The following is a 113,806-nucleotide window of genomic DNA, read 5'->3' on the forward strand; positions in this document are numbered from 1 at the left end:
CACAGGCCCGCCCCGAGCAGCATCCGTCCTCCCAGACGATCCGCCAGAAGTCCGGCGGGAATCTGGCTGACGAGATAGGCCCAGGCGAAGACGGAGAGCAGCCAGCCCATGCCGGTATAGGACATGTGCATGCTGGACATGATGGCGGTGTTGCCGATGGAGAGGGCGGCCCGATCAATGTAGCTGATGCAGCCTGCCATCACGAGCAGGGAGACACTCAGACGCCGCCGCCAGCCCGGAATGACGGTCATGCTGCGGACTCCCGCACGCAGGCGGCCAGACGCCCGATGCTGGCAGGATAGGAATAGCTCTTCTCCCGGAGGGCGCGCGTGGTTAGGCGTTGCAGCGCCGTGGCTGAGTGAGACAGACTCTGGCCATATGCCGTTAAAACCGGTTCAGGATGTTGCCGCTTGGCTGTGCGCAGGATCAGAAGAAATTCCATGAATCGTTCGAGTGTCAGGACAGCATGATTGATTGTGGACAAACTGCCCCAAGGCTGCTGCGGCCTGCGTCAGAGAAGCGGTATCAATCAGAGCTACAAAATATGTTGGCGCTGTAAGTTCCCTAAGCGGCAGATTTCGTAAAAGCCGGGCCCTATAAAACCATAAGTCTTCGTTTTATCCGTGAAATCGATGGTTCTTCGCTTGGGTGGTACCATGCACCAGCCGGATGTGCAGAAAGCCGTCACTTTTGCGGGAAGTCGAAATCGGGAAATAACAGGATCCTCGTAGCATGTGTGGGCCTTCTGAGACTGGCTCGCCGAATGATCAGCCAGCCTGACTGCCCTTTTCTCACTGTGCCTTGAGTTCAACAAATTACAGGGTGCGTTTTTTTGGGAGAGAAGTCGATTTCTTGATTTCTACTTCTATTATTTTTCAGGAGTAGAATACTGAATGGCATGCAACGAAATATCTTTTCGTGAGTTGAGATGTGAACGCGTTGCAAAGTTTCACCGCGCATCATGTCCAGGGAATGGATGCGATCGTCAGGTAGAAAAGGCCAGAATGGGAATGACGGTTTGATGCCAAGGCCTGCAGTGAAGTCCGGTTCCCTTCTTGGCCGACGGATTGCGATTGTTGGGGGAGGGCCGGGCGGACTGGCTTCGGCGATGCTGCTGGCCCATGAGGGCGCGAATGTTACGCTCTATGAGCGTCACGGTCAGCTTGGGGGGCGGTCCTCCGCGATCGAGGGTGAGACGGAGGCCGGAGCGTTTCGGTTCGATACCGGGCCGACATTCTTTCTCTATCCCCAGATCCTTCGGGACATCTTCACGCGCTGCGGGCTGCGGATGGAAGATACGATCACCCTCAAGAAGCTCGATGAAAATTATGATCTGGTTTTTGAAAATGGCCCGTCCCTGAAGGTCACGTCCGATATTGACGTGCTGGAGCGTGAGATTGCGCGGATCGATTTGCAGGATGCCGGGCGGGTCCGGGATTTCATGGTCGATAACCGTGCCAAGTTCCGCAATTTCATTCCTGTTTTGCAGCGGCCTTTCAACAGTGTGCTGGATCTGTTGCGGACGGACATGCTGCGGGCTTTTCCGAAGCTGCGGCCGCTGGCTTCGGTGGATCGGGACCTGAGCCGGTATTTCCGTGACCCGAGGACGCGGCTCGCCTTTTCGTTCCAGAGCAAATATCTCGGCATGTCGCCCTACAGGTGCCCGAGCCTGTTCACGATCCTGAGTTTTATGGAGCATGAATTCGGCATCTATCATCCTGTTGGCGGAACGATGGCCGTCATGGAGGCCATGGGGCAGGCGGCGCAACAGCTTGGGGTTAAGATCCGTCTGAATACGCCCGTGCGCGAGATTTTGACCCGCAAGGGGCGCGCGACGGGGGTGCTGACGGATCAGAGGTCTGAGCAGGCGGATGCCGTCATCATCAATGCCGATTTCGGGCGGGCGATGACCAAGCTGGTTCCGGATCGCAAACGGCGCCGGTGGAAGAACCGGTCCATCGAGCGGAAGAAATACTCCTGCTCGACGTTCATGATGTATCTCGGGATCGAGGGCAGTGTGCCGGATAAGGGGCATCACACGATTTTCCTCTCGGAATCCTATGACCGGAACTTCGCTGAAATCGAGGCCGGGAAGATGCTGTCCGAAGAGGCGTCCCTTTACATCCAGAATGTCTGTGTGACCGATCCGCATCAGGCGCCTGCGGGGCATTCCACGCTCTATGTCCTGATGCCGGTCGGGCATCTGCGGGATGGTGGCGTGGACTGGACGGATGAGACACGGGCGCAGGCCCGCAGCCTTGTCATGGCCCGTCTGGAGAAGGCCGGGTTTACGGATATCGAGGAGCGGATCCGCTTTGAGAAGATCATAACGCCGGCCGACTGGGAGGAGCGTTATGACGTTCACAAGGGGGCGGTTTTCAATCTGGCGCATAATCTGGGGCAGATGCTGCACCGGCGGCCGCATAACCGTTTCGAGGATATCCGGGGCGTTTATCTGGCGGGCGGAGGGACCCATCCGGGCAGCGGGCTTCCGGTGATTTTTGAGGGTGCACGGATCAGCAGTGATCTGGTGATCCGGGATCTCGCATCTCGCAGGCGCTTTGCGTTTTTCAACCGGCGTTCCCGGAAAGGGGCCACCCATGTCACGTCCTGAACAGAAATCGTCCGTCATTGTCATTGGCGCCGGGCTGGGCGGGCTTGCGGCGGCCTGCACGATGGCGGCGCGTGGCCATAAGGTAACCGTGCTTGAGGCCAATGACTGGCTGGGAGGCAAGGCTGCGGAATGGCGGGAGGGCGGCTACCGCTTCGATATGGGGCCGACGATCCTGACCGTTCCGCGTGTGCTGGAGCGTGTGTTCTCCGAAGCAGGCGTTGATATGCATGAGCGGCTGGATCTGCGTCGGCTTGATCCGCAGTGGCGCTGTTTTTTCGAGGACGGGCAGACGCTTGATCTGGAAGAAAATGCGGAGCGGATGTCGCAGGTTCTGGAAAACCTGTGTGCGGGGGATGGCGACGGGTATCGCGACCTGATGGAAACCAGCCGTCAGCTGCATGAGACGTCCGAACGGTTTTTCTTCTGGAAAAGCGTAGGCGGCATTGCGGATACGATGGATCTGCGCAGCACCTTCACGCTTGCGACCCTGCGCGATGTGTTGCGGCTGCGGATGGATTCCACGTTTGCGCGGGAAATCCGCAAGCGCATCCATAATCCCCAGGCGGCCCAGATGCTGGATCATCTGACGCAGTATGTGGGCTCTAATCCATTTCAGGCACCGGCCGTTCTTTTGGGAATTGCCGACATGCAGAGCCATGACGGGGTCTGGTATCCGATGGGGGGCACCCGTGCTGTTCCGGAAGCGCTGGTCCGGCTTGGCGAAGAACTTGGGGCCGAATTCAGGACCGGGGTGCGGGTGCAGCGGATCCTGACGCGGAACGGACGGGCCTGCGGTGTTCTGACAGCGGAAGGCGATGTGCTGGAAGCGGATGTGATCATCTCCAACATGGACAGCGTGCGCACGATGCGGGAGTTGCTGGCGCATGTTCCCTCCGCAGGGTTCGAGCGGAAGTGGAAGCGGCGCAGACCGGCCTGTTCGGGTGTGGTGCTCTATCTGGGGCTGGATCGTACCTACGATCATCTGGCGCATCATGACTTCGTCTTTTCTGCCGATCCGGAAGAAGAGTTCGACGCCATCTATCGCCGGGGCGTGCCTGCGCCGGACCCGACCTGCTATCTCGCGGCACCGTCACGGACCGATCCGGACGTCGCGCCGGAAGGGGGCGAGGCGCTGTATGTTCTGGTGCACACGCCTTACATTCATCGCGGTCAGAACTGGCAGGAGATGTTTCCGGGATATCGACAGGTCATTCTGGACAAGCTGAAACGCTGCGGAAGAATGCCTGATCTGGAAGAGCGGATCAGGGTGGAGCATCATCTGACGCCGCTCGATATCCAGGAGCGTTATTCGACGCTGCGCGGGGCGATTTACGGTCTGGCGAGCCATGGGCGTCTTAACGGAGCCTTCAAGCCTGCGAACCGCTCAACAGATGTGTCGGGGCTGTATCTTGCGGGCGGCTCCGCGCATCCGGGGGCAGGGATGCCGATGGCGCTGATGTCAGGCTGGATTGCGGCGGACTGCGCCGATCATGATATGGCGGAAGCGCGCGCATCATGACAGCGCCCGGGGGGCGTCATCCGCTGGTGGCTGCGCTTGTTTCGCGGGGGATGCGCCGGGGGATTGAGCGTCGGTTCAATGCGGTCCGGCTGTCGGGGAACGGAGAGGTATTGCGTCATCGCGGGCCGCTTGTGGTGTGTGCGAACCATCCGGGGTGGTGGGATCCGGCGGTTTTTGCATGGTTGCAGCATCATTTTTTCGGGCATTGTCACGGCTATGGGCCGATGGAGGCTGCGGCGTTGCAGCGGTATCCGCTGCTGGAAAAGGCCGGGCTGATACCGGTTGATCCGGATGATCCGCAGTCGCTCCGGCGGTTTGTTCGTGTGGCGCGGGATGTGCTGCGACAGGGTAATATCTTGTGGATCACGCCTCAGGGGCAGTTCACTGACAGTCGTGTCCGGCCCATCCGGCTTCAGCCGGGGTTTGCGCATCTGGTGCGGCATATGCCTTCGGTCCGGCTTGTACCGCTGGCGATCGAATATCCGTTCTGGAACGAGAGCCGGCCGGAGCTTCTGCTCAGGTTTGGCGCTCCGGTTCCTCTTGCTGAGAGGGAGGATGTGCGCAGTGTGACTGCGCGTATGGAGGAAGCCCTGACGGAGACGATGGATACGCTGGCCCGGGATGCCTGCACGCGCGATGCGTCGCGTTTTACGACGTTTGTGCAGGGACAGGCGGGGATTGGCGGGATTTATGATTTGGGACGCAGGGTCCGGCAGTGGGTGCGGCGGGAGAATTTTCAGCCCCGGCATGATCCATGACCCGGAAGCTTGAGAAACTGGCATTCGGCGCGGTTCTTCTGCCGTTTGTCATGACGCTGCTGAATCTGGGGCGATTGCGCAGACTTCCGGACAGATCCGGGCATGGGCCGGTCTCTGTGCTGATTCCGGCGCGGGATGAGGAAGAGACCATCCAGGGGGCGATCGATACGGTTCTGGCCAGTGAAGGGGTGGAGCTAGAACTGATCGTGCTGGACGATCATTCGAGCGACAGGACGATGGATATTCTGCGTGCCTGCACTGACCCGCGGCTGCGGGTTTTGCAGGCGCCGAACCTGCCGGAAGGGTGGTGTGGCAAGACTCATGCCTGTGCGCTTCTGGGGGAGGCAGCGCGACATGGTTTGATGCTGTTTGTAGACGCGGATGTGCGGCTGCGGCCTGATGCGCTGGCGCGGCTTTCCGCCCTGATGTCGGCTCGGCCCGAGATTGCGTTTCTCAGTGGTGTGCCCCGGCAGGTGACGCGGACATTTCTGGAATGGCTGTTGTTGCCGTTCATTCATGTTCTGCTGCTGGGGTATTTGCCGATGGTGTTTGATACCGGGCAGAAACCGGAGTTTGCCGCGGCCTGTGGGCAGCTCGTTCTGGTGAGGCGCAGTGCCTATCGGGTCAGTGGGGGACATGCTGCCATCCGCAACAGGCTACATGACGGGCTTGCGCTTGCACGGCAGTTTCGGAGCGCAGGCTTCCGGACAATGCTGTTTGATGCGACGGACATTGCGTCATGCCGGATGTATCACCGGGCGGCAGATGTCTGGAACGGGCTTCTGAAAAACGCGACGGAGGGCATGGCGACCCCACGCGGACTGCCAGTCTGGACCGGGCTGCTGGGCGCGGCGCAGATCCTTCCGTTTGTGCTGCCTGCAACGCGGATGTCACGGCTGGCGGTCGGGATGACGCTCCTGACCCGCGGGCTGATCTCGTACCGCTTCCGGCAGGGTTGGGGCACGGTTGTGCTGGCACCCCTTGGGACGGCGATGCTGCTTCTGCTTCAGTGGCAGGCGCTGATTGGCGGGTATCTGGGGCATGCGCCGCGCTGGCGGGGACGGTCTTATCCACGGAGATCCGTATAATGAAACTGCCTTTGACGATGTTTTTGCTGCTGCTGCCCTGCGTCGCTCGGGCCGCTGCTCTTGATGTGACTGTGACGAACATTCCCGATGCGACAGGGAATATTCGTGTGGCAGTGTGTACGAAGGCGGAGTTCCTGCAGCCGGATTGCGGGTATCATGCAATAGCGCCATCCTGGGCGGGACAGGTCAGCGTGACGTTCGGGGACGTCCGGCCCGGAATTTATGCGGTTCAGGTTTTTCAGGATCGCAATGCCAATCAGAAGCTGGACACGAATTTTCTTGGGATGCCGAAAGAGCCGCTGGGCTTTTCGCGTAACCCACCGATGCATTTCGGACCGCCCCGGTTTGCCGATGCGGCGTTTTCTCTTGGAACGCAGAACAGCGCCGTCTCCGTCGCGCTGAGAACGAAATAGAGGCCGGACGAATGGCGCTGCCCGATGATGCGGTCGAACGGCTGAGACGGGCGGCAGAGCTTTGGGATGCGGTTCCGATGGCTGCGCGGCTGCGTCTGGTCAGGCGTTTCCGGTGTCTTCTGCGGCGCAAATGGCGGATGCTGCCGGATCTGTTTCCAAAACGTCCGGCTGTGGAGACACTGACGGTTGAGCTGCTGCCTTTGCTGGCAGCGTGTCGGTTTCTTGAGCGGAATGCCGGAAAAGTTCTGCGTGAGCGCAAGGCTGGCGTGTGGAGGCGGCCTCTGTGGCTGCCGGGGGTGACATCGCGTGTGGAGCGGCGGCCTTTCGGGGCGGTTCTGATTCTGGCGCCAGGGAATTATCCGCTGATGCTGCCCGGGATCCAACTGCTGCAGGCTCTGGTGGCGGGCAATGTGGTGGCCCTAAAGCCTGCTCCGGGTGGTGAGACAGCGGCCCGTCTGTTGGCCGATCTTCTGGTGCAGGCTGGTTTTCCACTGGCGGTGTGCACGGTTCTGCCAACGGATTCAGGGGCAGAAGCGGTTGCTGCGGGTTTTGATCTGATTGTGTTGACGGGATCAGCGCAGACGGGGCGGCATGTGCTTCAGGAAGCCGCCAAAACGCTGACGCCCACGATCATGGAGCTTTCAGGCGTGGATCCGGTGTTTGTACTGCCGGGTGCTGATCTGGCTCATGTGGCCCGCCGGCTTGTCTATGGTGCCCGTCTGAACAACGGGGCGACATGTATTGCGCCGCATCGGGTTTTTATTTGTCGTGAAGATGAGGCGGCGCTGCTAACGGTGCTGCGAACCATGCTGGCGAAAAAGCCTCCTCTGTCATGCGACAGCGCGGGCCGGACGCGACTTGCGGCGCTGGTGAAGCGGATCGAAGCTGCGGGCGGTCGTGCGGAGACGGTTGGGAATGTGGTCATCTTCACGCAGATGGAAGGGCTGCATAACCTGCTGGATACAGACATCTTCATGCCCTGGCTGGCGCTGACGGGTGTGTCGGATATCGAGGAAGCCCTGATACTGGAGAAAAGTACGTCCTATGCGCTGGGAGCGAGCATTTTTGGACCGGTTCCAGAAGCGACACAATTGGCACGAAGGCTTCGCTCGGGTTCGATCTGCATCAACAATCTGATCGTCCCGACTGCAGATCCGAGGCTCCCTTTCGGAGGGGCAGGCGGAAGCGGTTACGGAGTGACCCGCGGGCCAGAAGGCCTTCTGGCGCTGACACGGCCTGTAGCCACATCTGTATGTTAGGCCTCTACAAAGGTGATTTCTTTCGGCAATATCACTGTCAAATCGCAATGATTGAGCCGTTTTAGGCTCAGGACCTATTGATCTGAGTGGAAGAGTCCTTAGGCCTAGCTATAATTCTGTAAGCGCTCTTTAACTAATATGTCACCAATTAGAACCATTATTCTGCTACCAAGACTTGCTGTGCAATGCTTGTCGTGAAGCGGAGTAGAAATTGTACTTAGCCTTGGAACGATATTGTAGGTGCTGGTGATCCGACGCTCAGGAAGCCGGCTTTAAGCTCTCAAGGCCTGGGGCACTGAAACCAGAAGTCTCAGCGTAGTTATGGCCACCCCGCCCATGGCTGTCCCTGCTATTACTAGTGACATGGTCGAGCTTTTCTCACGCGATCAATGATCGCATAGAGATCGATAATGAGATTTAGATTGTATGGAAAGCAAAGACGGCTTGCTAAAAGCAGCTTGGCTCAGATTACCCGAAACCGAAATTTCACATTTTTGGATGAAAATTGGCGTCCCATAGGGGATTCGAACCCCTGTTGCCGCCGTGAGAGGGCGGTGTCCTAGGCCTCTAGACGAATGGGACGAGGCGAGGGGCTTGATAGTCGGCCCCTCGGGTCTTGGCAAGTCTTATTTAAGAAGTTTTTTGTGTCAGCAGTGGACCGAGGGCAGCGCCGCCGAACAGATGGACGTGAAAGTGGGGAACTTCCTGTCCGGAGTTGGGGCCGGAATTGCTGATGAGGCGGAAGCCTTCGTGGGTGAGGCCCTGCTCTTCGGCAATTTTCGAGACGGCGCGCCAGAAGCCCGTGATTTCTTCAGGAGAGGCCGTTGCGCCGAAATCGGCGATGGAGACGTATGGCCCCTTGGGAATGACCAGAACGTGGATCGGGGCCTGCGGGGCGATGTCGTGGAAGGCGAGCGCGAAGTCGTCTTCATAGACAGTGCGGGCCGGGATTTCCTTGCGCAGAATACGGGCGAAGATGTTGCCGGGATCGTATGCCATAGTCTGTTTCCTGTTCAGCCGAGCTTTTCCTTAGGGCGTGCCGCCTTTTCGGCGATGCCACTCGTGCCTTCGCGACGCTTGAGTTCCGTCCAGACGTCTTCGGGAGAGACACCGGCGTCAACCCACATGACGATCAGGTGGTACAGCACGTCTGCGCTTTCGCCGATCAGTTCCTTGCGGTTGCCGTTGACAGCCTCAATCAGACATTCGACGGCTTCCTCGCCGAATTTCTGGGCAATCTTGTTGCGGCCACGGGCCATCAGGCGTGCGGAGTGACTGAGGGACGGGTCGGTGCCGCGACGGGACTGGACCGTGTCATACAGGCGCTGAAGCACCAGTTCCTGCTGAAGATCGGACTTCTTGTCGTCCTGCTGCTTCGAAGGCTTCGGGGCCGGTTTGGTGGCGGGTTTTCCCATGGTCTTACTCTCCAAGCCTGACCGGCAGTCCGGCCTTGTTCAGCGCGTTCTTGACTTCATCGATACGGAACTGGCCGAAGTGGAACACACTTGCCGCCAGAAGGCCACTTGCGCCGACTTCTGCGCCTTCCACGAAATGCTGCAGTTCACCCACGCCACCCGAGGCGACAACCGGAACAGTCACAGCGCCGCAGACGGCGCGAAGCAGATCCAGATCGAAGCCTGCACGCGTACCATCGCGGTCCATGCTGGTCAGCAGGATTTCGCCCGCTCCCAGATCCTGCATTTTCTTGGCCCATTCCACGACGTCCAGACCCGTGGGTTCGCGGCCGCCCTTGGCATAGACTTCCCAGCCGCCCTTGCCGTCGGAACGGGCATCAATGGCGACAACGATGCACTGGCTGCCAAAGCGCTCGGAGGCTTCGCGGATCAGGCCGGGGTTTTTGATGGCAGCGGAATTGACGGCGCATTTATCTGCCCCGGCCAGAAGCAGGCGGCGCATGTCTTCACAGGTGCGCACCCCACCGCCGACAGTCAGGGGCAGGCAGATGGCTTCGGCCGTACGGCGGACAACGTCTAGGATGGTATCCCGGTTTTCGACGCTGGCCGTAATGTCGAGGAAGGTGAGTTCGTCGGCACCGGCCGCATCGTAAAGCTTGGCCTGTTCGACCGGGTCGCCGGCATCGCGCAGGGAGACGAAATTCACCCCTTTGACGACGCGGCCGTCCTTGACGTCCAGACAGGGAATAACGCGGAGTTTCAGCATGAGCCGAGGACGTCCAGAGCGTCTTTGAGCTTGATACGGCCATCATACAGGGCACGGCCGACAATCGCACCGGAAATGCCCGGAACGTCGCGGGCCACATCGCGGAGCGCCTTGAGATGCTCCAGACTGCCCACGCCACCACTGGCAATGACAGGGATGGAGAGGCGGCGTGCCATGTCTGCGGTCTGTTCAAGGTCCAGTCCGGCCAGCATGCCGTCCCTCGTGATTTCGGTGAAAATCACAGCGGCCACACCGGCATCTTCCATGCGCAGGGCAAGGTCGTTGGCTTCCAGTTCGGACACTTCGGCCCAGCCTTCGGTGGCGACGCGGCCCTGTCGGGCATCGATGCCGGCGACGATGCGGCCCGGGAAAGCGCGGGCGGCCTGACGGACCAGTTCGGGGTCCTTGACGGCCACCGAGCCGAGAATGACACGCGAGACGCCTGCTTCGAGCCAGCGTTCAATGGCGGCCATGTCCCGGATGCCACCACCGAGCTGCACGGGCAGGTTCGTGGCTTTTACGATGGATTCAATGGCCGGAATATTGGTGGAACGCCCTGCAAAGGCGCCGTTCAGATCCACGACATGCAGATGTCGGCAGCCGGCTTCCGCGAACAGCTTGGCCTGTGCTCCGGGATCATCGGAATAATGAGTGGCGTCTTCCATTTCCCCGCGACGTAGACGGACGCAGGCGCCGTCCTTGAGATCGATGGCCGGGTAGAGTGTCAGGCCGTGAGCCGGGGGAGCAGTGTTGGTCATCGTGTCTGAAGCCGCGCTGCTGGTGTCAGGCATGGCGATGCTGGACTGCCAGCGGGCGGCCTCGTTCTCGTTTGCCAGAAGTTTCGAGAGAAAAAGTCCGCGCACCGTTTGCCCTCCGATCCGTGCATAATAGGGATGGGTCCCCCAGTGTTCGAAACCGAACGACCGGAACAGCCCGATAGCGGCGACATGCGTTTCGCGGATGTCGCAGTTTACAACCTTGCAGCCAATGGCCTTTGCGCCCTTGAGCATGGCTTCCAGCAGCGCGCGTCCCAGACCGCGACCGCGGGCATAGGGGGCCACGAAGAAGCCTGTCAGATTGGCGGTGGCGGCATGGGCTTCATAGCTGGAGGGCGGCCGGACAAGCTGGCCCGCGCCACAGATCACACCATTCTCACGCACCACATAAAAGCTGCGTTCCGGCACCAGCAGCAGGCCTTCGAAATAGCGGGCCAGAGCCTGATGGCCGGGAGGCTGAAGCCAGCCAAAGCCGCCGCCGTCCAGAATGCCAGCGGACGTGGCCTCGATCAGCGCGTCCAGATCTTCGGGCGAAAGCGGCGAGAGGACGCGTTCACAGGTGATGGTCATGAGGTCCACCGCAGGAAATTGCCGAGGATCGTCAGACCGACATCCTGGCTCTTTTCAACGTGGAACTGCGTGCCGCAGCGGTTGCCGCGCGCGACGATGGCCGGAACCTGCGTGCCATACTGCGCCGTTGCGACCAGATCGCTCTCCGCACCATCATGCAGGGCATAGGAATGGACGAAATAGCCGTGATTACCGGGCGTGAGGCCATCCGTCAGCAGATGCGCGCCGGGCGTGAAGTCCAGCGTGTTCCAGCCCATATGTGGCAGGCGCAGCCCGGCATTTGCGGCCTCGTCCATGCGGCGGATATTGCCGGAAATCCAGCCCAGACCTTCGGTGCGGCCATGTTCGAGGCCGTATTCGCACATAAGCTGCATGCCGACGCAGATGCCGAGAAACGGTGTGCCATTGGCAGTGGCGGTTTCGAGCATGTTGCGCAGTTCGGGGCCAAGGCCCTGTGCGCAATCGGCGAAAGCACCCTGTCCGGGAAGGATCAGGCGGTCTGCATTCAGGATGTCGGTCGCGTCGCGGGAGATGATGACGTCGGCCTCAATCCCCTTGCGGATTGAGGCCTTGCGGGCTGCCTGTGCGGCCGAGGCGAGATTTCCGCCATTGTAGTCAATTACGACGACGCGCATGGAAACTCCGGAGATGTGCTGCCGTAAGGGGCGGCGTAGTGCTGCTGGTCCATCCAGCGCAAAAGCGCGATGTCCCGGCTGGGGGCTGCGATCGGCGTGCCGGTAACGCGGCCGTTCAGGCGCTGTTCCCACAGGCGGATCTCAGCCGTGAAGCTGGCGAGAACGGCATGAATGGCCACGATCAGGTCAAGCCGGGACCAGAAACCCATGAAAACATGCAGCGTGATCATGGTGGCGGCTGCGGCCAGCAGGGCGGAAATCCATGCGCCGTAGGTCAGAAGGCCGAACCAGCCGAAGAACAGGACGCGCCATGAAAACCCGTCCTGCACCATGACAGGCATCTGAGGTCCGGCGGCGTCCGGTTTCGTGCAGGGAATATAAAGCTTCACAGCACGCCTTTGGTGGAGGGAATGGTGCCAGCCGAGCGGGGATCGTACGAAACAGCGACCTTGAGGGCGCGGGCAACGGCTTTGAATCCGCTTTCGGCGATGTGGTGGGCGTTGGTGCCCGCCTTGCAAGTCAGGTGCAGGGCGATATGGGCGGACATGGCGAAGGCCCGGAAGAACTCTTCAAACAGCTCCGTGTCCATCGTACCGATCTTCTCGCGCGGGAAGACGACGTTCCATGCAAGATAGGGGCGGCCGGAAATATCAACGACCGCTTCGCACAGGGCTTCGTCCAGCGGCACCAGGGCATGGCCGAAACGCTCAATGCCGCGCTTGTCGCCAATGGCCTGACGGAAGGCCTGCCCGAAGACGATGCCGACATCCTCGACCGTATGATGGCCGTCAATATGCAGGTCGCCCTTGGCTTTCAGCTCAAGATCGAAGCCGCCATGCTTGGCCAGTGCCGTCAGCATGTGGTCGAAGAAACCGATGCCGCTGTCCACGTCGGAGCGGCCCTGGCCGTCGAGCGTGAGGGCAAGGGTGATGTCGGTTTCGCTGGTGGCGCGATGCAGGCGGGCGTGGCGGCTTTCGTTCATGTTCTTCCTGCTACACCAGCATGAGGCGGATTTCCACGCTCTCCGTGGGGGCGGAAGCGTAAAACCCGATTATGAGCGCCTTCTTTGTCCGAACCATCCTCGCGGAATGAGGGGCAACCAAGCCTCACTGTGCCTTGATCGGAAGGACTCTGGAAATTGCCCTTGGCGGGGCGGGGAGATCGGGCCATATTTCTTCATTATGGCACATCATCATTCCCCCCTCGACGTCCTTCTCTCCCGCGCCTCGACGGACCATCTCGTCGAGCCTCCGCCGAAGGGGGATGAACTGCGAACCATTCTGTCCGCTGGCCTGCGTGCGCCGGATCACGGGAAGATGCGGCCTTGGCGCTATACCGTCATCAAGGGCAAGCACCGTGAGGCCTTTGCCGATCTCGTGGTGGAAGCCATGGGGCGGCAGGAGCCCGATGCTCCTGCAGCGAAGAAGACCAAGCGCCATCACCGCTTTGCCAACATGCCGATGATCATCGCACTCGGCATGCATCTGCAGCCGGAAGGCAAGATCCCCGTCATCGAGCAGGAAATGGCTGTGGCGGCAGGAGCAATGAACGTCCTGAATGCGCTGCATGCGACCGGATTCGGCGGGATGTGGGTAACGGGCCCGTTCTGTGAAGATCGCGCACTGCTTGAAGCGCTGGGTCTGCCCGAGCCCCATCGTCTGGCCGGTTTCCTGTTTGTAGGCACACCGGCAAAGCATTCGGATGAGCGCAAGCGCCCCGACATCGACGATTACATGGCCATCTGGAAGGGAGACGCCATCAAGTTCCCCGCGGATGCCGGCTGATCCGATGCGTTACGACGTCATTGTTGCCGGTGGTGGCCCGGTTGGTCTTGCCTGTGCCATTTCGCTTGGGCGTGACGGGCGCAGGGTCTGCGTTGTCGAGCGGTCGCCAGTGGATGTGCTGGCCGATCCACCCTTTGACGGCCGGGAAATCGCGCTGACGCATCATGCGTCGGAATGGCTCAAGGCGATCGGCGCCTGGGAAGAAATCCCCTCGGGCAGCATCTGTCCGATGTACACGGCCCGCATTGAAACAGGAAAGACCGGCAGTCCGCCGCTTCTGTTCGATGCCCCGTCTGATGGACCTGATGCGCTGGGACATATGGTGGCAAACCATCTGATCCGGCGTGCCCTGTATCGTGTGGCTGCCCGGACGCCGGGCGTGGATATCCGGGCCGGAGAGAGCATTGCCAGTTCGTGGCATGATGCGCGCTCTGCGGGTGTGGTACTGGCCAATGGTGAGCGTATTGAAGCGGATCTACTGGTTGCAGCGGACGGGCGTTTTTCGCGTCTGCGGGCCGAAGCCGGGATTGGCGCGATCGTTCATGATTTCCAGCGCAACATCATGGTCTGCCGCATGCGGCATCCGGAATCCCATGCGAATACCGCGCTCCAGTGGTTTGACGAAGGGCAGACGATTGCCCTTCTGCCGGTTGCTCCCGATGAGCGTCCGGGATCGTGCTCTTCGCTCGTCCTGACGCTGGAGCCGGATGAAATCGCCCGTCTCAAGGCGCTTGATGGCAAGGCGTTCAGTGAAGACATCACGGCCCGGACACAGGGGCGAATGGGACAGATGACGCTTGAGAGCGCACGCTGCGTTTATCCGCTCAAGGCGGTCTATGCGCATCGTTTCCATGCCCCGCGTCTGGCGCTGATCGGCGATGCAGCCGTGGGGATGCATCCGATCACGGCGCATGGGTTCAATCTGGGCCTCAAGGGACAGGAAACCTTGGCGCGCGCGATTGCGGACGGGCCGGGGGATGCGGGTGATCCGTCCGTGCTGGCGCGTTTCGAGCGGACACATCGTTTGGCAACGGCCCCGCTCTTTGCCGCAACCAATGCGATTGCAACGGTTTATACCCGTGATGAGCCACCATTCCTGATGGCACGGCGGGCCGGACTGGCAGTTGCCAACCGTCTTCTGCCATTCAAGGCGGCGGTGACGAACATGCTGATGGATCGCCACGGCTGACGCATCCGGCTGCGCTCTTTATGAGTTAGGAGATCACTCCCATGAAAGCTTTCGGACACAGACGCGCAACCCGCATGGACGAGTCCGATGCGCTGGTCGAACTCGATATCCCGATCCCCGTTCCGGGGCCACGGGATGTCGTCGTGGAAATCCGGGCTGTCTCGGTCAATCCTGTGGATACGAAACTGCGGTCGATGGACCCGCCGGGCGATGAACCCCGCGTCCTTGGCTATGACGCCGTGGGCACGGTTGTTGCGACCGGTGGGCAGGTCCGGGGTTTCCGGGCCGGGGACCGCGTCTTTTACGCTGGCAGTGCGCAGCGGCAGGGAAGCGATGCGCGTTTTCAGGCCGTTGATGAGCGTCTGATTGCGCGCGCACCAAAGACCCTGTCCGACCCCGAAGCCGCTGCCTTGCCGCTGACAGCCCTGACAGCATGGGAGCTTCTGTTTGATCGGCTGGGCGTGCGGCTGGGTGACATGGAAAACCCGGAGGCCATCCTGATCATCGGCGGCGCCGGTGGTGTGGGCTCGATCCTCACGCAGATTGCGCGGCGCCTGACGGGGCTGACGGTCATTGCTACGGCGTCGCGTCCGGAGACGACGGACTGGTGCCGCGAGATGGGCGCGCATCATGTTATCGACCATCGCCGGCCGCTCGATCAGGAACTGGCACGGATCGGGCTTCCGCAGGTGCGTTATGTTGCGGGTCTGACGGCATCTGGTGAGCACCGCGACGCGATTGTGCGGTCTCTGGCGCCTCAGGGGGCGCTGGCGCTGATTGATGATCCGGGCGAATTCGACATCATGCCGTTCAAGCGCAAGTCCCTGTCCGTGCACTGGGAATACATGTTCGCACGGCCGATGTTTGAAACGCCGGACATGGCAGCGCAGGGAAAGATCCTGGGTCAGGTCGCATCGCTGGTGGAAGCCGGGCTTCTGAAAACGACGCTGCATGAGGTTCTGGGGCCGATCAACATTGCCAATCTGCGCCGGGCGCATGAGCTGCTCGAAAGCGGCAAGGGAATAGGAAAAGCCGTACTCTGCGGATTTGAATGAAAGGCTGAGCTGACGGATCAGGACTGATCCGTCAGTTGAAATGGGCCCGGAGCAGCGGGGTGGACGAGATGCACAGCATGATCAGTCCGAACAGCGCCATCACTTTGATGACGAAAAAGCAGGCATGCTGGCGGGCTTCTGCACCGGTGGCCAGCATCATGAACGGGTCCGGATCGGGAAAGCCGGTTCTGCTGCCGATCTGAACCAGCTCCAGCGCACGCTGACGGGATGCGGCTGCCTGCGCGCGACGGCGCGTCATTTCCGTGCCGGAAATGTCTGCTTTTTCGTGCAGGGCGGTAAGATAAAGCTCCAGATCCTCGCGACGATAGGCGATCTTGCCGTCCGGCGTCTGTGTGCGTGCGGGTCCCGTTCCGAGAAGTGACAGCAACTTCATCCTGCGTTCGGGCAGACCCAGATGGACTGCCGCTTCTGCCATGGAAAGCGTCTTTGAACGGACGGGCAGGTGAAAGACCTGTCCGGCCGGCTTTTCTCCGGAAATATTTGTCGGGGACGGCATCGGTTCGGATCCTGGCCTCTCTGAACGGAATGACCTTAAGGCCACCCCGCCGGAAAATCGAGTATCGACTGGAGTCTCGGGAAGTATTTTCCGTTCATGCTGTTGTGATGGCGACGTCTTCGGCATGAAAGCGACGGAACACATCAAAAAGAATGGCATCCTGAACACTGCCGCCATCGCGGGCGGAGACCAGTGCAACACTCAGGGTCATGGTCAGACTGTCCCCGGCGATGGCGCTGACACGGACCTTCGGCGAAGGAGCTGACAGGACTTCGTCACGATGGGCCGCGACTTCGAGCAGCATGGCTTTCGCCTTTTCCGGATCGGTCGTCAGGGGGATTTTGAACGTCAGGGTCAGGACGCCAGTGGCACCGCTCAGCGTGGCGTTCTTAATGCTCGTGGTGATGAACTGGGAATTCGGGACGATCATGGTCGAGCCGTCGCTCAGGCCGATATCGGTTGCGCGGATGCTGATGCGTTTGACGTCACCGCGTGTTCCCGCGATTTCAACCATATCGCCGACGCGGACAGGGCGCTCCGCCATCAGGATTACGCCCGAGACGAAGTTCTGCACGATGGATTGCAGGCCAAAGCCGATACCGACGGACAGGGCACTGACCACCCAGGTCAGGTTCTGCACGGACACGCCGGCAATGGACAGGATGCCGAGGCCAACCATGATCCAGGAGCAATAGGTAAAGATGCTCAGGATCGAAGTGCGGCTGCCGATGTCCAGCCGGGTGGTGGGGAAGAAGCGGTCCCGGATCCAGGCGCGGGTTTGGCGGATGGCGTAATAAGCCGCCACGACCAGAACAATGGCCAGCACCACCGTATCGAGCGAAATCTTCACGCCGTGGATGGTGTTACCGACAAACAGAAGCCACAGCCTGTTGGTGATGTCCGCAACGCTGAAGCTGCCATCCGTCTGCGCGATGGAAAACAGCAGGAGCAGGAGCAGCACATTGCCAAGACCGGAGAGAATGACCCCGATCTGAGACAGGCGACGCTGTGTCAGACCGAGCTGGACCAGACGCCGGCTGAAGAACCCGTTTTCGGAGAACAGGCGGTCCAGCACGTCGCGCCAGCACAGTCCCAGCAGGGTCACTATGGCGATGCCCGTCCCCAGCGAAAGCAGCCAGCCATTGAGCGTAAAGGCAAAGGCCACATAGCCTAGCAGAATGGAAATGACCGTGACGGCCAGAAGCAGACTGGAGACACCCAGCGCCGACGGGGCGAAACCACGCGTATCATTCTGGTTGCTGAGACGGCGGAATGTATCGACTGCACAGCCGGCAATGGCGATCGAGAATGCGATTTCGAGCAGGAGCTGAAGCGTCTGTCCGAAAGCGTCCTGAGCCTGAAACGCCCGGAGGAGATCCAGCAGCAGAATGCTGATCGCGAGGATCCAGTCCACGCCGCGCAGGGCCTTGCGCTCGCCGGGGTTACCCTGCGCCAGAACGCCGCTTCGTCCAAAGACTGGCAGACCGGCGCCAATGATGAAGCCGCAGACGGGGACCGTCTCGCCAATGATCGCCCCGATCGGGCCGCCACCATCCGGAAGGGCCGCGGCTGACCAGATAAACCAGGTCAATGTGGCGATGACGGCTTCCAGCGCACCGTTCAGCGTGATGGCGATGATGCTCGCGGAAAGGGCTTCTTTCACGCTGTCTTCGGTCGCCGGGCGGAAATGGGCTCCACAGCGCTTGAGCAGTCGCAGGATCAGCGGCGAGCTGAAACCGATGGCAACAAACGTGATCGCACAGCCGATCAGAAGGTAAAGCCAGTCGGACAGGACGCCACCCGCATGGAGCGAATAGCGGTTCTCCGCCCGCTCGGTCAGGAGCGTGTTCCAGAAACGCGGGGCAAGCGGAGAGACCGTGCGTTCGGACAGGGCTGCGTGTTGCAGACGTGTGCGACGGGCATTGATGGCCGTGTTGAGCTGCTGGGCCTGAAGATTATAGAGCTTGGCCCGCATCAGCGCCGATTTCACAGACTGCGAGTTCTGCTGCATCCGCTGGCGCTGTGCCGTGACGGACGGATCCTCGTTTTCCGCAGCCTTGGGGCCGAGGATCTTCAGGAAAGATTCGGTAATGCTGTCATAGGACTGGATCTGCGTGACCGCATCCTGCGTGTTCTGCTGGACCTTCTGGACCTGGGACGAAAGACCGTCGAGTTCACTGTTACCCGTGTTCGCGTCCTTGCGGTTGAGTGTCGCGAAGACCTGCTTCAGCACAGTGGCGCTGTCATCGAGTTGATGGTCGATGGACGTGGAGACCGCGTTCCACCCAAGACCGGAATTGCTTCCAGGATCAGACGACGTGTCCTTGGCGCTGTCTTTAGGCGCATCCTTGGAAGGTTGTGCCGTCGTCTGCGCAGCGGCCAGTGCTGGATGGGCAGGAAGCAGTCCGGCGCAGAGCAGTCCCAGAGCCAGAAAAACACATCCCAGCGCATGTCCAAAAGCGGGTTCGGAGCGCCAGCGCAGGGAGTCTGAAAAGGCAGGCGCGACAAGCCGTTTGGTCATGCGTGGGTATTCCGTCCAGTGTCTTGAAGGATTTTCAACGGTTTGCAGGGGCAGGGGTTCGATCATCACATATCCGTGGGCCTGTTCATCAGGCCGACGGAGACGAAAAAGGCACCTTTCCGGGGCGGGAAAGATGCCTTGGTCGCTGCGTGAAGAACGTGTTCAGGCCGGGCGGTCAACGCCGTGGGCGTCGGCAATAGTCTCGAAGCCGTCCCGGCGCATGGCGTCGAGCAGCTCCGTCTTCATACGGGGCAGGATGCTAGGGCCCTGAAGCACGAAGGACGAATAGATCTGCACCATATCCGCACCCATGCGGATGCGGGCGAGAATGTCTTCACCGGTCTCGATGCCACCACAGGAAATCAGCGCCAGACGGCCCTTGTTCAGACCCGAGACGATCCGCAGCACATCGCGCGAACGCGGGGCGAGGGGGCGGCCGGAAAGGCCACCGCTTTCGCGGGCTGCCGGGTCATGCAAGGTCGCAGGACGGGCAATGGTGGTGTTGGTCAGGATCAGGCCCTGCGCGCCACCTTCGATGGCGGCTTCAAGGATCGGCTCGTAGGAGCTGTCATCCAGATCGGGCGCAAGCTTGACCAGAAGCGGCGGGCGCTCCGGATTGCGCGTGTTGATGGCGTCCAGAAGCTCTTTCAGCATCGTTGCCGACTGGAGATCCCGCAGGCCCGGCGTGTTGGGGGATGACAGGTTCATCGTGATGTAATCGGCATAGGGGCGCACGCGCGCCACGAGGTCCGGATAGTCCCGCAGTGGGTCGGAACCGGTCTTGTTGATCCCGATATTCACGCCGAGCGGGACGGTCGGGCCGCGCATCCTGCCATTGGGCATCGGGCGGTGCAGACGGGCGAGACGACGGCAGAAGCGGTCCACGCCGCAGCCATTGAACCCCATGCGATTGATGATCGCACCATCCTCGACCAGCCGGAACAGGCGGGGGCCGGGATTGCCGGGCTGGGGGCGGGGGGTCACGGTCCCGGCCTCGATATGGCCAAAGCCCAGCTTTGCCAGCGGACGGATGGCGCGTGCGTCCTTGTCGAACCCGGCAGCGAGGCCGATCGGGTTGGGAAAGCGCAGGCCGAGCGTACGGGTCGAGAGGGCCGGCACGTCCTTCGGGGCATGGCCCCCGAGTCCGAGTGCTAGGGAATGAATGGCGAGTTCATGCGCCGTTTCGGTGTCGAAGCGGTGCAGGAGGGGGGTGACGAGCGTTCCGAGGTCGATCATGAGTTGTTTCCATACCCTAATCTTCGGTGCGGCGCATCAGCTTCGCGCTCTGGCCTTGCACCGGCGAGGGCTCATTTGTCTTGGCGGGGGAACGGGGACGCGATAGATGCGAAGGCATGTCCAACGCATCCACTGAATCCTATGACGAGCCTTATCTTGAGACCTGCTGCCGCTCCACGCTGCACCGGTTGCTGCTCTGCGCCTCGACGGGACGACCGACAGGGCTGAAGGACCAGCCCTGTCTGGAGCGGCTGGAGCGACTTGGTCTGTCTGAACTGCGGGATGACGGCCGTTTCGTCATCACACAGGATGGTCTGAAGCGCCACCGCGAGGAAATCGGTCCGGTGGACTGATCGACGGACTGAAAATCAGGACGCGCTCGCCCAGGCCTGATCCAGTCCTTCGCGGCAGAAGCGGATGACTTCGCTCAGATCGCGGTCATACAGACTGTCCGGCACGCCGGAAGAGAAGATCTCCACGGTACAGGCGCCACGGAAGCCCGCGTCCCATGTGGCATGCAGCATTTCATGAAGCGGAATGCAGCCATCGCCGGGGATCAGACGGTCCGCAGCGGAATAGGGTGTGCGCCAGTCGCTGACCTGAAGGACATTGATCTTGTTACCCGCAGCACGGATGGCCGCGCAGACATCCTTCTGCTGCCAGATGTTCCAGTAATCCAGACACAGACCCATGGCGGAGTGTCCGACACCGTCGATGATGTCCATGGCATGTTCAATGGTCCAGATCGCGCTTTCGGTGTTCACCGAGGTCGGGTTGAGCGGTTCCAGTGACAGGGAGACGCCCAGATCTTCCGCAAGCGGGCAAAGCTCGCGCAGATAGCGCACCGTCTCGTCCATGGTGCGGCGCATGTTCCCCTTGGGTGGTGCGCCGGTATTGGTGACGAAAACACTGCCCGGCACATGCGGAGCCAGGGTTTTCAGGCTGCGGGTCAGGCGTTCAACGCGGGCTTCAGTCGCGCCGGGCTCGGGCACCATGGCGCTACCAAAAAATGTACGGACAGCAGGCTGTACGGCGCTAACGGTCAGGCCGCTGTCTTTCACGAGGCGCATCTGCTCTTCAATGCGGTTCTGATCAAGCTTGGCCTCACAGATCTCGATCGCATCCACGCCAAGCTCGCAATAGCGGGTGACGTCTTCCTCAAACGACCAGGGCTGGGTCGTGAACTCGTTCATGCCGAAGCTGAAGGGCAGTGTCGTCATCGGTTCAGCCCTTCATGAAATCGAGAACGGTGCGGTTGAACTTCTCGGTCTCGTCGAGAAAGACCATGTGGGCGCTGTCCGTAAACTCCACGCCCCGGCAGTTGGGCATGTGCTGTGCGACCCAGGCGGGGCCTTCCGGGTTCAGAACCTTGTCCTTGCGCGCAATCATCATCAGGGCCGGAATGGCGAAGCGGGGGATGATATCGCGCCAGTCCTGTGTCGTATGATCGGCCATCATGGCACTGCGGGCATAAGCCGGGCTCTGTGCCATTTCCCGGAGCAGGAAGGCCTTTTCATCGTCCGGGAGCGGATGGCAGATGCAGCTCTCCAGATTGCCCTTGTCGAACTCTTCGGGCATCAGGGTGAGCTGCTGCTGTACGGCTGTCAGACCGGCCTGATCGTAGCAGGCGGCATGTCCGAGCTTCCACTCGGCGGAATAGTACTGCTTGGGGGTCTGCTGGACGAAAATGGCATTGCGGATGCGTTCGGTGCCGAACAGTTCCAGATACGACCAGATGATCGGGCAGCCCAGTGACCAGCCCAGAACGGTGACATCCTGAAGGTTCAGCGCAACCAGCAGGTCCCGCAGATCAGCGGCGAGACGGGAAATCCGGTAGCCGTGCTGCGGCTTTTCGGAACGTCCGTGACCGCGGAGATCGACGGTAATGACGCGGGCCTGTTCGGAGATCGGGCCGACATTGCGATGGAAAAAGCGCCCCGAGAAGGTCCAGCCGTGGATCATGACGAGGGGGCGCCCGTGTCCCTGCTCTTCGTAATGAATGCGGGTTCCGTCGCTGGTCGTGATGTGCGGCATGCTCTTCTCCATGAAGGGTGGCGGAAAGGGGCGTGAAGACTGTCCGGGTCATAGCGCACGGACATGGGGGCGGGTTGCGTGCAAAGGAGCGTTTGCGCTTGCGGGAGCAGGACGGTAAATTGACCCTGCCATGACTGCTTCTGCTCCTTCCGCCGCCTCTGATGCGCCTGCCGCAGCACCCCCGAACCGTGTTCTGAAACCCATCGATCTGGGGCAGGGCGTGGTGATCAAGGACCCGGTGATTCTTGCTCCGCTTTCGGGTGTGACGGATCTGCCGTTCCGTCAGCTTGCCCGTGATCTGGGTGCGGGGCTCGTCGTGTCGGAAATGATCGCTTCCTGGGCGATGATCCGCGAAAACGAGAACACCATGCGCATGGCGCGGATGGCCGAGCGCGGGCCGAATGCGGTCCAGCTGGCTGGATGTGATCCCGAGGCCATGGCGCAGGCTGCGAAGATTTCGGTGGATGGGGGCGCGAACCTCATCGACATCAATTTCGGCTGCCCGGTGAAGAAGGTTGCGATCGGGCAGATGGCTGGTTCTGCGCTGATGCGGGACGAGGTTCTGGCCGGAAAGCTGCTCGAAGCGACGGCGCGGGCCGTGAATGTGCCGGTGACGCTCAAGATGCGCATGGGCTGGGACCATAACTCGCTCAATGCCCCGCGTCTGGCGAAGATCGCGGAAGAAAGTGGCATCCGGCTTGTGACGGTTCACGGTCGCACCCGGCAGATGTTCTATAACGGCACGGCGGACTGGCGTTTCGTCAAAACGGTGAAGGACGCGGTGTCGCTGCCCGTCATCGTCAATGGCGATATTAACACCATCCGCGATGCACGGGAGGCGCTGCATCAGTCACAGGCCGATGGCGTCATGATCGGGCGCGGCTGTTACGGACGGCCCTGGTTTACGGCACAGGTGGCCCAGTCCCTGCGGACCGGTGAAGATGTGCCAGACCCGGATCTGGCGACTGAAAAGGAAATCGCCCTGCGGCATTACCGGATGATGCTCGACCATTTCGGCGAGCGGCCGGGGCTGCGGCTCGCGCGCAAGCATGTGTCCTGGTATTCCGCCGGGCTGCCGGGCTCTGCGACGTTCCGCTCCACCATCAATGGTGTCGAGAGTGCAGCCGAGGCCATTGCACTGCTGACCGCATTCTATGACCGTCATATCGACGCCGGTGTCGTGCGCAACCGTGAGGCCGGCCCGACAGGCAGTCTGAGCCGCGACGGCACGCGTGAAGCGGCGTGAGGGCGTGAGCAGCCCTGCGCTTTTATGGCAACCATGACGGAGCAGTCCGCTTCAGGTCTGGTCGAACAGGGCTGCCATCCGGTTTTTCTGTACGGGGCGTCCCGGCTGGATCGGCAGGATGTCGCCCGGCGATTGCACAGTCATAGCCCTCGCGCGCAGAATCCGTTCGTAATTGCAGCCCTGACCGCCACGCCGCGTGCGCTTCGTGAAGCGGCTCTTTTTGGCAACGGCGAGGCCGGCTGGATCCAGCAGGCGCAGGGCGGAACGTTGCTGCTGGACGAGATCGACTGTCTGTGCCCGCTGATGCAGGACCGGTTCATGGACTGGCTGGCACAGGCGGACACGGATCTGCGCGTGATCGCAGGGAGCCGGCATGATCCCGTTCTTCTGCTTCGACAGGGTGGACTGTCCGCAGCCCTGCATCGCTGGCTGTCGGCACTGCCCTCGGCGCAGCGTCTGGGGCCGGAGCGGATCAGTGCGGTCTGTCGTCTGGCGGCCGGAACGGGCACGGCGCGCCCGCGTGGGTTGGAACGGGCGCTGGAACGGCCTTTATCCGAATATCTCGAGGGCGATCTGGAAAACGGGGCGGGGGATCTGCATGCCTGTGTGGTGGGCGAGGTCGAACGTCCGCTGATCACGATGGTTCTGCGCCGGACCTGCGGCAACCAGCTCCGGGCCGCCGCCATCCTGGGTGTAAACCGCAATACCCTGCGCAAGCGGATCCGTGAGCTTGATATCACGATCCCGAAAGGCATCGACGAGTGAGACTTCCTTCCCTGAGGCGCCTGTTTGCAAGGCTGACGAGTGCCAATGGGGCGGTTCTTCTGACAGTCATGGCGCTGGTGCTCGCCTTTGCGACGTTCGTCGTGCTGTCGGGCGGCATGTCTCTGGCGCATCGTCCCCAGGTGCAGGCGATCGTTTTCCTGCTCGACTTCATCACGCTCATGCTGATTGCGGCGGCGGCCGTGGTGCAGATCGGGCGGATGGTCGCCGAACGCAGGCTTGGGCTGGCCGGCGCGCGGCTGCATGTCCGGCTCATTACGCTGTTTGGGATCGTTGCGGTTGCGCCAACCATCGTGGTGGGCGCTGTGGCGACGCTGTTCTTCCATTACGGTGTGGAAATCTGGTTCTCCAACCGTGTGAATGATGCCCTGACCGAGGCCCGGTCTGTCGCAGTCGGCTATCTGCGCGAACATAATGACAATGCCCGGACCGAGGCTTTTGCGCTCGCGAACACGCTGATCACTGTCCAGAATGACGAGCTTTTCTCCCGTGGGATCGATCTTTTTCACGACCCCGCCCGTCTTCAGGAATTTCTGGACGATGAAGTCACCGAGCGCGGCCTGACGGATGCAGAGGTGTTCGATCCGCTGACCTATAAGGTTCTGGCGGTCGGTGGCCTTCTTGGCAGCGATGCCGACATGACGACCGCACCACCTCTGCCGCCGAAATCGGTCGTCGAACTGGCCCAGCACGGCGAGGCAGTCATTCTGGATCGCCCTGACCAGCGGAAAGTGCGCGCCGTGGTGGCTCTGGGGGGCAATTCCGGCCTCATGCTGGTCATTACGCGCCCGGTCGATCCGGATGTCGTCGAGCATATGCGCCGGACAGATACGCTGGTGGCGGATTACCAGCGGCTGATTACCAATCGCGGGAAGACGCAGGTTCTGTTCGCGGTCATTTTTGCCCTGATGGGCCTGCTGGTGCTGGCTGTCGGGATGCTGACCGGGCTGGCACTGGCCAATCGTATCGCCAATCCGCTCGGCCTGCTCATTCTGGCCGCACAGCGGATTTCAAAGGGCGATCTGGGGGTGCGTGTTCCGGTTCCTGAAGATGCGGGACGGGACAAGGATGACGAGGTTACGGGGCTGTCCCGCGCTTTCAACAGCATGACGGACCAGCTCGAAAGCCAGCGCTCCGAGCTGATGCAGGCCTATGACCAGATCAACGAACGCCGCCGTTTTACCGAGACGGTGCTGGCAGGCGTTTCGGCTGGCGTGATCGGGCTGGATCGGATGCAGGTCATCGAACTGCCCAACCGTGCAGCCTCCAGCGTGCTCCAGCGTGATCTCCAGCCTGCGATCGGGATGAAGCTGACGGACCGGGTGCCGGAGTTCTCGACCCTGCTGGATGCGGCCCGCATGGCACCCGAGCGCGTCCATACCGCCGAAATTCAGGTGGATACGGAAGGCGCGCAGCGTCCGGGCGGACCGGGTGATGGCGCTGGTGCCGGTGCGGGACGCACACTTCTCGTACGGGTTGTGGCGGAGCTGCGGGGACAGGATGTCGCGGGCTACGTCGTGACCTTTGATGACATTACCGATCTTCAGTCCGCACAGCGCAAGGCGGCCTGGGCGGATGTGGCGCGACGTGTGGCACATGAGATCAAGAATCCGCTAACCCCGATCCAGCTGGCAGCGGAGCGTCTGAAGCGGCGCTTCCTCAAGGAAATCCATTCCGATCCCGAGACCTACACGCAGCTTGTGGACACGATCGTGCGGCAGGTCGGGGATATCGGGCGGATGGTAGACGAGTTCTCCGCCTTTGCGCGAATGCCGCAGCCCGTGATGCAGCTGGAAGACTTCTCACGGCTTTGCCGGGAGGCGCTGGTGCTTCAGCGGAATGCTCATCCCGAAATCGTGTTCGAGACGACCGGACTGCCGCCTTCAGGGCCGATCGTGCGCTGTGACCGGCGACTCATCGGCCAGGCCCTGACAAATCTGCTACAGAATGCAGCCGATGCCATCAGCATGGCAGGCCGCGGAAAACCGGGAGAAAACGCTCCCGGACAGTCAGTGCAGCCAATTGGACACATTGTGGTGGGCTTGCACATTCGCGGCGGGCATGTCCTGCTAGACATAGAAGATGACGGGATCGGCCTGCCGACGGTGGAACGCCACCGGCTGACCGAGCCTTATGTAACCCACAAGGCGAAAGGCACCGGCCTCGGCCTTGCGATCGTCAAGAAGATCATGGAGGACCATTCCGGGATGCTTCAGCTCACTGATCGGGAACCAGACGACTCCCGTGGCTTAACCGGGCAGCGGGGAACGCGCGTCACCTTGTCCCTGCCGTTATGGGAGCAGGAGAGCCATGTCCCGGGTGGAACGGACCACCAGAGCATGAGGGCAGCAGATGGAACATGAGATCCTGATCGTCGATGACGAACCGGACATCCGGTTCCTCATCGAGGGCATTCTGAACGACGAAGGCTACAAGACCCGCACGGCTGCCAATTCGGATCAGGCCCTTGAGCTTTTCCGTGCGCATTGTCCGTCGCTGGCGATTCTGGATATCTGGCTGCAGGGATCCCGTCTGGACGGGATCGAACTGCTCAAGATCTTCCAGGCCGAAGAGCCAGGCCTGCCGACGCTGATGATCTCGGGACACGGGACGATCGAGACGGCGGTGTCCAGTCTCAAACTCGGGGCCTATGATTTCATCGAAAAACCGTTCCAGTCGGACCGGCTTCTGGTGGTGGTGCGCCGTGCGCTGGAAGCGGCACGCCTGCGCCGGGAAAATGCGGAACTCCGTCTGCGGGCAGGTCCGGAAACGACGCTGTCGGGGGACGGTGCTGTCATTTCGGCCCTTCGTGCCCAGATTGAGCGTGTTGCCCCCACCAATTCGCGCGTGCTGATCAGCGGTCCGGCCGGCTCGGGCAAGGAAGTGGCGGCGCGCATGATCCATGCACGCTCCCGCCGTGCGGAGGGACCATTCATTGCCCTGAACTGCGCAACGCTGGCGCCCAACCGCTTTGAGGAAGAACTCTTCGGCCTCGAAGGCGAAAACGGTCAGCCGATGCGCCGCGGCGTGCTGGAGCGGGCCCATCGCGGCACATTGCTGCTCGATGAAGTTGCAGACATGCCGCCCGAAACGCAGGGCAAGATCGTCCGTGCCCTTCAGGATCAGACATTCGAGCGGCTGGGGGGCAATACGCGGGTAAAAGTGGACATCCGCGTCATTGCCACCACCAACCGGGATCTCCAGTCCGAAATTGCCGCCCATCGCTTCCGTGAAGACCTGTATTACCGTCTCGCGGTTGTCCCTCTGCGGGTGCCATCCCTGCGTGAGCGGCGTGAAGATATTCCAGGGCTGGCGCGGCATTTCCTTGAGCGTTGCGCGCAGTCATCGGGTCTTCCCGTTCGGGAACTCTCCGTGGACGCACTCGCGGCGCTGCAGTCCTATGAATGGCCGGGCAATGTGCGCGAGTTGCGCAACCTGATGGAACGGCTGCTGATCATGATGCCGGGGACGGGGAATGATCCGATCCGGGCGGACATGCTGCCGGCCACCATCAGCCAGGGCGCGCCATCCATGACGCGTCTCAACTCCGGTGCGGATGTCATGAGCCTGCCGCTGCGGGAAGCGCGGGATCTGTTCGAGACGCAGTATCTTCAGGTGCAGCTCATGCGGTTTGGTGGTAACATCAGCCGGACGGCCAGTTTCGTCTGCATGGAACGCAGTGCGCTGCATCGCAAGCTCAAACAGCTTGGGGTGACGACGAATGACGAGCGTTCGGGCGCGGCCTCCACGCCGGTGAGCAGCTGAGATGAAACGCCGGCTTTTCTCCTTTTCCTTCAGTCGACTGATAACAGCGTGACTTCAGAACCCTCCTCTTCTGCGCGTGCCGTGCAGGAGGTCTTCCTCGATCATCTGCGCAGGACGGAAGCCTCCGTGACCGTTTTTCTGGTCAATGGCGTGAAGCTTCAGGGCATTGTCGCCCAGTCGGACGCGCAGACCCTGCTGCTCCGCCGTGATGGTCATGTGCAGCTTGTCTACAAACACGCCGTCAGCACGATCATGCCGGTGGCGGCCATGTCCCATTTTGTGGAAGAAGAACTTTGAGCGGTTTCGACACCAAAAAACCTGCAACCCGTGCGGCCGTCATCCTGCCCTGGGAGAAGTCGGGACCGCAGGAGGAAATCCGCGCGGCCGATGCACGGCTTGAGGAAGCGGTCGGCCTGACAGCGTCGATCGGGCTTGTGGTGGTGCGTCAGGCAGCCATTCTGCTGCGGGCGCGCCGTCCGGCGACCCTGCTGGGAAGCGGTCAGGTCGAACAACTGGCGGAAGCGGTCAAGTTGGATAACGTGGATGTGGTCGTCATTGATGCGCGTCTGTCTCCCGGTCAGCAGCGTAACCTTGAAAAGGCTCTTGGCTGCAAGGTCGTGGACCGGACCGGGCTGATTCTCGATATTTTCGGTGCACGCGCGGCAACCCGTGAAGGTGTGCTTCAGGTCGAGCTGGCTCATCTGGAATACCAGCGCTCGCGGCTTGTGCGGCTGTGGACCCATCTTGAGCGTCAGCGCGGTGGCTTCGGCTTCCTTGGTGGTCCGGGTGAGACGCAGATGGAAGCGGATCGCCGGATGCTGGCCGAGCGGATCGGCAAGATCAAGAGAGAGCTGGAACAGGTCCGCCGGACGCGCGGGCTGCATCGTGACTCCCGCAAGCGCGTGCCGTTCCCGGTCGTGGCCCTTGTGGGTTACACCAACGCCGGCAAGTCCACGCTGTTCAATGCCCTGACGGGTGCATCCGTCCATGCGCAGGACCAGCTTTTCGCCACGCTGGATCCGACCATGCGCGGGCTGCGTCTGCCCTCGGGCCGCAATGTGATCCTGTCCGATACGGTGGGCTTCATCAGTGAACTGCCGACAGAGCTGATCGCGGCCTTCCGTGCAACACTTGAAGAAGTGGCGCAGGCAGATGTGATCCTGCATGTGCGCGACATTTCGCATCCTGACAGTGCGGCACAGCGGGCGGACGTGCTCAACGTGCTGGACGGCATGGTGCGCGACGGAATGCTCGATGCGCACTGGCCGGACCGCACGATCGAAGTGCTGAACAAGGCCGATCTTGTGGGCGGTGTCGAGGCCGTGCCCAAGCGTGAAAACGCGGTGGCGATCTCGGCCATCACGGGCGAGGGGCTGCCGGATCTGTTCGAGATCCTGGACCAGTATCTGACGCGATCCATGAAATCCGTTGATGTCCGTCTCCCGATCACGGATGGGGCGGCTCTGGCCTGGCTTTACCAGCATGGTGAAGTCGTCGGGCGGACGGACCGGGAAGACGGGATGGACGTGCAGGTCCGTCTTTTCTCAGCGGATCTGGAGCGGTTCGAACTGCTTCACCCGGACCGGATCATCCGCCCGGAAGCCTGAGACCTTCCTCTTTGGGCGCTGACACAGCCTGTGCAGCGCCGGGGGAGAGGCGGGCGGCTCTGGCGCGCTGGCGGGCACGATCCAGTGGAATGGCCAGCGCGTAGGTCAGGCCAAGGCCGACCACGTTCATCACGAGCTGATCCCACAGATCAATGCCGAAGCTCGCGAACATCAGCCGGCCCAGCAGGTCCAGCACCGTGCTGCACGCAAAGACTTCCAGCGAGTTCCGTCCGAGCAATGCGAGGCTCTGGCCGATCCGGTCGGCGGAAATACGGCGCAGGACTTTGGACGACTGCACCAGATAGAAAATCGCCATGATGTCCAGCAGGCGCCAGATGGCGAGCGTGGATTTGCCTGTATTGGGCGGGGCCGGAAAAATCCGTAGAAACGGGACGTGCCAGTATTCATACGGAAAGCACAGCACGAAAGCGCCTGCCAGATAGGTCAGGCACAGAACCTTGGCCCAGGGGCGATAGGGCAGATCGCCATTATGTTTCGAGGCCCAGACCGCGCCCAGAATCCCCAGGATATAGAGAAACTGCCAGCCGAACGGATTGAGATACCAGCCATTGGGATCAAGCCAGTTCGGGATGGTGATGCGCGGGTCCAGATTGGCAATGGCCCAGATACCGATACTGAGCGCCAGCAGTAGCCATACGCTGCGCTTAAGTACCCAGTAAATGGCCGGGAACAGCGCCAGAAGCACGACATAAAGCGGCAGGATGTTCAGGTAGCTCGGCAGCGCATCGAAGGTCAGAATGCGCCACAGCCAGCTATAGCCATGCGCAAGCTGGGGCTCGATCGTGTATTCGGGCAGGGGCTGGTAATGCCGCCACTGTCGCACGGTCCAGACAAAAACCAACGTCATGCCGGTCTGGTACAGATAGAGTCTGACGCAGCGCCCGAAAATGCGGTGGATGCCGGTTTTCCAGCCCTGCCGGTCGATCAGGCGTCCGTACGCCAGATACGACGCATAGCCTGCCAGCATGACGAAGATCTCGGCCGCGTCCGCAAAACCGAAATTGCGGATGGTGATGCGGTTGAGCAGATCATCGGGAACATGATCCACGAGCATCATCAACAGGGCGATGCCGCGCAGCGCATCCACACGGTGGTCGCGGGGATTCTTGCGCGCTAAAGCTGCTGGGGGCGGTTGGGGCGGCTCCATGACTTCTTCTTACCGTCAGTACGGGGGCAGGGGTATGGGTGACTCGTTACGGTCGGATTAAAGATTGGACGGAATTACAGACTGTGACTGTACGTCTCCGGATGGTGCAGGGCCGGGTCCGTTCCGCCCTGCATGCCCATGCCACCGCCTCCACCGCCGTCACCACCTCCTCCGCCTTTTCCGCCTTCCTTGCCGTCACCCTTGTTCCCGCCATTCGAGGAGGGGCGGGCAGGCCCCTGTTCAGGCAGAACGAGATTGGAAGGCAGGCTTTCAAGGTTCAGGGCCTTGCGGATGAAGTTACGCAGGGACACCACCAGATCATGGGTAGGGACAGGACGTCCGGCCACGAGTTCCGCCGCCGCGCGACCCGCCATCCGGACCTGTTCTTCCGTTCCAAGCAGGATGATATCGGACAGCGCAGCTTCGACGGCATCGCGGATGCGGCGGTTGCGGTCCGAGCCGGAAAGCTGATCAGGCCCCAGATCCCGCTTGTGCGTCGGATCCACAAGCAGGGTGCCGGTGAACGAACCGCCTAGCGTGCGATAGGCGGCCATCAGGACGCGCAGGCGCTCGTTGATCTGGCGGTTCATCCGCTCCCGGCGCTGCTGGATGGTCAGCATCGTCAGCAGGCGGATTCCGACGCCGATCAGCGTGAAAAGCGCCAGCCCGATCAGGGTGGCCAGCAGGCTGTGCCAGGAACTGAAATCAATCATGCTGCGCAACGCGTCTCTCCGGATCGCTCGGGGATGCCATTATAACAGTCAGGCATCCGCACGGTTTTGCGATTTCAGGTCCTGTCGAGCCTTACAGTGCGAGCAGGCTTTCATTCGACTGCGTGGCGATGATGCCATGCTGGTCATGATGAAGCCCCGTGACTTCGACTGTATGGCCGTGGGACTGGAGTTTGCCGATGATCTTCTCCAGAACCTGCACCGAGGTAATGTCCCAGAAGCGCGCATGGGTGAGGTCGAGCACTACGGTCTTTGCATCCGTATGGTAGTCGATGGCATCGGACAGGCTGTCTGCGGATGCGAAAAAGACCTGTCCGGACGCCCGGTATGTCAGCGTCTCGCCCGACCGTTCTTCCGTAACACGCAGGAGCTTTGCGGCATGCCAGGCGAAGAATACGCCCGAGAGCATGACACCAACCGCAACGCCTGCGGCCAGATCGTGCGTCATGACGACCACGGCGACGGTGACGAGCATGGTCAGGCTGGACAGGCGCGGATGGCGGGTCAGATCGCGCAGGCTGCTCCAGGAGAAGGTACTGGCGGAGACCATGATCATGATGGCGACGAGAGCAGCCATCGGAACCTGTCCGACCCAGCGATGCAGCAGGACCATGAGGGCCAGCAGAAACGCGCCGGCAGTGAAAGTGGACAGGCGCCCGCGTCCGCCATAGCGCAGGTTGCCAACGGTTTGACCGATCATGCCGCAGCCCGCGATGCCGCCGAAAGCGCCGACGAGAATATTGGAAATGCCGAGGCCCGTGCATTCCATGCGCTGGTCGCCATGGGTGTCGGTGATGTCATCAACAACAGAGGCCGTCATCATGGATTCCAGCAAGCCTACGGCAGCCATGGCCAATGCGTAAGGCAGCACGACCGACCATGTGGCCCAGTTCAGGGCGATATGCGGGAAGGTCAGGCTGGGCAGTCCTGTCGGCAGATCGCCGAGATCCGAGACCGTATGAACCGGCATCGGATGCAGCATTGTGATGGCGGTCAAAATGACAATGCAGATCAGCGGCGAGGGGATGGCGTCTGACAGGCGGGGCAGCAGATAGATGATGACGAGGCCCAGCGCGATCAGCGCATAGGTGTGCCAGGTCACGCCCAGCATCTGCGGCACCTGCGCGGAGAAGATCATGATGGCCAGCGCATTGACGAAGCCCGTGCGAACTTCGGCAGGCACGAACCGCATGACGGCCTGAAGACGCAGCAGACCGAACAGGACCTGAAAGGCACCGGCCACCAGCGTGGCGAGCAGCATGGCCTGTACGCCATGAGCGTGAACCAGCGGTGCCGCGACCAGCGCCACCGAACCGGCAGCGCCGGAAATCATGCCTGGGCGGCCGCCGAAAATGGCGATCGAGACGGAAATGACAAAGGACGCGAACAGCGAAACAGCCGGGGAGACGCCGGCGATATAGGAGAAGGCAATGACCTCGGGAATGAGGGCAAAGGTGCCGACCATTCCGGCCAGCACTTCGCGCAGCGGGTTCTGTGCCCACTGGCGACGATAGAGAGCGGGAGTCATGAAGGATCCTTGAGCGTAGGGCGTGAACAGGGTGCGACGTATTCAGGCCCGGCGCGGCAATGAGGCAGACAGTGTAACCCGGCTCGCTTCAGGATTGAAGATGCGGAATGACCATGAGGTACGGAGAATGCCTCGAAGACTTTCCGTCAGGACGTTGGTGTTGCGAATTGAACATCCGGAGGCGTCGCTGCGTTGGGACCACACTGACATTCCACATCCGGAGATTATCATGGCCAATTATCCGTCCCCACCGTTCAACACGCCGCATCAGGATCACATTCCGGGACAGACGTCTCTCATGACACCGAAACCCGATCATGGCGAACAGAGCTATGTCGGCCATGACCGGCTGCGTGGAAAAATTGCGATCATCACGGGGGGCGATTCCGGGATCGGACGGGCTGTTGCCATCGCCTTCGCCCGTGAGGGCGCGGATGTCGTGATCTCCTTCCTGCCCGAGGAAATGGATGATGCCCGCGAAACGGAGAACTGGATCAAAAAGGCAGGCCGACGCGCTCTTCTGGTACCGGGAGACCTGCGGGATCGTGACATCTGTGCCGAACTCGTGGACCGCACGGTCGCGGAATTCGGGCAGATCGACATTCTCGTGAACAACGCCGCCTTCCAGATCGAGCGGTCCTCACTGGCAGATGTCAGTGAGGAGGAATGGGACAAGACATTCGATATCAATGCCGGCTCCGCGTTCCGGCTGTCGCGTCTGGCCCTGCCGCACATGCCGCGGGGTGGTGCGCTGATCCATACGGTTTCGGTCAATGCCGATCAGCCCAAGCCGAAGCTTCTGGCCTACTCCGCGACCAAGAGCGCCATCCAGAACTTTAGCGGCGGTCTGGCCCAGCTGCTAGGCGAGAAGGGAATCCGCTCCAATGTTGTCGCCCCCGGCCCGATCTGGACGCCGCTGATCCCTGCGACCATGGATGTCGAACACGTGGAACGCTTCGGCGCTGATACGCCGATGAAGCGCCCGGGGCAGCCGGCAGAACTGGCCGGGGCCTATGTTTTCCTTGCAAGTGACGAAGCCAGCTACGTTTCCGGTGCCACGCTTGCGGTCACCGGCGGGACTCCGGTGATCTGATCCGGGGTGGGGCAGTCGGAAAAACCCGGAGCATGAAAAAAATTGCTTCAGGGGACTGGACGACAGCCCCAACCTTCCTCTAGAGAATGCGTCGCTGTGTGGCGGATGTAGCTCAGTTGGTAGAGCGCCGGTTTGTGGTACCGGTTGTCGCGGGTTCGATCCCCGTCATTCGCCCCAGCGCTTCTTTTTCCAAGAAAATCAATGAGTTAGCTTTCAGGGTCTCTTCCCGATTCTAACGCTGCGTTACACGCTCACCGTTACACCTTTTGGTTCATCTGAAGGGTGTTTGAAGACGTGTATCAACTGCTTCTGAGGCGTCGGAGTTACGCTGTCAGGTTCACAATCCCGAAGAATCGTTGGGCAGACGTTGGGGCTGTAAAGGGATCTTCTGGCGGGCTCTGTCGAGAAATCGTGCGGACGCTCGGTACCAGAGACAATCGTGAGGCTATCAGGCGTCGAGACGCTGCTATCGCTCTAATCCGTTCCCAGCTCAATGAAGCCCTTCTGGGAGCTGGTCAGGAGCCTCTGGAAGGTGACTGGAAGCCTTCTTGGGGAGAGGTGGGCACAGGCATCTCCCAGCGTTCATCTGGGTCTCTTCAGGCCTCTTCTAGGCTTGTGAGGGACACTCCCCACACAGGCACCATGCCTCACGATAAAGCCCGCTCTTCCGCAGCTGAGGACACTTTGGGGTCTTTGCTGGACCGATGGCATCGGGAGCTAGATGGGCAGGTTACGAACGAACTTCTAGACCGTCACAGGCTATCTCTGAGGTATCTGGGAGAGTTCCTTGTAGGGGCAGAGACAGGTGATCCAATGGCCCATGTCCACTCTCTCAGGCTCTCTGATGTGACCAAGCGGGAAGTCTCAGGCTTCCGGGAATGGATGATCCAGACCAAAGGCATCCAACCTCTGACAGTTGGTTTCCGTCTTTCCTGTCTCAAGTCCTTCTGGGACTGGGCCTCTGACGCTGGGCTGACGGATGCTCCTAATCCATGGCAAGGGGCCGCTCGTGGCCTAAAGAGGCGTGCTGAGAAGGTTGTGAAGCCCAATGGTGAGAAGCGGCCCTTCACTGAAGCAGAGCTCTTGGCGCTGCTGTCTGCTGATCCTCAGACCAACCGCAATGGGAAGTGGGGCCCGGCGATTTATGACACCTTCCGTCTGGGTCTTCTCACAGGAGCCAGACAGAACGAGTTAGCCAGCCTGACGATGGGCCGTGTGATCCAGTCCGATAGTCTAAATGTGCTCTGGGGCCTCAGAGTGACGGCTGATGTGGGCAAGACCAAGAGTGCTATCAGGCAGATACCACTGCATCCCATAGCCAGAGCGATTGTGGAGAGGCGTCTGAGAGCTTTGCCTCGGGGGTCTGGACAAGAAGTCCTTCTGTTTCCTGAATGTGTGCCCGGCGGACGTGATGAGAAGCATGGGCACTATCTGTCCAAGCGTTTTGCAACCTTCCGACAGACCATTCTGGGGAAGGAGAGTCCAACAGACTTCCACAGCACAAGGCGGTGCTTTGCCACCTTCATGGCGGCTGCTTTAGCCAATGGGGTGTCAGAGTGCTCTGAACTGGTCCGGGACCATCTGATCGGACACAGGCCGATGGCGCTGGGCTCTAACACCTATGCGGCAAAGGATCTCGGATGGGAGCTTTATAGCCGGGCCATCATAGGCATGGCGGAGAAAGGCATACCTGAGGCGGTGAGGAGCGCTTTGAGCACTGCATAATTCAGTCCCACGGCATCACTTCCTCAGGATCGCCTTTCGCTGTCACGATCACACGGCTCTTGGAATATGCCCCACCAAGAGGTCTGAGAGGCTTGTCTGCCTCCTCAGGTGTGTTGGCCTGAGCCAACTGTGAGGACTCTTCCAAGGCCTCTGAATGTCCTCTGATGGCCTCATTCAGGAGGCTTGAAGGAGGGTCTTCAAAGAGGAGCTTCGTATCAGCCATCAGCTTGCCCTGACAGGTTAGAGAGCCAGTGTCATAGACACACACCATCCGGCCATCACGGGTTCTGATCACTGAACCATGACCGCTTGGCATCTTCTCGATAGTGGAGACTTCTATCCCCACTTCCCAGAGGCGGTTCTCGGCATCTTCTAGACGCCATTTCACTTTAGGGGCGCTTTTAGCGCTGGGCTTTGCCATGCTTGAGCAGTTCGTTTCCAATACCGGGCGACATCATCGCTCTTGTGAGTGTCCTGAGCGGATGTTTTGAAGACATCTTGAAGGAAGGAGGAGTGTGCGAGAGCACATCCCGCTCAGGAGACCTATAGGGTTCCTATAAAGTGTCTTGAATGAGGAGGGAGTGCAGGAACACACCATCGCTCTGGATGATCTTCAGGGATCTTTAAGACTTCCTATCTAGCTGGGGCTTCCGCCCACACGCTCCTCACTTAAGACTATCCTAAAGGACTTGAAGGTATCCGCTCAGGAAACCCTCAGGGTTCTATATAACCGCTAGGTATCATTTTCCGTCTTTGTCTCTCGACACTGACAATCTTCAGACACAAGCGACAAGAGGATTGGATGAATGAGCATAGCAGGGTCATACGGCACCGAAGGAAACTTGCGGATGCTCAGCCTCATAGGGATTTTAGGGGTGTTAGAGGGTTTTCTCTCTATATAACTGTTAACCATCATTTTCCCGTCTCCGTCTTTCGACTGTAGCAATTCCCATTCCTGAGAGATCAGCCAGTGTCTTGTTCGGGAGGTAGGAGTGATGAGTGAGTAGCCATGCTAGACGTGCCTTCTTGTCCTTCAAGGCACTGACAGTGTTCAAGATGATGTCCCAACCTAACGTCCAGATCACATCCCGCACCTTGTCCTCATAGAACACGGGAAACGGGAAGGACTTCTTGCCACCACTGATCTTGAGGCTGTGAATGTTGGAAGGATCAACCGTCTGACCATATCCACCTTCTACCGCCGTATCCGTGACGAACCATCGGGATTGCTCACGCCCGAAAGGGGCCCGCTTAAGCCAGCAGTTTTCCTGAAGGAGCCGGCAAAGGGCTTCTCTATCTGGCATAACGGCACAATCGGGTGACAAGTCACCATCGCCCCAGAGAGAAACATCTGAGGCCATTTCCTTCACAATGACGCCGCGCTCCTTGCGCTGGGCTTGGGGACGAAGAGGTGCTTTGTCGTCATGTCGAAGACGCTTGCCGCTGAGGCCCTCAGGATCACTCAGGAGAGGTAGTTCTTCAAGTAACCCATAGTCGCCCATGGCGAGCCTTGAGTGGCCCCAGGGACTCTCTGTGACTGTCTGGTGCAGTCTTGCGACCATCTCAGGATCATCTCGATAAAGGGCGTCCTGAGCATCTTTGAGTGAAGCCTTGCCATCCCTAATCAGGTCCATGATGGAGAGACGGATACGGACTTCATCTGGTGAGAAGATCAAGCTGGGAAACCGAACAGATCGGGCTGATCGGGATTAGCCGCTTTTCGGACGGCTTTGCGTACCGTGTTGAGGTCTCTGCCCATCTGTTTGGCAATTTGCGCGACAGGGGTTCCTATGGCCTTTAGTGCTTGAATATGGCCGATTTCTGTAAAGGACATGGGTTTGGCATATCTGCTTCTGCCCTTTACCATCATGTCGCGGACGTTATCAGCCTGAGTGCCTAGTCTGAGATGATCGGGATTGCAGCACGCTCGGTTATCACAGGTGTGCATCACCACCCTATCGGCAGGGATAGACCCGTTGAGGTGCTCCCACATTACACGGTGGGTGTACTGCTGTGCCCTAGAGCCGTCTGATCGTGGCCCGCATATCTGCGGATAACCGTTTCCGACCTTGCGATGAGAGCTAATCCAGCACCGGCCTTTTTCAGGCTCCGTTGGATGAATTGGACCTTCTCGGTCCACTCTGGCCATCAGCCGCTCGATCATGGGAGCAGATTTCTTGGTAGATGCTGCGCTAGCGCCGGGCCCTTGAATGGGCGTGTTTGAGGAATGAACGTTAGGGTTCATTGGGTCCTTTCTGAGTTTTGTAGAGGAGATGGATGTGTGTGGCGACGCATCGCCTTGTTGCCGGGATCACCTGTGCGATGCCTCAGAATGAACGACCACCCTGCGCCCTAGCTATGGACGGAAAAGGTGTGGCTAGCCCCTAGGGGGCAGTCATTCATTGCGGGGGTGTGGCTCGCTCTATGGGCGGCAGAACACACCAAGAAGCCGAGGAGAGTGCTCTGTGTGAGCTGTCCTCAGTTTCTTGCTAGGTTCCGATGATAGAGACGAATTAGGGCCGTTATGGACCTATAAACGGCTATTTTGTCTGGGAGAGCGTGTGTGAATGAAGAAGCTAGGACCTGATGATCCTGAGCGAGAGGGTGCTCCCGCACACCTCCTCATCCTAGAGGGGGTCTTTAAGATATCCTTAGGAGGGAGGGCCTTCTAACCGAATACTGGAGGTATTAGGGGGAATTTGTTCAGTTTATGGCAGTTTCCTGCGGGTTCAAGCCTGTTCGAGATGGAACCGCAAAGGCATCTCTATATAGGACCCAAGCGCTCTCTCCGAGCGCCCCAAAATCTCACAGCAACAACCCCGCTCGATAGTGTCGGACAATAACGACAACAAAGGCTTTAGGCCCTCTTTTTGAAGGCCGCTCAGGACCTCAGAGGGCTCACGGTGGCCCGTTGGGAGTCCCATGCGGGTCCTCTGGGCATTGGGGTGGTAAGCCCTGCATCTGAAAACAAGCTCTCTCCAGTCACACCTGTTCCAATAGGGCAAGGTCTAATGAAACGCTGGTCATGGAACAGTTATGTGTTCCATTAGGGTCCATATTGACCATATGGAACGATAACGCTAAAGGGTCTAAACCTTTTGGAACGAATGGACGCCTGATTGTGAAGATTGGATATGCCCGCACCAGCACGACAGAACAGCTTGCAGGCTTGGAAGCTCAGAGCCGAAACCTGAAGGAGTGGGAATGTGAGCGCATCTTCTCGGAGCAGGTGTCTGGTGCATCCCCTCACAGGCCCCAGCTAGAAGCCGCTCTGGATCATTTGAGGCCCGGTGACGTGTTAGTGGTGACAAAGCCAGACCGTCTTGCTCGCTCGACTGCGGACCTGTTGGGCTATGTGGAGAAGGTAAAGGCCAAGGAATGTGGTCTTGTGATCCTATCCATGTCCGGCATGACACTCGATACCACCAATCCCACGTCTAAGCTGATGCTCACCATGCTTGCAGCGGTCGCAGAGTTTGAGCGGGACCTGATGAAGGAACGTCAGGCTGAAGGCATCGCCAAGGCACAGGCAGATGGCAAATACCTCGGACGCAAACCCACAGCACGCAATCAGACAGAAGAGGTCAAGGCTCTGGCAGCATCAGGCATGAGCCCCTCAAAGATCGCTGAGAAGCTCGGGATGGGCCGCACGAGCGTCTATCGGTGCCTCGGAAAGGTGGCCTGAGCCGCTCAGAGAAAGCTGATTTAGGTGCCTTCAAGCACCTGACTTGCCATCCGTCTAGGAGCTTGCAATGCTGCCTAAAGGTGTAACGGTGAGCGTTACACACGGAGCGTTACAAGAGGCCTATTCAAGCTAACTGACTGATTTTTCTGAGGAAAACAGCGCCGGTTTGTGGTACCGGTTATCGCGGGTTCGATCCCCGTCATTCGCCCCAGCAATCCTAATTCTGAAAATCTGAATATCAGCCCTAGGGTTTTGCGGCATCGACCTGATGGTGATGTCGGTGCTCCCAGTGCTCTTCCAGAGCCATGCGCTCGAAGCGCAGTTTCTGGCGGATCCAGTTCAGTATTCCCGAAAGCGTCACGACGACGATCCCCACGAACGTCCAGTTGTCCAGCGGCTGGTGAAACAGCAGGTAGCTGAACGCCACCGCCCAGACCATCTGGCTGTATTGCGGAAGGGCAACCCGGTTCGCGGGGGCGACGGCTGTGGCCATCATCATGAAAAGCTGACCCAGAGCGGCAAGGAAGCCGTAGCCGAACAGGATGGCCCAAACTTTCAGGCCATGTGGCCAGGATGCATGAGTGATCATGAGCAGGCCATCGCCGATCAGTGGACCGAACAGGCTTGATCCGAACAGGGAAAGCCGTGCGCTCCCGTCTCCTGCCAACCGGTACGCCACGACGCTGCTGGCATTGGCGAGAGCGGCGACGATGGCGCAGACATGGCCCAGATGGAATGTCCGCGCGCCGGGCCGCAGGACGATCAGCACACCGAGGAATCCGACCGCGACCGAAAGCCAGGTCCAGAACGAGACCTTTTCCTTGAGGATCATCACGGAAATGATGGTGACGAAAAACGGCATCAGGAACATCAGCGACAGGGCTTCTGGCATGGGCAGCAGCATGAAGGCCATGACGCTGGCAGCCGTTGAAACGAATGTCGAAACGGCGCGTAGGATCCACATGCCCGGGCGCGTCGTCGCAAAGATGTCGGAATAGGGCTCTTCCGGACGGCGGATGAATGGCAGCAGAATGAAACCGAATATGCCGCCAGAAAAGGCAACTTCAAATGGATCGAGATGCCCGGCGAGTCCTTTCGAGCAGGCATCGCTGATCGAGAAGGCGGCATAACCCAGAAGCGCCAGAAGAATGCCTGAGGAGAAAATATTCTGCTTCATGGATGTGTTTCTCCGTGGGCAGCTTCATGCCCTCTTTCGGAGGAATAAGAAGACCTCATGGCTCATGCAGTCAATGTGCCGGAATGTAAATCTGATGTTTCTATCCTTCTTTCCAAGTGTTGATGCAGTAGAAGGCGTGAGGTGGTAAATTGGAAAGACGGCTTCCTTCATGTATGGTGCCGGTCCCTTTGGGCAGGCCGTATGGCGCCCATACACGTGGATGAAAAAGCGTAAGCCCTCATGTCCCAGAAGATCGTTCCAGTCATTCTCTCCGGCGGGTCAGGCAGTCGTCTGTGGCCGGTTTCGCGCAGCAGCTATCCCAAGCAGTTCTGGCCCCTCCTGTCGGATAAGACCCTGATTCAGGAAACAGCTCTGCGAGGCGCCCGGGCGGGTCTGGCTGCGCCGATCGTGATCTGCAATGCTGAACATCGCTTCATTGTGGCCGAACAGTTGCGGGATGTCGGGATCGAAGATGCCCGGATCGTTCTTGAACCCGTAGGGCGCAATTCCGCGCCCGCCATTGCCGCAGCAGCGTTCCTCGTCGCGGAGACCGATCCTGATGCGGTTCTGTGGATTATGGCCGCGGATGCTGCCATTACCGATAAAGCGGCACTTTATTCCGCGCTTGAACACGCTGTCGCTGCGGCGCGTGAAGGTCGGATCGTCACGTTTGGAATGAAACCGACGCGTGTCGAGACAGGCTATGGCTATATTGAAAGCGGTGCAGTTCTGCCAGGGCTGGATGGCGTTTACGAAGTGGCCCGCTTTGTTGAAAAGCCTGACACGGCAACGGCAGAGACGTTTTTCCGTGATGGCCGGTATCTGTGGAATTCCGGCATGTTCGTCACACAGGCAGGCGTCTTCCTTTCCGAGATCGAGACTTTCGAGCCGTCGATTTACGAGCATGTCGGACAGGCTGTCCGGGCCCGCAAGAGCGATCTCGACTTTGACCGTCTCGATGATGCGAACTTCCGTCAGGCTCCGGATATTTCCGTGGATTATGCCGTGGCCGAGCGCACAAAGCGTGCGGCTGTGGTGCCGGGAACATTCGGCTGGTCGGATATTGGCAGCTGGGATGCGCTATGGGAACTGACGTCCAAGGATGAGGCCGGGAATGCCACGTTCGGGGATGTTTTCCTTGATGGCGCGCGGAACTGTTATGTCCGTTCAGACGGAATCGTGGCTACGGTTGCCGGCGTCGAGGATCTGATCGTGGTTGTGACGCAGGATGCCGTCATGGTCTCGCATCGTGACCGGGCGCAGGACGTCAAGCACATGGTCAGCCGCCTGAAAAAGGCGGGACGCAAGGAAGCGGTGGCGCATAACCGCATGTATCGTCCCTGGGGCTTCTATGAGAGCCTGATCCAGGCAGACCGGTTCCAGGTGAAGCGGATCGTGGTCGAGCCGGGTCAGAAGCTTTCACTTCAGAAGCATTTCCATCGCGCCGAGCATTGGGTGGTCGTGGGTGGTACGGCAGTCGTGACCCGTGATACCGACCAGATCATGGTGCGTGAAAACGAAAGCGTCTATCTGCCGCTGGGCTGTGTGCACCGGCTGGAAAATCCGGGCCGCATTCCGCTGACGCTGATTGAAGTGCAGTCCGGCCCCTATCTGGGCGAGGACGATATCGTCCGGATCGAGGACGTCTATTCCCGCAACTGATCCGGTAGGGAGGCCCTGATCCGTTGAGGATCAGGGTTCCCGGTTCTGATGGGACCGGCTTCCGAACAGGTGATGAAGTCCGTTGGCAAGCGGTATGGGTACAATACCCAGACGGCTTTCCATCGGGCCTACATCAAAGTTCTTGTCTTCCAGAAGCCGCCGGATTTCTTCCGGTGCGATCTGAGGAAGTCTGCGGATATGGCGCGTTACATGTGAAAGCGCCATGAGCATCCATCCCGGCAGGGACATGATGGGGCGTCCGCCAAGTCCTGCAAAATACAGCACCATACGCACGAACGTCCGGTAAGCGACCGCAGTCGGACCGGCGATCACAATGCTTTCCGGGCCTGTGACCTCACCCTTCTGGATCAGGTGAATGGCCGAGACCAGACAGCGTGTCACATCACGCTGGTCGATGGGCTGCACCAGTGCGCGACCACCTCCCGGAAGCGGAATGACTGGTAGGCGTTCCAGAAGCTTTGCCAGCCGCTGCACGTTGTCTTCGCCCTGTGCTCCATAGATCATGGTCGGATGAAGAATGATTGAAGGTCGTCCATCGATTTTCAGCGCGGCTTCGCCCGCCAGAACGCCGCGTCCATGATCGTCGGGCCAGCGCGTGAACTTGCGTGTGCTTCCCAGAGTTACGACAGGCGCTTTCGTTGCAGCCAGAATGGCCGGAAGATGGCGCGCATGAGCTGTATTGACGACGACGGCTACGCCTTCAAATGCGAGTGGAAGCGTAGTGCTGTCCGTCAGATCAGCGATACGGACAGCGACGCAGGCTTGGGCGATGTCGGGTGCGAGATTGCCCTGACTGCGTACGACAGCAATGATCTTCTGACCTTCGGCCAGAAGCGCGCGGCAGAGTGCCAATCCTGAACGGCCGCTTGCGCCGATGATGCAGACCGGACCCTGTGCCGGTACAGCGGGCTGCGGAAGGTCGCCGGTCATCATTCTGCGGAAGCTTTCAGGTCAGGTGAAGCGAGAAAAGCCATCATCGCAGCCGGAGAAGAGGCCGCTTCATTGAGTGTCTTCAGGGGCACTGGTGCAGTGGAAGCATAAGACACCGTCAGGGTGCGGCCTGCCGGATTGGCAACATAGTCCGAAACAGCACTCAGTGCGGGATTGACCGAAAGGGCAGCCTGAAGGACCTGACTGGTTTTCTCACGGAGTTGGTTCGCGGTTGTGCCATTTCCGGTCTGCCGGGCAGACAGCGTGAAACCGGTATCAAGCAGTCTGTCGCCCTGCAGCGAGAGGGTCATGTTCTGAAGTGCCGTGGATTGCAGGACCTGCTGTGGCGACGAATGGCCGTTCGCGAAGTCTGTCTGGATGATACGGGCATCAGCCCTGAGCGTCATGAAGTCAGGGATCGTAATGGTCGCATGGGTCTGTGACGTATGATCCGCCAGATTTGAGACCTGCACGGAGTGAGCGGTTGACGCTCCGCCGTTGATCGGGAAGGGCAGCTTTTCGTCGCTCTGGAAATGGAAACCCTTCACATCCTGCGTCAGCGTGGCCGTCTGGTCTTCAAGGGTGCCTGTTCCACGCAGGTCATCGAGGCGGATTGTCCCCGATGTCATGCTCAGTCTGAAGTTGTGGGCAGCGAAACTCTGCGGTGGAGGCATATGCGAAGGAAGCGGGTGATGGTCCCATACAGCCGCAATCTGCGCAGCGAGATCTTTCTGTTTCAGATCAAGCCGCTCCAGGCTCGCCTGTCCGCTGACAAGCTGCGGATCTTGCCCCGGTGCGTGGACAGTCCGTTCATAGGCGAGGGTTGCGCCATCACTGCGCAGGGACGTGACGAGGGCCGGGCCGTAGTTGTCCAGTATGACGCGGTTGGCGAACAGGCTGTGGACATTGATTGGGCCGGGTGAGGGCGAGGGAGCAAGATTCTGCACGGAGAACTGCTCGACCTGTCCATGAGCCAGGGCAATATGTGCCAGATCGATCCGGGACTGTCCGTCCGCTGGCGGGCGCGAGGGCGGCAGGATCAGCTGGCGCAGGCTGAGCGTGCTGCCATGGACGATCTGGGTCGGAGTCTGAAGTAATGGTTCGCGGACTTCCACCGCGCGGATCGAGAGCCCGCCATCCGGCGTGGGGCGCGGATGGCCCAGCCGCATCCGGGTGGCGCGCAGGGTAATGGAGCCGTCCCGCAGGGTGATGTCCGTCAGGGTTGCGCCCAGCGAGAGGATCGCCGGCTTTGCACTGCCATAGGTGAATGTCGTGCCCGGAGGGAGCGCGGCCCTAAAGCTCGACAGGCCGCGGACCAGTTCCATATGGGCCTCATGGTGCACGCCAGCCATGCCCATGACGGCAATTACCGAAATCAGGCTCGCCGTGAGCCAGGGTCTTTTCACGTTGATGTTCCTGTCTGAAACGGTCCCGCACAGGTGTCGGGCGCGAACGGTCTGCGTGCTGGCAGGATACCATTGTCGTGTCAGGGGGCAATGCAGACGTCGTTTTTGTTATGGTAACTGGATACCGCATAGCTGAAAACGGCGGAAAACCGCTGCGAATCACATAATTCAATGTGTGAACGGGGCTTGACGTGCGCGCCGAGGACGGCAATAAGGCCCCACCTGATCCGCTTTGCCGGAGGAAAGGGTGCTTTCGGGCACCGTTTTCGCTGCAAGCGCCATCCACGGTGCGGCCCCTGGCCGTGCCCCAAGCTGGAATGTCACTAATGAAGACCACACGTTCGCTGAAGCCAGCGGAGGTGACGAAGAACTGGGTGCTGATCGACGCCGAAGGGCTCGTTCTCGGCCGTCTCGCCACCATCATCGCCACCCGCCTGCGCGGAAAGCACAAGCCGCAGTTCACCCCGCACGTTGACTGCGGCGACAACATCGTCGTCATCAACGCCGAGAAGGTTGTTCTGACGGGCAACAAGGTCGGCCAGAAGCTGTTCCACTACCACACGGGTCATCCGGGCGGTATCAAGGAGCGTACCATCACGCAGCGTCTCACGGGCAAGAACCCGGGTGAAGTTGTCGAGAAGGCCGTCGAGCGCATGATCACCCGTGGTCCTCTGCAGCGCGCCCAGATGAAGCACCTGTATGTCTATGCCGGTTCCGAGCATCCGCATGACGGCCAGAAGCCTGTCAAGCTGGACGTTGCTGCGATGAACCGCAAAAACACCGTAACCCACGAGTCGTAAGGCCTGTATCATGTCCGAGACCCAAGAGCGCACCGGCACGCTGCAGGACCTTGCGAGCGTTGCTCCTGCCGTTACCTCCAACGCTGCCCCGGTTCACGAAGTCAAGCGTGACGCCCAGGGCCGTTCCTACGCAACCGGCCGTCGTAAGGACGCCGTGGCCCGCGTGTGGATCAAGCCTGGCAAGGGTGACATCATCGTCAACGGCCGTCCGGTCACGACGTATTTCGCCCGTCCGGTCCTGCGTATGCTTCTGACGCAGCCGTTCCTGATTTCCGACCGCTACAACCAGTTCGACGTGTACTGCACGGTGACCGGTGGTGGTCTGTCCGGTCAGGCTGGCGCCGTCCGTCACGGTATCTCCCGTGCGCTGACGTATTACGAGCCGAGCCTGCGTGGCATTCTGAAGGCTGCCGGCTTCCTGACGCGTGACAGCCGTATTGTCGAGCGTAAGAAGTACGGCCGTGCGAAGGCGCGTCGTTCCTTCCAGTTCTCGAAGCGCTGATTTTTTCAGCCTTTTCGAACGACGGAAAACCCGGCCAGAAATGGCCGGGTTTTTTTGTGCCCGGTATACGGGAATGGCCTTGGGATTATGCTTTCAGAAATAAAAAACTGTGAAATGACCTTGTTGCGCATTTTTCGGTCCAAAAAATAATTATAAAAGAAATAACCTTTCCATATCGCCAGCGCCAGGCATGTATGGCAGAGTGCGTCCGCTGTTTTTAAGACCAGAATCTTTGGAAGATGCTTTCCTTATGACGACCTTCATCATTGAAAAGACCGATACTCCCACCGATCCCGTGAAGCGGACGGAACTGCTGGCCAATCCGGCCTTTGGCCGCGTTTTCACCGATCACATGGCCATCATCAGCTACTCTGCTGACAAGGGCTGGCACGATGCAAAAATTACGCCGCGCCGTCCGCTGAGCATCGACCCCGCCTCAACGGTCCTGCATTACGGGCAGGAGATCTTCGAGGGCATGAAGGCCTACCGTGAGAAGGATGGCCATGTCGCCACCTTCCGCCCTGAAGCCAATGCGTCGCGCTTTGCCGCGTCCGCCCGTCGCATGGGCATGGCCGAACTGCCGGAAGATCTGTTCGTTCAGGCCGTGGACGAACTGGTGCGTGTGGATCAGGACTGGGTGCCGTCCGGCGACGGGCAGAGCCTCTATCTGCGTCCTTTCATGATTTCCAATGAGGTGTTCCTCGGCGTGAAGCCGGCGACGGAATATCTGTTCATCGTCATCGCATGTCCTGTGGGCGCCTATTTCAGCTCGGGCTGCGTATCCGTCTGGGTGTCCGAGCATTACACGCGCGCTGCCATCGGCGGCACGGGTGAGGCCAAGTGCGGTGGCAACTATGCTGGAAGCCTGATTGCCCAGGCGGAAGCCAAGGACAAGGGCTGCGACCAGGTTCTCTTCCTTGATGCGCGTGAGCGTCGCTTCGTTGAGGAAATGGGCGGCATGAACGTGATGTTCGTCCGCAAGGACGGCAAGATCGTCACCCCGCCGCTGGGTGGCACCATTCTGCGCGGCATTACCCGCAACAGCCTGATCCAGCTCGCTGCAGATCAGGGGATCGAAGTGGTTGAAGAGCCGGTCGATATCGACGAACTGTTCGCCGGTGCCGCTTCGGGCAAGTACACGGAAGCCTTCGCCTGCGGTACGGCAGCGGTCCTGTCACCGATCGGCAAATTCGTGCGCCCGACGGGCGAGGCCGTGTTTGGTGACGGCAAGACGCCGGGACCGGTTTCGCAGCAGCTCAAGAAGTCTCTGACGGATGTGCAGGGCGGCCGGACAAACGACGTCCATGGCTGGATCCACCGCATTTCCTAAAAATGACAGGCCGGGTTCGTCAGGAACCCGGCTTTTTCAGTCCGGATCAATCCATCCGGCGCGGATCGCGGCCTTAAGCTGGGCCGGTGTGTCGATGTCAAAAGCAAGTTCCGGCGCATCAACCAGAACCGGCGCGATCTCAGCGTTTTTCCAGAGCTGACGCAAACCTGTGTCGCCGTGCAAAGCGTCAATGCGCTGCTGTGTGGCCGGGCTCAGCAGAACCGGAATGCCGCGGCTTTCCGGACCATAAGCCGTCACCACATCTTTCCCGGCCGCTCCGTGCTCCAGAAGTGCGCGGAGATGCTTCTCTGTCAGGCGGGGCTGGTCCGTTCCGGCGATCAGGAGCGGAGCGTTGTCGTGTGCAAGCACCCGGTGGCCGCATCTGAGCGAAGATGCGAGACCCGTCTGCCAGTCTTCGTTCCGAACCGTGACACTGTCGAGGCCCGCAAGCGCTTCACGTACGCCCGTTTCCGCGCCGCCGGTTACAACGACAAGGCGTGTGGGCTGTGTTGCCAGCAGAAGCTCCGCCATATGGCGGACCAGAGGAACCCCGCCGATGTTCAGAAGCTGTTTGGGGCGTCCGAGGCGCGTACTGCCTCCAGCCGCGAGCAGAAGGGCGGAATAAGGCATCATCGGGGACGTGTCGCAATCATCTGGGTCAGAATGGAAAGCGCGATTTCCATCGGGGTCCGCGCGCCGATCTCCAGTCCTGCGGGCAGATGCAGGCGGCTGAATGCGTCTTCCGGAACCCCCGCTGTTCTCAGCGCTTCAAGACGGCCCGGAATCTTGCGCCGGCTTCCGAGAATACTGACGCAGAACGCTTCGGATTTCAGGGCATGCGCAGTGAGCGTCAGGTCAGAACGGGCGTCATGGGTCAGGCTGTAGACGGCCGTCCAGCGATCAAGCGCGAGCGTGGGAAGGGCGGCCTCCAGACTGCCGCGGATATAGCGCGCGGGTGACAGGCCGGGCGGGGGCTCGGGCGGGCCGTAGGGTCGGAGCAGGATAGTTTCGAGTCCCATGAGGCCGGACAGGCTCAGGATTGCAAGGGTGATCGGGTCCCCGCCGGACAGGACCAGCCGCAGGGGAGGGAGGTACTGGCGGGCGAATGTCCTGTCTTCCAGACCAGTGGCACGTGCTTCCGCACAGAACTGCATGGCCCCGGTGTCGAGATTGGTCAGAAGCGTGATGGGACGGCGGTTTGCCCGCGCCGCCTTGAGGGTGGCGACATGGGCGGCAAGGTCAGGCAGGGCGCGCACGAAAATCCTGATCCGGCCGCCGCAGGTCAGCTGGATGTCCAGAACGGGACTGCCAGCGCCATAGTCCAGCATACGCGGCAGACCGTCTTTCAGGCAGTCCAGTGCCTCCGCGCGTACGGCTGCTTCCACACAGCCGCCGGACACATAGCCCTGGACCTCGCCATCCTCACAGATCGCCATTTCGCTGCCGAGCGGGCGGGGTGAGGACCCCGTGATGCTGACCAGGGTTGCCAGAGCCGCGCGTTTCCCCTCGGCAGACCAGCGTTCCAGTGTGGGAAACAGGTCGTCCGTCAGGCCGTAAGCCGGCCACTGGGGAAGGGGAGAGAACTGTGCCGCGGCCGTCATGGAGGGTCCCTGATGCTCTTTGGTGGCATAAGGGTAACGCCAAAGACGATTATGACATACCCTTTCGCCCGTAGACTGTTGATCCGGGGGCCGTGAGGTCTATATCGGCAGGGTATGCAGCGTCGGCATTTCAGCCAGCGGAACAGACACGGCAGCGACCGGAGCGGAAATGAGTGAACTCCTGAGCGTTACACGGGCCATGGAGCTGGTGCTGGATTATGCCGGCAGCTTCGGGACCGAGACGGTTGATCTGACAATGGCGGCCGGGCGCATCCTCCAGCAGACGATCCGCGCCGAACGCGCCCAGCCCCCCTATGACCGCGTGATGATGGACGGAATTGCCTTCCGCCACGGAAGCGGCTCCACGCTGGTGTCGCACGGAATCCAGCGTGCCGGGGCACCGGGACAGCCACTCCCGGAAGGGCATGTCTGTCTTGAAGTCATGACAGGGGCGGTATTGCCTGAAGGGGCAGATACGGTTGTTCCGGTCGAACGTCTTGTGCGTGAAGGCCGGCTGATCCGCTTTGAAGACGGATATGAGCCGCGCAAGGGGCAGTTCATTCATCGCCGGAGTTCCGACTGTGCGGCGGGCACGGAGCTTCTGGCCCCTGGATGTCGTCTGGATGGTCCCGCGCTTGCGGTTCTGGCAGGCAATGGTCACGTGCATGTCACGGTCTCCCGCATTCCCTCCATCGGGATCGTGGCGACCGGGGACGAACTGGTGGATGTCAGCGCGCCCGTGCGGGACTGGGAAATCCGGCGCTCCAACGAATACGCCCTGACGGGTGCGCTGCTGTCGCGTGGGTTCAACTGCATCGAGCGATCCGTTGTACCCGATGATCTCGCGGAGACGATCGTGGCCCTGCGCGAGCAGCTCTCGCGCCATGATGTCCTGATCCTGAGCGGCGGTGTGTCGATGGGGGCGTTCGATCATGTTCCCAAGGCGCTGTCGAAAATCGGGGTGGAGCGTGTCTTCCACAAGGTGGCACAGCGTCCGGGCAAGCCGCTGTGGTTTGGTGTTGGCCCTGAAGGGCAGCGTGTGTTTGGTCTGCCCGGCAATCCGGTATCTGCCACGACCTGTGGCGTGCGGTATGTCATGCCCATGCTTCTGGCCGGGCAGGGGCTGTGCCGTCCCGAGCCTTACACGGTGATGCTCGATGCAGATGCCGATCTGATCCCGACGCTCACCCGTTTCCTGCCGGTCAAAGTCCGCCATGACGCTACCGGACAGGCGCTGGCGACGCCGTGCCCCATGCCGACCTCTGGCGATTTCAGCTTCCTGGCGTCCACGGACGGATTTGTGGAACTGCCGCGTGGCGACGGTGTGGCGCCGCGCGGAACAGCTGCGATGTTTCATGGCTGGTAACCCGACGCCTGCTCTGACCGATCGCTTCAGCCGTCCGCTGCATGATCTGCGGATTTCTGTCATGGACCGCTGCAATTTCCGCTGTCCCTACTGCATGCCGGAAGCGACCTATCACGAGCATTTCCGCTTTCTGGAGCCGAAAGAGCGTCTGAGCTTTGACGAGATCGAGCGTGTGGCGCGCGTGGCGGTCTCGCTTGGTGTCCGCAAGCTGCGCCTGACGGGTGGGGAGCCGCTGCTGCGCCCGAAACTCCCGGAACTCGTGGCGCGTCTGGCGTCCATTGAAGGCGTGGAAGATATTGCGCTGACCACCAATGGCGTCCTGCTGGAGCGGCATGTCCGGGATCTGAAAGAGGCCGGGCTGAACCGCGTGACGGTCAGCCTCGACAGTCTGGATCCAGCCGTCTTTGCGCGGATGAGTGGCGGCCGGGCGCAGCTTGAACCGGTTCTGGAGGCGATCGACAGTGCCGCGCAGGCCGGATTTTCAGGCGGCGTCAAACTGAATACCGTCGTCCAGCGCGGGCTGAACGATGCGGGTGTCGAGGCTCTGGCCGAACGCTTCCGTCATAGCGGTGTCGTGCTGCGCTTCATCGAATATATGGATGTTGGGACGCGCAATCACTGGGAGCGCGCCGAAGTGGTGCCGTCGCGTGAACTGCGCGAGCGCATTGACGTCCGCTGGCCGCTTGAGCCCGTGGATGCGCATTATCGTGGGGAAGTGGCACAGCGGTACCGCTATTGCGACGGGGCGGGGGAAGTGGGCTTCATTTCTTCCGTCACGGCGCCATTCTGCGGAGACTGTTCGCGGGCGCGTCTGTCGTCGGAAGGGCAGCTTTACACCTGTCTCTTCGCCTCGAAAGGGACGGATTTACGCACGCTTCTGCGCAGCGATGCGGATGACGCAGCGCTGCGTGACCTTCTGGCCGGGGTGTGGCGCCGCCGGACGGACAGGTATAGTGAGGAACGGGCCGCCTCTTCGGATGCGCCTGCACGACGCCGCATCGAGATGAACTATATCGGCGGCTAGAATCGGTGGCCAGAATTCGGTAACCAGACCGGGAGATCGAAGACGATGAAGACGCTCACCCATGTCAACGAGCGCGGCGAGGATCCGCGCATGGTCGATATCAGCGGCAAGGATGTGACGGAACGCAGTGCTCATGCCCAGGCGCGTCTGGTTTTCCCGTCCGAGATGGCGCGGACCCTGTCGGATGCCGGGTTCATGACAGCCAAGGGTGCGGTGCTGACCGTGGCGCAGATTGCAGGCGTGATGGGCGTAAAATCGACGTCGCAGCTGATCCCGTTGTGTCATCCGCTCTCGCTCAGTGGGTGTCGGGTGGACATCACGATCGAAGGTGATGAGGCGGTAATCGACTGCCGTGTCTCGTGCAAAGGGCGCACGGGCGTGGAAATGGAAGCGCTGACCGGGGCCTCCGTGGCCGCGCTCACGATTTACGACATGTGCAAGGCCATGTCCCATGACATGGTCATCCGCGAGGTCCGGCTGATGGGCAAGGCCGGCGGCAAGCGCGACTTCCAGCGGATTGAATCATGACACCACTTTACGGCCTGATCCTTGCGGGCGGTGCCAGCAAACGCATGGGAACGGACAAGGCCGCGCTCGACTATCACGGCAAACCGCAGCTTCAGGCGGCGTTCGAGGTTCTGACGCCTGTTGTGGAGCGGTGTTTTGTTTCGGTGAAGCCGGATCAGGCATCTGATCCACTGCGGTCCAGCTTTCCGCAGATCGTCGATACGGTGGACGTTGATGGACCGGCGGCGGGTCTGCTGTCGGCGCATCGGGCTTATCCGGATGTGGCCTGGCTGGTTCTGGCCTGCGACCTGCCGATGCTGGATCGCGGCACGCTCGACACCCTGATCGCTGCAAGGGATGGAGAGCATGTCGCCGTGTCCTATCGCAGCGAGCATGACGGCCTGCCCGAACCGCTCTGCGCCATCTGGGAGCCGGAAGCGCTGGATCGACTGGAAAAACAGGTTGCGGGTGGACGCATCTGCCCGCGCAAGCTGCTGATCAACAGCCCGACGAAGCTGCTGGAGCCGCATAGCCGTGGTGCGCTCGATAACATCAACACGCCGGAGGAGCGCGAAGATGCGGCCCGGCGCCTGAAGGATCTGCCGGGAGGGCCGATGATTCGCCTGACACTGGAATATTTTGCACAGCTGCGGGAGCTGGCTGGAACGCGGGAGCAGTCGCTCGAGACCTCATTCGCGACCGTGGGGCCGCTTTACGAGGAATTGCGTGAGAAATACGCTTTTCCGTTCGAAGCTTCGAAGCTTCGCGTGGCGATCAACGGCGATTTCGCGCCTTGGACACAGACTTTGAAGGACGGGGACCATATCGTGTTCATTCCGCCGGTGACGGGCGGATGAGCCGCTTTCGTATGGCGTCCGCGCCCGTGGATCTGAACGCGCTGCGTGAGGATCTGCATCTGGCCGAGGCTGGCGGGTTCTGCACGTTTGAAGGCTGGGTCCGCAACAGGAACGAGGGCCGTCCGGTGGATGGTCTGGAATATGAGTCCTATGAGGCGCTGGCCCAGCTCGAAGGCGAGCGGATCGTGGCCGAAGCTCTGGAGCGTTTCGAGATCAGCCAGGCCGTAGCGATGCACCGCACGGGAAGCCTAAAGGTCGGGGATGTTGCCGTCTGGATCGGGGTTTCGGCACCACACCGGGATGCGGCGTTCCGGGCCTGTCGCTACATCATCGACGAGATCAAGCATCGCGTGCCCGTCTGGAAGAAAGAGCACTATCTGGACGGAGATGCCGAATGGGTGGCTTGCCATCACTGCCAGACTGCGCCGCGTGCCTCGGAGGCCGGAGCGCATGACCATGACCACGGCCACGATCATGGAAGCTGCGGCCATCATCATCACTGACTGAGCGTTTCCGCAGGGCAGTATCTTTATGCTCTGCGAAGCGTTTTTAAGTTGTAATTGAAAATCATTCTCAATTAGGGTGACTCTGGTTCTGCTGATTCGGAGTTTCCCCATGACACGGCTGTCGCTTTCCCTGTCCGATCTCTGCTGCTGTGAACGGCTCGCGCTGTGGAGCATCCGCTGCCTCATCAGCCATTACCGCTTGCCAAGCTGCCCCGAGACCAAGACGACCGACGGCCTGTTTCCCGCCTGTTTCCGCCCGGCTCTTGATGCGGCGGAAGGCGCCTTTGCGGATGCGACCTATCATCTGAAGGCGGCAGATCTGCCGCTACTTGCCGTAAATGCGCCGGGCATGCAGTCCCTGACGGCGCTGGAAGAACGGTTTCTGCGCGGGATCATAGCCGCCCAGAATGAGGGGCAGCGGGAAGTCTTTGTGCTTCTGGCGGAGGTGTTTCCGGACCGCTTCGTGCAGGGCTGCCTTGCAATGGCCCTGACGTTACTGGCCGACTGTCTGGCCGGAGCGGGACACTGGCTGCCGAAAAAGCTGCTTCAGGATGAGACCACGATTTCCGGTGGCGGTGCATTGTCCTCAATCAACCGCTGGCGATCGGTCAGTCCATCGCGGATGCGGGTTCTGTGGCCGCAGGATAGCGGTCCGCTGCATGACGCAAACCGGATGGTGCACTGATGATGTCGCTGGGCACACGCCCCAACCGGGTTCGCGCAGCTGCGCGCCCCAGAGGGCTTGAGGAGCTGGAACACATGACGGTCTGTCTGTTGCTGCTGGCTGTTGGAGTGGTCGGATTCTGCTGGCTGGCCTGCCTGAATCTCGAAATCTCCGCCGACGATCTTCTGTCAGCCCTAGGCTATCAGTCCGGACTGGAAGCGCCGTTTCAGGGATAACGTCTCCCGGAAAGGCGCTTTTAGTAAAAGGTCAGTCCACGCCGACCATGACGCTGGAGGCCTTGATCACGGCATAGGCTTCCTTGCCGACCTCAAGCCCCAAATCAGCCACGGCTTCATTGGTAATGGCGCTGGTAATGACCGTGCCGTTGACGTCGATCGTAATATGAGACGTCGTTGCACCCTTGAGGATGTTCGTGATCCGGCCCTTGAGCTGGTTGCGTGCACTAAGCTTCATGAAAAAAACCTTCCAACGGGAATGGCAGACAGGAATGGCAGACAGGAATGTCTGTCCGCTTCATATCGGAAGGCCGTCCGCCCGCGTCCAGTGATGCAGGCGCGGAAAGTGCCCCCGGCCCCTGAGAGGTCCGGAGCGGCAATTTTCAGATGTAGTGCTCGGTCAGGGGCGGGAAGCCATTGAAGCCGACGGAGCAGTAGGTCGAGACATAGGCGCCTGTGGCCAGAATCTCGATACGGTCACCACATTCAAGAGAATCCGGCAGTGGAATGCGGTTCTTCTCATACATGATGTCCACGCCGTCACAGCTTGGCCCAGCCACAACGCAGGGGGAGCGTACAGCATCCTCTGAGTCACGGGATGTGCGGAAGGTGTAGCGGATGGCTTCGCCTTCGGTCTCGGCCAGACCACCGAAGCGCCCGATATCGAGATAGACCCAGCGCGGATCACCTGCGGCACCACCGCGACGGCTGACGAGAATAACCTCGCTTGATACCACACCGGACTGTCCGACCATGTAGCGGCCGGGCTCCAGCAGGATTTCGGGCGCGCCGTCCGGGAAATGCGTTTTCAGCGACGCATGGATCGTGTCGGCGAAGTCCTGAACAGAGGGCACGTTTTCGCGGTAATGCGTCGGGAAGCCGCCACCCAGATTGAGCATCTGGAGGTCCACGCCCTGCGCACGCAGATCATGATACAGCCCCGCTGCCTTGGCGATCGCATGATCGTAGGCGGCAACACCCGTCTGCTGGCTGCCGACATGGAAGGACAGGCCATAAGGCTTCAGTCCAAGGTCGCGGGCGTGCAGCATCAGGTTGCGGGCATGGTTCAGCGTAGTGCCGAACTTACGCGACAGGGGCCAGTCCGCGCCTTCGTTCTCGACCGCGAGACGGCAGAAAACGCGTGCGCCGGGAGCGTTTTTGCCGAGCTTTTCCAGCTCTTCAATGCTGTCGAACACGAAGAGGTCGATGCCCAGATCATGCGCCTCGCGGATCCATTCGGCCTTCTTCAGCGTGTTGCCGTAGGAGATCCGGTCCGGCGTTGCGCCCGCATCAAGGCACATCCGGATTTCCGCAAGGGATGCGGCATCAAACGAAGAGTCCAGACCGACAAGCCGGTCGAGAATGGCCGGGGCCGGATTGGCCTTGATGGCGTAATAGATTTTCGCTTCCGGGAGCGCATCGTGCAGGGCACGGTAATGCGTCTCCACGACGTCGAGATCGACGACGAGGCAAGGGGTTGCCGGCTGCTGCTCGGCAAGGAAACGGGTGATTTTGGGAGTCATGACACTCAATTCCCAGAACCGGACTCGTCAGGGAACGATATCGCCCTGCGAGTGTGTTGCGAAACGGTCGAACGGACCGGCGAATAGCGGGAATCCGTAACGGGTGGATTCCTGAAGGCCAGAACGCTTGACGTCGTTGCGTAACCTCGAGTGGGCCAGTGGCACGTGCGTTGCTGCGTGAGGGGGGCATATGGGACCAAACCCCGCATCATGCAACCGATAATTTTGCATTGTGACGCTTTTGCCAATATTGAGGGGCTGAATCAGGGCGAATTCGGAACGCGGAAGGCCTCTTTCGCGTAGGTACTGGCTCGTATCGTTCTGATCCGGAATGGTCTTCACCAGCCATCGGGATCAGGGGAAACGAGATCGACCGCTGCCCCCAACAGGAAACTGCCGAGGACACCCTGCGTGAGTTTAACATCCGAGTCTGCGACCATTTCCGGTTCCCATGCCGTGCCGGATCAAGCCGGATCTTCGGAGCCTGAGAAGCCCGGCGCTGCGACGCAACCGAATGATCCGGCGGCTACAGCGTCTCCGGACCGGCTGCATCATGCGGCCTGGCGGGTTGTCGCCAAGCATCTCTTTGCCGAGGTGGGCTCCAGCCAGACATCCCTGTCTGCAGCAGGATGCGCGTTTTACGCCACGCTCTCGCTCTTTCCCGCCATTTCCAGCCTGATCTCCCTGTACGGTCTGGCCTTTGACCTTCAGACGGTCGAGCCGCAGCTCGAAGTGCTCCGTCATCTTTTGCCGCCCTCGGCCTATGAACTGATCGGGGACCGGATTCATGAGTTGATTTCTCAGCCGCATTCATCGCTGACGATCGGGCTGATTTTCTCACTGTCGGTGGCTCTGTGGTCGGCCTCCGCGAGTACGAAGTCCGTCCTGTCGGCGCTCAATATGGCCTATAATGCGCAGGAAACCCGCAGTTTTCTGAAATTTCAGGCGATTGCGCTCTCAACCACGTTGATGGCTGTTGTGGGGGCAGCGCTCACACTTGCCCTGATGGTGGCAGCGCCAGCTCTCGTGGATTATCTGCCGCGTCATGTCAGCTTCCTGAGCGATCCGCCATTCCCGATCGATCTGCTGCTTTCCTATGGCGCGCCCATGGTCGTGCACACGCTCGCGCCGATCCTGATGCTGCTTTTTGTCTTTATTGCCGTAACGCTGCTCTACCGTTTTGCGCCCTGCCGTGTGCATACGCAGTGGCGCTGGATTTTCCCGGGGTCAGCACTGGCGACGCTCCTGTGGGTCGCAACCTCGCTCGGCTTTTCGTGGTATGTCGCGCATTTTGCGAGTTACGGCGCAACCTACGGACCTCTCGGTGCGGTCGCAGCCATCATGATGTGGTTTTTCGTGAGCGCGTATGTCGTACTGTTCGGGGCGGAACTGAACGCCACCCTTGAGGCCCGAGCCGGTCAGAGTCAGGCTGTGCCCCCGCAGGCTGGAGCGGCCTGAAAGACTTCAGGCCTTACCCGGATATCAGCGGTGATGATGCGGGGTCCGCTGGGAGCCCGTGCTGCCCGCGGCCTGAATGGCCTGTGCACTGGTGTCTGACGGATCGGCTTCCGCCACTTCAGGCTCGGTGGTGGACTGCATGGACGGCGCCATCTCGGTCATTTTCGCAATCGTGACATGAGCCGTGCCCGCGCCCAGCATTCCGATCTTCGCAGCGGCAGCATGGGACAGATCGATGATGCGGCTGTTGAACGGGCCACGGTCATTCACTGTTACCACGACTGAACGGCCCGTATCCTGCGACGTTACAAGAAGCTTGGTACCGATCGGCAGGGAAGGGTGCGCCGCCGTCAGGTCGTTCGTGTTGAAAACCGTCCCGCTTGCCGTGCGCCGTCCGTGGAAGTGCCGTCCATACCAGCTGGCGACGCCATGCTGGGACCAGGCATGGGCTGCCTGATGTGCGCGGTTTGCCAGTGCGGTCCGAACGGACTCTGCCCAGCTTGTCTTTGGCGTTCCATCGGTTGCGGAATCGTCACTCGCATGAGCGGTGTGATGACCGGCAAGCCCTGCGAGAGCAACGGCAAACGTCATGCTGCGCAGTGGAATGAAACGGAAGGGTTTGCGAAGGACAGACAGATCAAGGCGCACTATATCAGGTTCTTCTCCAGTGAACGGGACGGGCTCAGTTCCTGCCGGATAACACAAAAATGCGGCCCTGTCCCCTTTTGGACGCCCTGAAGACGGCAGCAATAGGGCAATGACGCTTTCATGACAGCTCCGAAAGTGCTATCGCGCGGCCAGATGAAACGCCCTCTGATCACCGTTCTCAACGGTCCGAATCTCAATATGCTGGGTCTTCGCCAGCCCGGAATCTATGGTCACGCCACGCTCGACGACGTTGAGCAGGTGTGTATTCAGGCTGCCGAACGGCTTGATGTCGCCATTGATTTCCGCCAGACGAACGGAGAGGGTGAGCTTGTGTCCTGGGTGCAGGAATGTCGCGGCCGTGCAGACGGAATCGTGATCAATCCTGCCGCTTACGGACATACCTCGATTGCCCTGCTCGATGCGCTTCTGGCGGTCGAGCTGCCCGTGGTCGAGGTTCATATTTCCAATATCCATCGCAGGGAGCCGTTCCGTCATCACACTTACGTCTCGCAGGCCGCCATCGGCGTGATCTGTGGCCTCGGCGTCAGGGGATATGCGCACGCGCTTCAGGCAATAACCGACATGATCGAAGACGAAGGATGAGCCGTATGCTCGTGGACAAGGATGCCATTCGGGCATTGGCCGATATTCTGACGGAAACCGGCCTGACCGAAATCGAGATTTCCGAAGCTGACAGCCGGATCCGCGTGGCCCGCAATGTGAGCGTGGTCCAGGCTGCTGCCCCGGCACCTGCTGCCGCAGCTCCGGCAGCTCCTGCAGCACCGGCTCCTGTCGCTGCTCCGGTTGATCCGGCAAAGCATCCGGGTATGGTTCCGAGTCCAATGGTTGGCGTGGCCTACCTGACGCCGGATCCGGCTTCTCCGCCGTTCGCTGTTGAAGGCCAGCCGGTTGCTGCCGGTCAGACGATCATGCTCATCGAAGCCATGAAGACCTTCAACCAGATCAAGGCGCCGCGCGCCGGTACGCTGACAAAGTTCCTGGTCGAGTCCGGTCAGCCGGTCGAGTTCGGCGAAGCTCTGGCGATCATCGAGTAATGATTTCCAAGGTCCTCATTGCCAACCGGGGTGAGATCGCGCTGCGTATCCAGCGCGCCTGCCGCGAGATGGGCATCAAAACCGTTGCCGTGCATTCGACGGCTGACGCCGATGCAATGCATGTGCGTCTTGCCGATGAAGCCGTCTGCATCGGTCCGCCAAGCGCACGCGACTCCTATCTGAACGTGGCTGCCATTCTCTCGGCCGCGACGATCACGGGCGCTGACGCCATTCATCCGGGCTACGGCTTCCTGTCGGAAAATGCCGAATTCGCCGAGACCGTGGAAGAACATGGTCTGGCATTCATCGGCCCGACGGCGGAGCACATCCGCACGATGGGCGACAAGATCACGGCCAAGACGACCATGCGTGCGCTCGGTGTGCCGCTGGTTCCAGGTTCTGACGGCGCCCTGCCGGATCTGCAGGCCGCCCGCGAAGTGGCCGAGAAGGTCGGTTATCCGGTCCTGATCAAGGCGGCCGCCGGTGGCGGTGGACGCGGGATGAAGGTGGCGCAGACCGCTGACGATATCGAGGAAGCCTGGTCGGTGGCTCGTGCGGAAGCCCGTGCAGCCTTCGGCAATGACGAGGTCTATCTCGAAAAGTACATGAACCGCCCGCGTCATATCGAGCTTCAGGTCCTCGGTGATGCGCATGGCAATGTCGTACATTTCGGTGAGCGTGACTGTTCGCTCCAGCGCCGTCACCAGAAGCTTCTGGAAGAGGCCGGTTCTCCCGCTTTGACGGATGCCGAGCGTGAGGAAATCGGCCGCACCGCGACCGAGGCCCTGTCGCGGATGGGCTACCGCAACGCGGGGACGCTCGAGTTCTTGTATCAGGACGGCCAGTTCTGCTTCATCGAGATGAACACGCGTCTTCAGGTCGAGCATCCGGTGACGGAGATGGTCTGCAACGTGGATCTCGTGCGCGAGCAGATCCGCATCGCATCCGGTGAGCCGCTTGGTTACACGCAGGCTGACGTCAAGATGTCCGGCCATGCGATCGAGTGCCGTATCAACGCCGAAGATCCGGAAACCTTCATGCCGAGCCCCGGCACGATCAAGGTGTTCCATGCTCCAGGTGGGCTGGGTGTCCGCATGGACAGCGCCATTTACGTTGGCTATCGCATCCCGCCTTATTACGATAGCATGATCGCCAAGCTGATCGTCCACGCTCCGACCCGCGCCGAGGCCATCGCCCGTATGCAGCGTGCCTTGGACGAATGCGTGGTTGACGGTGTGAAGACGGTCATTCCGCTGCATCAGAAGATTCTGGCGGACCCGTCTTTCCAGAAGGGGGATTATACGATCCACTGGCTGGAGAACTTTGTCGCTGCCCAGCAGGCAGGGAAATAACCCGGAGTCAGTCCATGAGTTATGCAGAAACCATTATTCTCGATGTCCGCATCGGACAGGTGCCGAAAGTGGTTTCTGCGCTCTCGGGGCGTGAGGGTGTTGCTGTCTGGACGAGCGAAATCGGTGTCCTGAACCGGGTTATCCTGTTCCGGACGGCCGAGACCTATGCAGCACTTCTGGATGGTCGCCCGGATCTGCTTACGGCGATACCGGAAGACGCTGTTCAGACAGTTGACGTGACAGGCTGGCGTATTATTTCGCCTCTGCTGCCAGCCGGGGAACATGGCAGCATCTATGAATGGCGCTGCTATGAACTGAAGCTCGGACAGGCCGGGAACGTGGAAGACGCTTTTGCTGCCGCTGTACCGGGACGGCTTGGACTGTCGCCGTTGCTGTGCGGAATGATCTCGATCGAGGGCACGCCGCGTCTGGCCCATATCTGGCCCTATGCGGATATGAATGCCCGTCTCGATATCCGTGCGCAGGCTGTGGCCAGCGGTATGTGGCCGCCGAAGATCGGTGGTGGTCTGGTCGCCATGGAAAATGCGATTCTGCTTCCGGCACAGGGCTCCGCCTGGAGCTGAGATATCCTAAGAAACAGGCACAAAAAAAGCGCTGCAGGTCTGACCTGCAGCGCTTTTTTTTGTCTGAGGGCAGGGCCTTGAAGATTACTTCGTGGCAGCAGCCGGAGCCGCGGTGGCCGGGGCTTGTGATTCAACTGCGTTCTCGGAAACAAAGATGACTGAATCCAGAGCCTGGTTCAGCGCATCAACGGCGTCCTGCGGATGATGGCCTTCTGTGAACACAGTCGCACGATAGACCGCACCCTGAACCGGCGTGATGGGCGCAAGAGCCAGGATGAAGTCGGCATCTTCTCCAACGACCTTCATCGTCTCGGCGGCCTGATCCGTATTGCCGGATTTCATCTGCGCATTGGCCGAGGCCACAGCCGTCTTCTTTTCGGGTGCGAGGGTTTCATTCACGATGAACTCACCGCCAACCGGGAGCCAGTCAGTCTGGCCCATGACAGGCTGATGGTTTGCCGCAACGGGATGCTGCGGAGCAGGGTGAAGATCGCTTTCAGCGGCCTGAAACTTCTTATCGGCCTTTTCAGCAGCGGCGAGACGCTTCTGGGCGTCATACAGCGCTGGGATGGCAGCTTCAGTCTTGCCTCCCGTCTGAAGGATGTCGCGGGCGCTCATGATGTCCTGAAAGGCGCGCTGTCCATCAGCAGAAAGATGGTGAAAAGCCCGGTGTGCCTTGAACTGCTCCCAATGCGAATGAAGTGAAGCGGCACCGGCCAGAGGTGTTGCGCAGAGAAGGGCTGAAATCGCAGCCATGGCAGGAATGAATTTCATGATATTGACTCCGTGAATATTCGGTTCTGACTCTCATGGATATTTCATGGAATCAAATCGGGCAAATTACCGATCATTTAGTGACTGTCCGGTCAACTGACTTGTTTTGTCAGTCACCCTGAAGGATGCGTTTCAGCTCTTTCAGGGAGTAAGCAGGGTTCAGAAAACGGTTATTAACAGAATCAATTCTCATTGTTGCGTCTAAAATGTGATTTTTGGAACTTAGAAACCGGATCTTGTGAGATTGCGAAACAAAAATGGAGATATCAGGGTTTTCGCTTGCCGGGTGGCTTGCCCTGCGGAAGGGCATTCCGTATGAACGGTGCCTCAATCACGATACCGTGCCTTGCGCCGGAAAGTCGGCCTTTCCTGAACGCATTGCAGGCATCAGCCGAGTAGCGAGTATTTCCAGATGTCTCTGAATCCCGTCGTCGAGAGCGTGACTGCCCGTATCATCGAGCGTTCGAAAGTCTCCCGTCGCCGGTATCTCGCCCTGATGGAGCGCAACCGCGCCAAGGGTGTGCTCCGGCCCAAGCTGGCCTGCGGTAATCTGGCTCATGCCATTGCAGCGTCAAGCCCCGACAAGCCGGATCTGATGCGTCCCACCGGGACCAATATCGGCGTCATCACGACGTATAACGACATGCTTTCGGCGCATCAGCCCTATGGCCGCTATCCCGAGCAGATCAAGCTGTTCGCCCGTGAAGTCGGTGCGACGGCTCAGGTCGCGGGTGGTGCGCCGGCCATGTGTGACGGTGTGACGCAGGGTCAGGAGGGCATGGAGCTTTCCCTGTTCTCCCGTGATGTAATTGCCATGTCCACGGCAGTCGGGCTGAGCCACGGCATGTTCGAAGGCGTGGCGCTGCTGGGTATCTGCGACAAGATCGTGCCGGGCCTTCTGATGGGCGCGCTGCGCTTCGGCCATCTCCCGGCCATGCTGATCCCGGCAGGCCCGATGCCGTCTGGTCTGCCGAACAAGGAAAAGCAGCGTATCCGCCAGCTCTATGTGCAGGGCAAGGTCGGTCAGGACGAACTGATGGAAGCGGAAAACGCCTCCTATCACAGCCCGGGTACCTGCACGTTCTATGGCACGGCCAATACGAACCAGATGATGGTCGAGATCATGGGCCTGATGATGCCGGACTCGGCCTTCATCAATCCCAACACGAAGCTGCGTCAGGCCATGACGCGCTCGGGCATCCATCGTCTGGTGGAAATCGGCCTGAACGGCGAAGATGTGCGCCCGCTGGCCCATTGCGTGGACGAAAAGGCCATCGTGAACGCGGCAGTGGGCCTTCTGGCAACAGGTGGTTCAACCAACCATTCAATCCATCTTCCGGCCATTGCCCGTGCCGCCGGTATCCTGATCGACTGGGAAGACATCAGCCGCTTGTCCTCTGCGGTTCCGCTGATCACCCGTGTTTATCCGAGCGGTTCCGAAGACGTGAACGCGTTCAACCGCGTGGGTGGCATGCCGACCGTGATCGCCGAATTGACGCGCGCCGGGATGCTGCACAAGGACATCCTGACGGTTTCGCGTGGCGGTTTCTCCGATTACGCCCGCCGGGCCTCGCTTGAAGGTGATGAGCTCGTCTACAGCCATGCAAAGCCATCCACGGACACCGATATTCTGCGCGATGTTGCTACGCCTTTCCGTCCGGATGGTGGCATGCGCCTGATGACGGGCAATCTGGGCCGCGCGATCTACAAGAGCAGCGCTATTGCGGTCGAGCATCTGACAGTGGAAGCGCCTGCGCGGGTCTTCCAGGACCAGCATGACGTCATCACGGCCTATCAGAACGGTGAGCTGGAGCGCGATGTTGTCGTGGTCGTGCGTTTTCAGGGGCCGGAAGCCAACGGGATGCCGGAACTGCACAAGCTGACCCCGACGCTGGGTGTGCTTCAGGATCGCGGCTTCAAGGTGGCTCTGCTCACGGATGGACGCATGTCCGGTGCGAGCGGCAAGGTGCCGGCCGCCATTCATGTTGGCCCCGAGGCGCAGGTTGGCGGACCGATCGCCCGCGTGCGGGATGGTGACATGATCCGCGTCTGCGCCGTGACGGGACAGATCGAGGTTCTGGTAGATGCCGCCGAGTGGGAGAGCCGCAAGCCGGTTGCCCCGCCACTCCCGGCATTGGGAACGGGCCGCGAACTGTTCGCGCTGATGCGTTCGGTGCATGATCCGGCCGAAGCTGGCGGATCCGCGATGCTAGCCCAGATGGATCGCGTGATCGAAGCCGTTGGCGACGACATTCACTAAGGAAGAGTTCTGATGATCGACACTGCCAAACTCGATGCCGTCATGAGCCGCTGTCCGGTCATGCCGGTGCTGGTGGTCAATGACGTGGCGCTGGCCCGTCCGATGGCTGAAGCACTGGTCGCCGGTGGCCTGTCCACGCTGGAAGTCACGCTGCGCACACCCTGTGCCCTGGAAGTCATTCAGGAGATGTCGAAAGTGCCGGGTGCGCTTGTCGGTGCCGGTACGGTTCTGAATCCGTCTGACATGGACCGCGCCGTGAAGGCCGGTGCCCGCTTTATCGTCAGTCCGGGTCTGACCGAGGCGCTGGCGAAGGCCTCCGTCGAGCATGACGTTCCGTTCCTGCCGGGTGTGGCCAATGCAGGTGACATCATGCGCGGTCTTGATCTGGGCCTGTCACGCTTCAAGTTCTTCCCGGCCGTGACGAATGGCGGCATTCCGGCACTCAAGAGCCTCGCAAGTGTTTTCGGCAGCAATGTCCGTTTCTGCTCCACGGGCGGCATTACGGAGGAGAGCGCACCGGACTGGCTCGCCCTTCCATCTGTCGCCTGCGTCGGTGGGTCGTGGGTTACGGCGGGAACGTTTGATGCGGACAAGGTCCGTCAGCGCGCGACGGCGGCAGCCCTGCTGAAGGTCTGAGCGGGCTGTCTGTGGCCTGATCCGGAAAAGCATCACACGGATGCCTGCATAATGTTGCGGCATCCGTGAACGTTTTGTGAACAAATGGTTTGCGAGACGTGCTGAACCGGATCATAAGGGCGCGTGACTGGACGTTCCCATCTGCTGATCGGCGGCTTTGCCGTGCTGTGCGCCATGCGCTGGCATGTACTGTCGCCCGAACCGTTTTCCATCTGCACAGGTCTGCTGGGTAGCCTGCTGCCAGATCTCGATACCGAGCGCTCCATGCTCGGCAGCCGGCTCAAGTTTCTCTCCCGTTTTCTGGCAAAGGCCTTTGGCCATCGCGGTCTGACCCATTCCGGGGTAATGCTGCTGGTAGCTGCCGCCATCATCAATGGCCTGATGGGGCCTGAAAGCCTGCATGGCCCCTGGGGTGCGCTCCTGCTGGGCGCCGCGACTCATATTGCCGTTGACCTCCCGACAGGCGGCTGCCAGTTGCTGGCTCCCCTCAGCCGTTCGCGACTCTCGCTCTGGCCCTATGTCCGGACTGGCGGGATCGGGGAAATCATGCTTCTTGTGCCCATCCTCTGCCTGCTGGGCTGGGCAGGATTTTCCGGAAATGGCCCCCTTCCGGGTCATGTTCCTCCCGCTGCGCATCACTCGCGGTTGCGCGGACATGTTTTGAAGGATATTTCATTCTCATCATGACTGAGACCCGACTCCCCGTCCGTCGCGCCCTCCTCTCCGTTTCTGACAAGACGGGACTGATCGAACTGGGGCGTGCGCTCGCCGCCCACGGTGCGGAACTGCTTTCGACGGGAGGGTCCGCAAAGGCTCTTCGTGAAGCGGGTCTGACAGTCAAGGATGTCTCCGAGCATACCGGTTTTCCGGAAATTCTGGATGGCCGGGTCAAGACCCTCGTTCCGCAGGTCCATGGCGGCATCCTGGGGCGTCGCGATCTTCCCGCCCATGTCGCGCAGATGGCCGAGCACAATATTGCGCCGATCGATCTGGTCTGTGTGAACCTCTATCCGTTCGCCGCAACAGTGGCATCGGGCGCCGGGGACGAGGATTGCATCGAGAACATCGACATCGGTGGTCCGGCCATGATCCGCGCCGCGGCGAAGAATTTCGATCATGTGGCGATCCTGACGGACCCCCAGCAATATGCCGCGGTCATCGCATCGCTGGAGCAGGGGGGAACGGTTCTGGCCGAACGTCGCAACTACGCGGCTTCCGCCTATGCTCATACCGCCGCTTACGACAGCATGATTTCACGCTGGTTCGCCAAACAGGCCGGTGAGATCCTGCCTCCCGTCCTGACCCTGAGCGGCACCCGCGATGATCTGCTGCGCTATGGTGAAAACCCGCATCAGAAGGCGGCTTTCTATCGTGACGGAAGCCAGCGTTCGGGTGTGGCGACAGCCCGCCAGCTTCAGGGCAAGGCGCTGAGCTATAACAACATCAATGACACCGATGCGGCGTTCGAAGCAGTTGCCGAGTTCGATGACCCAACAGTCGTGATCGTCAAGCACGCCAACCCCTGTGGCGTGGCGTCGGCTGCAAGTCTGGAACAGGCCTGGATCGCGGCCCTGCGCTGCGATCCGGTTTCAGCCTTTGGTGGGATCGTGGCGGTCAACCGCACGCTGAATGGCGCAACGGCGCAGAGGATCAGCAAGATCTTCACGGAAGTGATCGTTGCACCGGACGCTGATGCCGAAGCGATCGAGGTCCTTTCCCGCAAAAAGAACCTGCGTCTTCTGCTGACGGAAGGCATGCCGGACCCGGCAGCCGAGGGGCTGGCATTCCGCTCCGTTGCCGGTGGCTTTCTGGCGCAGAGCCGCGATGCAGGCCGTGTGACGGAAGCCGACCTCAAGGTCGTGACCAAACGCGCGCCGACGGCACAGGAAATGAAGGATCTGCTGTTCGCTTTCCGTGTCGCCAAACATGTGAAATCCAACGCTGTCATCTATGTCCGCAATGGTGCCACTGTCGGGATTGGCGCCGGACAGATGTCCCGCGTGGACAGTGCACGGATCGCGGCACGCAAGAGCGAGGATGCCGCAAAGGAAGCCGGTGAGAACGCGCCTCTGACAACAGGGTCGGTTGCCGCTTCTGACGCATTCTTTCCCTTCGCTGACGGTCTTGAGAGCGTTGTCGCAGCAGGAGCCGTGGCTGTGATCCAGCCGGGTGGTTCCATTCGCGATCAGGAGGTGATCGACGCGGCGGATGCTGCCGGGATCGCCATGGTATTCACCGGCATGAGGCATTTCCGACATTGAAAAAGCTTGCTTTCGCCAGTCTGGCCCTGGCGCTGTCCGTCTCCGCAGCTCAAGCTGCGCCCTGCACCTATGATATGTCTCCACTTCCCGTGGTGCAGGGAATCGTTTCCGGTATCACGCCGACCGGCGTGAAGCTGCGCGATGGCACGACTGTCATTCTTCCGGATGAATTTCTGGCAGTCGTTCGGCTGAACCAGAAACTCGCCGTGAGGGGGCTGGTTTCGACGGCAACCCATACGGTTCAGGCTTTGGCGCTGGAAGCCAATCCTCCTGTCTGTCCAAGCGCCCCGACAATCCCCCGAGGGCCGTTTGCAGGCTCTCCGGCCTATGACGCGATCCATCCCTAAGATCGTCTGCACGGTTGCCACGGCCGTTATGCGGCCGGATAGCTGAATCTATTCAGCCAGATAAGGGCACAGAAAACCTTTTGCCGGGTTTTTCTGTGTCCTTATCTGGCGGAAGAGCTAAACGCTTTCTTTACAATTTTTGTGCCAAGAAAAGCTCGGATTTCCCATTCTCTGCGGGGCCGGAGGCGCATTTCTTGTCACATGTCACGACATCCGCAGTTGTATCAACGGCTGGGTTGACCCGCGGTGAAATCTCACCCCAGACGCAGTCAGCGTCGAATGAGCGCTTTCAGGATTTTTTAAAGAGCTACGAGCATGAGCAGGCGCGTGCTCATGCAGAAGTTGCCCAGAAAACAACAGCGAACAACTCCTCTGCGACCAAGACACCTGCAGCGGATAACAGTTCTGCGAATCAGTCTCCTAAAACACAATCCGCAGTTCAGCCGGCAAAGTCTGTGGCACAGGAAGCAGTAGATTCTGCTTCCGTACGCCGGAATACGCCCGAAAAACAGCCTGCCAGCACTGCAATTGCATCATCTGATACGACTCAAAAGAGTGCCAGCGCTCCAAGCGCAAAACAATCACAGGCATGCAGTCCGACGACGATATCGCAATCGGCGCCGCAATCACTGAGGGCGGAAAACACCGGCAAGTCCTCGGCAAGCGAGCGTCAGATAAGTCCAGAAGAACCAACGCTGTCAGAGAGTACGCCTGAGAGATCTGCAACGCCTTCAAACGCGCCTGATCAGGAAACCCCGAACATCGTTTCTACGCGGCAGGAAGCTTCTGTTGCACAGGATCAGTTACAGGCAGCCAGTGAACCGCCTGCTGATAGTGTTCCCAGTTTTTCGGATATCAGTGCCAAACAGGCATCTGCACAGAATGACAAGGTAAGTGAGGCTGGTACGGAAAACCTCTCGGTTACAGACGTCGCAAAAATGCCGGAGCCATTAACGGCGTCAGAGAACACGTCACCTGCGCAAACGGAGATTATCTTTGACGAGAACGCTCCTGCTGATCCTTCTCCGGAAGCATCATCTACCGCTCATGCGGAGAATGCGACGGATGCAGCAACCGAAGAAGATCATGTTTCCCGGCACGATGAGCAACAGCCTTTGCTCTATCAAAAAACCAATGATGGAACGTCAACAACCCACATTGAAATGAATATCGGGAACCATGAAAAGGTTCATGTGGAAATTGGTGAAACCACGACGAAGGCACACCGGATCCACATCAATACCGATAATCCCGAGGTCTATCAGTCGCTTAGAGACAACCGTGAGAGCTTGCTCGCGTCGCTGGCCCAGAATTCGGCTCCTATGCCTGATCTGCATGGCACAGCACCGGCTGATATTCAGATCAGTCTTTCAACACCATCGTTTCTTGACATGTCGTCAGGTGACAACCGGCAGGGTGGTGGCAGCCATCAGCCAAGTACATCGCAGAATGCGTCGTCAGCCAACGCCAGCACTACAGATAAACGCCGCATCCTGCGCGGCGTCATTGATCTCACCGTCTAACTTAGGATCGGAATCATGGTCTCTTCCATCGGCACAACGTCGAGCACGTCTCTTCTGAGTCAGGCAATTACTGCGGCTAAAAGCAATGCGGCCACAAATGCGGCAGCAGCCTCGTCCAGCACGTCGACGTCTTCGGGCAGTTCCAGCAGTTCCCTGTCGTCTCTGGGTGGAAACTTCAACCAGTTCCTCACCCTGCTTACAACGCAGCTACAGCATCAGGATCCCAGCAATCCAACAAGTACTGACTCGTTCACTGCAGAACTTGCCCAGTTCGCCGGGGTTCAGCAACAGGTGGAAACCAACACCAACCTGACCAGCCTGATTTCTGCAACACAGGATAACCAGATGGCTTCGGCCGTCAGCCTGATCGGCAAGACAACAACCGCCAGCAGCTCCAGCCTGCCATTGCAGAGCGGATCTGCCTCCATGTCCTTCACGGCACCGCAGGCGGGAGACGTGGCAATTGCCGTCACAGACAGCAGCGGTAACGTCGTAAAATCTGCAACAGTCGATGCGTCCGCAGGGACAAATACCTGGCAATGGGATGGCACCAACAACAGTGGAACGCAGCTTGGTGATGGTGCCTATACTGTTGCCGTAGAAGGTACTTCGACTGATGGTACGAGTGTTGCTCTTCCCACAACGATCACAGGACAGGTCACTGGCGTCTCCAAGAGCGCGTCCGGTGTGAATGTTGATATGGGTGACGCCACGATCGATATGAGCAATCTGACGGGTTTTTCGAGCACCTGATTATGCGCGGGATGATGGCGTTTGTTAGCCGTGCATTAACCTTTCTGTCCGACAATGAGCCTTATCGAAAGTACGGTTTTTAGGGGTAAGCGAGCATGTGGCCAGGGCAGGGAGGCTTTCCTGAGGCAAGTCATAACGACTGCAGCTCATTGAACAGGCAGGGAAAGAGCAAACAGTGAAAGCGCTGCTAACAAACCTCAAGCAATTGGGGCTTCCGCGTCTGGCCGCTCTGGGCGGCGTCGGGGCTGCGATGCTGATTCTGCTGGGAGTCCTTGTTCTGCATGGCATTAATGCAACCAATGGATTGTTATATCGGGATCTGGAGGCGCATGAAGCTGGAGAAATCGTAGATCAGCTCTCAAAAGCCCACATCAAATATCGTCTCCAGGATCAGGGTAGCACAATTATGGTGCCTGAGGACGATGTTGCCCGTGCCAGATTGATGCTGGCCCAAACCGGGCTTCCGTCAGGTGGCTCCGTTGGATACGAGATTTTTGATAAGGGCAACAGTTTCACGGCCACACAATTTGAACAGACCATCAACGAAACGCGTGCCCTTGAAGGAGAACTCGAACGTTCAATCCGCCTCATTCACGGCGTAAGAAACGCACGCGTTCACCTTGTTCTGCGTCACAGAGAACTCTTTTCCACGGATGAACAAAACGCTCAGGCCAGTGTGCTGCTCTCGATGGATGGCGGACGCCGTCTCGACGAAGAAAGTATTTCTGCAGTTGTTAATCTTGTTTCCGCAGCTGTTCCAGGGCTCGACGCACATAATATTTCCCTGATCGATAATCGTGGGCATGTGCTTCTGAAGCAGGGACAGGGTGCTGCTAACGGAGGTCAGTCTCCTGAAGAGCAGCGTCAGTTGATCGAACAGCGTATTGCTCGCGAGGTTGAGGATCTTCTGGGTTCGTCACTAGGTCCGGGGCATGTTCGCGTCGAGACCAACGTGACGATGAACAACGACCGTGTCCGCGAAACTCAGGAAAATTACGATCCTGACCAACAGGTTCTCCGATCGCAGCAGACCAAAACAGAAAAGAGCATCAACACACAAGGTTCTACAAATACGACGGTGGCGAATAACCTCCCAAATGCTAACGCCGGCCAGCAGCAGAACGGAAGCCAGAGCAACCGCCAGGAGCAGACAAATAATTATGAAATCGGAAAGACCGTTCGTACTCTGATTCAGGATCAGCCGCGTATTGCGCGTATCAGCATGGCCGTGATGGTCGATGGGGTTAGTCAACCAGATGGAAAAGGTCATTCCTCCTGGCAGCCTCGGACACAAGAAGAACTCAGCAGACTGACAGCACTAACTAAGAGTGCTGTCGGTTTCGATCAGGCTCGCGGTGACGTGGTGACAGTCATGTCCATGAAATTTAGCGATATGGACTCTGAAATGCGACCGACCACTTCAGGCTGGGGCAAGTTCTTCACGCATTCGAATCAGATGGAAGCGGTAAGATTTGGCTTGTTTGTGACCTGTTTGGGTATGGTTTTGTTTTTTGTGGTCAGACCACTTCTGCGGCCCCCGGGGGAAAGACAAACTTCCGGCCTACTTGGAATGCCGGCTTCAGAACCGCGGGTTCAGAACGGTAATTTTCCGGCAGCACCATCTGCTTACCTGACAAACGGTCAGAATGAGAGGCCAGCATCCCCAATGCTCGAGGCTTCATATGTCAATGCCGAGCCTCTCGAAGAAGAGACTGTTTCCGTTAATGGGGTTCAGGGACGGATTAGAGCATCTTCAGTACAGAAGGTCGTAGATTTGGTAGAAACGCATCCATCTGAAAGTATTGCTTTGGTTCGAGGATGGTTGATGCCTTCTCAGGAAGGTGTGGCGAGATAATGGATATGGAAAAGAATATCTCAGGAGTTCAGAAGGCTGCCATTTTGATGATGGCACTGGGAGAGGAAAACTGTTCCCGCTTATTTGAGCAAATGCATGAAGAAGAGATTAGAGAAATTTCTTCTGCAATGGCTCAGCTTGGGATGGTTTCTTCTAATATTGTTGAAAAAGTATGCCATGAATTTAGCCAAGGTCTCGGTTCGGCTGAAGGGGTAATCGGTGACTTGGAAAGCACCGAAAAATTACTGAAAAATGCGCTTCCCGCTAATCGGGCTGCTGCAATTATGGAGGAGATTCGTGGTCCTGCCGGACGTACCATGTGGGATAAACTTGGGAACGTCTCGGAAACCGTATTGGCAAATTATTTGAAGAATGAGTACCCACAAACAGTAGCAGTTATCTTGGGAAGAATTAAACCTTCTCATGCCGCAAAAGTTCTTGCGCTTTTTCCGGAAGAATTTTCTTTGGATATCATGCTTCGAATGTTGAAGACTGAAACCATACAAAAAAACGTTCTTCAAAATATCGAAAAAACGCTCAGATCAGAGTTCGTTTCTAATCTGCCACGAGGCATTAATCGTAATAGTCATGAAGTTCTAGCAGATATATTCAATAATTTTGACCGTCGTCTAGAGGGGCGGTTTATGACGGCGTTGGAAGAGCGTAGTCAAGATGATGCAGAACAGATTAAGAGTCTTATGTTTACCTTTGAAGAACTCGTTAATCTTTCTGCTGAAAGCCTGATAACTCTACTGAACCAAATTCCTCGTGAAAGCCTTCCTTTGGCACTTAAGGGAGCAAGTGACAAATTGAGACAAGCCTTTTTTGCTTCCATGTCAGAACGTGCTGGGCGCATTCTTCTGGACGAAATCGAAAGCCTAGGCCCAGTGCGAGTTAAAGATGTTGACGCAGCTCAGAATGAAATTCTTCTGATTGCAAAAGATCTTGTGGATCGTGGAGAAATTGATCTGATTGATCAGGAACAGCCTGGCAATGAGATGATAATCTAATGAATAAACACTATAATGATAAAAAATATGTTCCCGAATTTCTTTATGTCGAGGATTTTGGCGCGGCTTCCCCAAAAAAAACTGAAGAAGTAGAAAATATTCCGATTGTTGCTGATACGCCAATAGATATTCAGCCATCTGAGGAAATAATTCAGGAATATTATGGAAAGGGTATTGAAGAAGGTAGGAAATTAGAAAGAGAAATATTCATTAAAGAAAAAATGGAAATAGAGAAAGAATTTAAAAATAACTCATTAAATTTAGCAGAAAATATTGAGAAAAAAATAGAAGAATGCAAGAAGGATATTTTTCATAATGTTTCTAAAGTAATTTTAGATTCGTTTGTGACCCTTCTTCCTAATCTCTTAATGCAGTATGGTGTGAAAGAAGCAGAAAAGAATATTGAATTAATGGTCCCATGTTTTAAAAATCTGGGCAGCATAAAATTAACTTGTTCTAAAGAATTCTTTGAGAAAATACAAAAATACTTTTCAGAAGAAGCTCAGAAAAAACTTGAGTTGGAACTAGATCAGAAAATGAAAAATGGTGACTTCTCTATATCTTGGGATACAGGCCAATTGTCGCATGATGCAAGCGCAGCTGTTCAAGAAATAATGTCTGGTCTTCATAAATTACCTTTTATCAGAGAAGGGGTCTAAGATGCTTGATCAAGAAAAAGATGATTTCAATACAAACAATGAAGATTTCAAATCTGATAATTTATCAGATTCGAAATCTTCTGGTGATTTGGAAGCGATTTACGACATCCCAGTAACAGTGAGTGCTGTGCTTGGAAGAACAGTAATGCCTATAAATCAGCTCTTGCGGTTAGGACGAGGTGCTGTTGTTGAATTAGATAGAAAAATCGGAGACCCAATAGATATACTTGTAAATAACCGTTTGATTGCGAGGGGTGAAGTTGTAATGGTTGATGAAACGCGACTTGGAGTAACCATGACAGAGATAATAAAATCAGATAAATAAAATTATATAATAAATAAGACATTTATTATATTAGAGTATGGAATAAAATGGCAAATTCTGGAAGAAATTTTTTATCGGGATTTGAGGGACTATTTTCGTCTTTTAATCTTCCTCCGGGTATTAAAGCGCTAAGGGCTTGGATTCCTGGTTCGGATATAGGGCTGGCGCTGTCAGTTTCAGCGCTTTTATCTATACTGATATTGCCGCTTCCAACTTTTATTCTCGATATAGGTTTATCTCTTTCAGTAACTTCATCTATTCTTGTGCTTATGGTCGCTTTGTTTCTAAGCAGGCCTCTTGATTTTACCTCGTTTCCAACATTGTTGCTTTTGACAACCCTATTAAGGCTGTCTCTCGAGGTGGCGACCACCCGATTGATTTTAAGTCATGGTTATGAAGGAGCGTACGCTGCCGGGCATGTTGTGGCGGCATTTGGTGGCTTCTTGATGGGAGGAGATGTGGTTATTGGAGCCATTCTTTTCTCAATTCTTCTGGTCGTAAATTTTATGGTGATCACTAAAGGGTCCGGCCGTATTGCAGAGGTCGCCGCAAGATTTTCTCTGGATTCAATGCCGGGGAAGCAGATGGCTATCGACGCTGAATTATCATCAGGCGCTATTAATGACGTTATTGCACGTAAGAAACGCAAAGAATTGGAAGAAGAAAGCGGATTTTATGGTGCGATGGATGGCGCAGCCAAATTTGTACGTGGTGATGCAATCGCAAGCCTTATAATCACAGCTATAAATATTATTGGCGGTCTTACAATAGGTGTTGTAAGGCATGGAATGTCGGTACCAGATGCAGCTACTGCTTTTACTACTCTAACAATAGGCGACGGGCTGGTTTCGCAGATACCAGCTCTCCTAGTTTCTACTGCATCTGGTATTGTTGTAACTAAGGGCGGAACAGAAGGGGGAGCGGATGTTGCGCTTGTGAGGCAGCTGGGTGGAAACCCAAAGCCCCTTGCCTTGGCTGCGGGAAGCGCATTTGTCTTGGCATTAATGCCCGGCTTGCCAACATTTCCGTTTCTTTTTTTGGCACTGCTGTCTGCGGGAGCAGCTTGGGTAAGGTATCAGTCGCCTGTTGAAGACAAAGATAACGACGGAGATTCAGTTGCAGTTCCTGAAAATAACAATCCTGTCGAAGTCCCAATTTCGGAAAGCCTGAAAGTCGATTTGTTAAGATTGGAGCTGGGTTTTAACCTTCTTGCAATTGCAAGTGGTGAGAGCGCTCGTCTCACAGAAAAGATTAAGGTGTTACGTAGAACAATTGCAAGCGATATGGGCTTTGTGCTGCCTCCTGTGCGTATTCAAGATAACCTTCTTTTGCCGCCCGACTCTTACTCGGTATGTATTAAAGAAATAGAAGTGGGACGCGGAGATGTCAGACTTAACAAGCTTCTAGCCATGGATCCTAAGGGCGGACAACCTAATATTGATGGTGAAAAAACCAAAGAGCCTGCCTTTGGTTTGCCAGCATTGTGGATTGATCAGAGCTTGCGGGAAAATGCGATCATTCAGGGATATACAGTTGTAGATCCTGCCAGCGTTATTATCACGCACCTAACTGAACTCGTTAAAGATAATATGGCAGATCTTCTGTCATATTCTGAGACTCAGAAGCTTCTCGATGAACTTCCTCGTGAGCAACAGAAACTTGTTGTGGACCTGATTCCTTCACAGATCTCGGTAGGAATGGTTCAAAGAACGCTTCAGTCACTTTTGGACGAACGTGTCTCCATTCGTGACTTGGTCAGTATTTTGGAAGCTCTTCAAGAGGGATGTAGCCAAGGTTTCAAAACAGTTCCGGGGCTTGTTTCGCACGTTCGTATAAGGCTGGCTCGTCAAATCAGTGCAACAATTACAGGGCCAAAGGGATATATTCCTATACTGTCCCTTAGTCCTGACTGGGAAACCTCTATTATTGAAAATCTTTCCAATTCAGGGGAAGAGCGGCATATCAATCTTCCTCCTTCTAGGATGAATGAGTTTGTGGCTCGCATGAGGTTTTGTCTGGAAAGCGCAATGAAACAGGGTGAAGTCCCTGTAATACTGGTCTCTCGCAACCTTCGGCTGCCAATGAGACGAATAGTTGAGCGTATTCAGCCAGCTGTACCAGTTATCGCTCAGGAAGAAATTTTCTCGCGTGCTAAGATTCGAACTGTCGGATCGATTTGATTATTTGTTTGGAGAATTGCAGGCGGTTTGTGTTTGAATAATAATGAGTCTTAGAGCCTATTTGGAAAACGGGAGGAGTGTGATTCAAGGTTTAGATCTGGGCGTCAGAGCAAGGGGCTGGATGGCCAAGGATCATCCGCCAGATATGATCTCGATGTAATTGCGGTAGCTATATCTTCGCTTATTGTATTTGATGGATGCTACTTGGGATTTCCTTCCTTGAAATGCAGGGTTTTATCCCTTTTCCCTTCAGGGCATCTCTTAAGCAGTCGGCATCATAATCCTGGCCTGCCAGAAGATATCTCGGCTTGAGGAGGCTGACCTGTGCAAGCCATTACCTTCCAAGGGCCTCACTCGCTCCTGAGTGTAAAGCAACCAAAATTCTTGGTGTTTCGCTGGATACGGTTCGTAGCCGAGAAATCTGCTAAGGTTTGGCGTAACGGAGAAAATGATCTCCACTGAATCTGGACTGATGTGATTTCGGTATGAAAATTCATTTCGTAGCCTCCTCAGCTGACCCTGCTCAGGCTGCACTGGAACGACTTTCCAAGCAGTATGGAAATGTACGCCTTCATGATGCGGATGTTGTGGTGTGTCTGGGAGGAGACGGCTTTATGCTTAAAGCCTTGCACAAGGTCCTGGACAAAAGTATCGCTATTTACGGGATGAACTACGGCACGGTCGGCTTTTTGATGAATGCTGCCAATGAAAGCGATCTTTTGCAGCGTCTTGCAAAGTCGCAGCCTTCGGTTCTGCATCCGCTTCACATGCAGGCTACGACCGTATCAGGAGAGGTCAAAAGCGCATTGGCTTTCAATGACGTATTTCTGTTTCGGCAAACGCGTCAGACGTCCCGTATCAAAATTGACATTGATGGACGAACCCGGCTTGAGGAACTGATCTGCGACGGGATAATTGTTTCCACGCCTGCGGGGTCGACGGCTTACAATCTATCGGCTCACGGGCCTATTGTTCCGCTGAGTGCCAATATTCTTCCTCTGACGCCAATTTCTGCATTTCGTCCCCGGCGTTGGCGGGGAGCACTGTTGCCCTCGACTGCTGTGGTCAAGCTGACGCTGCTTGATACGGAGAAGAGGGCAACAGCTGCCGTGGCCGATTTTACGGAGATCCGCAATGTGGCCGAGGTCGTTGTTCGGGAAGATCGGGAACACCAGGCCACCATCCTGTTCGATCCCGATCACGGTCTTTCAGAAAGGATCATCGCCGAACAGTTTGTCGCCTGATGCTTCAGATGACCGGCGTCAGGAGGCTTTTGTCAGTAAAATAAGCAATCAGGTTATCTGCGACCAGATTGGCCATGGCTGTTCTGGTCTCTACCGTAGCGGACGCCTGATGAGCCTGTAGAACTGTATTGGTCAGAGCAAAGAAGGCCGGGTTGATGTTCGGCTCGTTCTGGAAAACATCCAGACCAGCGCCAGCAATGCGTTTCTCCTGAAGAGCGGTAATGAGCGCTTCTTCGTCTATGACGGTACCGCGGGCAATATTGATCAGAAAGCCGCTTTTACCCAAGGCATCCAGAATGTCCCTGTCGATCATGTTTGCAGAGCGTGGCCCGCCTGATACAGCAAGGATTAGCACATCACACCAGTCTGCCAGCGTCTTCAGATCAGGCTCAAAATGATAGCTGCTTTCTGGGCGGGCATGGGAATTGAAATAGGCCACTTCCATTCCGAAAGCTGAGACCCGCTTGGCAATGGCCTGTCCAATATGGCCAAAGCCTGCAATGCCAACACGTTTTTTCGTTAAGGTATGACCCAGTGGAGACGGTTCTGACGGCCATTTTCCGGCACGGACGAACTGATCATTCGTTACGATACCCCGCATGGTAGACATCATCAGAACAACAGCCATGTCTGCCACGTCGTCCGTCAGAGTATTCTGGGTCGTGGCAACGCGGATGTTCCGGCGTTTCGCTTCGTCCAGATTGATGCGGTCAGTACCGACCCCATTGACTGAAATGACCTCGAGATTGGGCAGGATGTCCATGATTTCAGACGGTACGCCGGATGCGCCTCCCGTCGTGATCCCGCGGATCTCTGGAGCAATGCTCTTGAGATTCTCCAGCGTCGTATAGGAATGGAGCGTGAATGACTTCTCCATTTTTTCCCTTATGCCGGGAAAAAGGGGGTCAATCATCAGGATGTCGGGGCGGGATGACATGCAACTCTCCTTACGTGTTTCGCTGAAACCGTGAGACTCAGGGACGTGGGCCAAGATTTGTTTGCGCTAGAGCGGCGCATCCGGCTTCAACATCTTCCCATGTAGTGACGAAGCCCTCGTCAGGCCCGTAATATGGGTCAATGACGTCCTGTCCTGCACGGTTAGGAACATGGTCCAGCATCAGGGACAGGCACGACTTGGACTGTCGGGGCTGCATTTGCCTGAGGATGGCCAGATGGGACCGGTCCATGGCTATGATGTGATCGAAGCGGAAGAAATCATCCTCGGTGACAAGACGCGCCCTGAGCGTGGACGCATCCAGCCCCTGTCGGGACGCAATGACACGGGCGCGGGGATCAGGTGCTTCGCCCAGATTCCAGTGCCCGGTGGCTGCGGAATCAATGTCGAGGATCAGTCCGCGAAGTTCGGCTTCCCGGCGCATGGCCAGTTCTGCCAAGGGAGAGCGGCAGATATTGCCCGTACATACGAAAAGAAAACTGGTCATGCACCTGTCAGCCAAATGAAGAACGCCATGGTGAAGATTGAACTTAACGTTCCGAAGAACAGAACGGATGCAATTTCACGTTCCAGCACATGATATCGCATGGCGAGGATGACGTTGATCGAAGCACTGGGAATGGCCATGGTCAGCACGCTTTCCTGCAGCGCAGGCAGGGGAAGGTGCCACAGCCGGGCGAGGGTATAGATGATCGCCGGAATGATGACGTTCCGGACGGTGACGATTACGCCAACCAGCGGGCTGAATTTGACCTGACGCGTAAAGAGCACGACGCCTGACGCAAAAAGCGCTGCTCCGCCCGTCGTGCGGCCAAGTAGCAGAAGCGAACCTTTGAGAAACTGAGGCAGGAAGGCGCCAGCGCTGACCAGAACAAGGGCCATCATCGGAACCCAGACAACCGGCTCCCGGCAGGAATGCATCAGATGCCCAAAAAGCTCGCGAAGTTCGTTCCGGGCCTCCCCCTCAGTCTCGACGCGGTGGCGCGTGCCACGATCATGGCCCATCAGGATCAGTGTGATGGGCAGTTGTACCAGATTCATGGCGAGAGAGGCGATCGAGATGGGGACCGAACTGGCCGGTCCAAAAATCTGGCCCAGCACGGGAATACCGATGAAGGGGACAGACGGTCCGGTGATGGTCATTGCGATCAGCGCCGCTTCGCCGAGGCGGCGGTTGAGAACGCCACGCAGGATGGCAAAGATGATGCCGTAGCCCCCGACCATGGCCAGCAGGATCAGTGCCGCAACCGGTCCCGCGGCCAGAACCTCGTTACGGGGCGTGCTGAGGATGGATGCCAGCAATTCCAGAGGGAGGGCATACAGCATGACCAGACGTGTCAGAACACCAGCCTGCTGCGCATCAAAATCCTTTCGGAATGCTGCGAAATATCCAAATCCCAGTGTTACGAGAATCGGGAGAATGGACTGAACGATCGTCAGCAGCAGGGCAGGCGAATTCGTCATAGAGGATCCATGAAAGAAAATCCGGTCAGGAAAGGATCACCTTTCGTAACGGTCGCTCCAACATCCGTCTATCCCCATGGCAGATGACAGTTGACCGGAGGCGCGGAGAATGGCTTTGTGGAGTGCTCTTGTCCTCTTTCAAAATGGTGCCAGATCACGTGATGCAATCCATACTCGATACGTTGTGGGGTTTGATCCTCGGGCTACTGGGCGTGGTTGTTGCCGGTGTGGCCATTATCGAGGTCATGGCCCGAACAGTCCTGGCCAGTCTCGGGATACAGGGAAACTCACAGACGGTGCTGCTGTTCCTGCTCCTGGGAGCGCTGATCGTGGCATCGTTCAGGATTTTCGGACGGCTGTTTGCCGTACTGCTGGTCGCGGCTTTTTCCGTCTATTTCATGCATGTCGTCTTCGGGTTCCTGAGCGACGCGCTCATTCCGGTTCAGACATCGGGCGGCACGACCGATGTCTGAACCCTGTCAGGGCTGACAGATCAGCTTTTTGGGGCCTGAATGATGCTGATCAGTGTTGCCACGATCTCAGGATCGGCGAGGGTGGAAAGATCACCAAATCCTTCGGTCTCTCCGCAGGCAATTTTGCGAAGCAGGCGCCGGACGCTTTTTCCGGAACGTGTCTTGGGCAGGTCTGGCACCACATGGATACGCTCGGGCGCAGCGTAGCGGCCAACCTTTGATGTGATGGCCTTGGCGGCTCTCAGGTGAAGGTCGTCCGGAGCACCGTCGCGAGGAACGACATAAACGACGATACCCTGACCTTTGAGGTCATGAGGGATTCCGATTGCAGCGCTCTCGGCGATGAGCAGCTCGGTTGCCAGTGCATCCTCAATCTCGGCAGAGCCTATCCGATGGCCGGAAACATTGATGACGTCATCTACACGTCCGGTGATCCAGTAATACCCGTCCTCGTCACGCCGCGCGCCATCACCCGTGAAATAATAGCCGGAATAGGGCTGAAGATAGGTGCGCTCGAAAAGGGCAGCATCATTCCAGATCGTGAGCGCCCGGCCGGGCCAGGATCCCCTGAGGCAGAGCACACCTTCCGTCGCGCCTTCCTTCGGAGCGCCACGTTCGTCCAGAAGAACGGGATGAACGCCGGGCAGGGGAAGCGTTGCGGATGCCGGCTTTTCCCTGACGGCACCGGGCACAGGCGAAATCATGATCCCGCCGCTTTCGGTCTGCCACCATGTGTCGACGAAGGCGCAACGGCCCCCACCAACATGGTCATTGAACCAGGACCAGGCTTCCTGACTGATAGGCTCGCCGACCGTTCCCAGAACCCTCAGGGAGGACAGGTCGTAACGCTGCACGACATCATTACCTTCGCGCATGAGTGCGCGAATGGCGGTGGGGGATGTGTAAAAAGTCGTGACCTTGTGGTCCTGGATCACGTTCCACCAGCGACCCGGTCCGGGATGTGATGGCATACCTTCGAACAGCAGGATCGTTCCACCGTTCAGCAGCGGGCCGTAGACGCCGTAGGTGTGACCGGTAATCCAGCCGATATCAGCCGTACACCAGAAAACATCGCCTTCCTGATGATCGAAAACCAGCTCATGCGTATAGGACGCCCAGACCAGATAGCCGCCCGTGCCGTGTACGATACCCTTTGGCTTGCCGGTGCTGCCCGATGTGTACAGCAGGAAAAGAGGCGCGGAAGCAGGCATGTCCTGAGGAGCGCATTCGGCCGCAGCTTCTTCCAGCAGTGGCGAAAGCCACATGTCCCGGTCTGCCTTCATGCTCACGACATCATCGGTCACGCTTACGACCAGAACATGATTGATGGCATGAGCCTCAGGACGCAGGTCCAGGGCGGCATCGAGGGTTGTCTTGAACGGAATCCGCTTTGCGCCTCTGCGGCCCACATTGGCTGTAATGACCAGTACCGCACCGCTGTCAGCCAGCCTGTCAGCGATGGCTTCCGGAGAGAAACCGCCAAACAGCACGACATGGATTGCGCCTAGCCGTGCGCAGGCCAGCATGGCGATCAGACCCTCGGGGACGGAGGGAAGATGAATGGCCACCCGGTCTCCCGCCCGGACGCCTTGGCTCCGTAGAACATTTGCGAGACGGCAGACCTGTTCATGCAGTGTGCGGTATGTGAAGGTCACAACCCTGTCGGCATCTTCTGCCTGCCAGATCAGAGCCGCCTGATCGGCTCGCGTCGCAAGATGCCGGTCAAGGCAGTTGACGCTTGCATTGAGGGCGCCATCAACGAACCAGCCCTGTTCCTCACAATAGGCCTGACTGGGCTCGGCGCTCCAGTTCAGCCGTCTGCTCTCACCTTCCCAGTAAAGCTCAGGCTCGGCAGCCGCCCGGTCTGTCAGGGCTTTATAAGCCACTGGAGACAGGCGGAATGTATGAGGATGAGGGGATGAAGACATGAACCTGAAACCTTACGCACGAAAGACGAACGCCATATAGCGGGTGTGCCGTTATATTTGGCTTACAGGATCGGAAATAGAGAAAATTTTCCCGTCCTTGCACAAAGACTCTTGCAAGGAGGTATGGTGTCCGCGAGAGGATTCGAACCTCCGGCCCCAGGATTCTTACCACTTCGGTTTTCACCGCCATGCCCTGAAAGCATGTTCGTGGTCTGGACTGTCTCTTCACCACAGCCATCGACAAGGAAGGCCAAGGTGTCACCCGTACAGTCTCTACACCTTCTTTCCGATATGCCGGAAAGCTTGGCTCGGGATTGGCACGATCAAGATGATCAGAGCGTTCCCCGAATTTGAGCGAATCCACCATGCGGTTTCCCATCATGGCGCCCAATTCAAACCTTAGGAATCCTGTGCTCTATCCTGCTGAGCTACGCGGACGAACAACTGGATGATATCCCGGTTACAATATTCCTGCAACCATGGTCATTCCCTCTTCAGGTAGAGAAAAGCCTCGACACCAGCGCTCGGGCGCCTGTTTCGTCTAGCAGGAACATGCGCGTAAATGCTCACGAAACAGCCTCGGTCAGACAGGAAAAAACGGCATAATATGTTTATGCTATCTAAACCTTTTCTGGCTAAGCTTTCGGGTGAGGCTTCAGCTATGGCCTTGCAAGGCACCTCTTTTCCATCAAAAAGGTGATCTGTTTTCTGGTAGTACCAAATCCTGAGTAGGATCGATCGCATTCGCGCCTGTCATCCTACACAACATCTCATCGTGGAGGTGTTGCAGGTTTGACTGGGTTGAGAATTGCCATGATCTGCATTGCTTATGACGACATACTGAACCAGTTCGGGCTTTTTGCCCTTCCCGGCCGGGGGCGCTGAAAGTGGGGGCGGCAAAGATGATGGAAAGTGCACCCCGCCACGTCCGCGAGACCGATCCTACGCTTCTGCGCCTGAGGCTGATCGGGCAGATGGAGGCAAAAACCCTTACAGGCGAGAGCGTCCTTCCTGTTGGGGGCAAGACACGGGCCCTTCTGGCTATTCTGGCTCTTTCTGATCGAAAGCCGGTCCTGCGATCCCGTCTTGCGGAGCTGCTGTGGAGTCAGCGTCCCGAAGACATGGCCCGCGCATCGCTCCGGCAGGAGATCCACCGCCTTCTGGATGCCCTGAGTCCACTGGGTGTGGATGTGATTGATGTCCAGCGCCATTCACTTGCCCTGAAGCCGGCGCTGACATCTGTCGACGCCGAGAGGCTGCTGACGGCCAGTGTCCGAACGATCGACAGCGTCACGCCGCCCGACGAGCCATTGCTTGGTGAACTGGTTGGTGTAGATCCCGCGCTGGATGACTGGCTTGTCCAGCAGAGGGAACGACTGTCAGCGCATCTTCAGCATGTTTATGAAAATGCTGTCCGAGAACTGACCGATCCGGATCAGGTCGAGGACATGGCAGAACGCCTGCTGAAGTTTGATAACCTGAACGAGATTGCCTGGCGCGCAAGAATACAGACCGCGCTCCATCGCGGAGATCAGGGGCGGGCAGCAGCACTTGCTGATCAGATGAGCCATCTGTTCGGGGATATTGAAGGACATATTCCGGACCCCGCGACCCAGTCCCTGATTGCGAATATCTCGACGCAAGCTCATGGCAGCGAAGTCGCAAATGATTTCTCCCAGGCGGTGCTGCCGACTGGAGGACCCGACATTCCTTTCAGCGCGCCCATGCCACGACTGGACCCAATGCTGGCCCTGCCGCTGCATTATGCTTCGCGCGACCCTTCATCTGTGGAACCTCGCCGGATTTCACTGGTGTTCCTGCCGCCATCATGTCCCGATGGAAAGCTTGCGAAGCAGGCACAGGATCTGCGGGATCAGCTCGAGCTCATATTCGTGCACATGGGAACGTTTGATATCCTTTCCGTTCCCGAGCCATCTTTGCCGGATCCCGTCAATGCGGCGGCAGTTTATCGAAGCTGGGGCACGGATTACATTATTTCCGGAAGTCTGCGCGCAGGACTTGATGGCGCAGATAACCGGCTCATTGTCCGCGTGCTGGATGCACGGCGCGGTGGTGTCATTATCTGGGGGACACATTACGATTTCCCATCCGCTGGTCCAGACGCTGCAAAAAACAGTCTGCTTGCACCGGCACAGGCGATGCAGTGGAATATTTTCGTCGTAGAAGCCCGGCGGATCGCTGCGCGTCCGGATGCAGAGCTGTCCGCCCTGGGCATGGCATTAAGAGCATTCATGCTCCTTCTGCGCCATGACTGTTCTTTTTTCGACCGGATCGGGGTTCTGCTGGAGCGTGCGACCGTTCTTGAGGAAGAAGATGGAGCGATTGCTCTTATTGACGCGCTCCACTGCTATATCCGGTTCCTGAACGACTGGAGCGCGGATGCCGAAGCCGTGTTTGCGCGTGGGCTTCAAAGGGTCCGGGCCGCAGTCTCGCTGATGCCGGATCTACATGCCGTCGAGGTCCTGCTTGCAGCCTATCTGATGTATGACCCCACCATGCAAAGTACGGCGGTTTCGGTTGCCCAGGCTGCAGCGGAAGGCATTTCCCGCAATGACCAGAACCACAGGGATTCTCCTGACTATCTGATGGCTTCCATTGTCCTTGACCTGCTGCAGGGCAGGACGAATGCAGCCGCCACTACCGTAAAGGTTCTTCTTGAAAATGGTTGTCGCTCCCAGTTGCTGGAACTGCTGCGACCGGTTTTCATGATGATCCTGCTGCTGGGAGAAGACTATCAGAAAGTAATTTCCATAGGCCGGTTGATGTCCGGTTTGTATCCGGTGTGCCCGAGTTCCCTCGTTTATTACCTCATTGCCCTGATTGAGACCGGTGATTTCCCGGAAGAGACCCAACAGGTCCATCAACACCTTCTGCGCCTGGTGCCTGATCTGACAATTTCAAAAATCGTCAGCAGGTTTCCTTTCATTGAGAAAGCGCATCAGAAAAGGCTGATGGATGCATTGGGTCGGGCTGGGCTGGTCAAGGGATAAGAACATCTCTTTCAGGTGCTTGGCCTTGTGCCGCCGGCACGATATGAACACACAAACAGAAGTTGCCGGCTGCAGGCCTCGCCAGTCTGCATCCTTGCTTGTGACCGGCCCTGGCGCGGCCCGCAGGACCACACATGATGTCTCGCATCCAGTTGACCGTTCTTCGACCTTTTCACCGACCGAAAACCCGCCTTGCTCTGGGATTCCTGGCACTCGGCGCTCTTGCCGCCTGTGGTGGCGGACGTGATCCCAGCACTCTGACAGCGCCCCGCAATCATCTTCTGGGTGTGGACCGCGGTGCTGAAGGCGGTGCTGACGAGCTTCGTGGTGGCGTGAATGCCTATCTGTGGCGTGGAGCGATCGACACCCTGTCCTTCATGCCGCTGGCTTCGGCCGATGCCGTCGGCGGCGTCATCCTGACCGACTGGTATCAGCCCTCCGCCAGCCAGAACGAGCGGTTCAAGATCGCAGCCTATGTGCTGGATCGCCGGCTGCGTTCCGACGCCCTGCGGGTTTCGGTGTTCCGTCAGGTTCTGCAGGACGGGCAGTGGGAAGACACGCCGGTCTCGGCAACCACCACATCCGATATCACCACCCGCATCCTGACACGCGCGCGCCAGCTGCGTGCTGAAAATGGCGAGCGGGACAACTGAGTTAGACATGAGCGATACCACAGCCCCCGCATTCGACTTTCAAAATCGCGAACCGTTCTGGCAGGAAGAGTGGAAGCAGCGGAACATTTTCGCGGTTCCGGATGTTCCTCCCGCTGACCGGCCGAAATACTACGTGCTGGAGATGTTCCCGTATCCGTCGGGGCAGCTCCATGTCGGACACGTCCGGAACTACACGCTCGGGGACGTGGTTGCGCGGTACAAGCGGGCCCGTGGTTTCGCCGTCATGCATCCCATGGGCTGGGACGCCTTCGGTCTGCCGGCCGAAAACGCCGCCCGGGAGCGGAATGTCCATCCTGGCAAATGGACGATGGACAACATCGCCACGATGCGCGGCACGCTCCAGCGCCTCGGGTTCTCATTGGACTGGGATCGTGAAATTGCGACCTGCCTGCCGGAGTATTACGGCAAGCAGCAGAAGCTGTTCACCGACATGTTGGCAGCAGGGCTGGTCGAGCGGCGTGATTCCCTCGTCAACTGGGATCCGGTCGATGAGACGGTTCTGGCAAACGAACAGGTTGTGGACGGCCGTGGCTGGCGATCCGGAGCGCTGATCGAGAAAAAGAAGCTCTCCCAGTGGTTCCTGAAAATCACGAAATTTGCCCAGCCCCTGCTTGATGACCTCAAGACGCTGGATCGCTGGCCTGAGCGCGTCCGGACAATGCAGGAGCGCTGGATCGGCCGTTCGGAAGGCGCGCGGGTCCGTTTCGCCCTGCACCAGCCGCCAGCAGGCTATGACGAAGATCTGGACAGCGTTGAAGTCTTCACGACACGTCCTGATACGCTTTTCGGGCTGAGCTTTATCGGGATTTCGGCAGAACATCCTCTGGCGCGCAAAGTTGCGGAGACCAATCCGCAGGCCGCTGCCTTTATCGAAGAATGTCGCCGCCTCGGGACATCGGAAGAAGCCATCGAGGCCGCCGAAAAGCGCGGCTTCGATACCGGTCTGCGTGTCGCCAATCCGCTGGATCCGGAAAAGACCGCACCTGTCTGGATCGCCAATTTCGTTCTGATGGATTACGGCACCGGCGCCGTCTTCGGCTGCCCATGCGGTGATCAGCGCGATCTGGACTTCGCGCGCAAATATGACCTGCCAGTTCCGCAGGTCCTGTTGCCCGCCGGTCAGGATGCCGAAACCTTTACGCTTGGCAAGAAGGCCGTCTCTGGAGACGCCACCCTCTTCAATTCCGGCTTTCTGGACGGACTGGACCCCGCAACGGCCCGGACGAAGGTTATCGAGCGCCTTGAAGGTCTGGGCGCCGGCAAGGGCGTCGTGAACTGGCGCCTGCGTGACTGGGGGATTTCCCGCCAACGGTACTGGGGCTGCCCGATCCCCATTATTCATTGCGAAACCTGTGGCCCGGTTCCTGTTCCGGATGACCAACTACCGGTCATTCTGCCTGAGGATGTGACATTCGACCGTCCCGGCAATCCACTGGATCATCATCCCACATGGAAGCATGTGGCCTGCCCCTGCTGTGGCAAGCCTGCCGTTCGCGAGACGGACACGTTTGACACCTTTGTTGACAGTTCCTGGTATTTCGCCCGCTTCACCAGCCCGCATGCCGAGACCCCGACTGTCCCGGCTGCGGCCAATGGCTGGCTCCCGGTCGATCAGTATATCGGTGGCATCGAGCATGCGATCCTGCATCTGCTTTATGCGCGTTTCTTCACCCGGGCGATGCACGAAACCGGGCATCTGGATGTCGATGAGCCGTTTGCCGGTCTCTTTACGCAGGGCATGGTGACGCATGAGAGCTACCGGGATGACAGCGGCTGGCTGTATCCCGAAGAAGTCGAACGTCAGGGTGACAAGGTCGTGCGGCGCGAGGGCGGGACCCCAGTTCAGGTCGGCCGTTCCGAAAAGATGTCCAAGTCCAAGCGCAACACGGTGTCTCCAGTGGACATCATCGAGCGATATGGCGCCGACACGGCCCGCTGGTTCGTGCTGTCCGACAGCCCGCCCGAGAGGGACATGGAGTGGACGGCGTCAGGTGTCGCAGCGGCTGCCCGTTTCGGTCAGCGCCTGCATCGCCTCGTCTCAGCCGTGGCTGCCCGGGATGCGGCCGATAGCGCACACGGAACTGCCGGGGATGATCTGCGTCGTGTGACACACCGGACCATCGTGGCAGTCGGCGAAGCGCTTGAAGCCTTCACGCCAAATGTCGCCGTGGCACGTCTGCATGAACTGACATCGGCACTGGCTGAGGCTGAACGCATCGAAGGCGCTGGCATTGCCGCCGCCCGCCGGGAAGCAGCACGCGTGCTGTGTCTGCTGACCGCGCCGATGATGCCGCATCTTGCGGAAGACATGATGGCGGTTCTGGAGCCGGCCAGTGCGCTCGTTGTAGAGCGTCCCTGGCCGGAAGCCGAAGAAAAATGGCTGGCCGTGCAGAGTGTGACGATCGGTGTGCAGATCCTCGGCAAGCTGCGCGGGACCATCGAAGTCCCGCCCGATGCGCCGAAAGAAGACGTGCTGGCCGCAGCGAAGAGCGAGCCGAATGTGGCTCGCCTGCTGGAAGGAAAGCGACTGGTGAAGGAAATCCATGTTCCGAACCGGATCGTCAATTTCGTGGTGGCAGGCTGATGTCTGACCGGCGCGGCACTTTTCTTCTGACAGCGTGTCTTTTTCTGGGAGGGTGCGGTTTTACCCCCCTCTACGGAAAGCTGACGCCAAAAACCGACATGTCGGAAGAGCTGGCCCAGATCTACGTGGACAACATTCCGGGTCGTTACGGTCAGCTGCTGCGTCTGGCTCTTCAGAAAAATCTGGCAGGCGCCGGGCCTGAAGATCCTCATAAATACATGCTGAAAGTCTATTCGGGCATGAATGAGGAAGCGGTGGACATCCATCAGGACAACACCTCAGGTCGCACAAGAAGCACGGGGTCAGCGCACTGGGTTCTGATCACGGTGGATCAGAACCCGCGTCTGCTGGCGCAGGGCGATGCGACAACGCTGGATGGCTTCAACACCACGTTCGAGCAGTATTTCGCCCAGACTTTGAATGACGAAACGCTTCAGGCACGTGTCTCGGATACCCTAGCCCAGACGGTGACCCAGCAGATCGCAATCTGGTTCCGCAATCACAACATGCCTGAGAAGGCCGCTCCTGACGAACTGCCGCGTTATCTGAATACGGACCGTATGCCTGACGATAACGGAAATGCAGCGACGGATCGGACTGGTGTGGACGGCTTCCCGGCTTCCGCCACAGGCCGTCTGTCCCGGGGTACGTCCAGCGCGACCCCGCAGTAAATGAAGTCTGCCACGTGAAGATTGACGCACGGAGTATCGGGCGCACTCTGGCGGATGCCGGTTCCTGGCGGGCAATCGTGCTTCATGGCGATGACACGGGTCTTATCCGCGAACGCGCTGTTCAGGCCGTCAAGCTGGTAGCCGGAACGCTTGATGATCCGTTTCAGGTCGCCCAACTGGACCGGGAAACGCAGGATCGGCTTGAAGAGGAAGCCACGGCGCTCTCCCTGATCGGCGGGCGGCGCGTCGTCTGGGTGCGGGATGGACAGGACAGTCTGGCGCCACTGTTCAAGCGGGTGCTGGAGACCGCAACAGACGCGCTGATCGTTATCGAAGCACCGGGAATTACGGCGCGCTCAAAGCTGCGTGCGCTGGCCGAAGCCCATAAACAGGTCGCATCCATTGCCTGCTATCCCGAAGAAGGGCGGGCATTATCCCAGACCGTCACGGATGCTCTCGGTCAGGCCGGGGTGACAATCGATCGTGATGCACTGGTCTGGCTGCTGGGTGCGCTCGGCGCCGATCGCAGTGGTGTGCGGGGCGAGATCGAAAAGCTTGTCCTCTATGCGGGTGAGGGCGGTCGTCTTGATCTGCAGGCTGTGCAGGACTGCGTAGGGGATGCAGGCGGCAATTCGCTGGAAGATGCCGCTTTTTCCGCCCTGTGCGGCAACCGGCTGATGGCTGATCAGGCGCTTGAGCGGGCTCTCGCGGATGGTGCCAATCCCGTGGCGGTGGCGCGGACGGTTCTGGGCGTTCTGGTCCGACTTCAGAAGGTCGCTCAGAGCGTGCAGGAAGGCCATGGTCGGGCTGAGGCTATGAAGGCACTGAAGCCCCCCGTGTTCTTCAAACGGACGGCAGCCTTTGGTCAGGCACTGGACCGCTGGTCTCTTCCTGCACTGGCCATCGCAGCGCAGGAAACGCAGGCTTTTGAACTGGCCTGCAAGCAGAGCGCATCGCCTGACATGGCGCTGTGCAGACGCCATATTGCGTCTCTCTGTACGGTCAGGAAAGTCTGATCAGATCAGTGCCCGGCTTCAAAGCCGAGTTTTTATGGAAACTTCCTGTTCCGCGAGACTGTTTCTCTTCCGTCAGAAATCAATGATCCGCAGGGTTGGCCGGGATGGACCAGTTTGCGGAGAACGGAAAAGGACAGGTTCATGACTGAACGGAATTCCGATGATTCCCGCCGCAAGGTTCTGAAAGGCGCGGCTCTGGGGCTTGCTGCTGCGGCGGCCGCAGGGAGCAGGGCAAAGGCAGCTGACCCTACCATGTCTGCCGAAAACGGCGCGCCCCCGCTTTCCGATCCTGCCAAGCGCTATACGGATGGTCCCTTTCAGGCCCAGCCGCAGCCATGGCCCGGTCTTGCTTCCAGAATGTCCCCGCGTCCTGATCATGGTGAAACCTCCTACCGGGGATCCGGTCGCATGGCGGGACGAAAGGCACTTGTAACGGGTGGAGATTCCGGTCTGGGACGCGCCGCAGCCATCGCTATTGCCCGCGAAGGGGCGGATGTGGCGATTTCCTATCTTCCGGCTGAGGAAGAAGATGCAAAAGAAGTCATGGATCTCATCCGGAGCGCCGGACGCAAGGCGGTGGCTCTTCCTGGCGACATCCGTTCGGAGAAATTCTGTCAGAAGCTGGTGGCCAATGCAGCGCGCGAGCTGGGCGGTCTGGACTGTCTCATCAACTGCGCCGGACGTCAGCATTATCATGAGAGCATCCTCGATCTGACGACAGAGGATTTCGACTGGACGCTGAAGACCAATCTTTATGCGCTTTTCTGGATCATCAAGGCGGCCATCCCGCATATGCCGCCGGGCAGTTCGATCGTGAATACGAGCTCGACCAACGCCTATAATCCTTCCGAAATCCTGGTGGATTACAGCATCACCAAGGCAGGCATCGCGGATCTGACGAAGAGCCTCGCCAAGCAGCTTGTCCCCAAGGGCATCCGCGTCAATGCGGTCGCACCCGGACCGTTCTGGACGGCCCTGCAGGTCAGTGGTGGCCAGCCCATGTCCGCGGTCGAGAAGTTCGGCTCGACCGTTCCCCTCAAGCGCCCAGGCCAGCCCGCCGAGATCGCTCCGCTCTATGTGCAGCTTGCCAGCACGGACGGCAGCTACCTAACCGGACAGATCTTCGGAGCCACTGGTGGAACCGGCATTCCGGGCTAACAGTCATTGAGAACACAAAAAAGCGGAGGGCCGAAGCCTTCCGCTTTTTTTGTGGCTGATCAGAAACGTGCCGAGACGTCCAGATAGTAATAGCCGCCATTCATGCCGAGCTGTGATGTGCTCATGTAGTACTTGGGAACGCCAAGATAGCGGTTCCCTTCAGGCACGACTGATGGGAACTTGGCGAAGATGTTGTTGCCACCGATCGTCGCACTCCATTTCGGCGTGATGTTGTACGTGACAGACGCATTCGTGGTCCATTTTGGCACGTTCTGGAACTGGAGGAAGTGGCTCGTGGAGTAGGTATATGGCCCCGTATAGTAGGTCAGCTGCGATGTGGTTTCGCCATAACGGATTTCGTGAACGGAGACGGCCCACTTGTTATGCGCCGACCGCCAGGTGCCCCCAAAAATGATCTTGCTGCGCGGATAGGCCGTGGTGATGTAAGCAATATTCTGGGCGTTCAGCAGGGGCGCGCCAGTCGTACTGTTGGTCTGATGGCGCAGACGCGTGCGGTTCAGGTTGATGGCAACATCCCAGTCCGCATGACCATAACGGCCGAAATCGGTCGGGTAGTTCGCCGTCAGGTCGAGGCCCTGCGTGCGGGTATTGGCCACGTTGGCAAACCAGTGGGTGGCAAGCTGGCTGCCTGTCCAGTTTTCCGATCCACTGGGCAGATTGAAGCCATCGGCGGCGAGTGCGCTATAGGCCTGCGATCCATAGATCGTTCCACCCGGCATGATCCGGTCGCGCAGATCAATCTGATACACGTCCACGGTGACATGCAGCTTCTTGATCGGCTCCACGATGATGCCGCCTTCGGCGCTCGTGGAAGATTCCGGCTTCAGGGCCGAAGCACCGTTGGCGAGAGCGCCAGCAGAGCTTGCCGCGATGATGCCGCTTGCCGCAGTCGGGGAGACGGACAGGGCAGAATAATGTTCCTGCGCCAGAGTCGGCGCATGGAAGCCGTTGCTGAACGTACCGCGGATCGCAAAGCGCGGGCTGAAATCATAACGGGTCGAGACCTTGCCGGTCTTGGTATTACCGACATCCGTATAATGCTCGACGCGCCCGGCCAGATCGAGCTGCCAGTGCTTCATCAGGTTCGTGGAAACATCCAGATAACCTGCCGCAACGTCACGGGACCATTTGCCGGCATTGGCCGGGTTGGTGCCGGGGAAGCCGTCCGAGCTGGAATAAGTGTAACTGGCCGGAGAGCCCGTACCGATCGCATAAGCCTCATAGCGATAGGATGCACCGCCCGCGACGTTGATGGCGTAGGGCCAGAAGGACGTGCGGAATTTGCGGCTGAGGTCGACGCTGTTCGTCCACTGCGTGTCGTTATAGGCCTGTGCGGCAAAGGATGTCGGGGTCTGACCCGTAGCCGCATAAAGGCCCACATTCGTCGTGCTCTGGGCGTTGACGGCGTCGTAATCCCGGCCAAAGACCGAAGATACATCCCAGTGCCAGCCTGCCAGCGTGCCCCTGAAGCCTGCAGTCAGCTCGTAATCGTTCTCGTTCAGCTCTTCGATCGGCGCGTAGCCATAAGGATAGATCGCTGAATAGCCGGGATATTTCGCGAGCGAAGAGGGCAGGCGGTAGTTCTGGTACGATTCCGCGTGACGATGCGCATAGGTCGCGCTGGCATAGGCCTGCACGTTGTCGGTGATGTCATAGCCCGCGTTGATGGCGACGCTCTCACGGGTCTGCTCTGGCTGGCCCAGAAGCTGGTTAACATAGGTGTTGGTCCGGTTATCGGCACCGGAACGCACCGTATGATCCTGATGCACGAAATCGCCACCGATATGCACGAAGCCACGATTGTTCAGGTTCGCACCACCGTCGATGAACACGCCCTGCTGGAAACCGTCACCTTCGCTCGTAATGCCCGTGTTCGAGCGCATGGTCAGACCATGGTTCTGCTTCTTCAGGATGATGTTGACCACGCCCGCAATGGCGTCCGAACCATACTGGGCGGATGCGCCGTCACGCAGGACTTCGATATGGTCGATCATGGACATGGGGATCATGTCGATATCGACAGGTGTCGAGCCCTGCGAGGGGCCGGCATCGGCATAGATATTGGCCGTGGTGTGACGGCGCTTGCCATCCACGAGCACCAGCGTCTCGTTGGGATTGAGGCCACGCAGCGAGATGCTGTCGGTCAGGGCACCGGCATCAAAACCGCCAGTCGGTACGGTCAGGGATGGAAGCAGCAGCGCCAGAGAGTCTCGCAGCGTAGGCTGGCCAGTCCCTGTCAGCTGGCGATTTGTGACGATATCGACCGGAGCGATCGAATCCCGGGCCTTCTTGCCGAACTCGCGCGTTCCCGTCACAACCACAGCCTCGCTACCCCCCGAAACCTCGGGCGTGGGCCTTGCTGCCTGTCTGGGAGCTGGTTTCGCCGTCTTCTTGGCAACCGGTGTTGTATGGGCCTGTTTGTGCTGAACCGGAACGGACTGCGTCGTCGCAGCCCGGCTTTCGTCCGTCATCAGGACAAACGCAGAGCCAAGGAGGGATGTCCCCAGAAGGGTCAGGTGACGAAGAGAGAGCTGGTTCAGCACTTTTACCACGCGATAAGTTAGTAATTTATACGAAATACAAAATCGTTTCGTATTTGCGGAAGGTCAACACAATTTTCCGCTTCCGAAAAGATTTCGATCACATTTTGTCAGGGCTGTGGCGTTCTTCACACGGATCGGGCGTTATGGAAATGGTTTGTCTTGTAAATGGATTACGGGAGTTCGTGCATGAAGCGACGTCATTTCCTGCGGGCCGCTTCGGCAGCCCCAGCGTCTCTTGCAGTCTCGGTGGCCCTGCCGGGCACTCAGGCCTATGCCGCCGGAAACGAGGATAACGGAACAGGCCCCTTAGGCGAACTCGACATTGTGGCCAGGTTTGACGGACCCGGCCCGTCGGGGATCGTGGTTCTGCCAGATGGCCGGACCTTTGTCGGCTTCCCGCGCCATGCCGTGGACCATAAGGGCGCGACGCTGGGGGAACTGGTGGATGGAAAGGTTGTGCCTTATCCCTCCGCGGCTATGAGCCTGCCCGCAGAGGTTCCGGCAGAGTGCCTTGTCTCCGTTCATGGCATGACGATGGATCGTCAGGGTCGTCTCTGGGTCATTGATGACGGAAAGCGCGCCGGCCATCCGTTGCAGCCGGGAGCGGCGAAAATCGTCTGTATCGACCCGGTGACGAACCGGGTTGCGCATAAGATTATTCTCAAGGCGCCTGTGCTCCTGCCGGACAGTCACATGAACGACCTGCGGGTTTCCCTCTCGCATGGCGCGCAGGGAACGGTCTTCGTGACGGACTCTTCATTCGGGACGAAGCCCGGACTGGTGATCGTCGATGTGGCAACCCAGCAGGCGCGCCGGGTTCTGACAACACATCCCGCGATCCTGCCGGAGGCCGGCTTTTTGGCGATCGTGGAAGGGGAGCCCCGCCGCTACATCCCCGGTCATCCGCAACTCGTCTCCGGCGGGGTCGATGGCATTGCCCTGACAAAGGACGAAAAACGTCTGTATTTCTCACCCCTGACCAGTCGGCGGCTCTACAGCCTGCCGGTCGATCTTCTGGCCGATCCGTCTTCGGATGATGCAGTTCTGGCGCCCGCGATCCGCGACGAAGGTGAGAAGGGGGTTGCGGACGGTCTGGCTCTGGATGATCAGGACCGGCTTTATACGACGAATTACGAGCATGACTGCATCCTGCGGCGCGATCAGGATGGATCTTTCAAAATGATGCTCCGCGATCCCCGCGCCCTGTCCCCGGACGGGATCTTTGCGACCGCGGATCATGTCTATTGTACGTTCGGGCAGTGGAACCGCCTTGCGTCATTCAATGAAGGGACCGATCGCAGGGTCACGCCCTATCTTCTGATCCGTTTTCCGATCGAACAACCGCAGCCTTACAATGCTTTGCCGCAGGGGCAGAAAACCTGACCTTAGATACGAAAAAACCCCGGTGGATCGGTCCACCGGGGCTTTTTACTATTTGTTGGTCGCCGTCTGGTTTCAGGCTGTCGTAGAAGGTGCCTGACCGTCCGGCGTGTGCTTGCCCACTGCGGCGGGGAGAAGCTGTGCCAGTGCCGGCAGGATCGTTCCGGCGGGTAGACCCGTCTTGCTGACGATCATCTGGATCTGCTGATCCGTCAGGAGGCTGCGCAGTTCATCGGTGGTGATGGGCAGGTTCTCGCCATTGCCGATCCAGGAATGGATCTTGTCGGTCAGACCAGCATTCTGCGCCTGGCTGAGAAGCATGTTCAGGCCGTCTCCCTTGAGGAAGTCGCCGATGCTGCCACCGAATTTTTCGCCAAGCTGTCCGCCAATTGCGCCGACGGCCTGATTCATGATGTTTCCAAGAAAGCCACTCATCCGTATTGTTCCGTCTCTTGCAGATGCGGCATCAGGGCCGCACCCGGTGTGTCTGGGGCAGGATCTATCCGGGAAGAATCCGGATCAGGATCCCCGCTTGCCGCTGAGTTCCTGAGGAACCTCGACGTCAATTTCGAGCATGGAGCAGCCGCTGCCACGATCGACCTTGATCTGGACCTTGTCCTGATCAACGGCGACATGACGGGCGATCACTTCCATGATCTCCTTGTGAAGCTGGCGGATCAGATCAGACTCACCGGCCTCACCCGCACCGCGCTCATGCGCGAGCAGGATCTGCAGACGGTCCTTGGCGACGCTGCTGGACTGCTGCCGCCGGGCGAAGATGTTTGAGAGAAAACTCATGAACTCATGCGTCCCTCTTGAAGAGCCAGTCAAAGAAACCGCGTTTCTCGACTGGAACCGAGACCTCGAGCTTCTCGCCGCTCAGGCGACGGGCTGCTTCGAAATAGGCGCGGGCAGGAAGGCTCGTGGGCGCAGCGAGCGTCACGGGTGCACCGACGTTGGAGGACTTCAGCACATCCTCGCTTTCCGGAACGATGCCAAGCAGCGGAATGGAGAGGATCTCGAGAACGTCCTCGACGCTCAGCATTTCCTTGCGGGCGGCACGGGCAGGGTCATAGCGCGTCAGGAGCAGGTGCTTTTCGACCTTCTCGCCCTGTTCGGCCTTCTGGGTCTTGCTGTCGAGCAGACCGATGATCCGGTCGGAGTCACGCACCGAGCTGACTTCGGGATTGGTCACGATCACGGCCATGTCGGCGTGATACATGGCGAGCTGCGCGCCACGCTCGATACCAGCCGGGCTGTCGCAGATTACCCAGTCGAACTTCTCGCGAAGCTCGTCCATGACGCGGGCAACGCCCTCGGACGTCAGCGCGTCCTTGTCACGGGTCTGGGATGCCGGGAGGATGGAGAGCGTTTCGCAGCGCTTGTCGCGGATCAGGGCCTGCGACAGGCGGGCATCGCCCTGCACGACATTGATCAGATCGAACACGACCCGGCGCTCAGCGCCCATGACCAGGTCAAGGTTCCGAAGGCCGACATCGAAATCAACCACCACCACATTCTGCCCGCTCTGAGCGAGAGCGGCGCCGAGCGCGGCGGTCGATGTCGTCTTGCCGACGCCACCCTTGCCGGAAGTGACAACCAGAACCTTGGCCATGAATACTCCAAAATAACGTCTTTGCGGTCTGCGGTTGCCTGTAACGAAGGACCGCAACCGGTTTTCTCATTGTATGAAAGTTTTATGCCCCGCGGCAACCGGCGAATAGGGGTGCTTTCGTGGCAGTGATGCCCAATTTACGGTTCAGGTTAAGCCGGCAGGGGCAGGACACGGACCCGGTCCTCGTCCAGCGCCGCCTGTGCGGCCTGTCCAAGGATGGCAGGATCGATGTCTTCCGTGACGGCATAATACCCGTCAAGGGCCAGCAGTTCAGCCAGCATCCGGCTTGCGAAAATGCGGCTCTGGGACTGTCCGCCCACCCCGGCGATCGCCCGGCCGCGCAATGTTCCGTACACATGGATGGACCCTGCGGCCACGATTTCCGCGCCAGACGAGACGGATCCAAGAATAATTACATCGCCCTGCATGTGCTGGATGCTCTGACCTGAACGGACATGCTGGTCGATGATCAGCGTCCCCCCCCCCGAAACCGGGCCTGCTGCACTGACGGCGGGATCTTCCGGGATCTCGACTTCTCCCGCCGGACGGCCGCCATCCAGTGTTTCCGGCCAGTCCCAGTGCGCAACTGCCGGCCAGTGCCGGCTTCCGCCTTCGATGCCGATGATCCGGACACCACGGCGGCGAATATCATCCAGCAGCGTCGCCAGACCCGGCGTGGTTTCGTTGAGGAGGCCGAGGTCGAGGATGACGGGCTTTCCGGTGAAGAGGCCGCCAGAGCGGGCGATCTGGTAGTCGAGGCCTTCCAGCCAGAGGGGGAGGGGCGCCTCGGGCGACAGGACAAGCGCCAGAAAGGAGCGGCCGCGTGCACGGATGCGCATGGGGGCGTGTGAAGAGGCAGTGGAAACGGGATCGGGCATCGTGAAAATCGTCGGACCTGTGTCGGGCAGTCGGTGAGGCTCTTGTGAGCGGGTATCGGCTGACTTAGAAAGTGGCAATGCGTATCCTGCATCACCTTCCACTTTCTCCGCAATGCCGTCTTGTGAGGCTCGCCCTCAGCGAGAAGCGACTCCCGTTCGAACCCGTGATTGAACGGGTCTGGGAGCAGCGTGAGGAATTTCTGCATCTCAATCCCGCAGGCGAGGTGCCTGTGCTGGTTGAGGAAAACGGTCTGGCCGTACCGGGCGGGCGTGTCATCTGCGAATATCTGGATGACGCCTATCCCGATACACCGCTTCTGGGACGCACTCTGGCCGAGCGCGTCGAGACGCGGCGGCTCGTGGACTGGTTCGAGACCCGCTTTGCGCAGGAGGTTACCCGCAATCTCCTTGGCGAAAAGGTGGACAAGCGCCAGTTCGGACGCGGGCATCCTGATGGCAATGCGCTGCGAGCCGGCTATGCGAACATGCGCTTTCACCTTGATTATATCGGCTGGCTGGCAGAGACGCGGTCCTGGCTTGCGGGGCCTGCATTGTCGCTCGCGGATTTCGCGGCCGCGGCTCATCTGTCGGCGCTGGATTTCATCGGGGACGTGAACTGGTCCAAGGCACCTGCGGCGAAGGACTGGTATGCCCGGGTGAAATCGAGGCCCTGTTTCCGGGGGCTGCTGTCTGACAAGGTCAGTGGCATCACGCCGCCGGCGCATTACGCCAATCTGGATTTCTGAGAGCCGCCATGATGAACCCCGATGTGATTGTGCTCGGAGCCGGTGCAGCGGGGCTGATGGCTGCGGCGACAGCCGGTCAGAACGGGGCGCGGGTCCTTGTTCTGGACCACGGTCCGGAGCCGGGCCGCAAGATCCTGATTTCGGGCGGTGGCCGGTGCAATTTTACGCATCTTGAGACCGGCCCCAACTGTTTCATCTCGCAGAACCGCCATTTCGCGCGTTCTGCACTGGCGCGATACACGCCGCAGGATTTTCTCAAGCTGGTGAACCGCTACGGCATTGCCTGGCATGAGAAGGCGCGGGGTCAACTCTTCTGCGACGGCTCGGCCGGGCAGATCGTGGACATGCTGGTGTCGGAATGCCGGACCGCCGGGTGTGAGTTGCGGATGCAGACCCGCATTCTGGATGTGCGGCAGGCGGAGCACGGCTTCATCGTCGTCACGGATGGGGGCGAGATCCGGACCGGGGCGGTGATTCTCGCGACGGGCGGGCTGTCCATTCCCAAGCTTGGAGCATCGGATCTGTCGCTCCGGTTGGCGCGGAAATTCGGTCTGAGGATTGTGCCGCCGGCACCTGCGCTCGTGCCGCTGGTTCTGGCGGACGCCGATCCGGAGCTTGCTGGTGTGTCGCTGCCGATCGTGGCGCGCGTGGGCAAGAAGGGGCCGCGGTTCGAGGACGGAATGGTCTTCACGCATCGTGGCGTATCCGGCCCGGCGATCCTTCAGATCTCATCCTATCTTGAAAATGGTGAAGCGGCGCAAATTGATCTGCTGCCGGGGCAGAACGCGCTCAATGTGCTGCTGAAGGTCAAAAAAGACAGGCCGAAAGCCCTGCCGCCGAGTCTGCTGGAAGCACTGCCCCAGCGGCTGGCGCGTGTTCTGGCCGCCGGGCTCGGGGACACGATGCTGGCGAACCAGCCGGATCGTGCAATCAGGGCGCTGGCCGAGCGTGTGTCGAACTGGCAGCTTCGTCCGGCCGGGACGGAAGGTTACGCCAAGGCGGAAGTCATGCGCGGCGGCATTGATACGCGAGACCTGTCGTCCCAGACGCTGGAGGCCCGTGACATTCCGGGGCTGTATGCGATCGGTGAGGCCGTGGATGTGACAGGCTGGCTGGGCGGGCACAATTTCCAGTGGGCCTGGGCGAGTGGTGTTGCGGCAGGACAGGCTGCTGCCGGGCACCGCTAGGCGCGCTCTGCCACAGGATTGCCATTCTCGCATCCGATCACGCGGCAACCGGTGCGGCGGCGATCCGTTTCCGCTTCTCCAATTCCGGTTTTCTGAAACTGGCTGATCAAGGACACATCGAAATGTCTCGTTCCGTTTTCCGTCATGTTCTGCGTGCTGCTGCCGGTCTGTCCTTTCTGGGGCTTGGCGCCTGTGTCGGCACGGCGGCGTCCGGTCCGGTTGCGCCGGGCACGCCCATCGCGGGGTATGGCTATACCTGCAAAGCCGGGATCTACACCTGCAAGATGCCGACGCAGGTTCCGCTGGGGGCGCCGTGCTCGTGCCCGGGACTGGGTGCTGCGTCTTACGGCAATATTCATCAGCCGTAAGACGACTGGCATTGGCCGTCACGGACTGACGGGGTAGGACTGCGCCATGCAGGAGGGTTTTTCCGGAATGGCGCAGTTTCTTCCCTGGATCGTGGCAGCGGTAGGGCTGCTGGTTGCGCTTGTTGCTGTCCTGCGGGGCGGCAATGGCAGTGGCCGGTTCGAGCGTCTGCTTGAGCGCGAGGCTCAGGAACGGGCGCAGGACGTCGAATATCACCGGGCGCATCTGTCGGAAGTGGAGCGGGTGTTGTCGGGGCGGCTGAACCAGTTCCGGCTGGAAACCAGCGAGCGTCTGAGCACGCTGGCGCGTAATCTGGGGCAGGATCAGGCGGAAGGGCGGCTCCTGCTATCTGATGCGCTGCGCGAAATGGCGCAGAGCCAGAACGAGCAGATCGAACGGATCCGTGCGACCGTGAACGAACAGCTTCATGGCGCTGTCGAAAAGCAGATGCAGACCAGCTTCCAGCGCGTGGTGGAGCAGTTCAGCGCCATGCAGAAGGCCTTGGGCGAAGTCACGAGTGTGACGGCGCAGATCGGCGATCTGAAGCGGCTGTTTTCGAACGTGAAGACGCGCGGTGGCTGGGGCGAGGCGCAGTGCCGGGCCATTCTGGACGATATTCTCCCCGAAGGCAGTTATGACACGAATTTCCGTCTTGGGACGGCAGGCGAGAACGTTGAGTTCGCCGTGAAGATGCCGGTGCGGGGTACGGAGACGCCGCCACGCCTCGCGATCGACAGCAAGTTCCCGACCGAAGCCTATGAACGTCTGCTGAATGCTTCGGAAGCGGGAGACGCGCTGGCCGAACGGCAGGCCCGGCGGGAGCTTGAAAATGTCATCCGGTTCGAGGCGAAGAAAATCGCGTCCAAATATATCCTGCCGCCGGTGACGGTCGAATTTGCCGTACTCTATCTGCCGACGGACGGGCTTTATGCCGAAATCGCCCGGATGCCGGGCGTGATTGACGAGATCGGGCGGCTGTATCGGGTGATGGTGATGGGGCCGTCACTGCTGCCCGCGATGCTGCGGACGGTGCATCTGGGATATGTCACGCTGACGCTCGAAGAGCGGACGGAGGCGATCGCGGGGCTTCTGGGGGCGACGCGGCAGGAAATGCTTCGGATGGATCAGGTTCTGGAAAAGCTGCACCGCAGTGCGGGGACGATGGGCAACACGATCGAGGAGGCCCGGCGTCGCACCCGCGTACTTGGGCGAAGGCTGCGGGCTCTGGACGGCACGGCGGATGAAATGGAAGAGGCGCTGGACGAGACGTCCCTGTCCTGAGGCTCGGCGCCTTTAAGAGCGATTTTAATTGGATGACATGGGACGCTGCCCCATGTGAAGATCATGAACATGACGTCCGCACATGAATCCGGGGCGCCTGAGCGCCTTCCCGAACCCTCTCCCCGGCTTCTGCTGATCGAGGATGACGACAGCATTGCGGCCGAGGTCGCCGAGGAGTTGACGACGCGCGGCTATGACGTGACGCGCGCTGCAACGGGCGTTGAAGGGCTGGACCATGCCTGTGCCGGGCAGTTCGATCTGATGATCGTGGACCGCATGCTGCCGGAACTGGACGGGCTGACCGTTATCGAGAGCGTCCGGGCCCAGCGGATCAACATTCCCGTTCTGGTGCTCTCCGCGCTTTCGGCGGTGGATGACCGGGTGAGCGGCCTCAAGGCGGGCGGAGACGACTATCTGACCAAGCCCTTTGCCATGGAAGAACTTGCGGCCCGTCTGGAAGCACTTCTGCGGCGTCCGACAGACAGCCGCGTGACGATGCTGCGGGTTGGCCCACTTGAAATGGATCTGATCGAGCGCAGGGTGTTCCGTAACGGGCAGGAAATCGATCTCCTGCCGCGCGAGTTCCGCCTGCTGGAATACATGATGCGCCGCCCCGACACCGTACTGACGCGCACCATGCTGCTTGAAGATGTGTGGAATTACCGGTTTGTTCCGCAGACGAACCTGGTCGATGTCCATATCGGGAAACTGCGTCGCAAGATCGACGTGCCCGGTGAGGCGCCGCTCATTCACAGCATACGCGGTGCCGGGTTCAGTCTGCGTGTCCCGGGCTGACCTGCGCCTTTCCGAACTCTTCCGGGCTGATCTTTTCCGGACGGCTACGTTCCGGCTGACACTGGCCTTTGTTGTGGCGATCATCGCGGGAATGGCGCTGCAGTTCGGGCTCGTTTACGGCCAGATGAGCGGATACGAGCAGCAGCGCTCGACCGATCTGCTCCAGCGTGAGGCGGCGCTGCTGGTTCATGAAACGCCGGCCCAGCTTGAATATGAAGTTCGCGAGCGCAGCAAGACCGATCTGCGCGTGATCCTCAACGGGGCAGCCCTGTTCGACATGAGCCGCAACCGGATTGCGGGTGACATCAAGAAATGGCCGGTCGGGCTTGAGGTCTCGCCCAGGACGCAGCGTCTGTGGGATGCGCCGCCGGGGGATACGCCCTACGAAATGCGGTATCTGGCCGTCGAGGTCGAGGGGACGAACGGCAACCGCGACCGTATTCTCGTTCTGGCCCGTTCGCTGCACATGGCGAATGAACTGCGCTACATCACCAAGCGTGCGGCATTGATGTCTGTCGTCCCGGTCGTGGCGTTTGCTCTGATGGCCGGGATTTTCCTGAGCCATCGTGCGCTGGGGCGGATCAAGGACATGCATGAGGCGATTGACCGCATCATGGATGGCGATCTGCACGAGCGCCTGCCGACCGGTCGGGAGCGCGACGATATCGAGCGGCTTGCGGTCTCGGTCAACCGGATGCTGGACCGGCTGGAACATCTGCTCGATGAGATCCGGGATGTGGGCAATGACATCGCCCATGATCTGCGGACCCCTCTGGCACGCGTGAAGGCCCGGTTGGAGCGTGTTTCGGCCATTACAAATGATCCGGCCGCGCTTCAGGGTGCGATCGAGCGGGCGACATTGGATCTGGAGCAGTGTTTTTCCGTCATCACAGCCCTGCTGCGGATCGGCGAAATTGAGAACGGTCGCCGCCGGGCGGGTTTTGCGATGATGGATCTGCGCGAACTGCTTGTCGGTGTCGTGGATCTGTATGAGCCTATTGCTGAAACGGAAGGCGTGACGCTTCAGATGGCGGACTCGTCAGAACCTGTGCCGTTGTTCGGGGATAAGGATCTGCTGAACGAGGTTCTGGCCAATCTTGTGGATAATGCGATCAAATTTACCCCGGCTCCCGGAACGGTCAAACTCAGTGCCGGACAGGGGGCTGATGGCGCATGCTGGCTGCGGGTCGCGGATACGGGGATCGGGATTGCGGAAGACGAACGCAAGGCTGTCATGGGGCGCTTCTATCGTTCGGACAAAAGCCGCCATGTTCCGGGGAGCGGGCTGGGTCTGAGCCTGGTATCTGCCATCCTGCGACTGCATGGCGCGACCGTTGATATTGTGGCGGCCCGACCCGGCGACGCGTTGCCCGGAGCGGTTTTTACCATTCATTTCGCGGCACCCGCATCTGTCTGAGGTGTGGGTGTAATGTGTCTTACTGTGTCAATGTTTGCCGCGTGTCTTGATATTTAAACAGAATTTTCCTTGTCGTCTGAGTCCCGATGGATATGACTCGGATCAATTTGCAAGGGGACACCCGTTGAGAATGACCGGACCAGGAAGAGCCCGCAGGGGTAGTCTGACCGCATGAATGCCATCGTTGTTACCGCACTGAAGCGGCCTTATACCTTCGTCGTCCTGTCGATCATGATCCTGATTTTCGGCGTCAGGGCCATTGTTTCCACGCCGACGGACGTGTTCCCGTCCATCAAGATTCCGATCGTGGCGGTCATCTGGTCCTATACGGGTCTGATGCCGGAGGATATGTCGGGCCGTATCGTTTACTATTACGAACGGTCACTGACGGCGACGGTTAGCAACATCGAGCATATCGAGAGCTCGTCCTATTACGGGCGTGGCATCGTGAAGGTGTTCTTCCAGCCGGGGACCAATACGGCTGTTGCACAGACGCAGATTACGTCGGTGTCCCAGACGGTCATCAAGCAGCTGCCGAACGGTTCAACGCCGCCGCTGATTCTGGCGATGGATGCGTCTTCCGTTCCGGTTCTGACGCTGCAGGTCAACAATCCGACCATGTCCGGGTCGGAAATCTACAACATGGCGTCCAACCTGATACGGCCGGAGCTGATTTCCGTGCCCGGGGCGGCCATTCCCAATCCCTATGGTGGTCTTGCGCCGGACATCATGGTGGATATTGATCCGATCAAGCTTCTCGCGCACAGGCTGTCGCCTGAGGACGTGGCCTCCGCACTGAACCTGCAGAACATCGTTCTTCCGGCGGGTGACCAGCGGATCGGCCAGCTTGACTGGATGGTGAAGACCAACTCCACGCCCCTTGATCTGGATGTGTTCAACAAGATGCCGATCAAGCAGGTCGGCAATTCCGTGATCTATCTGCGGGATGTCGCCTGGGTGCACCGGGGAGGGCCGCCGCAGATCAACGCTGTCCTTGTGAAGGGGCAGCAGGCAGTGCTGATCGTCATCCTCAAGAGCGGTGACGCGTCCACTCTGTCTGTCGTGAGCGGGATCAAGAAGCTCCTGCCGCAGGTCGGGGCGACGCTGCCAGCCGGAACGACGATGAACGTCCTGACCGATGCGTCGAGCTTCGTGAAGGAATCGGTTGTGGACGTGGTGCGGGAAATGATCACCGCCGCCATCCTGACCAGCCTGACAGTCATGCTGTTCCTGGGCTCGTGGCGCTCGACCGTGATCGTGGCGACGTCCATTCCTCTGGCCATGCTGTGCTCGATCATCGGGCTGAGCATTGCGGGGCAGTCCATCAACGTGATGACGCTGGGCGGTCTGGCGCTGGCCGTCGGTATTCTCGTGGATGATGCGACCGTCATGATCGAGAACATCGATGCACATCTTGAGACCGGCAAAGACCTTGAGGACGCCATCATTGATGCGGCGAACCAGATCGTCATTCCGACCTTCGTGTCCACGACCTGTATCTGCATCGTATGGCTGCCGCTGTTCGAACTGACGGGCATTTCCGGCTGGCTGTTCATGCCGATGGCCGAAGCCATCATCTTTGCGATGATCGCATCCTTCATCCTGTCGCGGACACTGGTGCCGACGATGGCGAACTGGATGCTGGCGGCGCAGGTGCGGATGCATCGCGATCCCGAATGGCATAATCGCAAGCTCAGCATTTTCGGACGTTTCCAGCAGGGTTTCGAGGCGCGCTTCACCAGCTTCCGCGAGCATTACAAGACCGTCCTCGAGACATTGATCTCGATCCGTGGCCGTTTCGTGACGCTGTTCCTGCTGGCGGCCATCTCGTCCATGGCGCTGCTGCTGTTCATCGGGCAGGACTTCTTCCCCGAGATCAAGTCAGGGACGCTGCAGATGCACATGCGCGCGCCCATCGGAAGCCGGCTGGAAGAAACCGGCAAGATCGCCGGGCTGGCCGAGCGCCGGATCCGCAGTCTGCTGCCGGGACAGGTGGTCAATGTCGTGCATAACTGTGGCCTGCCGTTCAGTCAGCTGAACCAGGCAATGATCCCGTCTCCGACCGTCGGATCGCAGGACTGCGACATCACCATCCAGCTGCGCAATTCCGAAAGCCCGATCCCGGAATATCGCCGCACGCTCCGCAAGGGGCTGACGAACGACTTCCCGGGCACGGTCTTTACGTTCCAGCCGGGTGACCTGACGGCCAAGATCCTGAACTTCGGTCTGCCGTCACCGATCGACGTGCAGGTCGTCGGTCGTGATCTGAGCGGAAACTTCAAATTTGCCACGAGGCTCGCCAAGAAGCTCCGTCACATTCCGGGCATTGCCGACGTCTCCATTCAGGAGCCGATGACGCAGCCGACCATCATGGTCAATAACCGTCGAAGCTTTGCGCTGGGAACAGGCATCACCGAGCGTGATGTGGCCCTGAACGCGCTTGTCACGCTCTCCGGCAGTGGTCAGGTGGGGCAGACCTATTACCTGAATGCCCAGGGCACGTCACAGCTGATCGACGTGCAGACACCTGCGAACTATCTGCAGACCATGAACGATCTGGAAATCCTCCCGATCGACAAGGGAGACGGCAATCCGACCAACCAGACGCCGCAGCTTCTGGGTGGTCTGAGTGAACTGGTCCAGACCGGGACGCCGGCGGAGGTCGCGCATTACAACATCATGCCGGTCTTCGACATCTATGCCGCGCCGGAAGACATGGATCTCGGGACCGTCTCACGGGCGGTGAATCGGATTGTCGATCAGGAGCGCAAGCTTCTGCCGCATGGTTCGAGCCTTGTGGTTCGTGGTCAGGCCGTGACGATGAACGACGCCTATGTGCAGCTGATCGGCGGGCTCGCGCTGTCGATCGTGCTGGTTTACCTGATCATCGTCGTGAACTTTCAGTCCTGGCTTGATCCGTTCGTCATCATTACGGCCCTGCCGGGTGCGCTGGGTGGCATCTCGTGGAGCCTGTTCCTGACGCATACCTCCATGTCGGTGCCAGCGCTGACGGGCGCGATCATGTGCATGGGTACGGCCACGGCCAACGCCATCCTTGTGGTGTCCTTCGCCCGTGAACGGATGGACCATCATGGCGATGCCATCACAGCGGCACTGGAAGCGGGGTACGAACGTATCCGCCCGGTTCTGATGACGGCGCTAGCTATGATGATCGGCATGATTCCGATGTCCATCAGCAATTCCGACAATGCCCCGCTGGGCAAGGCGGTGATCGGTGGCCTGCTGGTTGCGACCGTTGCCACACTGCTGTTCGTCCCCTGCGTATTTGCCCTTATTCATTACAGGCGTCCTGCTGAGCCTGAAGGAGACCACGCGTGAGCCATTCTACGGATCAGGGGCACGTGCCTCCGACAAACCATCCGGCACGCACGGGCTCCGGAGCGCGGGGCAAGATCATCCTGCTGGTGGTGGTCCTGCTGGCGATCGCGCTGGCCGCCTGGGGCATCGTACAGCGGGGAACGCATTATCATTCCCTGACGGGCGCGACGGAAGATGCGGCCATTCCGCCCGTCACCCTGATCACGCCGCAGCCGGGTCCGAAGACACGGCAGGTGGATCTGCCGGCCAACCTGGCCGCCTGGTATGAGGCGCCGATCTACGCGCAGGTCTCGGGCTACGTGAAGATGTGGTACAAGGACTACGGCGCGCATGTGAAGCGCGGTGACGTTCTGGCGGAAATCAGCACGCCAAGCATCGATGCCCAGTTCGAAGCCGCCAAGGCGCATTACAACGTCATTCTGGCGCGCTACAATCTGGCCGTGATCACGACCCAGCGCTGGACGGCGCTGAAGGGAACGCAGGCTGTGTCCCGTCAGGAAGTGGACGTGCAGGCCGCCAACGCTGCTGCACAGAAAGCCGAACTCGAAGCCGCGCGTCATGACGTGGACCGTTTTCAGGCTCTCGAAGACTTCAAGAAGATCGTCGCGCCTTTCGATGGCATCGTGACGTCGCGTCTGGTGAACGTGGGTGATTACGTGAATGCCGGGGGCGGGAACCTCAATTCACGCGGTACGGCCTCCGAGCTGTTCTCGGTCGCCGATGTGCACCGCATGCGTGTGTTCGTCTCTGTGCCGCAGGACTTCGCGAGCGTCATCTCACCGAAGATCGAGGCCGAATTGACGGTGCCGCAGTATCCGGGAAGCCGCTTCCGGGCGACATTCCTTGCAACAGCCAATGCCTTCAATGCCGCGACCCGTACGGTCACGACCGAGCTGACGCTGGATAACAGCGACAATCTGCTATGGCCGAACTCTTATGCCACGGCCCATATTTCGGCTCCGGGAAACCCGAACATCCTGATCCTGCCGGAAGGCGCAATCATCTTCCGGGCTGAAGGGACGCAGGTGGCCAAGGTCATCAACAACCATGCCCATCTGGTGAACGTGAAAGTCGGCATCAATTTCGGGACGACAGTTCAGGTGCTCAGCGGTATTACAAAAGACGACCGCGTGGTTGCCAACCCTACGGCTGATCTGCTGGAAGGGGACGAGGTCAAGATCGTCCCGACCACACCGGGATACAACACGCCGAGCAAGGCGCAGCAGGATGCCGATCAGCAGCCTGTCCGTCAGCATGATGCAAACCCTGAGGAGGCCGGATCTCGCTGATGAAACCGGAATGTTCCCAGTCATCTCCAGCCACCCCGGCCTCTTCCAGACGTAACCGCTCCAGGTGGCGAATCACGACGGCTCTGGCTGGCGTGCTCTCGATCGGGCTGGCTTCATGTGATCTGGCGCCGGAATATCATCCCCAGAAATTCCTCTATCCCGACGGCTGGGAAGGGAAGGGGCTGATGGTCAACGCGCAGCCCGCGGATGGTGCTGTTCGCAGCGACTGGTGGACCATGTTCAACGATCCCATCCTTGATGGGCTTGAAAGGCGCATGCTGGCCGTCAATCCCGACCTGCAGGCACAGGCGGAAGCCTTCACGCAGGCCCGGGATGTGGCCCGCGAGACGGAAAGCCGTCTGTATCCGCAGGTCACCGGTGCTGCTCACATGAGCGACAACAAGGGTTCCGTAGGCCGGCTGTATAACAACACGGCCACCAGCAGCAGCCTCGTCTATGAATCCAATCAGGCTTACAGCGGCGCTGCAACCTGGGAACCGGATTTCTGGGATTCAATCCGCAACACCACGCGGATGCAGAAAAACCTCGCACAGGCTTCGGCGGGCCAGTATGCGCTCGCACGACTGAGCTTGGAGGCCGAACTGGCGTCGGATTACATCGCGCTGCGCGGACTGGATGCGCAGAATGCGGTCTATGATGACTCCATCCGCTACTTCCATGCCGCGGTTGAAATCACGGAACTGCGTCAGGCGGGGTCAATCGGTGCGGGTCTCGATGTCTCGCGTGCAGAAACGCAGCTTTATTCGGCACAGGCCGGAAAGAGCAATCTGATCGCCCGGCGCAATGTCATGGAACATGCGATCGCAGTTCTGCTGAACACGGCTCCAGCAGGTTTCCATATCGCGCCCGTCAAGGACGTGAAGATGCATTTCGGGGTCGTGAAAATCGACGCCGGACTGCCTGCCTCGCTGCTTGAGCGCCGTCCGGATATCGCAATCGCTGAGCGCCAGATGGCCGCGTCGGCTCGTGCGATCGGCGTGTCACGTGCCGCCTTCTATCCGCACATCACCTTCAGCGCCGAGGGCGGCTTCGAGGATGGTGGGTTCGATCTCGCCAGCATCTCCCGGGCTTTCTGGAAGATTGCGGTTCAGGCGGTTGAACCGGCCTTTACGGGTGGCCTACGGCGTGCGGCCCTGCAACGGTCCTGGTCGCAGTACCGGGAGATGGTGGACAACTACCGCTCCGTGGTCCTTTCGGCGTTTCAGGACGTTGAGGATGGTCTGACGCAGACAAGGCAGTTCAAGATCGCACAGGACCAGCAGCAGAAAGCGGTGGAAGCCGCGCTGCGGACGCAGAACATGACCATGGCGCTCTATACTGGCGGTCTGTCGAACTATCTTGATGCCCTCGTGGCGCAGCAGGATGCGCTTCAGGCGCGTCTGGCCGAGGTCGAGGTGCAGACGGCGCAGGTCCAGTCCTCCGTGCGTCTGGTCCGTGCCTTGGGTGGTGGCTGGAGCACGGCTGACCTGCCGGGTATCAAACAGATCGATCCGTTCGGTCCGCTTCAGTATAACAATCTGCGCACTCCGAAGCCGGTCAATGGCATCGATAATCACGCCAAGCCGCTGGACAATGATCTGCGCGGTGATCAGGTGTCGGCGAATGTCCAGCAAGGCTTGACGAAACGGCCCTGACTGGTCTAGGGGTCCGCCTCACTTCGAACGCGGGAGGAGCTGGCACGGCCGACTCCGTTGAACCGCGGTTCGGGAACGACAAACAGGGGAGTCCCGGATATGGCCAAAAAAGTTGTTGGCTACATCAAGCTTCAGATCCCGGCTGGTAAAGCCAATCCTTCTCCGCCGGTTGGTCCGGCTCTGGGTCAGCGCGGCCTGAACATCATGCAGTTCTGCAAGGAGTTCAACGCCAAGACCCAGCAGCTCGAGCCCGGCATGCCGATCCCGGTGGTCATCACCGCCTATGCGGATCGCACGTTCTCCTTCATCACGAAGACGCCGCCGAACACGTACTTCCTGCTGAAGGCTGCCAAAATTTCCAAGGGCAGCCAGACGGTTGGCAAGTCTGCTGCGGTTGGTTCCGTGACGACGGCTCAGCTTCGCGAGATCGCTGAGACGAAGTTCAAGGACATGAACGCCAACGACATTGACGGTGCCGTGCGCATGCTCGCCGGTTCTGCCAAGTCGATGGGCCTGAACGTGGTGGAGGGCTGATATCATGGCCAAGAACAAGCGTCTGAACGCCGCACAGGCAACTGTCGAGCGTAATAAGCCGTATGGTCTGTCCGAGGCTGTCGCTCTGGTAAAGAGCAACGCCAAGGCAAAGTTCGACGAGACGATCGAAATCTCGCTGAACCTTGGCATTGACCCGCGTCATGCTGACCAGATGGTCCGTGGTCTGATCTCCCTGCCGAACGGCACGGGCAAGACCCTTCGCGTCGGCGTTTTCGCCCGTGGCCCGAAGGCTGAAGAAGCCTTGGCTGCCGGTGCAGAAGTTGTCGGTGCGGAAGATCTGGCTGAAAAGATCCAGGCTGGCGAAATCGATTTCGACCGCTGCATTGCAACGCCGGACATGATGGCTCTCGTGGGTCGTCTCGGTAAGATCCTCGGCCCGCGTGGTCTGATGCCGAACCCGCGTCTCGGCACGGTGACCATGGACGTCAAGGGTGCCATCACGGCAGCCAAGTCCGGTCAGGTCGAATACCGCGCCGAGAAGGCCGGTATCATCCACGCTGGCGTTGGCAAGGCTTCCTTCGACGAAGCCAAGCTCGTCGAGAACATCAACGCTCTGGTCGACGCCGTGCAGAAGGCTCGTCCGACGGGTGCCAAGGGTACGTATCTGAAGAAGGCAGCTCTGTCTTCCACGATGGGCCCGGGTGTTCGCGTTGACGTTGCGAGCTTCGAAGCCTGATTGACAGGAGGTCTTCCTTCTGGGAAAGACCTCCACGAAATGACGTCATGCCTTCGGGTATGATGGCTTAGGGGTGGCCTGCTTCGGCGGGCTGCTTCCAAACCTGTCCAAGACCGCACGTGGACCTTCGGGGCTTTAAGGATCTTTCGGGATCGCGGGCGTCAGACGGGGCGACAGTATTAGTGGCTCTGCTGCGATGTGCTGGGTTCGCTCACTTCTGTGGACAGGCGAGCGGGACCGCTTCGAAAGAGGTGGTTCCATGGGTAACCTGGTCCGGTGAAAGCTGGACTGACGAGGAGACAGGTTTTGGACCGTACGGAAAAACGGGCCTTTGTTGAGTTCCTCGCCGATGTGTTTGGCAGCACGTCCATGGTTGTCGTCACCCAGAACAAGGGTCTGACGGTTGCCGATGTGACGGAACTGCGTCGACGCATTCGTGCGGCAGGGGCGACATACAAGGTTGCGAAGAACCGGCTGGCCAGCCGTGCTCTGGATGGGACCCAATTCGACGGCATCGCGCCGCTGCTCAAGGGACCGACCGCGCTTGCGTGGTCCGAAGACCCGGCAGCAGTGGCAAAGGTGATCGTCGAGTTCGCCAAGACGAACGACAAACTGGTGGTACTTGGTGGTGCCCTCGGTTCCCAGACGCTTGGCGTCGATGGAATCAAGGCCCTTGCCGAGCTGCCGTCGCTGGACGAGCTGCGCGCAAAGCTGGTGGGTATGATCAATACCCCGGCCACGCGTATTGCAGGTGTTGTCCAGGCGCCGGCTGGCCAGCTTGCTCGCGTCTTTGGCGCCTATGCCAAGGCCGGCGAAGCAGAAGCCGCCTGAGAATGAAGGTCTGCGTTGCGGCGTAGGCTTGAACCTGATCAACAGTACATCATATTAGGATAAGACCATGGCCGATCTGGCAAAGATTGTTGAAGAGCTGTCCGCTCTGACCGTTCTGGAAGCTGCAGAACTCTCCAAGATGCTCGAAGAGAAGTGGGGCGTTTCCGCTGCTGCTCCGGTTGCAGTTGCTGCTGCTGCCGGTGGCGCTGCTGCTGCACCTGCTGAAGAGCAGACCGAATTCACGGTTGTCCTGGCTGATGCCGGCGACAAGAAGATCAACGTGATTAAGGAAGTCCGTGGCATCACGGGCCTGGGTCTGAAGGAAGCCAAGGACCTGGTCGAAGGCGCACCGAAGACCGTCAAGGAAGGCGCGTCCAAGGACGAAGCTGCCAAGATCAAGAAGGCTCTTGAAGACGCCGGCGCCAAGGTTGAAGTCAAGTAATTCACTGACTTCAGGCTGCACCGCTCGCGGAGCAGCCTCTGCCTGGCAGACAGATGGGGCGGGGATCGCATGCGGTTCCCGCCCGATTTGCCGTTGGAGCAAAACGGGCGTATAGTGCGCGGCTCGCCACGTACTGAAAATTTCATAATGACCGGTCGTTCCGGTCGTCCGCAATGCTGGGGCCAGATTCCCAGCGCCGTTTACGGGCGACTCGAAGGTCTGGTGCAGAGGGCAGAAGAGATGAACGCGATCACCAAATCGTTCACGGGACGCAAAAGGATCCGCAAAAGTTTCGGGCGTATTCCCGAAATTGCGCCGATGCCCAATTTGATCGACGTGCAGCGCGCCTCCTATGAGGCATTCCTGCAGATGAACGTGAGCCCTGACAGCCGGCAGGATGCCGGGCTTCAGGAAGTCTTCCGTTCGGTTTTTCCGATCAACGATTTTGCGGGTCGCGGTCGTCTGGACTTCATGTCCTACGAATTCGAAGATCCGAAATATGACGTCGAAGAATGCATTCAGCGCGGTCTGACCTATGCAGCGCCGCTGAAAGTCATTCTTCGTCTGACGACGTGGGACATCGACGAGGATACGGGCTCACGCTCGATCCACGACATGAAGGAGCAGCCGGTTTACATGGGCGACATGCCGCTCATGACCGATAACGGCACCTTCATCATCAATGGCACCGAGCGTGTCATCGTCTCGCAGATGCATCGTAGCCCTGGCGTGTTCTTTGATCACGACAAGGGCAAGACGCATTCTTCGGGCAAATACCTCTTTGCTGCCCGCGTCATTCCGTATCGTGGTTCCTGGCTCGATTTCGAATTCGATGCCAAGGACCTGATCTATGTCCGCATCGACCGCAAGCGCAAGCTGCCGGTCACCACGCTTCTTTATGCGCTTGAAGGTGCAAACTACCTCGCGCAGCGTGAGCAGAAGATTGCGGACGGTGGCGATGTCGAGGGTCTCGATATCCGCGGCATGGATCAGGATGAAATCCTGTCCTATTTCTATGAAGCCGTGCCGTTCACCCGTCTGGGTGGCGAATGGGCGCGTCCGTTCGATCCGGATGCCTTCCGTGGCCTGAAGCTGCTCAGCCCGCTGGTCGATGCCGACACGGGCGAAGTGGTTGCCGAGGCTGATGCCAAGCTGACCGCGCGCATGGTCCGCAAGATCGCGGAAAAGACCCGCGTCGTGCAGGTCGGTCGCCTCGATATCCTCGGACGCTTCCTGGCCTATGATCTCGTGAACGAGAACACGGGCGAGATTTATGGCGAAGCAGGCGAAGAGCTGACGGAAGACCGCCTGGCCGCGCTTGAGGAAATGGGGATCACTGAGCTTCCGCTGCTGTCCGTTGACGGTTCGCATGGCCCCTGGATCCGCAACACGCTGGCTGCCGACAAGAACAGCTGCCGTGATGAAGCGCTCATCGACATCTACCGCATCATGCGTCCGGGCGAGCCGCCGACCAAGGAAACGGCAGAAGCCATGTTCCATGGTCTGTTCTTCGACCAGGGCCGCTATGACCTTTCCGCGGTCGGTCGTGTGAAGATGAACATGCGTCTTGATGTCGACGCGCCGGATACCCTGCGCGTGCTGCGCAAGGAAGACATTCTGCGCACGATCAAGATCATGTGCGACCTGAAGGATGGTCGCGGTCAGATCGATGATATTGACAACCTTGGTAACCGTCGTGTCCGCTCTGTCGGCGAACTGATGGAAAACCAGTATCGCGTTGGCCTGCTCCGCATGGAGCGCGCTATCCGCGAGCGTATGGGTTCCGTCGATATCGATACGGTCATGCCGCATGACCTGATCAACGCGAAGCCGGCTGCCGCTGCCGTGCGTGAGTTCTTCGGCTCCTCGCAGCTCAGCCAGTTCATGGACCAGACGAACCCGCTCTCCGAAGTGACGCACAAGCGTCGTCTTTCGGCGCTTGGCCCGGGCGGTCTGACCCGTGAGCGTGCAGGCTTCGAAGTCCGTGACGTTCATCCGACGCATTACGGCCGTATCTGCCCGATCGAGACGCCGGAAGGCCCGAACATCGGTCTGATCAACTCGCTGTCGACCTATGCCAAGGTGAACAAGTACGGCTTCATCGAGACGCCGTATCGTCTGGTGGAAGAGGGCGTTCTTCAGGATGGCTGGAAATATCTTTCCGCCATGGAAGAAGAGAAGCTCGTCGTCGCCCAGGCTGATGCCAAGCAGAACGACCAGGGTCGCCTGACGGACGAACTCGTTTCCGTTCGTCGCTCGGGTGACTTCCGCGTCGTTCCGCCGGAGCAGGTCACGGCCTGTGACGTTTCGCCGAAGCAGCTTGTCTCTGTTGCTGCCGCG

General features: G+C 59.1%; 106 protein-coding genes, 2 tRNA genes and 3 pseudogenes (2 of these 111 only partly in view). 71 read left to right on the forward strand and 40 right to left on the reverse strand.

Features of this window, described 5'->3' with window-relative positions:
* Positions 1–251: the 5' end (the start) of an MFS transporter gene (locus GRO01_RS10515; RefSeq protein WP_062509803.1), read on the reverse strand. The gene continues 1,039 nt to the left of window position 1, outside the view; the window shows 251 of its 1,290 coding nt (coding positions 1–251); its start codon is at positions 249–251; its stop codon lies beyond the left edge, outside the window.
* Positions 252–1,021: 770 nt separating this feature from the next.
* Here GRO01_RS10515 and GRO01_RS10520 point away from each other — a divergent pair.
* From GRO01_RS10520 to GRO01_RS10545, 6 genes are read left to right on the forward strand one after another with little or no spacing between them, the layout of a single operon-like run.
* Positions 1,022–2,614, forward strand: a complete 1,593-nt coding sequence (locus GRO01_RS10520; RefSeq protein WP_083541379.1) for a phytoene desaturase family protein — start codon at positions 1,022–1,024, stop codon at positions 2,612–2,614.
* The gene (locus tag GRO01_RS10525) at positions 2,601–4,133 is read left to right on the forward strand and encodes a phytoene desaturase family protein (protein ID WP_062509798.1); all 1,533 of its coding nucleotides are present in this window, start codon (positions 2,601–2,603) and stop codon (positions 4,131–4,133) included. Before GRO01_RS10520 ends, GRO01_RS10525 begins: the two co-directional genes overlap by 14 nt.
* Positions 4,130–4,891 carry a lysophospholipid acyltransferase family protein gene (locus GRO01_RS10530; RefSeq protein ID WP_231490326.1) on the forward strand — a complete coding sequence of 254 codons (762 nt, stop codon included), beginning with the start codon at positions 4,130–4,132 and terminating at the stop codon, positions 4,889–4,891. Before GRO01_RS10525 ends, GRO01_RS10530 begins: the two co-directional genes overlap by 4 nt.
* A complete protein-coding gene (locus GRO01_RS10535; RefSeq protein WP_062509796.1) occupies positions 4,888–5,979 on the forward strand; it encodes a glycosyltransferase in 1,092 nt (363 codons plus the stop codon). The genes GRO01_RS10530 and GRO01_RS10535 overlap by 4 nt, the downstream gene beginning before the upstream one ends.
* Positions 5,979–6,392, forward strand: coding sequence for a DUF2141 domain-containing protein (locus GRO01_RS10540; protein ID WP_062509794.1), 414 nt, complete (start codon positions 5,979–5,981; stop codon positions 6,390–6,392). Before GRO01_RS10535 ends, GRO01_RS10540 begins: the two co-directional genes overlap by 1 nt.
* 11 nt (positions 6,393–6,403) lie before the next feature.
* Entirely contained in the window at positions 6,404–7,651 is a 1,248-nt protein-coding gene (locus GRO01_RS10545) for an aldehyde dehydrogenase family protein (protein ID WP_062509792.1), read from the forward strand.
* A gap of 506 nt (positions 7,652–8,157) precedes the next feature.
* Here GRO01_RS10545 and GRO01_RS10550 read toward each other — a convergent pair.
* The 8 genes from GRO01_RS10550 to hisB all read right to left on the reverse strand — a co-directional run bounded on the left by GRO01_RS10550 (position 8,158) and on the right by hisB (position 12,795).
* Positions 8,158–8,233: transfer RNA gene (locus GRO01_RS10550), tRNA-Glu, on the reverse strand.
* 48 nt (positions 8,234–8,281) lie between these two features.
* Entirely contained in the window at positions 8,282–8,650 is a 369-nt protein-coding gene (locus tag GRO01_RS10555; protein ID WP_062509790.1) for a histidine triad nucleotide-binding protein, read from the reverse strand.
* Between the two features lie 14 nt (positions 8,651–8,664).
* Positions 8,665–9,066 carry a phosphoribosyl-ATP diphosphatase gene (locus GRO01_RS10560; RefSeq protein ID WP_011252065.1) on the reverse strand — a complete coding sequence of 134 codons (402 nt, stop codon included), beginning with the start codon at positions 9,064–9,066 and terminating at the stop codon, positions 8,665–8,667.
* A gap of 4 nt (positions 9,067–9,070) precedes the next feature.
* Positions 9,071–9,832, reverse strand: coding sequence for an imidazole glycerol phosphate synthase subunit HisF (gene hisF, locus GRO01_RS10565; protein WP_062501205.1), 762 nt, complete (start codon positions 9,830–9,832; stop codon positions 9,071–9,073).
* Positions 9,826–11,178, reverse strand: a complete 1,353-nt coding sequence (gene hisA, locus GRO01_RS10570; protein ID WP_062509877.1) for a 1-(5-phosphoribosyl)-5-[(5-phosphoribosylamino)methylideneamino]imidazole-4-carboxamide isomerase — start codon at positions 11,176–11,178, stop codon at positions 9,826–9,828. Before hisA ends, hisF begins: the two co-directional genes overlap by 7 nt.
* Positions 11,175–11,813, reverse strand: coding sequence for an imidazole glycerol phosphate synthase subunit HisH (gene hisH, locus GRO01_RS10575; RefSeq protein ID WP_062509788.1), 639 nt, complete (start codon positions 11,811–11,813; stop codon positions 11,175–11,177). Before hisH ends, hisA begins: the two co-directional genes overlap by 4 nt.
* Positions 11,798–12,154 carry a hypothetical protein gene (locus GRO01_RS10580; RefSeq protein ID WP_231490324.1) on the reverse strand — a complete coding sequence of 119 codons (357 nt, stop codon included), beginning with the start codon at positions 12,152–12,154 and terminating at the stop codon, positions 11,798–11,800. The genes hisH and GRO01_RS10580 overlap by 16 nt, the downstream gene beginning before the upstream one ends.
* Before the next feature lie 44 nt (positions 12,155–12,198).
* Positions 12,199–12,795: an imidazoleglycerol-phosphate dehydratase HisB gene (gene hisB, locus GRO01_RS10585; protein ID WP_062509783.1), complete on the reverse strand. Its 597-nt coding sequence runs from the start codon at positions 12,793–12,795 to the stop codon at positions 12,199–12,201.
* A 199-nt stretch (positions 12,796–12,994) separates the two neighbouring features.
* Here hisB and GRO01_RS10590 point away from each other — a divergent pair, with 199 nt between their 5' ends.
* The 3 genes from GRO01_RS10590 to GRO01_RS10600 are packed head-to-tail and all read left to right on the forward strand — an operon-like array spanning position 12,995 to position 15,841.
* Positions 12,995–13,597, forward strand: a complete 603-nt coding sequence (locus tag GRO01_RS10590; RefSeq protein ID WP_062509781.1) for a nitroreductase family protein — start codon at positions 12,995–12,997, stop codon at positions 13,595–13,597.
* Positions 13,598–13,601: 4 nt separating this feature from the next.
* Positions 13,602–14,786, forward strand: coding sequence for a 5-demethoxyubiquinol-8 5-hydroxylase UbiM (ubiM, locus tag GRO01_RS10595; RefSeq protein WP_062509876.1), 1,185 nt, complete (start codon positions 13,602–13,604; stop codon positions 14,784–14,786).
* Positions 14,787–14,827: 41 nt separating this feature from the next.
* Positions 14,828–15,841 carry a zinc-binding alcohol dehydrogenase family protein gene (locus GRO01_RS10600; RefSeq protein ID WP_062509779.1) on the forward strand — a complete coding sequence of 338 codons (1,014 nt, stop codon included), beginning with the start codon at positions 14,828–14,830 and terminating at the stop codon, positions 15,839–15,841.
* A 31-nt stretch (positions 15,842–15,872) separates the two neighbouring features.
* Here GRO01_RS10600 and GRO01_RS10605 read toward each other — a convergent pair whose 3' ends face one another.
* From GRO01_RS10605 to GRO01_RS10615, 3 genes are all read right to left on the reverse strand, one after another.
* On the reverse strand, positions 15,873–16,358 hold the full coding sequence (locus GRO01_RS10605) for a hypothetical protein (protein WP_062509777.1): 486 nt from the start codon (positions 16,356–16,358) through the stop codon (positions 15,873–15,875).
* Positions 16,359–16,452: 94 nt separating this feature from the next.
* On the reverse strand, positions 16,453–18,879 hold the full coding sequence (locus GRO01_RS10610) for a DUF3772 domain-containing protein (protein WP_231490322.1): 2,427 nt from the start codon (positions 18,877–18,879) through the stop codon (positions 16,453–16,455).
* A 162-nt stretch (positions 18,880–19,041) separates the two neighbouring features.
* Positions 19,042–20,115, reverse strand: coding sequence for a quinone-dependent dihydroorotate dehydrogenase (locus GRO01_RS10615; protein WP_062509775.1), 1,074 nt, complete (start codon positions 20,113–20,115; stop codon positions 19,042–19,044).
* A gap of 116 nt (positions 20,116–20,231) precedes the next feature.
* On the opposite strand from GRO01_RS10615, the gene GRO01_RS10620 reads away from it, so the two are divergent.
* Positions 20,232–20,468, forward strand: a complete 237-nt coding sequence (locus GRO01_RS10620; RefSeq protein WP_062509772.1) for a hypothetical protein — start codon at positions 20,232–20,234, stop codon at positions 20,466–20,468.
* A gap of 15 nt (positions 20,469–20,483) precedes the next feature.
* Here GRO01_RS10620 and GRO01_RS10625 read toward each other — a convergent pair whose 3' ends face one another.
* Together GRO01_RS10625 and GRO01_RS10630 are read right to left on the reverse strand one after the other, a co-directional pair.
* Positions 20,484–21,335 carry a sugar phosphate isomerase/epimerase family protein gene (locus GRO01_RS10625; RefSeq protein WP_062509770.1) on the reverse strand — a complete coding sequence of 284 codons (852 nt, stop codon included), beginning with the start codon at positions 21,333–21,335 and terminating at the stop codon, positions 20,484–20,486.
* Between the two features lie 4 nt (positions 21,336–21,339).
* Positions 21,340–22,149 carry an alpha/beta fold hydrolase gene (locus tag GRO01_RS10630; protein WP_062509872.1) on the reverse strand — a complete coding sequence of 270 codons (810 nt, stop codon included), beginning with the start codon at positions 22,147–22,149 and terminating at the stop codon, positions 21,340–21,342.
* 130 nt (positions 22,150–22,279) lie between these two features.
* Here GRO01_RS10630 and dusB point away from each other — a divergent pair, with 130 nt between their 5' ends.
* The 6 genes from dusB to hflX are packed head-to-tail and all read left to right on the forward strand — an operon-like array spanning position 22,280 to position 29,550.
* Complete coding sequence (dusB, locus tag GRO01_RS10635) at positions 22,280–23,395, forward strand: tRNA dihydrouridine synthase DusB (RefSeq protein WP_062509769.1); 1,116 nt, start codon at positions 22,280–22,282, stop codon at positions 23,393–23,395.
* 24 nt (positions 23,396–23,419) lie between these two features.
* Positions 23,420–24,160: a sigma 54-interacting transcriptional regulator gene (locus GRO01_RS10640; protein WP_174787436.1), complete on the forward strand. Its 741-nt coding sequence runs from the start codon at positions 23,420–23,422 to the stop codon at positions 24,158–24,160.
* Positions 24,157–26,541: a sensor histidine kinase NtrY-like gene (locus GRO01_RS10645; protein WP_062509767.1), complete on the forward strand. Its 2,385-nt coding sequence runs from the start codon at positions 24,157–24,159 to the stop codon at positions 26,539–26,541. Before GRO01_RS10640 ends, GRO01_RS10645 begins: the two co-directional genes overlap by 4 nt.
* Positions 26,531–27,943 carry a nitrogen assimilation response regulator NtrX gene (gene ntrX, locus GRO01_RS10650; RefSeq protein WP_062509765.1) on the forward strand — a complete coding sequence of 471 codons (1,413 nt, stop codon included), beginning with the start codon at positions 26,531–26,533 and terminating at the stop codon, positions 27,941–27,943. The genes GRO01_RS10645 and ntrX overlap by 11 nt, the downstream gene beginning before the upstream one ends.
* A gap of 48 nt (positions 27,944–27,991) precedes the next feature.
* Positions 27,992–28,240 (forward strand): RNA chaperone Hfq, encoded by a 249-nt coding sequence (hfq, locus tag GRO01_RS10655; RefSeq protein WP_062509763.1) that lies wholly within the window; start codon positions 27,992–27,994, stop codon positions 28,238–28,240.
* Positions 28,237–29,550 (forward strand): GTPase HflX, encoded by a 1,314-nt coding sequence (gene hflX, locus GRO01_RS10660; RefSeq protein WP_062509762.1) that lies wholly within the window; start codon positions 28,237–28,239, stop codon positions 29,548–29,550. The genes hfq and hflX overlap by 4 nt, the downstream gene beginning before the upstream one ends.
* Here the strand turns inward: hflX and GRO01_RS10665 are convergent.
* From GRO01_RS10665 to GRO01_RS10675, 3 genes are all read right to left on the reverse strand, one after another.
* Positions 29,531–30,718: an OpgC family protein gene (locus GRO01_RS10665; protein WP_062509760.1), complete on the reverse strand. Its 1,188-nt coding sequence runs from the start codon at positions 30,716–30,718 to the stop codon at positions 29,531–29,533. The genes hflX and GRO01_RS10665 overlap by 20 nt on opposite strands.
* 74 nt (positions 30,719–30,792) lie before the next feature.
* Positions 30,793–31,431 (reverse strand): hypothetical protein, encoded by a 639-nt coding sequence (locus GRO01_RS10670; protein ID WP_062509871.1) that lies wholly within the window; start codon positions 31,429–31,431, stop codon positions 30,793–30,795.
* A 91-nt stretch (positions 31,432–31,522) separates the two neighbouring features.
* Complete coding sequence (locus tag GRO01_RS10675; protein ID WP_062509758.1) at positions 31,523–32,977, reverse strand: SulP family inorganic anion transporter; 1,455 nt, start codon at positions 32,975–32,977, stop codon at positions 31,523–31,525.
* Between the two features lie 229 nt (positions 32,978–33,206).
* On the opposite strand from GRO01_RS10675, the gene GRO01_RS10680 reads away from it, so the two are divergent.
* The 3 genes from GRO01_RS10680 (at position 33,207) to GRO01_RS10690 (ending at position 35,795) form a co-directional block, all read left to right on the forward strand.
* Positions 33,207–34,070, forward strand: a complete 864-nt coding sequence (locus tag GRO01_RS10680; RefSeq protein ID WP_062509756.1) for a glucose 1-dehydrogenase — start codon at positions 33,207–33,209, stop codon at positions 34,068–34,070.
* Between the two features lie 101 nt (positions 34,071–34,171).
* Positions 34,172–34,247 (forward strand) — tRNA-His (locus tag GRO01_RS10685).
* A gap of 465 nt (positions 34,248–34,712) precedes the next feature.
* Positions 34,713–35,795, forward strand: coding sequence for a phage integrase SAM-like domain-containing protein (locus GRO01_RS10690; protein WP_062509754.1), 1,083 nt, complete (start codon positions 34,713–34,715; stop codon positions 35,793–35,795).
* A 1-nt stretch (position 35,796) separates the two neighbouring features.
* Here the strand turns inward: GRO01_RS10690 and GRO01_RS10695 are convergent, their stop codons facing one another.
* From GRO01_RS10695 to GRO01_RS13840, 4 genes and pseudogenes are all read right to left on the reverse strand, one after another.
* Positions 35,797–36,216, reverse strand: coding sequence for a hypothetical protein (locus GRO01_RS10695; RefSeq protein ID WP_062509752.1), 420 nt, complete (start codon positions 36,214–36,216; stop codon positions 35,797–35,799).
* Between the two features lie 484 nt (positions 36,217–36,700).
* The gene (locus GRO01_RS13620) at positions 36,701–37,471 is read right to left on the reverse strand and encodes a hypothetical protein (RefSeq protein WP_231490320.1); all 771 of its coding nucleotides are present in this window, start codon (positions 37,469–37,471) and stop codon (positions 36,701–36,703) included.
* A complete protein-coding gene (locus GRO01_RS13625; RefSeq protein ID WP_244926380.1) occupies positions 37,468–37,629 on the reverse strand; it encodes a helix-turn-helix domain-containing protein in 162 nt (53 codons plus the stop codon). Before GRO01_RS13625 ends, GRO01_RS13620 begins: the two co-directional genes overlap by 4 nt.
* A gap of 51 nt (positions 37,630–37,680) precedes the next feature.
* Positions 37,681–38,040 (reverse strand): annotated as a pseudogene (locus GRO01_RS13840) (HNH endonuclease signature motif containing protein); the annotation flags it as partial.
* Between the two features lie 876 nt (positions 38,041–38,916).
* Here GRO01_RS13840 and GRO01_RS10710 point away from each other — a divergent pair.
* Positions 38,917–39,480, forward strand: coding sequence for a recombinase family protein (locus tag GRO01_RS10710; protein ID WP_062509869.1), 564 nt, complete (start codon positions 38,917–38,919; stop codon positions 39,478–39,480).
* Positions 39,481–39,724: 244 nt separating this feature from the next.
* On the opposite strand, the gene GRO01_RS10715 is transcribed toward GRO01_RS10710, so the two are convergent.
* Positions 39,725–40,657 (reverse strand): DMT family transporter, encoded by a 933-nt coding sequence (locus tag GRO01_RS10715; RefSeq protein WP_062509748.1) that lies wholly within the window; start codon positions 40,655–40,657, stop codon positions 39,725–39,727.
* A gap of 240 nt (positions 40,658–40,897) precedes the next feature.
* Between GRO01_RS10715 and GRO01_RS10720 the strand changes: the two genes are divergently transcribed.
* On the forward strand, positions 40,898–42,319 hold the full coding sequence (locus tag GRO01_RS10720) for a mannose-1-phosphate guanylyltransferase/mannose-6-phosphate isomerase (protein WP_062509747.1): 1,422 nt from the start codon (positions 40,898–40,900) through the stop codon (positions 42,317–42,319).
* A 30-nt stretch (positions 42,320–42,349) separates the two neighbouring features.
* On the opposite strand, the gene GRO01_RS10725 is transcribed toward GRO01_RS10720, so the two are convergent.
* Together GRO01_RS10725 and GRO01_RS10730 are read right to left on the reverse strand one after the other, a co-directional pair.
* A complete protein-coding gene (locus GRO01_RS10725; protein ID WP_062509744.1) occupies positions 42,350–43,273 on the reverse strand; it encodes an SDR family oxidoreductase in 924 nt (307 codons plus the stop codon).
* Positions 43,270–44,676: a hypothetical protein gene (locus GRO01_RS10730; protein WP_062509742.1), complete on the reverse strand. Its 1,407-nt coding sequence runs from the start codon at positions 44,674–44,676 to the stop codon at positions 43,270–43,272. Before GRO01_RS10730 ends, GRO01_RS10725 begins: the two co-directional genes overlap by 4 nt.
* A gap of 326 nt (positions 44,677–45,002) precedes the next feature.
* Between GRO01_RS10730 and rplM the strand changes: the two genes are divergently transcribed.
* The 3 genes from rplM (at position 45,003) to GRO01_RS10745 (ending at position 47,308) form a co-directional block, all read left to right on the forward strand.
* Positions 45,003–45,476: a 50S ribosomal protein L13 gene (gene rplM / locus GRO01_RS10735; RefSeq protein ID WP_011252036.1), complete on the forward strand. Its 474-nt coding sequence runs from the start codon at positions 45,003–45,005 to the stop codon at positions 45,474–45,476.
* 10 nt (positions 45,477–45,486) lie between these two features.
* Positions 45,487–45,978 (forward strand): 30S ribosomal protein S9, encoded by a 492-nt coding sequence (gene rpsI, locus GRO01_RS10740; RefSeq protein ID WP_062496006.1) that lies wholly within the window; start codon positions 45,487–45,489, stop codon positions 45,976–45,978.
* Positions 45,979–46,228: 250 nt separating this feature from the next.
* Positions 46,229–47,308, forward strand: coding sequence for a branched-chain amino acid aminotransferase (locus GRO01_RS10745; RefSeq protein WP_062509867.1), 1,080 nt, complete (start codon positions 46,229–46,231; stop codon positions 47,306–47,308).
* A gap of 36 nt (positions 47,309–47,344) precedes the next feature.
* Here the strand turns inward: GRO01_RS10745 and GRO01_RS10750 are convergent, their stop codons facing one another.
* Both GRO01_RS10750 and GRO01_RS10755 read right to left on the reverse strand, forming a co-directional pair.
* Positions 47,345–47,941 (reverse strand): nucleotidyltransferase family protein, encoded by a 597-nt coding sequence (locus tag GRO01_RS10750; RefSeq protein ID WP_231490317.1) that lies wholly within the window; start codon positions 47,939–47,941, stop codon positions 47,345–47,347.
* Entirely contained in the window at positions 47,938–48,909 is a 972-nt protein-coding gene (locus GRO01_RS10755) for an XdhC family protein (protein WP_062509740.1), read from the reverse strand. The genes GRO01_RS10750 and GRO01_RS10755 overlap by 4 nt, the downstream gene beginning before the upstream one ends.
* 169 nt (positions 48,910–49,078) lie before the next feature.
* On the opposite strand from GRO01_RS10755, the gene GRO01_RS10760 reads away from it, so the two are divergent.
* The 7 genes from GRO01_RS10760 (at position 49,079) to GRO01_RS10790 (ending at position 54,069) form a co-directional block, all read left to right on the forward strand.
* Positions 49,079–50,275 carry a molybdopterin molybdotransferase MoeA gene (locus GRO01_RS10760; protein WP_062509738.1) on the forward strand — a complete coding sequence of 399 codons (1,197 nt, stop codon included), beginning with the start codon at positions 49,079–49,081 and terminating at the stop codon, positions 50,273–50,275.
* Positions 50,265–51,299 carry a GTP 3',8-cyclase MoaA gene (moaA, locus tag GRO01_RS10765; protein WP_083541376.1) on the forward strand — a complete coding sequence of 345 codons (1,035 nt, stop codon included), beginning with the start codon at positions 50,265–50,267 and terminating at the stop codon, positions 51,297–51,299. The genes GRO01_RS10760 and moaA overlap by 11 nt, the downstream gene beginning before the upstream one ends.
* 45 nt (positions 51,300–51,344) lie before the next feature.
* Positions 51,345–51,827: a cyclic pyranopterin monophosphate synthase MoaC gene (moaC, locus tag GRO01_RS10770; protein WP_062447451.1), complete on the forward strand. Its 483-nt coding sequence runs from the start codon at positions 51,345–51,347 to the stop codon at positions 51,825–51,827.
* Positions 51,824–52,663, forward strand: coding sequence for an NTP transferase domain-containing protein (locus GRO01_RS10775; protein ID WP_062509736.1), 840 nt, complete (start codon positions 51,824–51,826; stop codon positions 52,661–52,663). The genes moaC and GRO01_RS10775 overlap by 4 nt, the downstream gene beginning before the upstream one ends.
* On the forward strand, positions 52,660–53,166 hold the full coding sequence (locus GRO01_RS10780; RefSeq protein WP_062509734.1) for a molybdenum cofactor biosynthesis protein MoaE: 507 nt from the start codon (positions 52,660–52,662) through the stop codon (positions 53,164–53,166). Before GRO01_RS10775 ends, GRO01_RS10780 begins: the two co-directional genes overlap by 4 nt.
* Before the next feature lie 112 nt (positions 53,167–53,278).
* Complete coding sequence (locus tag GRO01_RS10785) at positions 53,279–53,854, forward strand: hypothetical protein (RefSeq protein ID WP_174787437.1); 576 nt, start codon at positions 53,279–53,281, stop codon at positions 53,852–53,854.
* Positions 53,854–54,069 (forward strand): hypothetical protein, encoded by a 216-nt coding sequence (locus GRO01_RS10790; RefSeq protein ID WP_062509729.1) that lies wholly within the window; start codon positions 53,854–53,856, stop codon positions 54,067–54,069. Before GRO01_RS10785 ends, GRO01_RS10790 begins: the two co-directional genes overlap by 1 nt.
* A gap of 31 nt (positions 54,070–54,100) precedes the next feature.
* Here the strand turns inward: GRO01_RS10790 and GRO01_RS10795 are convergent, their stop codons facing one another.
* Complete coding sequence (locus GRO01_RS10795) at positions 54,101–54,307, reverse strand: TOBE domain-containing protein (protein ID WP_041112564.1); 207 nt, start codon at positions 54,305–54,307, stop codon at positions 54,101–54,103.
* Between the two features lie 145 nt (positions 54,308–54,452).
* Positions 54,453–55,592: a type III PLP-dependent enzyme gene (locus tag GRO01_RS10800; RefSeq protein ID WP_062509728.1), complete on the reverse strand. Its 1,140-nt coding sequence runs from the start codon at positions 55,590–55,592 to the stop codon at positions 54,453–54,455.
* Between the two features lie 411 nt (positions 55,593–56,003).
* Here GRO01_RS10800 and GRO01_RS10805 point away from each other — a divergent pair, with 411 nt between their 5' ends.
* Positions 56,004–57,050: a YihY/virulence factor BrkB family protein gene (locus GRO01_RS10805; RefSeq protein ID WP_062509726.1), complete on the forward strand. Its 1,047-nt coding sequence runs from the start codon at positions 56,004–56,006 to the stop codon at positions 57,048–57,050.
* Positions 57,051–57,074: 24 nt separating this feature from the next.
* On the opposite strand, the gene GRO01_RS10810 is transcribed toward GRO01_RS10805, so the two are convergent.
* On the reverse strand, positions 57,075–57,641 hold the full coding sequence (locus tag GRO01_RS10810) for a septal ring lytic transglycosylase RlpA family protein (RefSeq protein WP_062509860.1): 567 nt from the start codon (positions 57,639–57,641) through the stop codon (positions 57,075–57,077).
* Between the two features lie 210 nt (positions 57,642–57,851).
* Here GRO01_RS10810 and aroQ point away from each other — a divergent pair, with 210 nt between their 5' ends.
* From aroQ to GRO01_RS10830, 4 genes are read left to right on the forward strand one after another with little or no spacing between them, the layout of a single operon-like run.
* Complete coding sequence (aroQ, locus tag GRO01_RS10815) at positions 57,852–58,301, forward strand: type II 3-dehydroquinate dehydratase (protein WP_041112562.1); 450 nt, start codon at positions 57,852–57,854, stop codon at positions 58,299–58,301.
* Complete coding sequence (locus tag GRO01_RS10820; RefSeq protein WP_062509725.1) at positions 58,298–58,753, forward strand: acetyl-CoA carboxylase biotin carboxyl carrier protein; 456 nt, start codon at positions 58,298–58,300, stop codon at positions 58,751–58,753. Before aroQ ends, GRO01_RS10820 begins: the two co-directional genes overlap by 4 nt.
* Positions 58,753–60,105, forward strand: coding sequence for an acetyl-CoA carboxylase biotin carboxylase subunit (accC, locus tag GRO01_RS10825; protein WP_141307008.1), 1,353 nt, complete (start codon positions 58,753–58,755; stop codon positions 60,103–60,105). The genes GRO01_RS10820 and accC overlap by 1 nt, the downstream gene beginning before the upstream one ends.
* Before the next feature lie 14 nt (positions 60,106–60,119).
* On the forward strand, positions 60,120–60,689 hold the full coding sequence (locus GRO01_RS10830; protein WP_062509721.1) for an NIPSNAP family protein: 570 nt from the start codon (positions 60,120–60,122) through the stop codon (positions 60,687–60,689).
* 84 nt (positions 60,690–60,773) lie between these two features.
* On the opposite strand, the gene GRO01_RS10835 is transcribed toward GRO01_RS10830, so the two are convergent.
* Positions 60,774–61,463, reverse strand: a complete 690-nt coding sequence (locus GRO01_RS10835; RefSeq protein WP_062509719.1) for a YfdX family protein — start codon at positions 61,461–61,463, stop codon at positions 60,774–60,776.
* Positions 61,464–61,875: 412 nt separating this feature from the next.
* Here GRO01_RS10835 and edd point away from each other — a divergent pair, with 412 nt between their 5' ends.
* The 12 genes from edd to flhA all read left to right on the forward strand — a co-directional run bounded on the left by edd (position 61,876) and on the right by flhA (position 75,272).
* On the forward strand, positions 61,876–63,723 hold the full coding sequence (edd, locus tag GRO01_RS10840) for a phosphogluconate dehydratase (protein WP_062509717.1): 1,848 nt from the start codon (positions 61,876–61,878) through the stop codon (positions 63,721–63,723).
* Between the two features lie 12 nt (positions 63,724–63,735).
* The gene (eda, locus tag GRO01_RS10845; protein ID WP_062509715.1) at positions 63,736–64,359 is read left to right on the forward strand and encodes a bifunctional 4-hydroxy-2-oxoglutarate aldolase/2-dehydro-3-deoxy-phosphogluconate aldolase; all 624 of its coding nucleotides are present in this window, start codon (positions 63,736–63,738) and stop codon (positions 64,357–64,359) included.
* Between the two features lie 123 nt (positions 64,360–64,482).
* Complete coding sequence (locus tag GRO01_RS10850; RefSeq protein WP_083541375.1) at positions 64,483–65,046, forward strand: metal-dependent hydrolase; 564 nt, start codon at positions 64,483–64,485, stop codon at positions 65,044–65,046.
* Positions 65,043–66,620: a bifunctional phosphoribosylaminoimidazolecarboxamide formyltransferase/IMP cyclohydrolase gene (purH, locus tag GRO01_RS10855; protein WP_062509713.1), complete on the forward strand. Its 1,578-nt coding sequence runs from the start codon at positions 65,043–65,045 to the stop codon at positions 66,618–66,620. The genes GRO01_RS10850 and purH overlap by 4 nt, the downstream gene beginning before the upstream one ends.
* On the forward strand, positions 66,617–66,967 hold the full coding sequence (locus GRO01_RS10860) for a hypothetical protein (RefSeq protein ID WP_062509711.1): 351 nt from the start codon (positions 66,617–66,619) through the stop codon (positions 66,965–66,967). The genes purH and GRO01_RS10860 overlap by 4 nt, the downstream gene beginning before the upstream one ends.
* Before the next feature lie 80 nt (positions 66,968–67,047).
* A complete protein-coding gene (locus tag GRO01_RS10865) occupies positions 67,048–68,490 on the forward strand; it encodes a flagellar hook-length control protein FliK (RefSeq protein WP_141307010.1) in 1,443 nt (480 codons plus the stop codon).
* Between the two features lie 15 nt (positions 68,491–68,505).
* The gene (locus tag GRO01_RS10870; RefSeq protein WP_062509706.1) at positions 68,506–69,243 is read left to right on the forward strand and encodes a flagellar hook assembly protein FlgD; all 738 of its coding nucleotides are present in this window, start codon (positions 68,506–68,508) and stop codon (positions 69,241–69,243) included.
* A gap of 175 nt (positions 69,244–69,418) precedes the next feature.
* On the forward strand, positions 69,419–71,098 hold the full coding sequence (gene fliF, locus GRO01_RS10875) for a flagellar basal-body MS-ring/collar protein FliF (protein ID WP_062509704.1): 1,680 nt from the start codon (positions 69,419–69,421) through the stop codon (positions 71,096–71,098).
* Positions 71,095–72,108: a flagellar motor switch protein FliG gene (locus tag GRO01_RS10880; RefSeq protein WP_083541380.1), complete on the forward strand. Its 1,014-nt coding sequence runs from the start codon at positions 71,095–71,097 to the stop codon at positions 72,106–72,108. Before fliF ends, GRO01_RS10880 begins: the two co-directional genes overlap by 4 nt.
* Complete coding sequence (locus tag GRO01_RS10885) at positions 72,108–72,767, forward strand: hypothetical protein (protein ID WP_062509700.1); 660 nt, start codon at positions 72,108–72,110, stop codon at positions 72,765–72,767. The genes GRO01_RS10880 and GRO01_RS10885 overlap by 1 nt, the downstream gene beginning before the upstream one ends.
* Before the next feature lies 1 nt (position 72,768).
* Positions 72,769–73,092 carry a flagellar motor switch protein FliN gene (gene fliN, locus GRO01_RS10890; RefSeq protein WP_083541374.1) on the forward strand — a complete coding sequence of 108 codons (324 nt, stop codon included), beginning with the start codon at positions 72,769–72,771 and terminating at the stop codon, positions 73,090–73,092.
* Between the two features lie 47 nt (positions 73,093–73,139).
* Positions 73,140–75,272 carry a flagellar biosynthesis protein FlhA gene (gene flhA, locus GRO01_RS10895; RefSeq protein ID WP_083541373.1) on the forward strand — a complete coding sequence of 711 codons (2,133 nt, stop codon included), beginning with the start codon at positions 73,140–73,142 and terminating at the stop codon, positions 75,270–75,272.
* Positions 75,273–75,410: 138 nt separating this feature from the next.
* Here flhA and GRO01_RS13630 read toward each other — a convergent pair.
* Positions 75,411–75,564: pseudogene (locus GRO01_RS13630) on the reverse strand (IS5/IS1182 family transposase); the annotation flags it as partial.
* Positions 75,565–75,757: 193 nt separating this feature from the next.
* Here GRO01_RS13630 and GRO01_RS10900 point away from each other — a divergent pair.
* A complete protein-coding gene (locus GRO01_RS10900) occupies positions 75,758–76,516 on the forward strand; it encodes an NAD kinase (RefSeq protein ID WP_062509699.1) in 759 nt (252 codons plus the stop codon).
* A gap of 4 nt (positions 76,517–76,520) precedes the next feature.
* On the opposite strand, the gene GRO01_RS10905 is transcribed toward GRO01_RS10900, so the two are convergent.
* From GRO01_RS10905 to GRO01_RS10915, 3 genes are read right to left on the reverse strand one after another with little or no spacing between them, the layout of a single operon-like run.
* Positions 76,521–77,453 carry a 2-hydroxyacid dehydrogenase gene (locus GRO01_RS10905; protein ID WP_062509697.1) on the reverse strand — a complete coding sequence of 311 codons (933 nt, stop codon included), beginning with the start codon at positions 77,451–77,453 and terminating at the stop codon, positions 76,521–76,523.
* A gap of 37 nt (positions 77,454–77,490) precedes the next feature.
* On the reverse strand, positions 77,491–77,958 hold the full coding sequence (locus GRO01_RS10910) for a low molecular weight protein-tyrosine-phosphatase (protein WP_062509695.1): 468 nt from the start codon (positions 77,956–77,958) through the stop codon (positions 77,491–77,493).
* Positions 77,955–78,935, reverse strand: a complete 981-nt coding sequence (locus GRO01_RS10915; RefSeq protein ID WP_062509693.1) for an AEC family transporter — start codon at positions 78,933–78,935, stop codon at positions 77,955–77,957. The genes GRO01_RS10910 and GRO01_RS10915 overlap by 4 nt, the downstream gene beginning before the upstream one ends.
* Before the next feature lie 161 nt (positions 78,936–79,096).
* On the opposite strand from GRO01_RS10915, the gene GRO01_RS10920 reads away from it, so the two are divergent.
* Positions 79,097–79,408 (forward strand): hypothetical protein, encoded by a 312-nt coding sequence (locus GRO01_RS10920; protein ID WP_041110875.1) that lies wholly within the window; start codon positions 79,097–79,099, stop codon positions 79,406–79,408.
* A gap of 20 nt (positions 79,409–79,428) precedes the next feature.
* Here GRO01_RS10920 and acs read toward each other — a convergent pair whose 3' ends face one another.
* The gene (gene acs, locus GRO01_RS10925; RefSeq protein ID WP_062509691.1) at positions 79,429–81,336 is read right to left on the reverse strand and encodes an acetate--CoA ligase; all 1,908 of its coding nucleotides are present in this window, start codon (positions 81,334–81,336) and stop codon (positions 79,429–79,431) included.
* A 902-nt stretch (positions 81,337–82,238) separates the two neighbouring features.
* On the opposite strand from acs, the gene GRO01_RS10930 reads away from it, so the two are divergent.
* The 6 genes from GRO01_RS10930 (at position 82,239) to GRO01_RS10955 (ending at position 90,450) form a co-directional block, all read left to right on the forward strand.
* Positions 82,239–84,347 (forward strand): AfsR/SARP family transcriptional regulator, encoded by a 2,109-nt coding sequence (locus GRO01_RS10930; RefSeq protein ID WP_174787439.1) that lies wholly within the window; start codon positions 82,239–82,241, stop codon positions 84,345–84,347.
* Positions 84,348–84,481: 134 nt separating this feature from the next.
* Complete coding sequence (locus GRO01_RS10935; protein ID WP_231490313.1) at positions 84,482–85,000, forward strand: DUF3576 domain-containing protein; 519 nt, start codon at positions 84,482–84,484, stop codon at positions 84,998–85,000.
* A 7-nt stretch (positions 85,001–85,007) separates the two neighbouring features.
* Positions 85,008–87,605, forward strand: a complete 2,598-nt coding sequence (gene leuS / locus GRO01_RS10940) for a leucine--tRNA ligase (RefSeq protein ID WP_062509687.1) — start codon at positions 85,008–85,010, stop codon at positions 87,603–87,605.
* The gene (locus GRO01_RS10945; RefSeq protein WP_062509685.1) at positions 87,605–88,276 is read left to right on the forward strand and encodes a hypothetical protein; all 672 of its coding nucleotides are present in this window, start codon (positions 87,605–87,607) and stop codon (positions 88,274–88,276) included. The genes leuS and GRO01_RS10945 overlap by 1 nt, the downstream gene beginning before the upstream one ends.
* A 14-nt stretch (positions 88,277–88,290) precedes the next feature.
* A complete protein-coding gene (gene holA / locus GRO01_RS10950; RefSeq protein WP_062509683.1) occupies positions 88,291–89,292 on the forward strand; it encodes a DNA polymerase III subunit delta in 1,002 nt (333 codons plus the stop codon).
* A gap of 141 nt (positions 89,293–89,433) precedes the next feature.
* The gene (locus tag GRO01_RS10955; RefSeq protein WP_062509681.1) at positions 89,434–90,450 is read left to right on the forward strand and encodes an SDR family oxidoreductase; all 1,017 of its coding nucleotides are present in this window, start codon (positions 89,434–89,436) and stop codon (positions 90,448–90,450) included.
* Positions 90,451–90,509: 59 nt separating this feature from the next.
* Here the strand turns inward: GRO01_RS10955 and GRO01_RS10960 are convergent, their stop codons facing one another.
* Entirely contained in the window at positions 90,510–92,942 is a 2,433-nt protein-coding gene (locus GRO01_RS10960) for a TonB-dependent receptor plug domain-containing protein (protein ID WP_371857412.1), read from the reverse strand.
* 258 nt (positions 92,943–93,200) lie between these two features.
* Between GRO01_RS10960 and GRO01_RS10965 the strand changes: the two genes are divergently transcribed.
* Complete coding sequence (locus GRO01_RS10965) at positions 93,201–94,397, forward strand: SMP-30/gluconolactonase/LRE family protein (protein WP_062509677.1); 1,197 nt, start codon at positions 93,201–93,203, stop codon at positions 94,395–94,397.
* Between the two features lie 72 nt (positions 94,398–94,469).
* On the opposite strand, the pseudogene GRO01_RS10970 reads toward GRO01_RS10965, so the two are convergent.
* The 4 genes and pseudogenes from GRO01_RS10970 to minC form a co-directional block, all read right to left on the reverse strand.
* A pseudogene (locus GRO01_RS10970) lies at positions 94,470–94,853 on the reverse strand (YidB family protein); the annotation flags it as partial.
* A 60-nt stretch (positions 94,854–94,913) separates the two neighbouring features.
* Entirely contained in the window at positions 94,914–95,192 is a 279-nt protein-coding gene (gene minE, locus GRO01_RS10975; protein WP_011251986.1) for a cell division topological specificity factor MinE, read from the reverse strand.
* A 4-nt stretch (positions 95,193–95,196) separates the two neighbouring features.
* Positions 95,197–96,009, reverse strand: a complete 813-nt coding sequence (gene minD / locus GRO01_RS10980; protein ID WP_041110869.1) for a septum site-determining protein MinD — start codon at positions 96,007–96,009, stop codon at positions 95,197–95,199.
* Between the two features lie 149 nt (positions 96,010–96,158).
* A complete protein-coding gene (minC, locus tag GRO01_RS10985; protein WP_062509673.1) occupies positions 96,159–96,887 on the reverse strand; it encodes a septum site-determining protein MinC in 729 nt (242 codons plus the stop codon).
* 77 nt (positions 96,888–96,964) lie between these two features.
* Here minC and fzlA point away from each other — a divergent pair, with 77 nt between their 5' ends.
* The 14 genes from fzlA to rpoB all read left to right on the forward strand — a co-directional run.
* Positions 96,965–97,633 carry an FtsZ-binding protein FzlA gene (fzlA, locus tag GRO01_RS10990; RefSeq protein WP_062509671.1) on the forward strand — a complete coding sequence of 223 codons (669 nt, stop codon included), beginning with the start codon at positions 96,965–96,967 and terminating at the stop codon, positions 97,631–97,633.
* Between the two features lie 11 nt (positions 97,634–97,644).
* Positions 97,645–98,820: a BaiN/RdsA family NAD(P)/FAD-dependent oxidoreductase gene (locus tag GRO01_RS10995; RefSeq protein WP_062509850.1), complete on the forward strand. Its 1,176-nt coding sequence runs from the start codon at positions 97,645–97,647 to the stop codon at positions 98,818–98,820.
* A gap of 122 nt (positions 98,821–98,942) precedes the next feature.
* Positions 98,943–99,188, forward strand: coding sequence for a hypothetical protein (locus GRO01_RS11000; RefSeq protein ID WP_024717246.1), 246 nt, complete (start codon positions 98,943–98,945; stop codon positions 99,186–99,188).
* A gap of 46 nt (positions 99,189–99,234) precedes the next feature.
* Entirely contained in the window at positions 99,235–100,467 is a 1,233-nt protein-coding gene (locus GRO01_RS11005; protein WP_062509670.1) for a DNA recombination protein RmuC, read from the forward strand.
* Positions 100,468–100,530: 63 nt separating this feature from the next.
* On the forward strand, positions 100,531–101,262 hold the full coding sequence (locus GRO01_RS11010) for a response regulator transcription factor (RefSeq protein ID WP_062509843.1): 732 nt from the start codon (positions 100,531–100,533) through the stop codon (positions 101,260–101,262).
* Positions 101,249–102,679, forward strand: a complete 1,431-nt coding sequence (locus GRO01_RS11015; RefSeq protein WP_083541371.1) for a sensor histidine kinase — start codon at positions 101,249–101,251, stop codon at positions 102,677–102,679. Before GRO01_RS11010 ends, GRO01_RS11015 begins: the two co-directional genes overlap by 14 nt.
* 171 nt (positions 102,680–102,850) lie before the next feature.
* Entirely contained in the window at positions 102,851–106,018 is a 3,168-nt protein-coding gene (locus tag GRO01_RS11020) for an efflux RND transporter permease subunit (protein WP_062509669.1), read from the forward strand.
* The gene (locus GRO01_RS11025) at positions 106,015–107,307 is read left to right on the forward strand and encodes an efflux RND transporter periplasmic adaptor subunit (RefSeq protein ID WP_174787440.1); all 1,293 of its coding nucleotides are present in this window, start codon (positions 106,015–106,017) and stop codon (positions 107,305–107,307) included. The genes GRO01_RS11020 and GRO01_RS11025 overlap by 4 nt, the downstream gene beginning before the upstream one ends.
* Positions 107,307–108,962 carry an efflux transporter outer membrane subunit gene (locus tag GRO01_RS11030; RefSeq protein WP_083541370.1) on the forward strand — a complete coding sequence of 552 codons (1,656 nt, stop codon included), beginning with the start codon at positions 107,307–107,309 and terminating at the stop codon, positions 108,960–108,962. Before GRO01_RS11025 ends, GRO01_RS11030 begins: the two co-directional genes overlap by 1 nt.
* A gap of 99 nt (positions 108,963–109,061) precedes the next feature.
* Positions 109,062–109,496 carry a 50S ribosomal protein L11 gene (rplK, locus tag GRO01_RS11035; protein WP_008852418.1) on the forward strand — a complete coding sequence of 145 codons (435 nt, stop codon included), beginning with the start codon at positions 109,062–109,064 and terminating at the stop codon, positions 109,494–109,496.
* 4 nt (positions 109,497–109,500) lie between these two features.
* Positions 109,501–110,193: a 50S ribosomal protein L1 gene (rplA, locus tag GRO01_RS11040; RefSeq protein ID WP_141307012.1), complete on the forward strand. Its 693-nt coding sequence runs from the start codon at positions 109,501–109,503 to the stop codon at positions 110,191–110,193.
* Positions 110,194–110,499: 306 nt separating this feature from the next.
* Positions 110,500–111,024, forward strand: coding sequence for a 50S ribosomal protein L10 (gene rplJ, locus GRO01_RS11045; RefSeq protein ID WP_062509665.1), 525 nt, complete (start codon positions 110,500–110,502; stop codon positions 111,022–111,024).
* Positions 111,025–111,091: 67 nt separating this feature from the next.
* Positions 111,092–111,466, forward strand: coding sequence for a 50S ribosomal protein L7/L12 (gene rplL / locus GRO01_RS11050; RefSeq protein WP_041110858.1), 375 nt, complete (start codon positions 111,092–111,094; stop codon positions 111,464–111,466).
* Between the two features lie 240 nt (positions 111,467–111,706).
* Positions 111,707–113,806: the 5' portion of a DNA-directed RNA polymerase subunit beta gene (rpoB, locus tag GRO01_RS11055; protein WP_062509834.1), read on the forward strand. The gene runs 2,073 nt beyond the window's last position; only the first 2,100 of its 4,173 coding nucleotides appear in the window; it begins with the start codon at positions 111,707–111,709; the stop codon falls past the right edge of the window.

It is taken from the genome of Gluconobacter roseus NBRC 3990 (assembly GCF_006538885.1).
Classification (GTDB): domain Bacteria; phylum Pseudomonadota; class Alphaproteobacteria; order Acetobacterales; family Acetobacteraceae; genus Gluconobacter; species Gluconobacter roseus.

Coding starts and splice junctions, on each gene's coding strand:
- GRO01_RS10520 (WP_083541379.1), top strand. CDS start 1,022: ATGCCAAGGCCTGCAGTGAAGTCCGGTTCCCTTCTTGGCCGACGGATT.
- GRO01_RS10525 (WP_062509798.1), top strand. CDS start 2,601: ATGTCACGTCCTGAACAGAAATCGTCCGTCATTGTCATTGGCGCCGGG.
- GRO01_RS10530 (WP_231490326.1), top strand. CDS start 4,130: ATGACAGCGCCCGGGGGGCGTCATCCGCTGGTGGCTGCGCTTGTTTCG.
- GRO01_RS10535 (WP_062509796.1), top strand. CDS start 4,888: ATGACCCGGAAGCTTGAGAAACTGGCATTCGGCGCGGTTCTTCTGCCG.
- GRO01_RS10540 (WP_062509794.1), top strand. CDS start 5,979: ATGAAACTGCCTTTGACGATGTTTTTGCTGCTGCTGCCCTGCGTCGCT.
- GRO01_RS10545 (WP_062509792.1), top strand. CDS start 6,404: ATGGCGCTGCCCGATGATGCGGTCGAACGGCTGAGACGGGCGGCAGAG.
- GRO01_RS10555 (WP_062509790.1), bottom strand. CDS start 8,650: ATGGCATACGATCCCGGCAACATCTTCGCCCGTATTCTGCGCAAGGAA.
- GRO01_RS10560 (WP_011252065.1), bottom strand. CDS start 9,066: ATGGGAAAACCCGCCACCAAACCGGCCCCGAAGCCTTCGAAGCAGCAG.
- hisF (WP_062501205.1), bottom strand. CDS start 9,832: ATGCTGAAACTCCGCGTTATTCCCTGTCTGGACGTCAAGGACGGCCGC.
- hisA (WP_062509877.1), bottom strand. CDS start 11,178: ATGACCATCACCTGTGAACGCGTCCTCTCGCCGCTTTCGCCCGAAGAT.
- hisH (WP_062509788.1), bottom strand. CDS start 11,813: ATGCGCGTCGTCGTAATTGACTACAATGGCGGAAATCTCGCCTCGGCC.
- GRO01_RS10580 (WP_231490324.1), bottom strand. CDS start 12,154: ATGCCTGTCATGGTGCAGGACGGGTTTTCATGGCGCGTCCTGTTCTTC.
- hisB (WP_062509783.1), bottom strand. CDS start 12,795: ATGAACGAAAGCCGCCACGCCCGCCTGCATCGCGCCACCAGCGAAACC.
- GRO01_RS10590 (WP_062509781.1), top strand. CDS start 12,995: ATGGCACATCATCATTCCCCCCTCGACGTCCTTCTCTCCCGCGCCTCG.
- ubiM (WP_062509876.1), top strand. CDS start 13,602: ATGCGTTACGACGTCATTGTTGCCGGTGGTGGCCCGGTTGGTCTTGCC.
- GRO01_RS10600 (WP_062509779.1), top strand. CDS start 14,828: ATGAAAGCTTTCGGACACAGACGCGCAACCCGCATGGACGAGTCCGAT.
- GRO01_RS10605 (WP_062509777.1), bottom strand. CDS start 16,358: ATGCCGTCCCCGACAAATATTTCCGGAGAAAAGCCGGCCGGACAGGTC.
- GRO01_RS10610 (WP_231490322.1), bottom strand. CDS start 18,879: ATGACCAAACGGCTTGTCGCGCCTGCCTTTTCAGACTCCCTGCGCTGG.
- GRO01_RS10615 (WP_062509775.1), bottom strand. CDS start 20,115: ATGATCGACCTCGGAACGCTCGTCACCCCCCTCCTGCACCGCTTCGAC.
- GRO01_RS10620 (WP_062509772.1), top strand. CDS start 20,232: ATGTCCAACGCATCCACTGAATCCTATGACGAGCCTTATCTTGAGACC.
- GRO01_RS10625 (WP_062509770.1), bottom strand. CDS start 21,335: ATGACGACACTGCCCTTCAGCTTCGGCATGAACGAGTTCACGACCCAG.
- GRO01_RS10630 (WP_062509872.1), bottom strand. CDS start 22,149: ATGCCGCACATCACGACCAGCGACGGAACCCGCATTCATTACGAAGAG.
- dusB (WP_062509769.1), top strand. CDS start 22,280: ATGACTGCTTCTGCTCCTTCCGCCGCCTCTGATGCGCCTGCCGCAGCA.
- GRO01_RS10640 (WP_174787436.1), top strand. CDS start 23,420: ATGGCAACCATGACGGAGCAGTCCGCTTCAGGTCTGGTCGAACAGGGC.
- ntrX (WP_062509765.1), top strand. CDS start 26,531: ATGGAACATGAGATCCTGATCGTCGATGACGAACCGGACATCCGGTTC.
- GRO01_RS10665 (WP_062509760.1), bottom strand. CDS start 30,718: ATGGAGCCGCCCCAACCGCCCCCAGCAGCTTTAGCGCGCAAGAATCCC.
- GRO01_RS10670 (WP_062509871.1), bottom strand. CDS start 31,431: ATGATTGATTTCAGTTCCTGGCACAGCCTGCTGGCCACCCTGATCGGG.
- GRO01_RS10675 (WP_062509758.1), bottom strand. CDS start 32,977: ATGACTCCCGCTCTCTATCGTCGCCAGTGGGCACAGAACCCGCTGCGC.
- GRO01_RS10680 (WP_062509756.1), top strand. CDS start 33,207: ATGGCCAATTATCCGTCCCCACCGTTCAACACGCCGCATCAGGATCAC.
- GRO01_RS10690 (WP_062509754.1), top strand. CDS start 34,713: ATGCCTCACGATAAAGCCCGCTCTTCCGCAGCTGAGGACACTTTGGGG.
- GRO01_RS10695 (WP_062509752.1), bottom strand. CDS start 36,216: ATGGCAAAGCCCAGCGCTAAAAGCGCCCCTAAAGTGAAATGGCGTCTA.
- GRO01_RS13625 (WP_244926380.1), bottom strand. CDS start 37,629: ATGTCCTTTACAGAAATCGGCCATATTCAAGCACTAAAGGCCATAGGA.
- GRO01_RS10715 (WP_062509748.1), bottom strand. CDS start 40,657: ATGAAGCAGAATATTTTCTCCTCAGGCATTCTTCTGGCGCTTCTGGGT.
- GRO01_RS10720 (WP_062509747.1), top strand. CDS start 40,898: ATGTCCCAGAAGATCGTTCCAGTCATTCTCTCCGGCGGGTCAGGCAGT.
- GRO01_RS10725 (WP_062509744.1), bottom strand. CDS start 43,273: ATGATGACCGGCGACCTTCCGCAGCCCGCTGTACCGGCACAGGGTCCG.
- rplM (WP_011252036.1), top strand. CDS start 45,003: ATGAAGACCACACGTTCGCTGAAGCCAGCGGAGGTGACGAAGAACTGG.
- rpsI (WP_062496006.1), top strand. CDS start 45,487: ATGTCCGAGACCCAAGAGCGCACCGGCACGCTGCAGGACCTTGCGAGC.
- GRO01_RS10745 (WP_062509867.1), top strand. CDS start 46,229: ATGACGACCTTCATCATTGAAAAGACCGATACTCCCACCGATCCCGTG.
- GRO01_RS10750 (WP_231490317.1), bottom strand. CDS start 47,941: ATGATGCCTTATTCCGCCCTTCTGCTCGCGGCTGGAGGCAGTACGCGC.
- GRO01_RS10755 (WP_062509740.1), bottom strand. CDS start 48,909: ATGACGGCCGCGGCACAGTTCTCTCCCCTTCCCCAGTGGCCGGCTTAC.
- GRO01_RS10760 (WP_062509738.1), top strand. CDS start 49,079: ATGAGTGAACTCCTGAGCGTTACACGGGCCATGGAGCTGGTGCTGGAT.
- moaA (WP_083541376.1), top strand. CDS start 50,265: ATGGCTGGTAACCCGACGCCTGCTCTGACCGATCGCTTCAGCCGTCCG.
- moaC (WP_062447451.1), top strand. CDS start 51,345: ATGAAGACGCTCACCCATGTCAACGAGCGCGGCGAGGATCCGCGCATG.
- GRO01_RS10775 (WP_062509736.1), top strand. CDS start 51,824: ATGACACCACTTTACGGCCTGATCCTTGCGGGCGGTGCCAGCAAACGC.
- GRO01_RS10780 (WP_062509734.1), top strand. CDS start 52,660: ATGAGCCGCTTTCGTATGGCGTCCGCGCCCGTGGATCTGAACGCGCTG.
- GRO01_RS10785 (WP_174787437.1), top strand. CDS start 53,279: ATGACACGGCTGTCGCTTTCCCTGTCCGATCTCTGCTGCTGTGAACGG.
- GRO01_RS10790 (WP_062509729.1), top strand. CDS start 53,854: ATGATGTCGCTGGGCACACGCCCCAACCGGGTTCGCGCAGCTGCGCGC.
- GRO01_RS10795 (WP_041112564.1), bottom strand. CDS start 54,307: ATGAAGCTTAGTGCACGCAACCAGCTCAAGGGCCGGATCACGAACATC.
- GRO01_RS10800 (WP_062509728.1), bottom strand. CDS start 55,592: ATGACTCCCAAAATCACCCGTTTCCTTGCCGAGCAGCAGCCGGCAACC.
- GRO01_RS10810 (WP_062509860.1), bottom strand. CDS start 57,641: ATGACGTTTGCCGTTGCTCTCGCAGGGCTTGCCGGTCATCACACCGCT.
- aroQ (WP_041112562.1), top strand. CDS start 57,852: ATGAAACGCCCTCTGATCACCGTTCTCAACGGTCCGAATCTCAATATG.
- GRO01_RS10820 (WP_062509725.1), top strand. CDS start 58,298: ATGAGCCGTATGCTCGTGGACAAGGATGCCATTCGGGCATTGGCCGAT.
- accC (WP_141307008.1), top strand. CDS start 58,753: ATGATTTCCAAGGTCCTCATTGCCAACCGGGGTGAGATCGCGCTGCGT.
- GRO01_RS10830 (WP_062509721.1), top strand. CDS start 60,120: ATGAGTTATGCAGAAACCATTATTCTCGATGTCCGCATCGGACAGGTG.
- GRO01_RS10835 (WP_062509719.1), bottom strand. CDS start 61,463: ATGAAATTCATTCCTGCCATGGCTGCGATTTCAGCCCTTCTCTGCGCA.
- edd (WP_062509717.1), top strand. CDS start 61,876: ATGTCTCTGAATCCCGTCGTCGAGAGCGTGACTGCCCGTATCATCGAG.
- eda (WP_062509715.1), top strand. CDS start 63,736: ATGATCGACACTGCCAAACTCGATGCCGTCATGAGCCGCTGTCCGGTC.
- purH (WP_062509713.1), top strand. CDS start 65,043: ATGACTGAGACCCGACTCCCCGTCCGTCGCGCCCTCCTCTCCGTTTCT.
- GRO01_RS10870 (WP_062509706.1), top strand. CDS start 68,506: ATGGTCTCTTCCATCGGCACAACGTCGAGCACGTCTCTTCTGAGTCAG.
- GRO01_RS10885 (WP_062509700.1), top strand. CDS start 72,108: ATGAATAAACACTATAATGATAAAAAATATGTTCCCGAATTTCTTTAT.
- fliN (WP_083541374.1), top strand. CDS start 72,769: ATGCTTGATCAAGAAAAAGATGATTTCAATACAAACAATGAAGATTTC.
- flhA (WP_083541373.1), top strand. CDS start 73,140: ATGGCAAATTCTGGAAGAAATTTTTTATCGGGATTTGAGGGACTATTT.
- GRO01_RS10900 (WP_062509699.1), top strand. CDS start 75,758: ATGAAAATTCATTTCGTAGCCTCCTCAGCTGACCCTGCTCAGGCTGCA.
- GRO01_RS10905 (WP_062509697.1), bottom strand. CDS start 77,453: ATGTCATCCCGCCCCGACATCCTGATGATTGACCCCCTTTTTCCCGGC.
- GRO01_RS10910 (WP_062509695.1), bottom strand. CDS start 77,958: ATGACCAGTTTTCTTTTCGTATGTACGGGCAATATCTGCCGCTCTCCC.
- GRO01_RS10915 (WP_062509693.1), bottom strand. CDS start 78,935: ATGACGAATTCGCCTGCCCTGCTGCTGACGATCGTTCAGTCCATTCTC.
- GRO01_RS10920 (WP_041110875.1), top strand. CDS start 79,097: ATGCAATCCATACTCGATACGTTGTGGGGTTTGATCCTCGGGCTACTG.
- acs (WP_062509691.1), bottom strand. CDS start 81,336: ATGTCTTCATCCCCTCATCCTCATACATTCCGCCTGTCTCCAGTGGCT.
- GRO01_RS10930 (WP_174787439.1), top strand. CDS start 82,239: ATGATGGAAAGTGCACCCCGCCACGTCCGCGAGACCGATCCTACGCTT.
- GRO01_RS10935 (WP_231490313.1), top strand. CDS start 84,482: ATGATGTCTCGCATCCAGTTGACCGTTCTTCGACCTTTTCACCGACCG.
- leuS (WP_062509687.1), top strand. CDS start 85,008: ATGAGCGATACCACAGCCCCCGCATTCGACTTTCAAAATCGCGAACCG.
- GRO01_RS10945 (WP_062509685.1), top strand. CDS start 87,605: ATGTCTGACCGGCGCGGCACTTTTCTTCTGACAGCGTGTCTTTTTCTG.
- GRO01_RS10955 (WP_062509681.1), top strand. CDS start 89,434: ATGACTGAACGGAATTCCGATGATTCCCGCCGCAAGGTTCTGAAAGGC.
- GRO01_RS10960 (WP_371857412.1), bottom strand. CDS start 92,942: ATGACGGACGAAAGCCGGGCTGCGACGACGCAGTCCGTTCCGGTTCAG.
- GRO01_RS10965 (WP_062509677.1), top strand. CDS start 93,201: ATGAAGCGACGTCATTTCCTGCGGGCCGCTTCGGCAGCCCCAGCGTCT.
- minE (WP_011251986.1), bottom strand. CDS start 95,192: ATGAGTTTTCTCTCAAACATCTTCGCCCGGCGGCAGCAGTCCAGCAGC.
- minD (WP_041110869.1), bottom strand. CDS start 96,009: ATGGCCAAGGTTCTGGTTGTCACTTCCGGCAAGGGTGGCGTCGGCAAG.
- minC (WP_062509673.1), bottom strand. CDS start 96,887: ATGCCCGATCCCGTTTCCACTGCCTCTTCACACGCCCCCATGCGCATC.
- fzlA (WP_062509671.1), top strand. CDS start 96,965: ATGCGTATCCTGCATCACCTTCCACTTTCTCCGCAATGCCGTCTTGTG.
- GRO01_RS10995 (WP_062509850.1), top strand. CDS start 97,645: ATGAACCCCGATGTGATTGTGCTCGGAGCCGGTGCAGCGGGGCTGATG.
- GRO01_RS11000 (WP_024717246.1), top strand. CDS start 98,943: ATGTCTCGTTCCGTTTTCCGTCATGTTCTGCGTGCTGCTGCCGGTCTG.
- GRO01_RS11005 (WP_062509670.1), top strand. CDS start 99,235: ATGCAGGAGGGTTTTTCCGGAATGGCGCAGTTTCTTCCCTGGATCGTG.
- GRO01_RS11010 (WP_062509843.1), top strand. CDS start 100,531: ATGAACATGACGTCCGCACATGAATCCGGGGCGCCTGAGCGCCTTCCC.
- GRO01_RS11020 (WP_062509669.1), top strand. CDS start 102,851: ATGAATGCCATCGTTGTTACCGCACTGAAGCGGCCTTATACCTTCGTC.
- GRO01_RS11030 (WP_083541370.1), top strand. CDS start 107,307: ATGAAACCGGAATGTTCCCAGTCATCTCCAGCCACCCCGGCCTCTTCC.
- rplK (WP_008852418.1), top strand. CDS start 109,062: ATGGCCAAAAAAGTTGTTGGCTACATCAAGCTTCAGATCCCGGCTGGT.
- rplA (WP_141307012.1), top strand. CDS start 109,501: ATGGCCAAGAACAAGCGTCTGAACGCCGCACAGGCAACTGTCGAGCGT.
- rplL (WP_041110858.1), top strand. CDS start 111,092: ATGGCCGATCTGGCAAAGATTGTTGAAGAGCTGTCCGCTCTGACCGTT.